Genomic DNA, 115,343 nt, shown 5'->3' on the forward strand with positions numbered 1-115,343 from the left:
GTCGATTGCTCTGGCTCCTCGTTCCTAGCATCCGGTCATCGCCAGACCAATGGTCTGCGTTGTGCGAAGTGCGACATTCGCCAGCCAGCCTTTACTCGCCGGCCGGTCTACCCCTATCGTTCTGCAGCCTTGTAAGCCGTGATGGCCGAATCGCCCGGGAAGTGGCGAGGGCGGGAGGAAGACTTTTCGATGAAAGACCCCGTGGACGTCCTGATCATCGGCGCCGGCGCTTCTGGCGCTGCGGTGGCGTGGTCGCTGGCCGAGACCAAGATGCATATTCTCTGCCTGGAGCAGGGCGGCTGGATGAACCCGGCGGAATATCCGAGCACGGGCCGGGATTGGGAGGCCAGGTTCTTCGGCGAATGGTCGTCGAGCCCCAATATCCGCGGCCGGCCCGAGGACTATCCTGTCAACGACGACAATTCGCCGATCAAGGTCGTGAACTATAACGCCGTCGGCGGCTCGACGGTGATGTACACCGCGCACTGGCCGCGGCTGCATCCGTCCGATTTCAAGGTGAAGACGCTCGACGGCGTCGCCGACGACTGGCCGATCGACTATGACGCGCTGACGCCGTTCTTTGAAGAGAACGACCGCATGATGGGCACGTCGGGCCTGTCAGGCGATCCGCTCTCGCCATTGACCCATCCGCCGATGCCGCAACAGCCGATGGGATTGTCCGGGGCCATCGTCGCCAAGGCCATGAACAAGCTCGGCTGGCACTGGTGGCCGTCGGACACGACGGTCGCGACCATGGACTATGAAGGCCGGGCGCGCTGCATCAATCTCGGCCATTGTACGCCGGCCTGCGCGCAAGGCGCAAAATCCTCGACCGACATCACCTATTGGCCGCATGCAATTCGCGCCGGTGTCGAGCTCCGCACGCATTGCCGCGTGCTCGAGATCACTACCGACGAGAACGGCATGGCTTCGGGCGTGGTCTATTACGACAAGGATGGCGTCGAGCAGTTCCAGCCCGCGCATGTCGTGATCATCGCCTGCAATGGCGTCGGCACGCCGCGACTGCTGCTCAATTCGAAATCCGACCGCTTTCCGAACGGCCTTGCCAATTCGTCGGGGCTCGTCGGCAAGAACCTGATGTTCCATCCCTATGCGCAGATCTACGGCTATGTGAAGGAGCCGACCGACTCGAACCGCGCGCCGCCGACCTGCCTGTGGAGCAAGCAGTGGTACGACACGGACCACTCGCGCGGCTTCGTGCGCGGCTATGGCGTTCAGTTCGTGCGCGGGGCCGGTCCCGTGTTCGAGGCCGTCATCAGCGAGCAGAAGGGCATTCTGCCGTGGGGCGCGGATCACCACCGCGTCTTCCGCAAGCTCAATGGGCACCGCTTGGGCTTCTCGGCGATCTGCGAGGATCTTCCGGAGGAGCACAACCAGGTCACGCTCGATCCCGTGCTGAAGGACAGCCACGGCATTCCCGCGCCGAAGATCGACTACACGATCTCCGAGAACAGCCGGAGGATGATGGACCATGCGCTCGCCCGCGGCCGCGAGGTGCTGGAGATGGCCGGCGCAACCGACATCTGCGTCAACTCCCCGATCCCCTGGGGCGGCTGGCACCTGCTCGGCACCGCGCGGATGGGTACTGACCCCAAGCGCTCCGTCGTCAACGAATGGGGCCGCACGCATGACGTGAAGAACCTCTTCATCGTCGACGGCAGCATTTTCGTCACCTCGGGCGGCGTGAACCCGACCTCCACCATCCAGGCCCTTGCGCTCTACATCGCCGACCAGATGAAGCAGCGCCTCGCCAATTTGTTCGATTGAGGCCGTCATGACCGCTGACAAGCAACTCACGCGCGCTCAGCGCGACGACCTCCGCACCATCGCCGCGATGATCGTGCCCGCCAGTGACGAGTACAAGGTGCCCGGCGCCGACGATGCCGCGATCCAGGCCGACATGCTGGCGACGCTCGGCCGCGACACCAAGATGGTGGCGGCAGCGCTGGACCATCTGGCGCGGCTGGCCGGCGGGCCGCTCGCCGAGCTCGGCGCGACGCAGCGCGATGCCGTGGCGCAGGAGTTTCGCAAGAACGGCGGCGCGGCTGCGGCCACGCTCGTTCGTGTTGTGCTGCAATGCTACTACCGCGACGACCGCGTGCTGCGCTCGCTTGGACTGGAGCTGCGCGCGCCATTTCCCAAGGGCCACGTGCTCCCCGACGGAGACTGGTCGCTGCTCGATCCGGTCAAGGCGAGGGGCGGCACACTGCGGCGCGCGCCCTAGCCATCTGGGCAGTTCAGTCCCGCGTCCCAGGCGGGTCCCTTGCGCGGCGGGGCACAGGCCACCATCTGTGTGAGCTTCAAGGATTCTTGCCATGCTGGATTTCACCTCAGATATCGTCGATGACGCAGCGTCATCGCGAATGACAGAATCTGCCCCCATCGATGACCGGCTCCTGCTGGACGCCTATTCCAACGCCGTGATCGATGTGACCGACCGCGTCGGTCCTGCCGTCGTGCGCGTTGAGACGGGACCAAAAACGCCGAATGGCCGCGAGCGTGGCGGGCTTGGCTCGGGCATCGTGATTTCGCCTGATGGCCTCGTGCTCACCAACAGCCATGTGGTCGGCTCGGCCAAGGAGATCCGGCTACGCGATGTCGAGGGCCATGTCGGCGATGCCCAGGTGCTCGGCGTCGATCCGGATACGGATCTCGCGCTGCTGCGCGCCAACGGCGTGCGCGACTTGCCGTATGCCGCGCTTGGCAACTCCAAGACGCTGCGGCGCGGCCAGCTCGTGATCGCGATCGGCAATCCGCTCGGCTTCGAATCGACCGTCACCGCCGGTGTGGTCTCGGCGCTCGGGCGCTCGATCCGATCTGTGAGCGGCCGCACCATCGAGGACGTGATCCAGACCGATGCCGCGCTCAACCCCGGCAATTCCGGTGGTCCGCTGGTGTCGTCGAATGCCGAGGTGATCGGCATCAACACGGCCGTCATCAATGGGGCACAAGGCATATGCTTTGCGGTCGCCAGCAACACCGCGCAATTCGTGCTGTCGGAGATCATCCGCCACGGCTATGTCCGCCGCGCCTATATCGGCGTTGCCGGGCAGACCGCGCCGGTGCCGCGGCGGCACGCGGTGCTCGCCGGCGTCGAGAACAAGATGGGTGCGCTCTTGATGCAGATCGAGCCGGACGGACCGGCGGCGAAGGCCGGCCTGTTGCCTGGCGACGTCGTGATCAGGCTTGACGGCGTCGAAATCAACGGCGTCGATGATCTGATCCGCGTGCTCGATCGCGACCGGATCGGCCGGCGGCTCGCCATGGACGTGCTGCGGCTCGGACGGCTGCGGGCGATCGATATCGATCCGATCGAGCGGAAGCCGCAGCGCTAGCTGCGGGACGGCGGGCGGGGTATGACGGTGTCATGCCTCGCCTCCGGATCCCAGCCGCATGATGCCGGCGCATGAGACCTACGACGTCATTGTCATCGGCGCGGGTGCCGGCGGCATGACGGCTGCGGCCGTCGCCGCCGCTGAAGGCCTGCGTGTGCTGGTGATCGAGAAGACCGCCTTCGTCGGCGGCACCACGGCGTGGTCCGACGGCATGGTCTGGATCCCCGCCAATGCCAAGATGAAGGAGACGGGGCTCGCCGACAGCATCGCGGATGCAGTCCAGTATCTGTCGAGTACGGTGCCCGAGCCCGCCAACGCGGGCCTGCGCGCTGCCTTTCTCGCGCGCGGCCCGGAGGCGATCGCCTATCTCGAAGCCAGGACCGAGGTGCAGCTTCAGCCGGTGGAAGCCTGCCCGGACCATTATCCGGAGCGGCTAGGTGCGACATCTGGCGGGCGAGTGCTGCAGCCCGTTACTTTCGACGCAACACGGCTAGGCGAAGCTTTCGCGCGGCTGCGCCCACCGCTGCCGGAGTTCATGCTTTTCGGCGGGATGATGGTCGATTGTCTCGACATTCCACATCTATGCCGCGTCGGAAAATCGTTGCGGTCGACCCTGCGCGTGGCACGGCTCGTTTCCCAATACGCGCTGCAACGGCTGCGCTGGTCCCGCGGGACGACGCTGCATGTCGGCAACGCGCTCGCCGCGCGGCTTTACGCCTCGCTGCTGGCGCGACGGGTGGAGATCCTCTTCAGTGCCGATGTCGAGGATCTGTCGATGCAGGTTGACCGTGTCAGCGGTGTAGTCATTCGTCATGGCGCGCGCGATCGCCTGATCACCGCGCGGCGCGGCGTGGTCCTGGCGACGGGCGGCTTCTCGCACGATGCCATCCTGCGCAAACGTTTCTTCCCTGCGGCAGCCGGGTTGGTCTCGGCGACCGACACCTCGACCACGGGCGATGGAATTCGCCTTGCGACGACGGCTGGCGCTGCGCTCAACACGGAGGCGACGAGCCCGGCCTATTGGGTGCCGGCCTCGCTCTTCCGACGCGCCGACGGCAGAAGGGGTGTGTTTCCCCACATGGTGACCGACCGCGCCAAGCCCGGCGTGATTGCCGTCAACGCCGCCGGTCGCCGTTTCGTCAATGAAGCGCTGCCGTACCATGAGTTCGCGCTCGCCATGCTGCGCGATGCCAATGGCGAGCGGGACCGGCCGTTCTACCTGGTCTGCGACCGCCCGTTCCTGTGGAGCTACGGTCTCGGCCGCATCAGGCCGTTCACGCGCAACGTGCGGCGATATGTGGCCGGCGGCGAACTGATTGAGGCGCCCGACATCGCAGAGCTCGCGGCCAAGATCGGCATCAAGCCGGCTGTGCTCACGGCGACAATCGCGAGCTATAATGTCGATGCGAAGGAGGGCCGCGATCCCGAATTCGGCCGTGGCAGCACCATCTACCAACGGCACCACGGCGATGCTGCGCACAAGCCCAATCCTTGCGTCGCGCCGATCGTCGGTGCGCCGTTCTTTGCAATGCGGATCTACCCAGCCGATCTCGGCACGGCGATCGGCATGAAGGTCGATGCGCAGGTGCGCGTGCTGCGCGAGGACGGCACGCCGATCGCGGGGCTCTATGCCTGCGGCAACGACATGGGCTCGATCACGAACGGGAATTGTCCGGCCCCGGGCATCATGCTCGGGCCGGCGCTGACGTTCGGGTATATTGCCGGGCGGCATCTGGCGGAGGGGGCTGCAATGGCTATCGGAACGGCAGCAGCCTCAGCCTCAGTCTAGCCATCTCCACCGCTGTCATGCCCCGCGAAAGCGGGGGCATCCAGTACGCCGCGGCTCATCGATTCAATCACAACCGTCTCGGCGTACTGGATCGCCCGGTCGAGCCGGGCGATGCCACTGAGTGTGTGGCAACGCTACTCCGCTGCCGCGGCAAAGCGGCTGTTCTCCAGCTCCGCTTCCAGCCGCGCCTTCTCGGCCGCTGCCAGCTTGACGTTGGCGTCCTTGACGTGGCCGAATCCGCGGATGGTTTCCGGAACACGCGCGAGCCGCGTCAGCAGCGGGATTTGCTCCGCCTTCAGTCCAGCCATCCGCTGATCGATCATGTCAAGATAATCCGCGACCAGCTTCCGCTCGGTCCTGCGCTCCTCGGTGCGGGCGAACGGATCGAACGGGCCGCCACGCAGGAATTTCAGCTTCGCCAGCACGCGGAAGGCGTGGATCATCCAGCCGCCGAACTCCTGCTTCTGAAGCCGTCCCGTCGTCTTGTCGCGCTTGGCGAAGATCGGCGGTGCCAAATGGTACTTCAGCGTGAAGTTGCCGTCGAATTTCTCCGACACCTTTTTGGCAAAGCTGCCATCTGTGTAGAGACGTGCGACCTCGTATTCGTCCTTGTAGGACATCAGCTTGAACAGGTTCTTTGCCACGGCCTCGGTCAACTCCGAAGACCGAGGCGAAGCGGCCGTTTCTGCCTTGCGCACCTTCGCAACCGCCGCAAGATAGCGGTCGGCGTAGGCCTTGTCCTGATAGCCCGTCAGGAACTCCGCGCGGGTTGCGATGACATCGTCGAGCGAATTGGTCGCGGCGGAGGCGCGGCTCTTGAACTGCAGCACGCTGCGCACGCGTGACATGTCGTGAGCGGCGAGGCGGCCCCAGGTGAAGGCGAGCTTGTTCATCTCGATCGCGGCGCCGTTGATCTCGATTGCGCGGAGCAGGGCCTCCAGCGACAGCGGGATTGCGCCCTTCTGGAAGGCGAAGCCCAGCATGAAGGGATTGGTCGCGATGCTGTCGCCCATCAGTGCCGCGGCAACGCCGGTGGCGTCGATGATGTCAAGGTTCTTGTCGCCGACGGCGTCGCGCAGCACGGTCTGCATCGTGCCCATCTCGAAATCGAGATCTGGGTTTTGCACGAAGCTCGCGGTCGGCTGCAGGTCGGCGTTGATATAGGCCTTGGTCACGCCGCGCTCGGCGCGGCTGAGCGCAGCGGGGCCGGCCGAGACGATCATGTCGCAGCCGAGGATGACGTCGGCGCCGCCGGTGGTGATGCGGACGGCCGAGATATCCTCCGGCTTCGGCGCGATGCGGACGTGGCTCATCACGGCGCCGTTCTTCTGCGACAGGCCGGTGAAGTCGAGCGCCGAGCAGCCGCGGCCGTCGACATGGGCGGCCATGCCGAGCAGCGCGCCGATCGTGATGACGCCGGTGCCGCCGATGCCGGTGACGAGGATGTTGTAGGGACCGTCCAGCTCACGCAGCGGCGGCAGCGGCAGATCGGCGAACACCTGGCCGGAATCGACCGCCGATGTCTTCATGCGCTTCAGCGAGCCGCCATGGACGGTGACAAAACTCGGGCAAAAGCCTTCGACGCAAGAAAAGTCCTTGTTGCAGTTGGACTGGTCGATCTGGCGCTTGCGGCCGAACTCGGTCTCGCGCGGCTGCACCGAGACGCAGTTGGAGGCTTGCGAACAATCCCCGCAGCCTTCGCAGACCAGTTCGTTGATGAAGGCGCGCTTGGCCGGATCGGGATAGAGGCCGCGCTTGCGGCGGCGGCGCTTTTCGGCGGCGCAGGTCTGGTCGTAGATGATGACCGTGAGGCCCCTGATGTCGCGCAGCTCGCGCTGCACGGCATCGAGCTCGCGGCGATGATGGATGGTCGCGCCTTGTGGGAAGTAGTTCCCCTCAGGATATTTGCCGGGATCGTCGGAGACGATCGCGAGCCGCTTGACGCCCTCGGCCCAGACCTGATGCGCGATTTGCGCAACGTTGAAGGCACCTTCGGCCGGCTGGCCGCCGGTCATCGCGACGGCGTCGTTGTAGAGGATCTTGTAGGTGATATTGATGCCAGCCGCTGAGGCAGCGCGCAGCGCCAGCAAGCCGGAGTGAGTATAGGTGCCATCGCCGAGATTCTGAAAGATGTGCTTCTCGGTGGTGAAGGGCGCTTGGCCGATCCAATTCACGCCCTCGGCGCCCATATGCGATATCAGGTCGGTGCGCCGTGTCGGCATGCTCAGCGCCATGCCGTGACAACCGATGCCGGCCATGGCGCGGCTTCCTTCGGGTACGCGCGTCGAGGTGTTGTGCGGGCAGCCCGAGCAGAAAAAGGGCGTCCGCGCGAGCTTGATCTGCGAACTGGTCGTGACGGGATTGTCGAAGGCCTCGAGCCGCGCGAGGCGCTGCTCCAGCACCGGGCTGTGATGGCCGAGCTTGCGCAAGCGCGCGACCAACGCGCCCGCTACGATGGTCGGCGTCAGTTCGCCTTCGCTCGGCAGCAGCGGCGCCCCGCTCTCATCGCGCTTGCCGGCGATAGTCGGGCGCTTCGACGCATCGATATTGTAGAGGATGCGCATCAGCTGGTCTTCGATGAAGCCGCGCTTCTCCTCGACAACGAGCACGTCCTGCAGGCCTTCGGCAAAGCGCTTGGCGCCGCTTTCCTCCAGCGGCCAGGTCAGCGCGACCTTGTAGATGCGCAAGCCGAGATCCTGCGCGTCCTTGTCGGTAATGCCGAGGTCGGCCAACGCCTGGCGCAGATCGAGATAGGCCTTGCCGGTCGCGATGATGCCGAGCCGGGCGGGCTTGGAATCGAGCACGATGCGATCGAGTTGGTTGGCGCGGGCGAAGGCCTGCACCGCTTGCATCTTCGGCCCGAACAGGCGCCGCTCGGCCTCCAGCGGCGGATCGGGCCAGCGGATGTTGAGGCCGCCGGGCGGCATCTCGAAATCATCGGGAAGTGCGATCTTGATGCGTTCAGGATCGCTGTAGATGGACGCCGAGCTTTCCACGGTCTCGCTGATGGCCTTGAAGCCGACCCAGCAGCCGGAGAAGCGCGACAGCGCAAAGCCGTAGAGGCCAAGATCGAGATAATCCTGCAGCGTGGCCGGATTGATCACGGGAATCAGCGCCGCCGCGAACACCTGCTCGCTCTGATGCGCCAGCGTCGAGGACTGGCAGCCATGATCGTCGCCGGCAAGCGCCAGCACGCCACCGTTGAGTGAGGTGCCGGCCGCGTTGGCGTGCTTGAGCGCATCGACCGAGCGATCGACGCCGGGACCCTTGCCGTACCAGATGCCGAACACGCCATCGACCTTGGCGCCGGGAAACAGGCCGACCTGCTGGCTGCCCCAGACCGCGGTCGCCGCCAGATCCTCGTTCAGGCCGGGGACGAAGGCGATATCGTGCTGCTGCAGATGCGACTTCGCGCGCCACAGCGCGTGGTCGTACATGCCAAGCGGGGAACCGCGATAGCCGGAGATGAAGCCGCCGGTGTTGAGCCCTTGGAGCCGGTCGCGTTCGCGCTGCAACATGGGCAAGCGGACCAGGGCCTGGGTGCCGGACAGGAAGATCCGCTTCGATTCGAGCCGGTATTTATCGTCCAGCTCGACCTGCAACAGCGTCATTTCAGCAGTCCTCGTTGTCGTATCAGGTGGGAATTTTGCGCCGCGGAAAGATTGGCGACTTGCGAAGCGGATGCTGCAGTCAAAAGCATGGAGCATCGAAGTCAATATCGCTGGCCGCATCCGTGGCGGGCCTGCTAGTCATGGCTGCCTGTGGAGGAACCGATGACAGCGAACGCGTTCAATACCGAGATCACCGAAACCGCCGAGGCTCTGATCGGGCCGTGGCGTCAGCCGCGCCAGATGCTGCACGCGCAGGTTTACGACGCGCATGCCTCCATCCACGACGACGCCACCGCGCAGAAGCTCGGCTTCAAGGGCGGTACCATCGAAGGCCCCACGCATTTCAGCCAGTTCGCGCCGCTCGGCGCGCGGCTGTGGGGGCGGGCGTGGTTCGAGAGTGGTTGTCTCTCTGCGCACTATCGCAATGCCTGTTTCGAAGCCGAGGACGTGCAGGCGATCCTGTCAAAGCCTTTGCCTGGAACGAGTCAGTGCCAGATCCAGATGATAAAGCGCGACGGCACCGAGGTGCTGCGCGGCACGGCGTCAGTCGGCGATCCCCACGCTGCGACAGCGCTGGAGACGCGCCTGACAGAGCTCAAGCCGCTCACCGATCCGGTGATCCTGCGCGACGTGAAGGTGGCGCAGACGAGCAAGCGGCAGCTGGTGCGGATGGCGTTCGACCAGAACATGGGCGACCTCTATCCGTTCTCCCTCAGGCAGAAGCTCGCAGTCATCACCGAAAGCTCGCCTTACTATTCGAGCGCCGACAATCCGTGGCGGAAGGCGATCATCCCGATGGAAATGCTGAGCGTGCTGTTCCAGTACCGCTCCAAGGACGATCCGCTGCCGGCGAAGGGACCGGCCGTCGGCCTGTTCGCTGACCAGGAGATCCGGCTGGTGAAGGGGCCGCTCTTCGTTGACGAAGAGTACGAAGTCGAACGCGAGGTGGTCGCGCTGTCCGGCAGCCGTCGCACCGAAAGCGCCTGGGTCAAGACGCGGGTGTTCGACAAGGCTGGCGCGATGGTCGCGACCATGCTGCTCAACATGGCGACGCTGAAGGCTTCGTACGCGCCCTATGAGGAGGAGTATCGGCGGCTGTATGGAGCGGGGCGGTAACACCACCCTCGTCATTCCGGGGCGTGCGTAGCGCGAGCTACGATGCGCAATTGCGCATCCGAGAATCCATTTCGCCTCATGTTTTGCTGCTCGATGGATTCCGGGTTCGACGCTTGCGCGGCGCCCCGGAATGACGACGGAGGCCGCTCATCCTTTAAGCAAATGCACGTCGCAAAGCCGTCGCACAGGGAATAAGCAGACGTCGACGTCTGACGTAACCTTCTGAGCACGCATCGATTTTCGTTTCAACTCGCACGTCAACGCAATTGTACACAATGGCACGGTGCTTGCAGAACTCTCCTCAAAGAGAGTTCTCGCGGGGGCCTGCGTCATGTTGAACTCAGCCAAGCCGACACTGGGCGTCATCAGTGCCGAGCCCGAGCCGATCAGGCTCGACTGGTCGTCGACTGCTCTCGTGATCATCGACATGCAGCGCGACTTCATGGAGCCCGGTGGTTTCGGCGAGACGCTTGGCAATGATGTCAGCCAGCTTGCGCGCGCGGTGAAGCCGATTGGCGCGGTGCTGAAGGCGGCGCGCGACACCGGCATGCTGGTGATCCACACCCGCGAAGGTCATCTGCCTGATTTGTCCGATGCGCCGCCGGCGAAAGTCGAGCGTGGCGCGCCGTCGCTGCGGATCGGCGATCCCGGCCCGATGGGCCGCATCCTCATTCGTGGCGAAGCCGGCCACGACATCATTCCGGAGCTCTATCCGCTCGACAGCGAGGTCGTGATCGACAAGCCCGGCAAGGGCGCGTTCTACGCCACCGAGCTGACCGATGTGCTGGAGAAATATGGCATCGAGAATCTGCTCGTGTGCGGCGTCACCACCGAGGTGTGCGTCAACACCACCGTGCGCGAGGCCAATGACCGCGGCTATCGCTGCGTCGTCATCTCGGATGGCTGCGCATCCTATTTCCCCGAGTTTCACGAGATGGGCCTGAAGATGATCAAGGCCCAGGGCGGCATCTTCGGCTGGGTCGCCAGCTCAGCCGCAGTACTGGAGGCGATGACGATTTCGACCACATAGGGGGTTCTCATGAGCACTTTGACGGGGACGGCCGGCAAATCTGAAAGCAATACGTCCGAATTTAAACCGGCGTTATGGACATCGGGCGACTGGAACGCGTTTTTCGGCTTCGGCACCAACATCCTCGTCAACATGCTGGTGCTCACGGGCCTGCTTCGTTTCGTGTTGAAGATGCCTGATAGTCTCGTGTTCGGCCGCATCCTGCCCGCGCTCGGGCTGATGATGTGCCTCTCCACCTTCTACTACGCCTTCCTCGCTTATCGGCTCGCGCAGAAGACCGGCCGCAACGACGTCTGCGCGCTGCCGTCGGGCGTCAGCGTGCCGCACATGTTCATCGTCACCTTCGTGATCATGCTGCCGATCACCTTGAAGACCGGCGATCCGCTCAAGGGCTGGTCAGCCGGCCTGGTCTGGGTGTTCTTCCAGAGCTTCATCCTGATGATCGGCGGCTTCATCGCGCCGTTCATCCGCAAGATCACGCCGCGCGCGGCACTGCTCGGCACGCTTGCCGGCGTCTCCGTTACCTTCATCTCGATGCGGCCTGCGCTGGAGATGTATATGACGCCGCAGATCGGCCTTGTATGCTTCGCCATCATCCTGGTGAGCTGGTTCGGCGGCGTGAAATACTGGCGCGGCATTCCCGCAGGCCTCGTGGCGATTGCGGCCGGCATGATCATCGCCTGGGGTTCGAACCTGTTCGGGCTCGGCCTTGGCGGGTTGAGTCTCACAGGCGTGGGCGCAGCCTTCGCAAACTTCGGCTTCTCGGTGCCAATCCCGGCGGTGGGCTATGTCTTCTCCGGCTTCGAGTTCCTCGGCATCATCCTGGTCACTGCCATTCCGTTCGGCATCTATGACCTCGTCGAGGCCATGGACAATGTCGAGAGCGCGGAAGCAGCCGGTGACGAATATCCCACCACGCGGGTGCTGACTGCCGACGGCGTCGTCAGCCTGATCGGCTGCCTCATGGGCAATCCCTTCATCAACGCAGTCTATATCGGCCATCCCGGCTGGAAGGCGATGGGCGGCCGCATCGGCTATTCGGCGGCGACCGGCATCATGGTGGTGGTGCTGGCCTGGTTCGGCATCATCTCGGTGCTGCTGGCGCTCGTGCCCGTGGTCGCGATCTCGCCGATCCTGCTCTATATCGGCATGCTGATCGGTGCGCAGGCGTTCCAGACCACACCGATCAAGCATGCGCCCGCGATCGTGCTGGCGCTGACGCCGCATCTTGCCGCCTGGGCCAAGCTCCAGATCGACACGATGCTGGCCTCGACCATGACAGCGGCCGCGACCGTCGGCGGCATGGCGGCCGACAAAGCCGACGCCGTGAAGACCGCGGCGGTCGCCGCTCTGCCGCAGCAGGGTGTGTTCTATCACGGGCTGGAGGTGATGGGCGGTGGCTCCATTCTTGGCGGCCTCATCCTCGGCGCGATCGGCGTCTTCATCATCGAGCGCGACTTCGAAAAGGCGTCGGCCTTCGCGCTTGTCGGTGCGGTGCTGACCTATTTCGGCTTCATGCATGGTGAGGCCGTCGGCGTCGGCGGCGGCTTCGGTGTCACGCCCGCCGTGGCCTTCTCCTACGCCGTGATGGCTGCCGGCCTGTTTGCGGCCAGCAAGCTTGGAGCCAGCGAGCACTACGCCGCGCATCCGGAGATGCACGCGGCTCCGGCGGAGTAGCAGCGGTAGATGCGAAACGACGGGCGGCTGGTTGCCGCCCGTCGTCGCTCTTTAGGGCATCGATTTCTTGCAGACGAAGCTTTCAGCGGCGGCCTTGTCGCCACCCACATAATGTGGGTAATCGGGATAGCGGCACATCGGCCGGGCTGCCTTCAGGGCGAAAGGCGGTGCGGTGTCTTTCGAGGTCTGGATCAGCGTGTCGGCCGGAGCGATGCCGTCGCTCGCCCAGCGGTCGAGCGGTCCGAGCAGGTCGACCATGGTCGGGATCGCCGAGCCGTCCAGTACGCTCGTGCCGGGGCCGGTATGTGTCGAGCCGGGCGAGACGTAAAGCCGAGCCGATGCGTCGACCGTCGACTGGCCGAGGCGCGCCACGACCGATTGGAAATAATTGATCCCGGCGAGTGGGCTTTGCGCGAGATCGGCCATGTTCTCGCGTAGGATCAGCTTGCCGCCGTGGGCGAAGAACGCCGAGAGGTCCGGATTCGTAGAGTCGAGAAGTTTCGAGACCTCCTCGATGCGGGCGCGGAAGTTCTCGGGGCGGTAGTTGCGCACGTCGAACTTGTCATCGCGCGTCACGATAAAGCGTATTGCGTTGACGCCATAGAGCCATTGCTGCGATACCGTTGCAACATCGATTGGCTGCGCCGGTGGGGCCGTGCCCATCACCCAGCGCGTGATGGTCATCCGCTGCGGGTCCGGCGTGATCTCGTTGCCATAGAGCCATTGCGGATAGCTGGTGATGCCGTTCGCCATCGCAAACGGAAAGGGATGCGGCGCATGCAGCGTCTGGATGGCGGCGATCTGCGCGTCCGACAAGCAGCTATCGCCCGTGTCGGTGCCGCCTTGGCAGCGCAGCCCCTGCAAGCTCACCTTCGGCTGGCAGGCGAGATAGTTGCTGATGACGCCGTCGCGCAGGCCATCGAGGTCGTCACAGGTATTGGCCACGAATCGTGCCAGCGTCTCGCTCTTGGCCGGGTTGAGCCAGCCGCCGTCGAATTGCGGCAAATTGTTCGGGACATAGGACTGGAACAACATCGACAGCTGCACCACCGGGACCACGCTGACGATCCCGTCGTAATCCGCCGGGAAGCGCTGTGCCATGGTAAGGCCCTCGCGGCCGCCCTCCGAGCCACCGAAATAATAGATCCTCGACGGCCGCTTGCGATAGAGCGCGTCGACGAGCGCGATGGCGACGTCGCGCACCTTCTTGTAGGAGGCATAGGCGTAGTTGATCAGCATCTCCTCGTTGAGGCCGAACTCGCCGATGCGATCGGGCGCAAAGCTAGCAACCTGATGACCGGAATCCGTGCCCAGCGTGGCATAGCCGCGCGTCACGGGCAGAGCGTCATCTGGCGCGGCATCGCGCAAGGGAGCCAGGCCGCTCACGAGCGTGCCGTTGTACCCGCCACCGCCATATTGCAGCAGCTTGCCGTTCCATGCGGGAGGTAGGTTAAGCTGAAAGTTGATCAGTTGCGCGGCGGGATCGATCGGAGCAATGGTGCCGACCACCTTGCAGAAATCCGGTGTCGCGGAAGATGTCGCCTTCGCTGGCGCGGCAGGCGTGTAACTCGCCGATGTGACTGTGGCCTCGCCGCTGGGCAGCCCGATCAGTGGGGCCGGGATCTTCAGCCCTGCAAGCCGCGCGCAGTCACTCGGGAATGCCGCCTCCGCTGCCGCGGGCCTGCCCGACGCGGAGAGCGCGATCGTGCAAAGAACGAGGCTGAAGGCGGCTCTGTGCCACACCGCGAAGCTTTGTCGTGAATGATCGGCGCCCGGCATAATTATGCTTCTCGGCTCTCATTGGCTTGTTCCTGATACACGCACCGGATCCTACGGCTTGATGGACGAGGAAGGTGCTCACCCGCCCTTGACGGCGCCCGCCGTAAGCCCGGCGACGATCTGCCGCTGCGCGAACACCGTCAGCAGCAGCACAGGCAGCGTGACGACCAGTGCGGCCGCGGCGAGCGGGCCCCAACTGAGCTGGTCGAACGAGATCATGTTGTAGACGGCCACGGGCAGGGTGCGGGTCTCGCGCCCGGCCAGTACGATGCCGAACACAAAATTGTTCCAGGAGAAGATCACCGCGAGAATGAAGGCGACCGCGATACCGGGCTTGGCGATCGGCAGCGCGACGTGCCGAAACACCTGCCAGCGGCCGGCACCATCAATCAGCGCGGCCTCTTCCAACTCCAGTGGTGTCGTCTCGAAATAGCCGATCATGATCCAGATCACGATCGGCACCGTCACGACCAGATGGATGATGATCTGCGGCACCAGCGTGCCGAGCAGGCCGAGCCATTGGAACAGCAGGAACAGTGGGATCAGATAGGACAGGCCGGGCGTGATGCGGGCGATCAGGATCACGATCGCCGATTTGTGCGCGGCCATGCGCGCAATCCCGTAGCCGGCGGGGACGCCGACCATCAGCGCAAGCGCCGTCGCGCTGCCCGTGACGATCAGGCTGTTGAAGAAATAGGTGACGAAACGGTTGGAGGCGAGCACGTCCGCATAGTTCTTCCAGGCGAAATGCTCGGGGATGAAGACCGGCGGGTACGCGGCGTTGTCGACCTCGAATTTGAGCGAGAGCGACAGCATCCAGAGAAAGAACAGGATGGCCGGCGACACGATGACGAGCACCGCGAACCACAGGCTGATCTTGCCGATGATTTGCTTCGGAGTCATGCGTCGCTCGCGATCTCGGTCCATAGCATGCGCTGGCGAGCGTAGAGCATCACCGCTGCAAGCAGGACAATCAGCAGGAAGAACACCACCGCGATCGCTGAGCCGTAGCCGAGGTCGTAGTAAACGAAGGCGACGCTGTAGAGGTAGAGGTTAATGGTCTCCGACGCAGATCCCGGTCCGCCCTGCGTGATCGCGAAGATGACGTCAAAGCTCTTCACCGCGTCGATCATGCGGATCATGCCGGCGATGAACAGGAACGGCATGATCAGCGGCAGGGTGATGAAGCGGAACACCTGCCACAGGCTGGCGCCATCGATCTGCGCGCTCTCATAGGGCTCGGTCGGGATCGCAGCGAGCCCGCCGAGCACGATCAGCATCACCAGCGGCGTCCATTGCCAGGTCTCGACCAGCACCAGCGAGGGGATCACCGTTGCCGGATGAAACACCCAGAGTTGCGCGGGAATCCCGACCAGGGACAGCAAATAGTTGAGCACGCCGAGCTGCGGGTGGAACATCATGGTCCAGACCAGCGCGATCGCGACGGGCGTAGCCATCATCGGCATGATGAAGATGCCGCGCAGAAAACCGCGGCCGGCGAATTTCTGGTGAAACACCACGGCCGCGAACGTCCCGAACACGAGCGGCAGCAGCACGGACAGCACGGTGTAGACCAGCGTATGTCCGATCGCCTCGATGAAACGCGGATCGCCAGTCAGGCGCAAATAGTTGGAGAAGCCAACGAAGGTGGTCGGCGAGCCGACCTTCCATTCGTTCAGGCTCATCCAGATCGTGAACACCCATGGGAAGATGATGATCGCGAGCACGACGACCAGCGCCGGCACCACGAACGGCCAATAGGACGGCGGCCGCAACTCCTTCTCCGGCGCGGCATCAGACTGTGCCGCGCGCGGAGCAGATTGTATCAACGTACTCACGCCTTTTCGCTACGCTCCAGGATCGGCCGGAACTGGTCGTGGGCCTTCTTCAGCTCTGTTGCGGGATCGGAGCCGGCCAGGGTCGCGGTGACAGCGGCGCCGACGAGATCGCGGAATTCGGCGACCGGGATGATCACCGGCAGGCCGAGCTTGCTGATCTTGGCGGAATCGATCACGGACTGCAGCCACTCCTTGGGCATCTTCACGCCCTTCTGGACCTCAGCATCGTTCAGGATCGAGTTACGGAACGGCACGCCGCCGCCAGCCTGCAACAGCCGTGCGCCCTGCGCCTTGGAGACCGCCCACTGACACAGCAGATAAGCCGCTTCCTTGTTCTTGCTCGCCGCGGTAATGCCGAGGCCGTCGCCGTAGGTGGCCGAATATTGGCCCTTCGGTCCGGCAGGCACGACGGTGTAGCCGACCTTGCCGACCACGCGCGAGGCGGCCGGATCCTCCAGCGGCGGCGCCCAGCCGACGCCGTCGATCCACATTGCCGATTTGCCTTGCGTGAACGAGGCCATCGACTCCATCCAGTTGAAGCCGGCGACGCCGGGCGGGGCCATCTTCGTCAGCAGGGTCTGGTAGAGCTTGGTCGCTGCGACGGCCTCCGGACCGTCGGTCAGGATGTTGCCCTTGGCATCAAGGAATTCGCCGCCATAATCGAGGAAGAAATTCGTCCACAACGTCATGTTGGCGTTGCGCAGGCCTCGGCCCACGAAGCCATACGTGCCGTCCTTGGCATCAGTGAGCTTTTCGGCGGCTGCAACCATGTCATCCAGCGTCTTGGGCACCGCGACGCCCTTCTTCTGGAACAGCTCCTTGTTGTAGTAGAGGATGAAATAATCGACCGACCAGGGCAGGGACAGCATCTGCCCCTTGTCGTTCTTGCAGTACTGCAGACCTGCGGCCGAGAAATCGCTCTCGACCAGGTCAGGCGCGGTCAGCGTCGGGTCCTTCATATAGGGCGTCAGATCGGCGAGCCAGCCGGCCTTTTCGAACTGCCGCTTCTGCACGTGATAGCTGAGATGCACGACGTCGAAGCTCGGCCGGCCCGAAGTGAGCTCGATGACGCACTTCTGGCGCTGCTGCTGCTCGGGAATCTGTTCCGATTCCACCTGAATTCCGGTGAGATCGGTGAACTCCTTGATGTTCTTTTGCAGGTTGTCGCCGCGCGGCCCCTTGGCGAGGATCACCTCCAGCTTGGTGCCCGCATATTTCTTCCAGTTGACCTCGGCGCGAGCCGGCAATCCCGTCAGGCTGAGCGCGCCAGCCGCAGCGGTGCCCGTCAACAGTGTACGGCGCGAGATCTTATGGTCAGCCACTTTAGTCCCTCCCTCTGATTCAATTCTTTGGGAGGGATACTAGCGACCGTTCCACGCCTGCCTAGTCCTAATTTGGGCGTTACGGTCGCACGGCTGGCGTTTCCATCGGCATTCCGCGGGCCCGCGACATCAGATAGAGCTCGAGAGCGACCAATTCGGGCGCGCCGTAGTCATAAGCCTGGGCGCGCACGCCGGCCATGCAATTGCGCAGGCGCCGCTCCAGGGATCCCAGCGTCTGCCATTCCAACCGATAGAGCGGATAGCCGGTCGGTTGCCCTTGGGTGATCGGCGAGCCCGCAAGGTGCTTGTCAAAGTTGTCGTCATGGCAGTTGGTGCAGGCCAGGTTGAGCTGTCCCTCGCGCTGCATGAAAAGGCTGCGCCCCTGTTCGACAAAAGGTTTTAGCTGTGGATCGTCGCCCGCAGTGATCGCAGCGCCGCGCGACTGATGAGCAACGAAGGCTGACAGCGCCAGGATGTCGCGGCTCTCGTAAGGCAGGGGGCTCGCCTGCTGATGATTGGCACGGCAGAGGTTGATGCGCTGGTCGAGGGTAACGGGGCGCCCCAGCGTCTTGTCGAAGGTTGGATAGCGCGCCGCGACGCCTTTCATGCTGCTTCGCGCATCGCCGTGACAGTCTGCGCACGCTTTATCGGCGCCGCCGGCCTTCTTGCTCCACAGCGCCTCGCCGTCGAGCACAAATAGCATGCCTGGATTGGAGGTATCGTCATCCTGCATGGCGCGGGTGTCGGCACCCATGAACGAATAGCCGGAGCGGCGCGCATCGGCCGGGATCTCACCGGCGAGCAGGGCAGAGGTCGTAGCGACAAGCGTCGCCACTGCTATCGCGCGCCATGAGATCATTCGACCGTGATCGATGCCGATGCGGTGGACGAATAGCCGTTGTCGCCGATCCATTCGAACTCGAGCTTGCCGCTCTCTTTGGCGATCGTAAAGAAGGACAAGTACGGGTTGGCGGCGATCGCCGGAAACAGATCGGCGCGAAAGATCTCGGTGCCATTGTAGCGGCAGGTGAAGCTCGTGATGATATCGCGCGGTACCAGCGCGCCATCCATGGTGCGGCGGAAGCCGGTTTCCATGATGTGCGAGGTCAGCGCGCGGATCTCGATGACGTCGCCGCGCTTGGCCTTTGAGGGGACGTTGATGAGCGCGGCCATCAGTTCACCTCCTCGGTGCAGGCGGCGAGAGTCACGACAACATCCGCCGTGACCTGCCAGAAGCTGTCGTCGGAGAGGCGGGCGATCGCAACCACTTTCTGGGTGTCGGCTAGCCGGATTCGCGTCGAGATTTGCGCGCGGCCGCAGGACGGGCTCAGGTAGAAAGTTCCGATGTTGGGCTGCGGGTTCTTCTCGTTGAAGACGTGGATGCTCTTGACGTAGTCGTCCGCCGTCATCGGACTTGTGACGCTGACCGTCATCGGCACCGTGTTGCCGTTCTCGACCAGCGGCGGAATGTCGAGCTTGACCTTGCCGGTGCGAATGGGGGCTTCGCCGACGATGTTCCGGATCGCACTGCTGAGCATCGCAGGCGTTGCTTCGACCGGCCGCAGCGTGACGATCCGAATGACCGTAACGCCGCCAGCCAGGCTCAAAAATTGTCGTCGCGTCGTTGGCATAAGCGGTCCTAGTCGCGAAGGGTGGCGAGAAAAGCCACGATGTCCTCGATCTCTGCGGCCGATAGTATCGGCTTGCCGGTGAAATTGCGTCCGACGCGGACGAGGCCGTCCGCACGGTAGTAGGACGGCATCATGGTGGCCGGGTTGAAACGCGAGGCGTCAACCAGACGAAGCCGCAACTGGCTCATTGTCCAGCGGTTCCCCGTGCCAGCGAGATCGGGCGCCAGGTCGCCTTGGAACCGCACTTCCGGGAAAGGACCGGAATGGCAGAGGATGCAGGTCGTCGTGCGTGTCGCCACCAGCGTGCGTCCCCGCGCGGCGTCGCCGGGGGCGCCGGTCAGCGATTCCGGAATCCCGTCGCCGACGATCTTGTAGGGCGCGAGTCCTTCGGCTTTCGCGCTCGCGATGACGGCGAGACCGGCGGCAATCAACGTGGCCATATGGGCGATCGACCTAGCCAAAGGTGTCCGCCGTGATGGTTTGAAACCAGCGCTCCGCCTCGGCCGCTTCCCGGGTGCGCAGCTCACGCGGCGCATCGACCGGGCTCGTAGTCCCGCCTTCGACCTCGGCAAAGATGTCGCCCCTTGGCCGGTAATTGCCCGTGAGCGAGAAGCCATAGCCGGGTGCGACGATGTTGTAGCAGACGCCGGTCAAGCGCGGCGCTTCCGGCGCACGATCAGCGAGCAGATTGACGATGGCGGCGGCGCACGCCTTGCCTTGCGCGCTCGCGGCCGCTGCTGATTTGGGGATGCCGCCGCCGAGGCAGGCGTCGCCGATGACATGAATATTCTTGACGAGCTTTGACTCGAAGGTGACAGGGTCGATCGGGCACCAGCCGGTGGCGTCCGCAGCGCCTGCGATTTCGGCAATGCGCCCGGCGCGCTGCGGCGGGATGACATTGGCAACGTCAGGGGCGTAATTGCCGAATTCGGTGACGATGGTCTTGGTGGCGGAATCGACCGAGGTGACGCGACCGCCTTGTGACAGGCCGATCCGTTCGATCATGTCTCCGTACAGCTCTTTCCACGCCGTCTCGAACAGCCGTTGCTGCGAGAAATTGTCCTTGGCATCGAGGATCAGCACTTTCGAGCGCGGCTTCTTCGTCTTCAGATAATGCGCGATCAGGCTGGTGCGCTCGTAGGGCGCCGGCGGACAGCGCGAAGGGTTGGCAGGAATCGCGATGGCGACCGTGCCGCCATCGTCCATCGCCTCCAACTGCCTGCGCAGCAACAGCGTCTGCGCGCCAGCCTTCCACGCGTGCGGCATTATTTCCGATGCGGCCTCGTCATAGCCGGGCAAGGCTTCGAAATGGAAGTCGATGCCGGGCGAGAGCACGAGGCGATCATAGGGCAGCGCGACGCCGTCGGCGGTCATGACGCTGCGTTGCTGCGGCTCGATAGTGGCCACTGCATGACCGATCACGGTGATGCCCTCGGCGGCGAGCTTGTCGTAGTCAAACTGCTGCGCTTCGATGTCGCGCAGGCCTGCGATCACTTGGTTGCTGAAAGGACAGGCGGTGAAGACCGCATTGGGTTCGATCAGGATGACTTGCAAGTCTGCCTGCGCCCGCTTGAGCGCGCGGGCGCAGGCAGCCCCCCCGAAGCCGCCGCCGACCACGACGACGCGGCCCGTCGATTGCGCACATAAGAGCGATGGCCGCGCCAATGTCGCGGCCGCGGCGGTGATGCCGAGCGCGGCAGTTCGCCGTGTCATCGGTCGCGCGGTCATCAGGATCATCCAGTCAAAATGCCGCGGCGGCCCTCATGGCCGCCGCGGTGCTTCCTTAGGCAAAGGTGATGTTCTGGTCGCGCAGCGGCACGGAACGGATGCGTTTGCCGGTCGCTGCGAAATAGGCGTTGAGCACCGCCGGTCCCGCAACGCCGATGGTCGGCTCGCCGACACCGCCCCAGAAACCGCCACTCGGCATCACGATCGATTCCACCTTCGGCATGGCTGCGATACGCATCGAATCGTAGGTATCGAAGTTTGTCTGTTCGACGGCACCATCCTTGACCGTGATGCCGCCATAGAACAGTCCGCTCAGGCCGTAGACGAACGACCCGGCGATCTGCCGTTCGATCTGGGCCGGGTTGACGGCATAGCCAGGGTCGGTCGCCGCGACGATGCGATGTACCTTGATCTTGGTGCCGTCGGTGACGGAGATCTCCGCGGCCGCCGCGACGTAACTCCCGTAGGAGGCGAAGTGCGCAAGTCCGCGGTAGATGCCCTGCGGCGGCGCGGTGCCCCAACCGATCTTCTCGGCCACGGCCTCCAGCACCGCAAGATGCTTCGGATGGTCCTTCATCAATTTGCGCCGGAACTCCAGCGGGTCCTGCCCTGCCGCATGCGCCAGCTCATCCATGAAGCATTCGACATAGATGGCGTTCTGGTTGACGTTCACCCCGCGCCAGAAGCCCGGGATGATGTGCGGGTTGCGCATCGAATGCTCGATCAGGAGATTGGGCACCGAATATCCAAACGGTGCATCGCCCTTGGCATTGAGGCCGGCGAAGGTCGCCGGATCCATGCCGTTGACCAGCGCCTCCGGCCGCAGGCTCGCCAGGATCGACTGGCCGGAGATCCGCATATGGAATGCCGTAAGGTTGTTGTCGGCATCGAAGCCTGCGGTCAGCTTGCATTGCGTGACCGGATGGTAGCGGCCATGCGTCATGTCCTCTTCGCGCGTCCACAGCAGCTTGATCGGCGTGCCCGGCATCTGCTTGGCGATCAGCACGGCCTGCCGCACATAATCGGTCTGGCCGCGCCGGCCGAAGCCGCCGCCGAGCAGCAACTTGTTGACGTCACATCTCTCGGCCGGAAGTTCTGACGCTTCCAGCACGGCGGCGAAGGCCGCCTCGCCGTTCTGCGTCCCACACCAGACCTCGCATTTGTCGGCCGTATAGAGCGCGGTGGCGTTCATCGGCTCCATGGTGGCGTGGTTCTGGTAGGGATAATTGTAGACGGCTTCGACCGTCTTCGCCGCACCGGCGAGTGCAGCTTTGGCATCGCCATTGGAATTGCCGACATAGGCCGGACCGCCATCGAGGCCTTCGGCCAGCCACTTTGCGATCGAGGCGCTGGAGACCTTGGCGTTCTCGCCTTCGTCCCAGACAATCGGCAGCGCATCGAGCGCGGTCTTGGCGTGCCAGAACGTGTCGGCCACGACCGCAACCGCGGTGTCGCCGACCTTCACCACTTTCTTCACACCCTTCATGTCGGCGATCTTGGCTTCGTCATAGCTTGTCAGCTTGCCGCCGGTAACAGGGCAATCCTTGATCGCGGCGTTGAGCATGCCGGGCAGCTTAACGTCGATGCCATAGACGGTGGTGCCGGTGACCTTGTCCGGGGTGTCGAGCCGCTTCACGCCCTTGCCGACCAGCCGCCAATCCCTGGGGTCCTTCAGCTTGACGTCGGCCGGCGGCGTCAGCCTGGCCGCGGCTTCGGCGACCTTGCCGTAGGTCGTCGTCTTGCCTGACGGCGTGTGAGTGATGACGCTGTTGGCGGCCGTGCATTCGGAGACGGGTACTTTCCAATCATTGGCCGCGGCCTGGATCAGCATCATGCGCGCGGTGGCGCCGCCTTTGCGCACATAGTCGTGCGAGGCGCGGATGCCGCGGCTGCCGCCGGTCGAGTAATCGCCCCAGACTCGCTTGCGGGCGACATTCTGGCCCGGCGAGGGGAATTCGGTGCTGACCTTGGTCCAGTCGCATTCGAGTTCCTCTGCGACGAGTTGGGCAAGGCCGGTCAGCGAGCCCTGACCCATCTCGGAGCGGGCGATGCGGATCACCACGGTGTCGTCGGGTCGGATCACGACCCAGGCATTGACCTCGGGCGAGCCGTCAGCCGCGCGAACCACGGTAGGGCCGCCGAACGGCAGGTCGAAGCCGATCGCAAGGCCAGTGCCCACAGCGGCGGTGCCGATCACGAAGGCGCGGCGGTTCATCTTGGGAGCAACGTGCTTGTTCATGGGCCGGCTCCCTTACGCGCTTGCGATCGTGTGGATCGCCTCGCGCACCTGCTGGAAGGTGCCGCAGCGGCAGATATTGGTGATGGCCTCGTCGATGTCGGCGTCGGTCGGCTTCGGCTTCTCGCTCAGCAGCGCCGCTACCGCCATGATCATGCCGCTCTGGCAATAGCCGCATTGCGGAACGTCCTGAGCGATCCAGGCCTCCTGCACCTTGTGCAGCGTGGCGCCAGAGGCGAGCCCTTCGATCGTGGTGATCTTCTTGCCCTCGGCCTCGGCAACCGAGATCCCGCAGGAGCGAGTGGCGACGCCGTCCATGTGCACGGTGCAGGCGCCGCATTGCGCAATGCCGCAGCCATATTTGGTGCCGGTCAGGCCGGCATTCTCGCGGATCGCCCAGAGCAGCGGCGTATCTGGCTCGACATCGAGCGTGAAGTTTTTTCCGTTGATTGTTAGGTTTGCCATCGCAAGTCCCCTGATTGGCCCATCCACCGATGGACTCAGTGGCGCAATGTGTCCGGCAAACTGGAACCTTTCAAATCAACAGTCTGAGGGATCGCCACGAAGATTTCCGCAGTGGCGGGAAGATTGTCGATCGTGCGGTGTTGTGCGCACTTTGGGATGGCCCAGGAAAGCTCACGCTGGATGAGCAATTGCCGGTTCCGGTCGTTGCCGCCGGCGCGGCCGCAGCGCAAAATCAGACCTGACGTCCCCCAAATTCAGGGCTGCGACTGTGTGCGGCTCGCTTGACAGCGGGACAACCTGGGCGTGATCGTTTGCGGGACAACACCGGGGCGCCATCGATTGCGGCGACCCCGGCGGATTTCCAGGCCTGTCGGCGATCAAGATCGGCATTGCGACGAGAACAGCTTTTTCGGGGGTGCGGCATGTCAAGGAAGGTGATCGGCTGGTCGGTCGCGGCGTTCGTCGCGATTGCACTTGTCTTCAACTATCTGCCCTCGTTAGTCGCCGACTCCATCTACAAGAATGTCGACGACATCACTGATGGCGAGATGCCCGCCACCGTCACCTCCTTTGAGTCGGGACCGGATATCGTCAGCACGATTGGTGGCAGCGGGGAGGGGTTGAATTGCAGCCTTCCTGCTCTGACCAACGTCTTCTTCGATGGAAGCAGGGATTCCAGGGGCAAGCGTCATCTCGTCCTGCAGCGGTTCCGGCAGGCCTGCGTGTTCCATGACCTCTGCTACCGCCACGGCCTCGCCACCTATGGCTATAACCAGAACGATTGCGACCGCATCCTGCAAAATGCGGCGTTCCGGCTGTGCACCTATATTCGCAACGGCAGCGGGACCGGCAGCGCGACGCGCTGCCAGACCGATTCGAAGATGGTCCTGGCAGGCGTCAGCATGGGTGGATACAACGCCTTTCGCGGCTGGGATCGATCGACCTATTTCGAGTTCGAATCCGATCCGTTCCGCTCGAATGGATTCCAGGCGAGCCGCGTCGTGGATCATCCGTTCAAGGCCGTGGATCAGGTCAAATATCGCAACGATCCGGACCAAGTCATCCTGTCGTTCGAGAACGTTCGATCCGATATCGCCGTGACCTGCATGACTTGCGGACAACTTCCGGTGTTCGAATACACGCAGGATCCGAACGAGGTCGACGCCGAGCTGCGCTCGGTCGGCGTGACGAAGCTGCCCGAGGCATTGCTCAAGCGCGAGCCAATGCTGTCGGAGACGGTGCCGATCTGGCTGCCGCCGCGTCGTCATCATGCCGCGCCGCATTTGCTGGTCGACAGTGCGGGCAAGCATCATCTGATCTGGATGAGCCGTAACAATCGACAGGACACGATGTCCTGCATCGTCGGCGCGGATGCCGCGCGGCTTCTCACCAATACGCTGCCTCGGCGGGATCTCTGCTCGAAAGATGCCGGTTCCTCGTTGAGCATGGTGGAGGTCGACATGTTCGCGACGTCTCCGCTGCCGATGGAAATTCCGGGCGCGAGCGACCCGATCTACGCGACCGCCATCAGCCCGCAGAAGACGATCGACAATGATCTCAGCTTCTGCTCGCGTTCGGCATCGAGGCCAATCGATCAATCCGGTCATGACGACCAGTCCAAATGCATCCGCTTCTCCGGGGACGACGTCAGCAAGGGTGCAGCGCTCGGCGCGTTCCAGGACTTTCAGGTCATTCGTCCCGGACAGCAGATCGTCTTCGCGCGGGACGTCGACCAGCGGCCGAACTCGCCGCTGACGGCGATCTGGCAGCGTGTGCTTGGCGATACCTTTTCACCTGCTGGTGCGCTGCTCGTGATCGACGTCGCGCCACCGGCCACACCCAAGGGACCTGCGTTGGCCAAGCTGAAGAAGATCGTCCGGTTCAATATCGACGATCGCTTCGATCCGATGATGCCGATCACGCGCAAGATCGACGATCTGCGTTTCCTGAGCCTGGAGGCATCGAAGCAGACCGTGCGCCTCCGGACGATCGATTTCGCCAAGGACAATCCCGCCGTCGGTACTGTCCGGCTGACGATGGGTGCCAAGGACCTAGATCTGGATCGCTCCTGGGCCTCACGGCCCGTGATGGTGCTGGAGACCCGGGATGCTCAGCCCAAGACGAAGCTGGTGTTCTCGCGCGGTGAAATCGCAATCGACCCCGACAAACCGGTCTCGCCGGATGCGACGACGGAAGCGCTGACATTGCAGACGCTGGTCTTCGAACGCGACGCCGCGGCGCCTTCGGATGCGCCATTCGTGAAATCGGCGGGGGCGGCTTGCAGGATCACCTATGAGTTTGCGCCCGGTCATGCCGACTGGCCGTGCTATCGCGCCTTCGAGCCTGATCGTTCGATGCGGGCCTCACCGGCTGCGCGAATGCAGGCCTCGCAGATGCTGATCGGGCATTTCTCGAAGAGCGCGGGCCACGCCATCGCGTTTCCCGATGCCTGCCTGAAGTCGGAGCCGATCATTCTCGCCCCACAAGGGGATACGTTCATGCCTGTGAGCGGGTCTGCGGGCTGGGCAGGTCCACCGAAGCTGCGGCGCACGATCACATGCGAGCCGCTCGATACGGCCACCGTCGTCAGCCGGCCGATCGCGCAAAAGGCGCGCTGAAGCGCGGCCTGCTTCACCGCCAATCGCACAAACTCGAAAACAACCCCATGCACAGTAGAAGGGCCCTTGAAGGGACAAGGGCTTTTTCAGATGTGGACGCGACGACACCTTGAATCGCGTCGACGTTGACACGTCGGGCAAAACACCGGCATGACAGACACCATCAAAGCTTTTTACACTGAAGCCAGGTGCGGATGGCCTCGATGAGTTCTGCCTTGCGTTCCAGCGGCAGCCAATGCCCGGCGGGCAAACTCATGACAGTAAGGTCTGGGCAGGCCGCGTGCATCGGGTCACCCTGGTGATTTCCGGTGATGCTGCAGATCTGATCAAAGTCGCCGTTGACGAACAACACCGGCTGCGACAGGCGGCCGCCATCGGGTGCCTTGCGCGCGTAGGCGATGTTGGCATCGTCGTTCAGGTACCACGCGCAGGATGGACGGAAGCCGTGAGCCCCAAACGACTGCACCAGCACGTCGAAGTCGCCCGGCGGCCAAAGAGCCGGATCAGGTTCGGTCGACGGGGCGCGGTGTGCGGCGCCAAAGCGCCCTCCGTTGCGCGTAACCGTTGCGTTCGGCGAAGGCTTGCCTGTCGCAGCGGGGTTGCCCGGCCGAAAGATCGACGCCAGTGACGCTGCGAGGTCTGCATCGAGGTCGGCGACGGCCGCCTCGAAGTGCGTCGTGTAGTGACGGTAGTAGTCCCATTGGCCGTCCGGATATTGGTCATCCGGGTAAATCGTTCGGTCGACCAGTGGGACGATCGTGCGTAGGGCGTGCCCGTCGGGTTGATACGCGAGCGAGGTCAGCACGACGCCCCGGCTGCGCCTGGGCTCATGGGCGGCCAGTTCACCAACCACAACACAGCCCCAGTCGTGGCCAATCCAGATCGCAGGCTTGCCGCCAAGGTGGTCGTGGAGTTCCGCCATGTCCGTCACGACGTTCTCGATGGTGTAGGCGTCATTGTCCGCAGGCGTGGACGAGTCGCCGTAGCCGCGCAGATCAGGCGCAACGCAATGCCAACCGTCGGCGGCGAACGCGTCTACCTGAGCGCGCCACATCAAGCCGATGGAAGGCCAGCCATGGACGAAGATCATCAACGGTCCGTCGTCCGGCCCGCTTTCGATGTAGTGCGTTGTCTGATGAGGCGGGCTGAAATGACATTGGTTGAGCTTTGGTCCGGCTCCAGAACCGATCGATCGAAGTGGGTCTGTCATGGTCGAACCAATCCGGTCGAATTCAGATCGTTCCCGGACGCGACCAGCTCCAGGCTTCACAACGCTTCCCGATTGAAACGAAGCGGCCGCTGCTTCTGCTTCACCCTCATTGGGACGCTTGGACAGCAAAGGAGGTAGCCAGCCTCGGGCCGATAGCAGTCAAACCTGCTATTGCGTGCCAAGTCCGACTGTTGGTTGTACCCGCGAGACAGCCGGCGGAATCCAGCGTCCGGTCAACACCTCAGACTTTGGGCCGTAAACCCGCATGGTGAGGTTGAAAGGCCCCTTCGGAGCAGGCAGCCAGTTGGCCTCCTTGTCCTTGCCTGGGCTCTCGTTCTGAAAGTAGAGCGTCAAAGAGCCATCCATGTCGACCTTGAACGGCATCCAGCTGCTCACAGCAAAGCGGTTGAGCGCGTTTGCGACCTGAAATCCCTCTGAATCATACAGCGTGATTGACCAGAATGCCTGTGTCGGCGGCGTCGCGCCCTTCTCGAAGGTGATTGTGTATTTGCTCGACCCGTCGAGCGGTTTGCCGGTTTCATCGCCGAGATTGAGCGGATAGATGGCATCTTCGGGCAGATTCGCCCCAAGACCTACTTGGGCGACGATCGCGCGCTTAAGGTAATAATTTCCGTAGACACCCATCGTGTCGGTATTCATCGACCAATAATTCGCAACGCGGGCGAGTGTTGGCACTTTCCAGGCCATCAACTTCTGTGCAGTCTCCGGCGCAAGTTCGACGGCTTTCTTGACCGCAGGTGCAAGGCCGGTGAAATCAAAGGTCTTGCCCGGCTCGATGCCGATCCGTCTCATCTGTGCGATGATCGGCTGATCGGTGGCGTGCGGGGGATGCAGCTTGAGAAGTTCGGCCGCATAGGCAAAGTATTTTTCCCCGCTCATGGTGTCGACCTGAGTCTTTGGCGGAGTCTTCACATCTACGGTCCGGTCAATGATCTGCTGGACTGGCTTGAGGGCCTGCCCCCATCCGGACAGGGGCGTTATCTTGTAGTTCGCCTGAATCCGTCGCACCGCCTCGTAGTCGGGCGGACCATCGGTCTTGGTGCGACCAATGATCCAAACGTAAGGCGTTGGCGCACCGATCCGTGTCATGCCGGCTGGAATCGTGCCGCTCCAACCCGGCGGCGTGATGAGATAATTTCCCGCTTGCGTGCCCGTGGTGCGCCAGCCGGGCGATGCGAAAACGTCGGTCCACATATCCAGCATGGGCATCAGATAGTAGCGCCCGCCAGTGTCAGGCACCGAGAGCACCAATGGTTCTGTGGTGAGATCGAGCCAGGCGGAGGAGTAGAGTGTGTCGAAATTCGGCCGGACAACTGCTTTCATCTCCGCGGGCGGAAATGCCGGGATGTTGACGAATGCGTTCATCGGGCCGCCGATACCGGTGCCAGGCTCCGAGTTGACGAGCTGCTTTCGAGTCACATCCATGGATATCAGCGGGTAGAGATAGATATAGCTGTCGGCGGCAATAGCGATCGCCTCCTGCTCCGTGATGGTTGCCGCGGCCTGCTGGGCCGCCGCCGGCGCGACGAGCGCTGCACTCAGCAAGAGTGCTGATGAGAACGCGACTAGCACGCGATTCATGATCTACTCCTTCCCTGCAATCCCGGCCGTCACATCGGTCCTAGACGCAGGTCGGGGCATGATTGCTTCGAACCTGTGTAGACCAACCCACTAACGTGGTTGTCTGAATGGCCGGCCTAAGAAATGATGGTCATTAACCCGGTGCCGTATTTGACTCAGATCAACGGATGTCCGCCCCGACGGTGCTGGGGCGAAATCGTTGACATCACCACTGAGGCCCCTGGGGCATATCAGCCTCGAATGGTACGACCAAATTCCAAGTGTATGCTGAGCAGCTACAATCTGGCTCGAATGGCTAGCAGCCTTCGTCCGCTTCGGGTGCTCCTGACAGCTGACATATCCTCGGCCGTGGGATGCGGCAGCGATGGGCCAATAGGACATTCGCTACTATGGAAAAAGCCGCGCCACTGTCCTTATTCGATCACCTCGTCGGCGATCACGTGAAGAACACTGAATCCTTGGCCTTGGGCGGGACCTAAGCTTTGCATCTCCCCTTGGGATTGGAGGTAGGAATTGCGTGTGGCCGCGGAGCGGGCGAATGTCCGATAAACCTCCCCCGGCGTCAGGCCTGGCTGCAACGTACGGTCGGAGAGGATGCAGCAAAGCCCGCTTCGCGCGCGCTTGCTCATGAGCGCGCGCCAGGTTGCCCTTGCAGGAGCGATCAGTAATCCCAGAACACCGGCACCCAGCGGAAGGCATCGCCGGCGATTGCGACATGGCCGACCGATGGAAACGGCATATGCGTGGCCACCAGCAGCTCGCCGCTTTCTGCAAGGTCGCGCAAGAGGCGGACGCGAACGCGCGCCGCCTCTTCGGGATCGTGCTCGAAGCCGTTGTGCCATTCGGGCTGGTCGAACCCGACGGCAAACACGGCGTCGCCGGCGAATGTCAATGCGTCCCCGCCGGACGCCACGCGAACCACGCTGTGTCCGGGCGTATGGCCGCCGGTGCGGCGAACGATGACACCGGGTGCAACCTCGTGCTGCGCATCGAACGGGCGTATCTGGCTGCCGTACATCTTCACGAACTGCCGGGCAGCGGCCCGAAGCGCATCCGGGAATCCCTGCGGCATGTTGGTGTGGGTGAAGTCGGGCGCTTCCCAGAATTTGAGCTCGGCTGCCGCGACGTGGATGCGCAGGTCCTTGCGCAGCCGATCCTTCACGCCGTCGACCAGGAGGCCGCCGACATGGTCCATGTGCAGGTGGGTCAGCACCAGGTCGGTCACGGATGCGAGATCGATCCCCGCGGATTCGAGCCGTTTGATCAACTGACCGGCCCGCGGCAAGTGCAAATTCGGGTCTGAGCCCAGCCCGGCGTCGATGAGGATGGTCTTGTCGCCGCTTCGCACCATCACTGCGTTGAGGGCCCAGTCGAACGCGTCCGGCGGCAGGAACATGTCCTTGAGCCAGCTTGCCCGGCTTGCCGGATCGGCGTTGTGCGCCAGCATGGTGGTTGGCAACGGCAGCACGCCGTCGCTGACGACCAGTACGTCGATCTCGCCGATACGGACCGCATAGCGCGACGGGACGAGCTCTTCGGGTTTCGATTTCAGGGAAGCGTTGTGCAGATTCATGTTGGTCTCCTGTTGAAGGTCGCTGATGGCGAGTTGTTCAAAGAGCGGTGACGCGCTCGGGGTCGGCCGAGGCGAGGGCGGCGGCGCGCTCGGCTTTCGGCGGGTAGATCCAGACGGTGTTGATTTCCTGCTTGGTCTTCTTGGCGACATCGCCGACCATCTCGACCGTGCGTTCCCAGCCGCGGGTGAACAGCGCGCCGGCCTCGCCGAGGTCGAGGCAGGTGACATAGGCCTTCTGGTGATAAGGCCTGGTCGCAACGCCCAGCAGCTCGGCAGCAGCATTGTTGCCGGCGAAGGCGCCCATCCGCGTCGCATGCTGGCACGACATCAGCGCGTAATTGCCGACGTCGTCACACGCAGCCCGTGCGGCATCGCCGGTGGCGAAGACGCCATCGACCTTCGGAACGCGTAGGTCACCGTCGACCAGCAGCCGGCCGAACTGGTCGCGCTCGGCCGGGATCTGCGTCGTCAACGGAGCTGCGCGGATGCCGGCAGCCCAGATCACGGTTTCGCATGCGATATGTTCGCCGCTGGAAAGCGTAACGCCTGATTTGTCGAGCGAGGTAACGCCGGCACCGAGCCTGGTTTCGACGCCGAGCTTGCCGAGCGCCTCCTCGATGATCGGACGGGGGCCCGGGCCCATGTCGGGCGCGATCGCCTGGTTGCGGTCGACAATGACCACGCGCAATTCCGCATCGTTGCCGAGAATCCTGCGCAGGCGCGATGGCACCTCGGTTGCGGCCTCGATGCCGGTGAATCCGCCGCCTGCGACGACAACGGTATTGCGTGCCTTCGAGGCGGGACGGTTCGACAGGCCGTGCAGATGGCGGTCGAGCGCGATGGCGTCATCAAGCTGGTCGACGCTGAAGCCGTGCTCGGCCAGGCCCGGAACGTTCGGCCGGAACAGGCGGCTGCCGGTGGCGATCACCAGCCGGTCATAGGACAGCTTCCTCTTCGTGCCTTGCGCGGCAGCGATCTCGACGACCTTCGCCGCGGTATCGATCGCCTCGGCATGGCCCCTGACATAGACGACGTCGATCGCCTTCAGCACGCCCTCCAGCGGCGCCGTCAAGGTTTCGGGTTTCGGTTCGTAGAGCCGCGGCCGAACCACCAGCGTCGGCTCGGGCGCGACCAGCGCGATCTCGAGCCTGTCGGGCGAAACGCCCTGGATCTCGCGCAGGCGGGCGGCGGAAAGGGCGGCATACATGCCGGCGAAGCCGGCGCCGATGATGACGATGCGCATGTCTGATGTTCCTTGGTTGAGATGAGTGCAATGGAGCGAGGGTGTTGTTTAGGCATGATCTCCGCGCAAACGCGTTCCGCTGATGTCGCGAGGGAAAACCGCTTCGCACTTTTCCGGATCATGCTTCAGGCCGTCACGAACTTGAGCAGATCGGCGTTGACGATGTCGGGATGCGTGGTGCAGAGGCCGTGCGGCAGCAGGTCGTAGATCTTCAGGGTGCTGTGCATCAGAAGCCGGGCCGACAGCGGCGCCGAGCCGGCAACGGGGACGATCTGGTCGTCGCCGCCGTGCAGGACCAGCGTCGGCACCGTGATGCTTCGCAGGTCCTGGCTGAAGTCGGTCTCGGAGAAAGCCTTGATGCCGTCGTAATGGGCCTTGCTGCTGCCCATCATGCCTTGACGCCACCAATTCCAGATCGCCGCCTGCGAGGGCTCTGCGCCTGGGCGATTGTAGCCGTAGAACGGCCCGCTCGCGAATTCGAGGTAGAACTGCGACCTGTTGGCGGCGAGCTGCCGCCGCAAGCCATCGAACACCTCGAGCGGCAAGCCACCTTGATTGGCCTCGGTCTTGAGCATCAGCGGCGGCACCGCGCCGATCAGCACCAGCTTGGCCACGCGGTCTCGGCCATGACGCGCGACGTAGCGCGTGGCCTCGCCGCCGCCCGTGGAGTGGCCGATGTGAACGGCGTTGCGAAGATCGAGATGTTCGGCGAGCCGCGACGTCGGCGGCATAGTGGTCCATGTCGTGGCCGTCGCTGATCTGGCTCGAGCGGCCATGGCCGCGGCGATCATGCGCGATCACGCGAAAACCCTTGCCGAGGAAGAACAGCATCTGGCCATCCCAGTCGTCGGCGCTGAGCGGCCAGCCGTGATGGAAGACGATCGGCTGCGCCGACCTCGGTCCCCAGTCCTTGTAGAAGATGTTGACGCCGTCGCTGGTGGTGACGTAGGTCGCGGCGTCGTACCTCCCGGTCGAGAGGGCGGCTGTTTTCATATCGCCGCCTGCCGCCGAGGTGGAGCGCAGGGTCATCGACGCCGCATACATGAGCGTCGTTGCGAGAATGCTTCGTCGCGAGGTACTCGCGAACTGGCTGACAGAGCTGATCAAGGCCATTTGCAGTTTCCGTTTCAGGAGTGGGGGCGCTGCGATTCCTAGCGAGCCGCACGTGCCGATGCCCCAGTGCGATTGACGTGATTGCAGCGCGATTGCTGCTAACGCACGCGCCGACGCCAATCGCTCGGCGATTCTCCGGTCAGTTTTCGAAAAGCCGCCGCGAAGGCGGTCTGCGAGGAGTAGCCGAGCGCGGCTGCGATCGAGACGACAGGCGTGTCGGTGTCGCGCAGCATGTTCATGGCCTGCTCAAGCCGATGCTGGCGCAGCCAGGCATGAGGAGAAAGTCCGGTGCTGTCCTTGAATGCGCGACAGAAGTGAAAGCGCGACAGGCCGGCCTCGGCGGCAAGAGCCGCGAGCGACACGTCGGCATCGCTGTCCGAGCGCAGGCGTTCGATTGCGCGGAGCAGCGTCTTTGGCGCCAGTCCGCCTCTGGCCGGCGTGATCACGTTCGGTGAGCCGGTGTGCGCGGCAAGAAGGCGCGTGGCCAGCAGATCCATGAGCTGCTGCCTGAACAGGGTGTCCAGGGCCTCGTTGCCCTCCAGCACGTCTGCTGCACTCAGGAGCAGACGGGATGTCACGGGATCGGGATGAGCGGTTCGCTCCAGAAGTTCGGCCGTAGAGCCGGCTTCGGCTTCGTCCGCAACACGCCTCAGCGTTGTCTGCGGAAGATAGAGCTGGAGGACGTCGACCGGTTTTGGGATGTCCCACCGGGAGCTCGATCCTTCCGGAATGATGATCACGACGCCCGGACGAAACGTCCCGATCGCGATGGATCGTCCGGACCGACGCTCCATGCGCTGGACCGAGCCGTTGTAAGCCATGATGACGTGGTGGTTCATGGGCTCCACGACGTCGTGCAACGGCTCGTGCTTCCAGTGCGCAATCCCGGCGCCGGATGCATCCAATGCCATGCGAAAAGGCACTGTTCCGAGCACGCGGGCCATCTCGGCGTCGGCAGCCGGCCGGTCGCCGCCCGGAGCGAACTCGCGCCGGTCTTTCGGCTGGTCTTGGGGCTGGTCTTGGGGCCGGTCTTGGGGCCGGTCTTGGGACGCGGCGGGCATTTCGTTCGACGATTCGCGCAAGCTGGCGTTGCTCATGGAGTTTGACTCGCGTGGGGGCGCATCGCTGCATGCGCGACGTCGTGATCATGCCGTCAGCCGCCGCATGACGGGGCCGTACGGTATGTCTGCTGATCTCTGTTCAACGGATGGACCGGTGGTCGAGGACGTTTCGTCGCAACTCCGGCACCGTTGATTTGCGGGTTCTAGGCGGCGCGAAAAGCCGCGTCTTTCCTGATACTGCCCCGCCTTGCCTGATCCTGCTCCGCGGACCCGTTGCGCTCACAGCTTGCGTGCGTTTGTGAAAAGTCGTGATCCCCTCGTTGCGGTCGACGACGGACCCGAGTCGTACCGGCCCTCACCTGATCGTTCTGAAATCATTGCCAAATCTGGCGGGGCCGGGCCTGCGCGGCAGGCCCCGCCGAGTGCGACATCGGCAAGTCGTGGACAGCGATCGGTGAATGGCCGATACACCGTGTGCGAATTGGCAGGATGCAGTGGCCTGCGCGACCCTTCACGGAAGAAACGGGCTATGACCAGGACAGGCGCTTACGGCGAACGGTTCGGAGAGTTCCTTCGCCTCGAGCAAGCTCCGCCCTCGCTGCTGAGCCGTTCGCTGCGCAGCACCGAGATCGCCGTCACCGAAACGCGCAACCACAATCCCGTGCCGGGTCTTTCCGGTTCGTTCGCTCTGGAAGATGCCTATCTCGTCAGCCTGAAGCTGCGCGACTATCCCGCCTGCGAGATCTGGGAGCAGGGACGTCACCTCAAGAAGACGGATGTCCATGCCGGCACGACCTATCTGTACGATCTCAAAGCCGACCCGCGTTATGTGATCGACAAGCCGTTCCACTCTCTCCATTTCTATGTGCCGCATTCGGCACTCGATAGCCTCGCCGATCAGTCGGGAGCGCGGCGCATCGATGCGCTTGATTGCCGCCCTGTCGGGCATGATGACGCCATCGTCCGTCATATTGGCGCGTCCTTGCGCGAGGGCCTGCGCCGGCCCGATGAGGCCAATCAGCTCTTCACCGATCACATGATGCTGGCGCTCACCGCCCATGTCGCGCAGACCTATGGAGGTTTTCGGCAGACGGCCGAGACCGGCAGAGGTGCGCTTGCCCCGTGGCAGCTGGCGCGCGCTTGCGACAAGCTCGAAGCGGATCTCGGCGGCAAGCTGCCGTTGCAGGCCGTTGCGGCCGAGCTCGGCCTCTCGGTCAGTCATTTCTCGCGTGCGTTTCGTGCCTCGACCGGCTTGCCGCCCTATCGCTGGCTTCTGCATCATCGCGTGAGGACCGCCAAACGTTTGATGGGCGCCCACGGCGTGTCGCTGTCCGAGGTCGCGATTTCGGCCGGCTTTGCCAACCAGAGCCACTTCACGCGGGTCTTCTCGGCGATAACAGGCGTCAGCCCGGGCGCGTGGCGTCGCGATGCGCTGGGGGCGACGAGCCGCGAAGGTTGATTCCATCGCGGCCGACCAGCACATCATCATCGACCACCCGCGTCCGCGCCTTCGGCGCGCGAGCATCCGTTCAAGAGTTCGCTGCAAAACAATGGTTGCTTGACAGCCACTCTCATCTCCAGCAGTCTCAGGTTGAATAACCTTCGAATGATTTTTGCTTTGCTCGTTTGATTTCTTGGGAACCAAACGCGGAGCGTTCATATGACGGTTATTCCTCCCGCCAGTGGAGTCACGCTCCACGATGGCGACACGATGGATGTCAGTGGCGGCATTTCCGTCGATGCCACGTGGATCCTGACTGGCGGTTCGCAGACCGTCGGCGGATCCTCCACGATAAGCACGGCAACCAACACGAACATCTTTGGCGGAGAGCAGGACGTCGTCTTCAACGGCGTCGCGAGCTATACGACCATCTACCAGGGCGTCCAGCGCGTCACCGGCTCATATGTCCATGAGGGACCATCGCCCGGCAGGGCTGATCACACCGCCATCGATGGCGGCGAGCAGGACGTCGACACCGGCATCGCAACGGCGACGACGGTCAATTCAGGCGGCATCCAGAACGTGACCAATGGTGGCAGCGCCAGCGACACCATTGTCAAATCCGGCGGCGTTCTCAAAGTTTCGGGAGAGACTGTCGAAACGGCACCCGTGTATCCGGAACCCGTGATCCGAAGCGTGGCGACCGGTGCAACCGTCGAGTACCAGGGCGAATTCGACGTCACTGGGGGCGGGACCACGGAAAACGCGATCGTCCATGGCGGCGTCATGACGGTCTCGGGCTCGATACCGGATCCATTCGCCAACGTTCCAGGCCAGCCATCCGTCGACGCCAGCATGGCGATCGGCACCACCATCGAAAATGGTGGAACCTTGACGGTGTCCAACGGCGCGTTGGCATCCGGCACGACCCTCCAGATCTTCGCGACGCTGAATGTGGATGCAGGTGGCACCGCGACCGGCACGACAATCAATTTGGGAACGATGCAGCTGTCCGCCGGCGCGACGGCGACCAACACGACCGTCAATCAAGGCGGCGTTTTCATCGTCCTCGGCAATGCCAGTTTTTCGGGAACGGTCTTCAACGCCGGCAGCACCTTCGAGATCGGCGGCGGTACGGTTGAAAACGGATTTACGGTTCAGAATGGCGTGACGTTGACCGTCTTGGACGGCGGCGTTCTCGAGAACAGCGTTGTCACCGCAGGCGGAACGCTCATGCTTGAAGGTGGCGCGACGTTCTCAAAGACCACCTTCCAGAGTGGCGCAACGTTGGTTGTCGACTTTGACTACGCGGTAGACGGCTTCACCGTAGCTGATGGCATCACGTACAAGGTGATCGGCACGGCCACGAACACGACGATATTGGCGGACGGCAAGCAAATCGTCGGCCAGTTCGGAGAGGGAGGTTCCGCGACCAACACCGTCATCAATGGGGGTGAGCAGGATGTCGAGCTGCTCGCCACCGCGAGCTACACCACGATCAATATGGGCGGCATTCAGCATGTCGCCGGCCTTTACATCCATGATGAGCCGGGACCGGGACGGGCCGATCACACCACGATCAACAATGGCGGCGAACAAGATGTCGATACCGGCATCGTCTCATCGACCACCGTCAATGCCGGCGGCGTCCAGAATCTCACCAATGGGGGCATTGCCAGCGGCACCATCGTCAAATCGGGCGGTGTCATCAATGCGTCCGGAGAGACCGTCTATTATTCGCCTGGCGGCTATTTCGCCACCGTCATCAGAAGCAAATTCGACTCGGCAGACGTCGAGAGCGGCGGCCAATTGCACCTGACCGGGGCGGGGATCGCCAAGAACGCCACCATCGATGGCGGTGTGATGACGGTATCGGGTTCGATACCGGATCCTGTGACTAACGACCCAAGTTTACCGCCCGACCCAAGCGCACCGGCGGTCGACGCCAGCGAGGCGACTGGTACAATCCTCAATTCCGGTAGCGTTTCCGTCTCGGACGGCGGAATCGTCACCTCCACAACCCTGAACGGCGGCACGCTTGACGTGCTCGATCAGGGCACCGCGAACGCTTCGACAATCCATCACGGCGCCACGGAGCTCGTGGAAGCAGGCGGCATTGTCGGCGCAACCACGATCGCTGGAGGGACCCTTGACCTCAAGGCGGGTGCAATCGCTGACGACGTGATCAGTTTTGCCGGCCAGGGCATACTCAAGATCGAGCAGAAGCTGGTGTCGGGTCCGTCGACCTTTGCGAGCCAGATCGACGGCATCTTGCTCGGCGACCAGATCGATCTGACCGGGCTGTCCTATAGCAGCGGCGCAACGGCGACTGTTTCCGGCTCGACGCTCACGGTCAGCAACGGCACGGCGAGCGAGACCTTCACTCTGGCGGATACGTCAGTCACGCATTTCGGCATCACGAAAGACGGCGCCGGCGGCATCTTGCTGACAGCAGACACGCATCCGACCGGTCCTACGACGATCAATGGCCCGGCATCCGGTTATGCGATCATCGAGGGCACGACGGGCGATGACATCATCCACGCCTATGGCATGTTCAATGTCATCCACGGCAATGGCGGGAACGATGCGATCTACGCCGGACTGTACGGCACGGTTGATGTGCCGAGCGGCGACAGCATCGTGCATCTGCAGGGGTTCGACAACCACGTCACCGGCGGTGACGGCAATGTCACGGTGACGGGGGCGACAGGCGCGACCATGATCGCGCTCGGCAATGGCAATGACACCATCGATGCCAGCGGTTATGGAAACATCATCACGCTGGGCAATGGCAAGAATATCGTTCATCCCGGTGACGGTGCGAGCACAATTACGGCCGGCAATGGCAACGACCAGGTGACGCTCTCCGGATTTGGCAACAAGGTCGTGCTCGGAAACGGCGACGACGTCGTCACGGGCGGCGGCGGCGCCAACAACGTCACGCTCGGCGATGGCGACAACACCGTTGACCTCGGCGGGATGGCCAACCAGATCACCGTCGGTTCCGGAACGAACACGATCATAGCCGGCAACGGATTGGATCCGGCAACGGATTGGATAGCGTCGTTGCCGGCGCGGGCCACGATACCATCACGCTCGGCGGGGTCGCCAATCACGTGACGCTCAACGGATCCACAGCAGATGTGACGAACCAGGTTGGTCAGGACGTCATCACGGCCAATGGCGGATCAGATCAGTTCAACTTTGTCGGGTTCGGCAACCAGGCGATCATCAATGGCCCGGCCCATGTCGACATCGTTGATCACAGCACGGGTTTGACCGTCACTGTCAATTCCGGCAACCAGATCGATACGATTTCCGGCTTTGGTCATGACTCGCTTGGTGTCATCGATCTTGCAAACGGTGCAGGCAATTATCACTCCGTCGCCGACATCATGAGCGCGCTCAGGAGCGATGGCCATGGTGGGACCGTGCTTGCGCTAGGCGGTGGTCCCGACGCGGGGTCGATCGATTTCGTCGACGCCGCGATCAGCCAATTGCACGCATCGAACTTTGCGATCGTGTAGAACGCGGCTTCCTTGCAACGCGAAGGCAAGTGACGGACTCGTTCGCCCCGGGGGGAGGCCGTGGCCCGATCGGAGGCACGTCAGTACCTCTGCCTCACATTTGTGCCTGGTGTTGACCCTGATCAAAGGTCGAGCCGTGGGGAGGGTCACGCTGAGCGAGTCAGTGTTCGCACGGGAGGAAACAACATGATCTTCAACGTCAGGCGTCTTGGGCTGGTGGTGGCAGTGGCGCTGTCAACCGCCGCACCATTGTCGGTCCACACTTCGTCCTCAACACTTCCATCCGTATCACTCGACCGCGCTGAAGCGAGAGTGGGCCGACCGCTGACGCCGATGAGCGTCGCGGGCGTGAACCGCAGAGTGCATCGGCGCGCCTATTACGGCGCGGCGGCGGTTGGAGCTGCCGGGGCTTACGGTGCGTACGGCTACCGCAGGGCCTGCGGATATTATCCGTATCCACCCTGTTATTGAGAGAGCGCGGGGTGACCTTGCCTCTCCCCGCAAGCGGGGAGAGGGAGAGAAATCAAAACTGATACCGCCGCAATCCCCCATCCACCGGGATCACCGTGCCGGTGATGTAGCGCGCCACCGGCGAGGACAGGAACACCGCGAGTGCGGCGAGGTCTTCCGGCTCGCCCCAATAGCCGACCGGGATCTCTTCCTCGGCAAAACGCTCGCGATACTCCGGCGGATAGTTGCGGCGGATCTGCTCGCTCATGATGCGGCCGGGCGGGATGCAGTTGATGGTGATGCCGTGCTCGCCGATTTCGCGCGACAGGCCCTTGGCCCAGGCGTGAACGGCGGCTTTCGCCGCGAAGGCGGCGTTGAGGCCTTCGGGCTCGGACTTGCCGGTAATGTTGACGATGCGGCCCCATTTGCGTTCGATCATCTGCGGCAGCAGCGCATGCGCGATGCGGCGGTAGCTGGTGAAGTTGAGCGCGATCGCCTCGTCCCATTTGCTGTCGGGCGCGTCGACCGGCAGGGGACGGCTGCCGCCGGCATTGTTGATCAGGATGTCGACATGGCCGAGCTCCTTCAGCGCGAAGGCTGAAATCCTTTCGGCCGCGTCCTTGGCCATGACGTCCTGCTCGAACGGCGTGATCAGGCCGGAGCCGACCTCCCTTGCCAGCTCGGCGAGCAGGTCGGTGCGGCGCGCCACGCCGACGACGCGCACGCCTTCGGCGGCGAGGCCCTTGGCGATGGCGCGGCCGATGCCGATGCTGGCTCCGGTGACGACAGCGGTTTTCGATTTCAGCCCGAGGTCCATGGTGACTCGCTCTCTTGATGGGGTCTTGCTTTTTGCTTTCGTTTCCTGCCGATCCCGCGCCGCTTACCGAATTGCCTGGGCGGGAGGAGCAGTGGTAACCAAGGGCGATCTCGAAGGAAACACCAAAAAGAAAAGGCTTGAGCCATGGTCTGGGATCCGCAGCAATATCTGAAGTTCTCCGGCCACCGGCTCCGGCCCGCGGTCGACCTGTTGATGCGCATTCCCGATGTCGGCCCGCGCACGGTTGCTGACCTCGGCGCCGGCGCCGGCAATGTCACCAAGCTGATCAAGGAGCGCTGGCCGTCCGCCGCGGTGACCGGCGTCGAGGGTTCGGCCGAGATGGTGGCTGCGGGGCGCAAGGCCGCGCCCGACGTGGAATGGTCCCATGAAGACCTCGGCCATTGGCGGCCCGCGAAGCAATATGACGTGGTCTATTCCAATGCCGCACTGCACTGGCTGCCCAATCATGCGGCACTCTTCCCCTCGGTCATGGAGAATGTCGCGCCCGGCGGCATGCTTGCGGTGCAGATGCCGCGCAACTTCCTGGCGCCGTCGCATGTCCTGATCGGCGAGACCGCGATGGACGGGCCCTGGCGGTCCAAGGTCGAGCATCTCGTGACGCCGCCGCCGGTCGAGGGGCCGGCCTTCTATCATGATGTGCTCGCGCCGCTGTCGCAGAACATCGACATCTGGGAGACCGAATATCTCCAGGTCCTCGAGGGCGAAAATCCCGTGAAGGAATGGACCAAGGGCACCTGGCTGACGCGGTATCTCGACGTGCTCGAGGGCGACGAGAAGGCCGCGTTCGAGGCCGCCTATGGGATGCGGGTCGCGAAAGCCTATCCCAAGAACGCGGCGGGGCAGACGCTATTCCCGTTCCGGCGGCTGTTCATCGTCGCCCAGCGCAAGGGTTAACAGCGTTTCGGCGATGCGACATAAGCGCTCGCTCCCGTCCGTGGAGCGCGCGCCGGGTTGCGCGTGCGACCGCAGGCAAGATAGCCTTGCTGCGGCATGGTTTCGCTGCGGCAAATTGGGCTTAGGTCTAGTTGTTCGGCTTGCCGATTGCTGCCACTACTGACCTGCAAAACCGATCTGCAAAACCGATCTGCAAAACAAAAAAGAACCCGGTCTTCTAGGGTTGTTGGGGAGGTCCTTCATGCGCAAACTGCTCTTTGCGGTCGCCGCGGCCGCGCTCGCTTTGGCCCCCGTGGTCGCCGAAGCTCAGAGCCCAATCATCATCAAGTTCAGCCACGTCGTCGCCAACGATACGCCGAAGGGCAAGGGCGCGCTGAAGTTCAAGGAACTTGCCGAGAAGTACACCGACGGCAAGGTCAAGATCGAAGTCTATCCGAACTCCTCGCTCTACAAGGACAAGGAGGAGATCGAGGCGCTCCAGCTCGGCTCGGTGCAGATGCTGGCGCCCTCGACCGCGAAATTCGCACCGCTGGGCATCAAGGAATTCGAGGCGCTGGATCTGCCCTGGCTGTTCAAGGACGAAGAGACCTATTCGAACGCGATGAAGGGCGCGGTCGGCAAATGGCTGTTCCAGAAGCTTGAGGCCAAAGGCATTACCGGCCTCGCATTTTGGGACAACGGCTTCCACATGGTGTCGTCGAATCGCCCGCTGATGAAGCCGGAGGATTTCAAGGGCCTCAAATTCCGCATCTCCGGATCCAAGATCGCCGACCAGTATTTCCGCCTGATGGGTTCGATCCCGCAGATCATGGCGTTCTCCGAAGTGTACCAGGCGCTTCAGACCGGCGTGGTCGACGGCTGCGAGAACACCGCGTCGAACTACCTGACGCAGAAGTTCTATGAAGTGCAGAAGGACATCACCGTGTCCTATCACGCGCATCTGCAATACGCAGTGATCGTCAATTCGAAATTCTGGTCCGGTCTGCCGCCTGACATCCGCACCCAGCTCGAGAAGGCGATGGCGGATGCGACCGACTACACCAACCAGATCGCGCACCAGGAGAACGAGGACGCGCTGGCCGAGATCAAGAAGAGCGGCAAGACCACGCTGCATTATCTCAGCGATGCCGACCGCAAGGCATGGCAGGAGGCGATGCAGCCGACCTATAAATGGGCCAAGGGCCGGGTCGGGCAGGAAGTGCTCGATCTCGTCGCCAAGGAACTCGACGTCAAGATGAACTGACGCGGTTTCCGGCAAGAATATACCAACGGTCGGGAGTGAGTGCACTCCCGACCGTTTCGTATCGACAGGGGGGCTTTGATTTGCTGCGCGTGCTCAACCAGCTGCTCAATCATCTCGAAGAATGGTTGATCGCGACGCTCATTGCGGCTGCAACCGGACTGATCTTCATCGCCGTCGTGCACCGTTACGGTGCTGGCGAATCGATCAACCTGTCGCGCTGGGCGGCTGCGCATGGCATGACGTGGCTCGCATCCGCGTCGATGGCGGTGTTCACCTTCCTGTCCGAGCTCGATCTGTCCTGGGCGCAGGAACTCTGCATCTACATGTTCATCTGGATGGCGAAGTTCGGCGCGGCCTATGGCGTGCGCACCGGCATCCATGTCGGCGTCGACCTGCTCGTCAACCGGCTGCCGGAGCATTCGCGCAAGCACGTCATCCTGTTCTCGCTGCTGTGCGGCGCGCTGTTCACCGGCATGATCGCCGCCTTCGGCGCCTCCTTTGTCGGCGAGATGTTCCACACCGGGCAGCAGTCCAACGACCTGGAAGCGCCGATGTGGTTCGTGTATCTGGCGATCCCGCTCGGCTCCGGCCTGATGTGCTTCCGCTTCCTGCAGGTCTCCTGGTTCTATTACTGGACCGGCGAGCTGCCGCATCATGACGAGACCCATGTCGAGGGCGTGGAAGCCGACGTCTCGCCGGCGCTGCATCCGCAGCCTGCCGGTGCGGCAACGAAAGCTGCTGCGCGAAAGGTTTCGCCGCTCGGCGTCATCCTGATCATGGCGCCGATCCTGATCTTCGCGCTGTGCCTTGGCGAAAAGACCGGCTTCATCGTGCTGCCGCACTGGATGCGCGCCGCGACCGTGTTCGCGCTGCTGATCGCGCTGATGCTGACGGGCATTCCGGTCTCGATCGCGCTCGGCCTCACCGTGATGACGTTCCTGTTCACGTTGACCGCAGTGCCGATCGAAGCCGTCTCGATGAAGCTCTTCACCGGCATCGAAGGCTTCGAGATCATGGCGATCCCGTTCTTCATCCTCGCCGGAAATTTCCTCACCCATGGCGGCGTCGCGCGCCGCATGATCAACTTCGCGACCTCGCTGATCGGGCACTGGCACGGCGGCCTCGGCCTTGCCGGCATCGTCGCCTGCGCGATGTTCGCGCTGGTCTGCGGCTCCAGCGTCGCGACCGTCGCCGCGATCGGCGCCATCGTGCTGCCGGAGATGGTCCGCCACGGCTATCCCATGCGCTTCGGCGCCGGCATCATCACGGTCGCGGGCTCGCTCGGCATCCTGATGCTGCCGTCGATCCCGAAGATTGTTTACGCCGTTTCGACCAACACCTCGATCGGCGCGCTGTTCGTTGCCGGCCTGCTCCCCGGCATCATGCTGACGACGATGCTCTGCATCGTCACCTGGTGGCTGGCGCGCAACCGCGACTATCCGCGGATGCCGAAGGCGAGCTGGGGCGAGACTGTTCGCACCTTCCGCGAGAGCATCTGGGGCTTGATGCTGGTCGTCATCATCATCGGCGGCATCTATAGCGGCCTGTTCACCGCCACCGAGGCCGCCGCGATGGCCGCGGTCTATTCCTTTATCATCGCCGTGTTCGTCTACAAGGCGATCAGGATGTCGGATGTGCCGCGCGTGCTGCTGCGCGCCGCCAATACCAGCGCGATGCTGCTCTACATCGTCACCAATGCGGTGCTGTTCTCCTTCGTGCTCTCCAACGAGAATTTGCCGGCCACGCTCGCCGACTGGATCGCGGCGCAGAACCTCGGCTGGGTCGGCTTCCTGCTCGTCGTCAACGTGCTGCTGCTGCTCGCCGGCAACTTCATGGAGCCGAACTCGATTATCCTGATCATGGCGCCGATCCTGGCGCCGGCCGCCAAGAAGCTCGGCATCGATCTCGTGCATTTCGGCATCGTCATGGACGTCAACATGGAGGTCGGCCTCTGCCATCCGCCAGTCGGCCTGAACCTGTACGTGGCCTCGATGATAGCCCGAATGCGCATCACCGACCTCGCTGTCGCGGTGATGCCGTGGCTGCTCACCATGCTCGGCTTCCTGGTCATCGTGACCTATTGGCCCGATTTGACGCTGTGGCTGCCGCGGGTGCTGGGGATGCATTAGCCGCCGCCGTGGTGGGGTAGGGGCGGTGGTGCCGCGCCCTCCGGCATCGCCACACACTCAATGTCATCGCCCGGCCAGTGCGCAATTGCGCACTAGGACCGGGCGATCCAGTATTCCAGAGACGGCAAGGCAGTGGGCCTTGAGGTGAGGGCGCCCTTTACTCCGCGCTGCTCACCAGCTTGATGCGTGGCGCCTGTTCTTCGGTCAGGCTGCGGTAGGCGGCGAGATAGTCGAGTGCCATCCGCCGCGCGGTAAAGCGTTTCTCGAACTGCTTGCGGATGGCGGCGCGATCAAGCTGGGCGAGGCGGTTCACGACACCTGCGGCGCTGAGGACGTCCTCGACGACGAAGCCGGTGAGGCCCTCATCGATGATTTCAGGCACCGAGCCGCGGTTGAAGGCAATCACCGGTGTGCCGCAGGCCATGGCTTCGATCATCACCAGGCCAAACGGCTCCGGCCAGTCGATCGGCAGCAACAGGCCGAGCGCGCCGCTCAAAAAGTCCGATTTCTCGTGGTCGCTGATCTCGCCGATGAAATCCACCAGCGGATTGCCTGCGATCATCGGCTTGATCAGCTCGTCATAATAATCCTGGTCGGCGCGATCGACCTTGGCTGCGATCTTCAGGGGGATGCCGCAATGCATCGCGATCTTGATGGCGCGGTCGACGCCCTTCTCCGGCGCGATGCGGCCGAGCACGGCGAGATATTCCTGTTTCGCCGGCTTCGGCACCAGCAGGTTCTCGGGCAGGCCGTGGTGGATGGTGGTGACCCAGTTCGCCTGCGGCACCGGCCGCCGCTGCGCGTTCGAGATCGAGATGACCGGCATCTTGGAGAAAGTATTGAACACCGGCTGATGCTCCGGCAGGTCGAGCCGGCCATGCAGCGTGGTGAGGAACGGCGTCGGCTGCCGGTGGAACAGCGACCACGGATAATAGTCGAGATGGAAATGGAGGAAGTCGAACTCCTCGTCGTCACATTTCTGCCGCACCCGCTCCAGCAGCACCATGTGCAGTGCGTTGGGATCCCGCACGGAACCGTCGAGGCGAAGCGCCCGCGGCCACAATGCGTCGAGCTTCGCCGACGTCTGCGAATCGCCGCTGGCGAACAGGGTGACGTCGTGTCCAAGGGCCACCAACTCTTCCGTCAACCAATGCACCACCCGCTCGGTGCCGCCATACAGCTTGGGTGGAACAGCCTCCGTCAACGGAGCTACCTGCGCGATGCGCATCTCACCATCTCCTCTGCGATCATGTGGAACGTTGGAACCCCCGCCGTGTAATCGGCACCGGCATGCCAACAAGGGAACGTTCCCGCAGTTGCGAAGTTCCTCTCAACAAACGTTACTTATTCGACACATCGCGCACATGTCTCGATGCTGCCATCTCCTCTTCGCAGATCGTCCGCATCCGCATGTCGTGATGGCGTTGCCCGGGAACCGAGGCGAACTGGTCGTTGTTCAATCGACCAGCCAGAACAATTGAAATCACGACGGGGTCTCATGGATCATCTTTCTGGATACGCGCGCAGGCCATTTGCATTTGTCTTGCGCTACCTGCGGCGACGGCTGGCGTCGCATCTCGTGATCCTGACCGCTGTGGTGGCAGCCGTTGCCTGCTCGGTGGGCACGCAGTACGGCGTCAAATCTCTCGTCGACGCGTTGTCGGCGGGAACTTCACATGGCGGTAGCGTATGGCTGGCATTCATTCTGCTCATGTCACTGATCGCCGCCGACAATTTTCTGTGGCGGATCGCCAGCTGGACGGCGAGCTTCACCTTCGTCCGTGTCACCGGCGATTTGCGCCGCGACATCTTTCGTCATCTGACCGGGCATGCGCCGAGTTACTTCCTGGACCGCATGCCGGGCATGCTGACGAGCCGCATCACCGCCACGTCCAATGCGGTGTTCACGGTCGAGAACATGTTCGTCTGGAATGTGTTGCCCCCGTGCATTGCCACAATTGCGGCAATCGGGCTGATCGGAACCGTAAGTCCTTATATGGCGGCGGGCCTGACCGTGATCGCCGGCGGCATGGTGATGGCGATGTTCCGCCTGGCCGCGGCCGGCAAGCCGTTGCACGACGACTTCGCCGACAAGGCGGCCGCCGTCGACGGTGAGATGATTGACGTTATCAGCAATATGCCGCTGGTCCGCGCCTTCTGCGGCATCGGCCACGAGCATGAGCGGTTCGACGCCACGGTGAGCCGGGAAGTCAATGCGCGCGGACGCAGCCTGCGCTATCTGGAGAAGCTGCGGCTGCTGCATGCCGCCGTGACCGTGATCCTGACGATCGCCCTGATGGCCTGGGCCGTCACGCTCTGGCAGCAGGGCGAGGCGACCACCGGCGACGTCGTGCTGGTCTGTACCCTCGGTATCTCCATCCTGAGCGCGACCCGCGATCTTGCCGTCGCGCTGGTCGATGTCACCCAGCACGTCGCGCGCCTGACCGAGGCGATCGCGACGCTGCTGGTGCCGCACGAGCTGCGCGATCACCCCGAGGCCGAGCCCCTGGTCAAGAGCGGTGCCGCGATCGCGTTCAACAATGTCACCTTCGGCTATCCGGGGGCTGAGAAGATCTTCGAGCGCTTCAGCCTGCGGCTGCAGCCCGGTCAGCGCGTCGGCCTGGTCGGGCAGTCCGGCGGCGGCAAGTCCACCCTGTTCACGCTGCTGCAACGCTTCTACGACGTCGACGAGGGCAGCATCACCGTCGATGGCCAGGACATCTCCAAGGTCACGCAGCAGAGCCTGCGCGAGGCGATCTCGGTGGTACCGCAGGACATCTCGCTGTTTCATCGCTCGATCCGCGAGAACATCCGCTACGGCCGGCCGAACGCGACGGACGACGAGGTGCTGCGCGCCGCGATCGCAGCGCGCTGCGATTTCATCGACAGCCTGCCCGACGGTCTCGACACCATGGTCGGCGACCGCGGCGTCAAAATGTCCGGCGGCCAGCGCCAGCGCATCGCGATCGCGCGCGCCTTCGTGAAGGACGCGCCGATCCTGCTGCTGGATGAGGCCACCGCCGCGCTCGACAGCGAATCCGAGGAGGCGATCCGCGAGGCGCTGTCGCGCCTGATGCGCGGCCGCACCGTGATCGCGATTGCGCATCGCCTCGCGACGCTGCGCAATTTCGACCGCGTCGTCGTGCTCAGGAACGGCAAGATCATCGAGGACGGAGCGCCCGACCGGCTGATGCAGGGTCATGGTCCGTACCGCGAGCTGGTGACGCAGGAAATGAGCCGGCTCGCGAAGTTCGCCGCGTAAACCCAACAGTTGCGTTTGCGTTGGTCGCCTTCGAAACACTGGCAGCAGGGGAGCAGCTCATGGCAGTCGAAGCCGCAACCAGGATCAACTCGGCCTCGCAGACGATAGAGGCCGTTGCCGAGCAGCCGTTCTACATTCCAATGACGGGGCCCGCCGCGCGGCCCCGTCGCTCGCTCAAGCACGACGACACCTTCATCGTGCTGGACAGCCATGGCGACATCGGCGCCTCGGCCGGCGGGCCGGACGGCCTGTTCAACTGCGACACGCGTTATCTGGCGCGGCTGGAGCTGGTGCTCGACGATCTCCAGCCGCTGCTGCTCGGCTCGAACCTGCGCGACGACAATTCGGGTCTGACGGTCGACCTCACCAACCCCGATATCTATCGCCAGGGCCGCATCGTCCTGCAAAAGGACCTGCTGCACATCGTGCGCACCATCTTCCTGTGGCGCGGCACGGCGTATCAGCGCATCGGACTGCAGAACCACGGCGAGCAGCCGGCCTCCTTCGAGCTGACGCTGCTGTTCGACAATGATTTTGCCGATCTGTTTGAAGTGCGCGGCGAGCGGCGGCCGCGCCGGGGGACCGGCACCAGCAGGCTGCTCGGGCCCACCGACGTGCTGTTCGAATATCGCGGCCTCGACGAAGTCGAGCGCATCACCGGCCTGCATTTCGATCCGCGCCCGACGCGGCTCTCGGTCAATGCCGCGACCTGGCAGCTCGAGCTCGATCCGCACGAAGCCAAATCGCTGTTCGTGGCCGTGTCGTGCAACCGGCCGCTCGCGGAGAAGCCGGCGCGCTTCTTCCGGGGCCTGCTGGCGCATCGGCGCGAGATGCGGCGATCGGCGATCGGCACGACCAGCATCGAGACCTCCAACAACATCTTCAACGAGGTGCTGTGCCAGGCCATGGCCGACCTCAACATGCTGATGACGGAGACGCCGCAGGGGCGCTATCCCTATGCCGGCATTCCCTGGTATTCGACCACGTTCGGCCGCGACGGCCTGATCACGGCGCTGCAGATGCTGTGGGTCGATCCGCGGGTGGCCAAGGGCGTGCTGCGGCGGCTTGCGCATTTCCAGGCCAAGGCGGTCGACCCGCTCGCCGACGCCGCGCCCGGAAAGATCCTGCACGAGATGCGCGGCGGCGAGATGGCGGCGCTGCGCGAGGTGCCGTTCTCGCAATATTACGGCAGCGTGGATTCGACGGCGCTGTTCGTCCTGCTTGCCGGTCGCTATTTCGAGCGGACCGGCGATGAGAACACACTGGTGGAGCTGTGGCCCGCGATCGAGGCGGGGCTTGCCTGGATCGACGGTCCCGGCGATCCTGATCAGGACGGCTTTGTCGAATACCAGCGCGCGACCGAAAAGGGGCTCGCCAACCAGGGCTGGAAGGATTCCTACGACGCGATCTTCCACGCCGACGGCAAGCTCGCGGAAGGCAATATCGCGCTCGCCGAAGTCCAGGGCTATGTCTTTATGGCCAAGCAGCTCGCTGCGCGGTGCGCACGGACGCTGGGCAAGCCCGACCTCGCCAGCAAGCTCGAGGCGGAGGCCAAGGCGCTCGCCGAACGTTTTGAGGCGGCGTTCTGGTGCGAGGAGCTTGGTACCTATGCTGTCGCGCTGGACGGTCAGAAGCGGCGCTGCGAGGTCCGCACCTCGAATGCCGGGCAGGTGCTGTTCAGCGGCATGGTCCGCGAGGACCGCGCCCGCCTCGTGGCCGCCGATCTGATGCGCCCGCATTTCTTCTCGGGTTGGGGCATCCGCACCGTCGCGCGCGGCGAAGTCCGCTACAATCCGATGTCCTATCACGATGGATCGATCTGGCCGCACGACAACGCACTGATTGCGCTGGGCCTCGCCCATTACGGGCTCAAGCACTCGGTCGCGCACGTCTTCAAGGGCCTGTTCGACGCCGCGGCCTATATGGATCTGCGACGATTGCCGGAATTGTTCTGCGGCTTCCGCCGCGAGAAGCGGCGCGGCCCGACGCTCTATCCGGTTGCCTGCGCGCCGCAGGCCTGGGCCAGCGCGACGCCGTTCACGCTGCTGGAGGCGGCGCTCGGCCTCGAGTTCGACGTCGCGCGCCGAGAGATCCGGCTGCGTAATCCGCATCTGCCGGCATTTCTGAACGAGGTCATCCTGCGCGACCTGCGCCTGGGCGAATCCAGCGTGGATCTGCGCGTCAGCCGCCACGGCCACGACGTGGCGCTGGAGGTGCTGCGCACGCGCGGCCGGATCCAGGTGTCGATCGTGCTGGCGCATTAGCGGCCGCGGCAAGGAGGGTGTCATGCGTACCGCCGGATGGTTGGTTCTGAGCGTCGCGATCGTCGCGGGATTGACGGTTGCCCTAGCGCGTGCCGCGGAGGAATTGCCCGCGTCTGCCAATGCAGCCCCGACCGAGACGAACGCACCGCCGACGGCTGCGCCGCCGGCTTCGGTCGTGCCCGTCACCCCGAAGGATGCGGTGCCGCCGCCATCGGTGACCATCATCGGCGCCAGCGACGCCCATGGCGTGCTCGGGCGTGACGTGCGCAGCGCGGCGGATGAGGACATGGGGCGTATTGTCGATGTCGTCGTCGATCGCGAGGGACATGTCCGCGCCGCCGTGATCGATTTCGGCGGCTTCCTCGGCGTCGGCAGCCGCAAGATCGTGGTGGACTGGAATGCACTGCGCTTCGGCAAGATTGCCAACAAGAAAGACAGCATCACCTTGGAATTGACCAAAGCGCAGGTCGCGGCTGCACCGGAATACAAGGAGGATACGCCGATGGTCGTGCTCGGGGCGTCCGGCAGTCTTCAACCGCTGCAGGCCATCCAGTGAGGACGGGGGAGGGCTGACCACCTGTGCTCTTGTCGAGGAAGCCGGATCATGCAAATCGCGAAGGACGCGTTGAACAGGACAACGTCGCCGCACCCGTCCTTGCGGCTATTCCCGCGCCGTCGCAACGAAGCCTGCGTGGTCTCGACTGGTTCATCTTCTTCCTCGCCGACGTGCAGACCGGCTTCGGCCCTTTCATCGCGGTCTATCTGACGACACAGAAATGGACACAGGTCGAGATCGGCTTCGTGCTGTCGATCGGCGGCATCGTCGCGCTGATCGGCCAGATGCCGGGCGGCGCCATCATCGATGCTGCGAAATCAGAACGACTGGTCGCGGCGCTCGCGATCGCCACCATTGGCTTTTGTGCGCTCGCCTATGCGGCGATGCCGATCTTCCCGGTGGTGGTGACGGCGGCGACGCTGCATGCGGCGGCGAGCTGCGTGCTGGGACCGGCGATCGCGGCGATCAGCCTTGGCCTGGTCGGCCCGCTCAAGATCGGCGAACGGCTCGGCCGCAATGCGCGCTTTGCCTCGCTCGGCAACGGCGTCGCTGCCGCCGTGATGGGCACGGCCGGCTATCTTCTCTCGAGCCGTTCGGTGTTCCTAGTCACATTCCTGCTCGCGATCCCGACACTGATCGCATTGTCGCGCATCCGCGAGGAGGAGGTCGACATCGCGCGCTGTCACGGCGAGATGCCGCGCGAGGCGCCGGAGCCCGGCGATACCAATATCTGGCATCTGATCCGGCAACGGCCGCTGATCGTCTTTGCGCTGAGCGTATTGTTGCTGCAACTCGCCAATGCCTCCATGATGCCGCTGATGGCGAGCGCCGTAACGGCACGGTCGAGCCAGTGGGCGACGGTGCTGGTTGCCTTCTGCATCGTCGTGCCGCAGGCGATCGTGGCGCTGCTGTCGCCGACCGTCGGACGCAAGGCGCAGGCGTGGGGACGGCGTCCGCTGCTGCTGATCGGGTTCGGCGCGCTGGCGATTCGTGGTCTTCTGTTTGCGACCGTGCGCGACCCCTATCTGTTGGTAGCGGTGCAGGTGTTCGACGGCATCACCGCGGCGGTGTTCGCTGTGATGATTCCGCTTGTTGTGGCCGACGTCGCGTTCGGAAGCGGGCACTTCAATCTCGCGCAGGGCATTGTCGGCACGGCGACCGGACTCGGTGCGTCCTTGAGCACCGCGCTTGGCGGCTATGTCAGCGACATGTTCGGCAATGCCACTGCATTCTTGGGGCTGGCGAGCATTGCAGCCTTGGGGCTCTTGCTGATCCTCTTCGTGATGCCGGAGACCCGGCGCACTGGCATTGCGGCAAAAGAAATGGCCGGCTGAACGAGATCAGCCGGCCATAGGGGCAGGGGAGGACGAAAAGATCAGGCGTCGAGATTGTGCAGGCGCTGGCGGTTGCGCAGCACGATCTGGCGGGCGCCGGAGAAACCGAGAATGCCTTGGGCGTGGAGCTGCGACAGCGCGCGTGACACGGTCTCGAGCGTGAGGCCGAGATAGTCGCCGATGTCGCGGCGGCACATCGGGAGCGCCATCATGCCGGCAACCGCAAGGCGGCGGTCCATTTCGAGCAGGAAGGTCGCAACCCGCTCCATCGCGGTCTTGCGGCCCAAAAGCAGCATGTGGTCTTCGGCGTGGCGCAGCTCGCCGGCAGTCATGGCCCAGAGCTTGCGGGCGACCTGCACGTCGGTGCCGGCGGCCTTTTCGAGGCTGACACGCTTCACCAGGCGCACATCGGTGTCGATAATGGCCTCGGCGGCGAGGCGGTGGCTGGCGCCGGATTCGAGGCCGAACACGTCGCCGGGAAGATGGAACGCGCCGATCTGGCGGCGGCCGTCCGAGAGGAGCTTGTAGGTGCGGACCGCGCCGGAGACGACCTGGTAGACATATTCCGCAGGCTCGTCCTCGCCGTAAATCTCCTCGTCCTTGCGGTAGGAGAACTCGGTGGCGACCAGGCCGACATGACCGGTGACGGCGCCGAACTGGTCGGAGACGGGATGAACAGGGGCAATCCTGCCACCGATTTGGGTGTTGATCGCCTGGGTGTTGAGGGTCTGCGTCAGCATTTGCGCCATCTCCGTTGTGATGGCGCCTTGATACGCGGTATCGGGTGCTTCGAAAATTTCGCGAGATATCTTAAGGAGGGTTACCTACGTAGAACCCCGTAGGTCGCCGAGTTCGTAGCCCGGATGGAGCGCAGCGAAATCCGGGCTTAGCTCCGCAATCGGATTCCCGGATTGCGCTGCGCTCCATCCGGGCTACGGGGACCTACGTAGAGTCCCGTAGGTCAATTCCGGCGGCGGGCCTGGATGGCGTGACGGATGCCTTTGACCAGATTCTCGTCGAGAAGCGGCTTCAAGATCACGTCTTTCACGCCTGCTGCCTTTGCCCGAGCCGAGATATTGCTGTCGGGATAGCCGGTGATCAGGATCACCGGCGTGTCGCGGTCGGACTGGTGCAAGCGGCCGGCGAGCTCGATGCCGTTGATGTCGGGCATCTTGTAGTCGATCACGTAGCAGTCCGCGCCGGACGGGCTTGTCGCGTTGAGCAGCGCCGTGGCGTTCCTGAACGTCCGCACGGCAAAGCCGTCGGTTTCCAGCAGAAAACGCAGGGATCCGAGCACGGCGTCATCGTCGTCGACCACGTAGACGGTGGGCTTTACCGATGACGCCATGGGGAGCCGCGCATGGTGCGAGCCGATTTCGATCATTTGAATTGGCTAGCACAGGCTGAGGCAACCGCCTTGACTTGCCTCAAGCCGCCTTGCCTCAATCCTTCAGCAAGCCGGCGCGCATTGCCAGCCGGACCAGCTCCGAGAGGCTGCCCGCCTGCATCTTGGTCATGACATTGGCCCGGTACACCTCGATGGTGCGCGGGCTGATGTCGTATTCGCGGGCGATCAGCTTGTTGGACAGGCCGGCGACCAGTCCTTCCATGACCTGGCGCTCGCGCGGACTGAGGGATGCGACGCGGGCGGCGATGTCCTGGGATATGGCTTCGTTCTTGGCGGCGGGCTCGGCGTGCTGGATCGCCGATTCGATCATCGAGACGAGGCGGTCGTCCTCGAACGGCTTTTCCAGGAAGTCGACGGCCCCTAACTTCATCGCCTCGACCGCAAGCGGCACGTCGCCGTGGCCGGTCATGATCAGGATCGGAAACGGCGAGTGCTGCGCCTTCATCAGCTTCAAGAGCTCGATGCCGTCGATGCCAGGCATGCGCACGTCGGAGAGGACACAACCGAACGCAAGGCCGGGGAGGGCATCGAGGAAGCGTTGCGCGTCACCGAACAGAGTTACGCTGTAACCCGATGAATCGAGCAGAAAATTCAGCGAATCGCGCATCGCTTCGTCGTCGTCGATCACGTAGACAATTCCGTTGGTCGTCATGGTTCAGCTCTCGTCGGCTGCAGGCAGAGTGAAGCGGAATGTCGCGCCGCCCGATGCGTTGCTCTCGGCCCACATGCGCCCGCCATGAGCCTCGATGATCGAGCGGCTGATCGACAGTCCCACCCCCATACCGGTTTCCTTGGTGGTGAAGAAGGTCTGAAACAGATTCGGAACGACGTCGTCCTGGAAGCCGGAGCCGGTGTCGGAAACCTCGATCTCGATCATGTCGTCACCGACACGGGCGTTGGTGACGACGAGCTCCCGTCGCGGCGACTGCGCCATCGCCTCCAGCGCGTTGCGGAACAGATTGACCAGGACCTGCTGGATCTGGACCCGGTCGGCGAGCACGAGATCGGCATTCTGATCCAGACTGAACCGAAGCTGGACGTTCTGTTCGCGCGCACCGGCGAGCCCGAGCGCGCCGGCTTCCTCGATCAGCTTGGAGAGGCTTTCCACCCGCTTTTCGGACTCACCGCGTGCGACGAAATCGCGAAGGCGCCGAATGATCTGGCCTGCACGCACAGCCTGCTCCGCGGCGCGATCCAGTGCGCTTTCGATCTTCGCCAGATTCGGATCTGCGCTGCCGGCGAGCAGTCGCCGCGATCCCTTCATGTAGTTGCTGATCGCGGCCAGAGGCTGATTCAGCTCGTGAGCCAGCGCGGACGCCATCTCGCCCATCGCGCTCAGGCGCGAAACATGGACGAGCTCGGACTGCAACTCCTGGAGCCGCGCCTGGGTCTGCTGATGCTCGGTGAGGTCGCGGACGAAGCCGGTGAAATAGGGCTCGCCGCCCGACTGCATCTCGCCGATCGACAGGTGCATCGGAAAGGTGGTGCCGTCGCGGCGCTTGCCGGTGACGATGCGGCCGATGCCGATGATGTGCGGATCCTGGGTGGAGCGGTAGCGCGCGATATAGCCGTCATGGCGGGAGCGATCCGGCTCCGGCATCAGGATGCTGACGTTCTGGCCGATCGCCTCCTGCTCCGACCAGCCGAACAGGCGCTCGGCCGCCGTCGAGAACAGCTGGATGATGCCGCGACCGTCGATGACGATCATGGCGTCGGGAATGGTGTGGAGGATGGAGCGGAGGTGGGTCTCGCGCGTGCGCAGCGCTTCCTCGACGTGCTTCTCCTCGTCGATGTCCAGGAAGATGCCGCTGAGATGACGGGCGGCGCCGGCCTCATCACGGATCAGGCCGGCGCGAGCCCTGATCCATTTTTCCCCGCCTATGGCCCCGGCGACTCTGAAGGACACATCGAGGCCGCCGCCGCGCTCGGAGACGCGCCGGATCGCACTCTCGACCCGCTCGCGATCCTTCGGCTCCAGATGCGACAGGAAGAGCTCGTAGCTCTCCGGCTGGTCTGCCGGGACGCCGAGCAGGGCCCTGGACGCGTCGGACCATTCCCATTCCATGGTCTTGAGGTCGAGATCCCAGGTGCCGACGCCGAATCCCTCGATCCGGACGCGGAAATGTTCGCCCCGGCCGTCATCTTGAGGGTGCGTTACGCGGGTCGGCGACAAGCAATGCTCCTGATCCTGATGCGGTGACCCCGATGCGGTTACCGCTGCCGCAATGTCGCCCAAGCCCGGCTCGGAGGCAAGTTCCGTCGCCGGTCGGCGGGTGGAGGCGGAGCGCTTGATCTATCTCATCTCCGGAAGTCAGGCGGGGCGTACATTTCATCAAATAGATTTGCACTGGAGGCTTCCGATGACATACGCGACGGTGATGGTCAGCCTGGCGCTCGGCCAGCCCAACGATGCGCGCCTTCAGGTCGCCGGCGAGCTTGCCGAACGATTCGAGGCGGCGATCGTCGGGGTCGCCGCGGCGCGGTTCGCTCCGCCACTTTATTTCACGGACGGCATCGCAGCTCAGCGGTTGATCGATCAGGAAGAAACCTCCATCAAGGGGCGCCTTGCCGGCCTGGAGACGCAATTCCGCGCCGCGACCAAGGCCCGCGGCGGACGGGTGGAATGGCGCAGCGCCACGGACTTCCCCGCACGATTCGTCGCAGCGCAGGCGCGCTGTGCCGACATCGTCGTCAGCGGCGGACAGAGCCCCGCCTTCTCCGATTCCTTTGCGCTCGCAAGCCCCAAGGATCTGGTGATGCAGGCCGGCCGGCCGCTGCTGGTGGTGCCCGACGGGATCAAGTGGCTCGATCTGCGCAGCGTGCTCGTGGCCTGGAAGGACACGCCCGAGGCGCGGCGGGCGGTGGCTGACGCGCTGCCCATGCTGCGCAAGGCGAAGGACGTCACCATCGTCGAGATTCCTGAGGCGGACGGAGACCATGCGGTCGTTGCCGAGCGTGTCAGCGACGTCGCCGCCTGGCTCGCCCGCCACGGCGTCACGGCGACGGCGCGCGTGGTGGAGGCGGGGAACGAAACGGCCGACGTGCGATTGGAGGGGGTCGCCGGCGATGTCGGAGCCGGCCTGATCGTCGCCGGCGCCTACGGCCATTCCCGCTTCAGCGAGCTTATTCTCGGCGGCGTCACGGAATATCTGGTCACGCAATCCGCGCGCTGCGTGCTGCTGTCGCATTGAAGGCGAGGCCGTACTGACAAATCGATGAGGACGAGCCGTGTACAAATTCCTTGAGCAGACCGCCGGCGGCTACATGACGCGCAACGTCAGGACGGTGCAGCGTGACCACAATCTGCTCGCGCTCAGCGAGATGTTCGAGCAGGACGATTTCAATTCCTACCCCGTCGAGGACGACGGACAGGTCGTCGGCATCGTCACCAAGTTCGACATCCTGAAGTGCTTCGCCTTCACGCCGAGCCAGATGCTGCCGCGCTATCACGACCTGATGGGCCGGAAGGTCGGCGATGTCATGACGCCGGAGTTCATCTATGTCAGTCCCGACACGCGGCTGACGCGCGTTCTCCAGATCATGGTCGAGCACCGCATCCGCAGCATCATCGTGCTCGACAGCGCCCAGAAGCTCGCCGGAATCGTTGCGCGCGAGGACGTCATCGCGGCGCTGAAGGCGACCGCGAGCGACTGACCGGAACCGGACAGCAGGACCTCGTCATTGTGAGCCAACGGGTCCGCGCCAAGCGCGGCCCCGAGAGCCTTTAACTCGCGCCGCCGCAAAAATACCGGGCTGTCGCGAAAATGACCGCCAGATCCGAAGAACTGAACGGCAAGTCTTGATTTCAATCAATTCCCCGCGAGGGTGAATGTGGTTTCTGGCAGCGTGTTCTTTCAGAGAGAATCCGCGATGCCCCAGCCCTCCATCTCCAAATCAATGACCATCGGTGAAAGCGGCTTGGCTGTCGTGTTCGCAGTCACCGCGTTCCTCTGTGTGATCGCTTCGGCCAAGGCGCTTGACGCGCCCTTCGCCTTCCACGCTGCGCTCGGAGCAGCTGGCAGCCTTGCCGCGGTGTTCTTCATCGTCAACAATTACTACGACCGCCCGGCGAGCTTGCCCGCCGAGGAGATCAACGGCCGGCCCAACTACAACATGGGCCCGATCAAGTTCTCCTCCTTCATGGCAATGTTCTGGGGCATCGCCGGCTTCCTGGTCGGGCTGATCATCGCATCCCAGCTGGCCTGGCCCGCACTGAACTTCGATCTGCCCTGGATTCAATTCGGCCGGCTGCGGCCGCTGCACACCTCCGCCGTGATCTTCGCTTTCGGCGGCAATGTACTGCTCGCAACCTCCTTCTACGTGGTGCAGAAGAGCTGCCGTGCGCGGCTCGCGGGTTATCTCGCGCCCTGGTTCGTCGTCGTCGGCTATAATTTCTTCATCCTGGTCGCGGGCACGGGCTATCTGCTCGGCGTGACGCAGGGCAAGGAATATGCGGAGCCGGAATGGTACTCCGACCTCTGGCTGACCATCGTCTGGGTGGTTTATCTGCTGGTCTTCCTCGTCACCATCATCAAGCGCAAGGAACCGCACATCTTCGTCGCGAACTGGTTCTATCTCGCCTTCATCGTGACGATCGCGGTTCTGCATCTCGGCAACAACCCCGCGCTGCCGGTATCGATCCTCGGCTCAAAATCCTACATCGCCTGGGGCGGCATCCAGGATGCGATGTTCCAATGGTGGTACGGCCATAACGCGGTGGGCTTCTTCCTCACCGCCGGCTTCCTCGCCATCATGTACTACTTCATTCCGAAGCGCGCGGAGCGGCCGATCTATTCCTACCGGCTCTCGATCATCCATTTCTGGGCGCTGATCTTCCTCTACATCTGGGCCGGTCCGCACCATCTGCACTACACCGCGCTGCCGGACTGGACGCAGACGCTCGGCATGACCTTCTCGATCATGCTGTGGATGCCCTCCTGGGGCGGCATGATCAACGGCCTGATGACGCTGTCGGGCGCCTGGGACAAGCTGCGGACCGACCCCGTGCTGCGCATGCTGGTGGTCTCCGTCGCCTTCTACGGCATGTCGACTTTCGAGGGACCGATGATGTCGATCAAGGTGGTCAACTCGCTCAGCCACTACACCGACTGGACCATCGGTCACGTGCATTCCGGTGCGCTCGGCTGGGTCGGCTTCGTTTCCTTCGGCGCGCTGTACTGCCTGGTGCCGTGGGCGTGGAATCGCAAGGGTCTCTACAGCTTGAAGCTCGTCAACTGGCACTTCTGGATCGCAACCCTCGGCATCGTGCTCTACATCTCGGCGATGTGGGTGTCCGGCATCCTCCAGGGCCTGATGTGGCGCGCCTACACCTCGCTCGGCTTCCTCGAATATTCCTTCATCGAGACCGTCGAGGCGATGCATCCCTTCTACATCATCCGTGCCGCCGGCGGCGCGCTGTTCCTGATCGGCTCGCTGATCATGGCCTATAACCTCTGGATGACCGTTCGTGTCGGCGAGCAGGAAGTCCAGATGCCCGTCGCTCTTCAGCCGGCGGAGTGAGGAGCTTCCCATGTCGTTCTGGACACGCCATCAAGTCTTCGAAAAGAACTCGATCATCCTGATCGTCGGCATCCTGCTGGTGATCGCGATCGGTGGTCTCGTTGAAATCACGCCGCTGTTCTACCTCAAGAGCACGATCGAGGTGGTCGACGGTGTCAGGCCCTACACGCCGCTCGAGCTCGCCGGGCGCAACGTCTATGTCCGCGAAGGCTGCTATCTCTGCCATTCGCAGATGATCCGCCCGCTGCGCGACGAGGTCGAGCGCTACGGCCACTTCTCGCTCGCCGCCGAGAGCATGTTCGACCACCCGTTCCAATGGGGCTCGAAGCGCACCGGTCCTGACCTTGCCCGCGTCGGCGCCAAATATTCCGACGATTGGCACGTCACCCATCTGACCAATCCGCGCGCGATCGTGCCGCAGTCGGTGATGCCCGGCTATCCGTTCCTCAGCTCGACGGAGGTCGATCCGTCGACCATCGCCGATCATATGCGCACGCTGCGGACCGTCGGCGTTCCCTATAGCGACGACCAGATCGCCAACGCGGCCGCGGACATGAAGGCGCAGGCCGATCCTGACAATGCCGGCGCCGATGCCTTCACCAAGCGCTACGCCAAGGCCGTCGTGCGCAATTTCGACGGCAAGACCGGAACGCCGACCGAGATGGACGCGCTGATCGCCTATTTGCAGATGCTCGGCACGCTGGTCGACTTCAAGCTCTACAACGAGAAAGCCAATCTTCGCTGAGAAGGCATCACCGATGAAAGCCATCCTGACATTCGACAATCTCGCATCCAGCCTCGTGACAACGATCTGGACGCCGGTCTTCGTCGCGATCTTTCTCGCGATCGTCGCCTACGCATTCTGGCCCCGCAACAAGGCGGCCTTCGACGAAGCAGCCCGCCTGCCGCTGCGGGAGGAGTGAGAGATCATGAGTGAGCATCAAGGGGAATTCGATTCCGTCACCGGCAGGTCCACGACCGGACATGAGTGGGATGGCATCAAGGAGCTCAACACGCCGCTGCCGCGCTGGTGGGTGATTACGTTCTATCTCACCATCGTCTGGGCGATCGGCTACTGGATCGTCTATCCGGCCTGGCCGTTGATCTCCGGCAACACGCGCGGTGTGCTCGGCTATTCATCGCGCGCCGACGTCGCGGTCGAGCTCGCCAACCTCGACAAGATCAGGGGCGACAAGATGGTGGCGCTGGGCGCGGCCTCGCTTGCCGACATCGAGAAGGATCCGGCCCTGCTGGCGCTCGCCCGCGCCAAGGGCAAGACCGTGTTCGGCGACAATTGCGCGCCGTGCCACGGCTCGGGCGCGGCCGGCGCCAAGGGCTTTCCGAACCTGAACGACGACGACTGGCTGTGGGGCGGCACGCTCGACCAGATCATGCAGACCATCCAGTTCGGCGCACGCTCCGGTCACGCCAAGACCCATGAGGGCCAGATGCTCGCCTTCGGCAAGGACGGCGTGCTGAAGCCGGACGAGATCGTCACGGTGGCCAATTATGTCCGCTCGCTCGCGGGCCTTCCGACCCGGAACGGCTACGACGCTGCCAAGGGCGGGAAGATTTTTGCCGACAATTGCGTCGCCTGCCACGGTGACGGCGGCAAGGGCAACCAGGAGCTCGGTGCGCCAAACCTGACCGACAAGATCTGGCTCTACGGCTCCGACGAGGCGACCCTGATCGAGACCATCACGAATGGCCGCGCCGGCGTCATGCCAGCCTGGGAAGGGCGGCTCGATCCGGCCACCATCAAGGCGATGGCGGTCTATGTCCACTCGCTGGGCGGTGGAAAATAGCCTGAAAACTGACGATCGGCGGCAGGCGGGGGCGAACAAAATCGCCCCCGTTTGCGCTGGATCAACGGACCCAGCGACGTCGGGTCTAGGTTTAATCGCACCTTCCGAGGCGACTTGAGCGATGAACAAGGCCGTGAACCCGAAAGACCTCACATCAGATGATGACTACGGGCCGCTCTACGCAGCCCGCAAGAAGGTCTATCCCCAAAGCGTCCACGGCACCTTCCGCCGGATCAAATGGGGCCTGATGGCGTTCTGCCTCGGCGTCTATTACTTCCTGCCCTTCGTCCGTTGGAACCGCGGTCTCGGCGCCCCGAGCCAGGCCGTGCTGATCGATCTTCCCAACAGCCGCTTCTATTTCTTCTTCATCGAGCTGTGGCCGCAGGAGGTCTATTATTTCACCGGCCTTCTGATCGTCGCCGCGGTCGCGCTGTTCCTGATGAACTCGGTGGGCGGCCGCATCTGGTGCGGCTATCTCTGCCCGCAGACGGTGTGGACCGACCTGTTCTACGCGGTCGAGCGCTTCGTCGAGGGCGACCGCCGTGAACGCATGATGAAGGACAAATCGGTCGGCGCGTTGACGATCCGGCGTGTCTCGGAGATAGCGCTGAAGAATTTCATCTGGCTGATGATCGCCTGGTGGACCGGCGGCGCCTGGGTGCTCTATTTCAACGACGCCCCGACGCTTGTGAAGCAGCTGTTGACCTTCCAGGCGCCAGCCATCGCCTATATCTGGATCGGCATCCTCACCGCGACCACCTTCGTGCTCGCCGGCTACATGCGCGAGCAGGTCTGCACCTATATGTGCCCGTGGCCGCGCATCCAGGCCGCGCTCACCGACGAATGGGCACTCAACGTCACCTATCGCTACGACCGCGGCGAGAAGCGCACCTCCGTGAAGAAGGCCGCCGAGCTGCGCGCGCTCGGCGAGCATGTCGGTGACTGCATCGACTGCTATCAATGCGTCGCGGTCTGTCCGACCGGCATCGACATCCGCGACGGCGCGCAGATGGGCTGCATCCAGTGCGGGCTCTGCATCGACGCCTGCGACAATGTCATGACCAAGATCGGCCGGCCAACTCGCCTGATCGCCTATGACAACGACATCAACATCCACCGCCGCCAGGAGGGCAAGGCGCCGATCTACCGCATCGTCCGTCCGCGCACCATGGTTTACAGCGCGATCATCGCGGCGGTCGGCGGCATCATGATCTACGTGCTGGCGACCCGCACCCTGCTCGACATCAACGTGCTGCATGACCGCAACCCGGTTGCGGTCAGGCTCAGCGACGGCTCGATTCGCAATGCCTACACCGCCCGGCTCTTGAACAAGAGCGGACATGATCGCGTGATCGCGATCGATATCGATGGCCCGGTCAATTCGACGATCCATGTCGTCGGTGCTGATTCCGTGACGCCGGACCGCCCGATGATCGTGATACCCCGCGACTCCACCAGCGAGCTGCGCCTGCTCGTCACTGCGCCGGCCGAGGGCAATCCGGAGAAGTCGATTCCGGTTCGCTTCCACGTCACCGATATCGGGCTCGGCGAGGCTGCATCCACCACAGACAATTTCGTCGCGCCGTAAGACCAGGAGACTGCAATGGCAACCAAGCCGCTGACCGGAACAAAGGTCTTGCTGATCCTCGTCGCCTTCTTCGGCGTCGTGATCGGTGTCAACGTCACCATGATGAAGCTCGCGATTGCGACGCTGCCCGGCACAGATGTCGACAGCCCCTATGCCGCGGGTCTCGCCTACGACCGCGAGATCTCGGCGGCGCAGGACCAGGCCTCACGCAAATGGCAGGTCAACGCCCATATCGAGCGGCGCGCCGACGGCAACGCCGTGCTTCAGGTCGAGGCGCGTGACGCAAGCGGCCAGCCGTTGACCGGATTGAAATTCGCAGGCCGCCTGGAACGACCGACCGACAAGCGCGCGGATCTCGCGGTCGGACTCGCGGAGGCCGGCATCGGCATCTATCGTGGCAATGCCGCCTCCGTCGCGCCCGGCCAGTGGGATCTCGTCATCGAGGGCGACGCGAAGGGTGAGCGCGTGTTCCTGTCGCGCAACCGCGTCATCTTGAACTGAAGGCCGCACCATGCAGGTGACACGCGATTTCTCCCACTACGTCCGCAGCGCAGGCGCGGGCCTCCAGCACATCGACCTCGCGGTCGAGGGCGTTCACTGCGCCGGCTGCATGGCCAAGATCGAGCGCGGCCTGTCTGCGATCCCGGACGTCACGCTGGCGCGGGTGAACCTTACCGACCGGCGCGTCGCGCTGGAATGGAAGGAGGGCACGCTCGATCCCGCCCGTTTCATCGACCGGCTCGAGGAGCTCGGCTACAAGGCCTATCCTTACGAGACCGAGAGCGCGGAAGCGACTGAAGTGGCGGAATCGCGTTTCCTGCTGCGTTGCCTCGGCGTTGCCGCCTTTGCCACCATGAACGTGATGATGCTGTCGATCCCGGTGTGGTCGGGCAACGTCTCGGACATGCTGCCCGAGCAGCGCGACTTCTTTCACTGGCTGTCGGCGCTGATCGCGCTGCCGGCGGCGGCCTATGCCGGCCAGCCGTTCTTCCGCTCGGCATGGCGGGCGCTGTCGAACAAGACCACCAATATGGACGTGCCGATCTCGATCGGCGTGTGCCTCGCGCTCGGAATGTCCGTGGTCGAGACCGTCAATCACGCCGAGCACGCCTATTTCGACGCGGCGATCATGCTGCTGACCTTCCTTCTGGTCGGCCGCTTCCTCGACCAGAACATGCGGCGCCGGACCCGCGCGGTCGCCGGCAATCTCGCCGCGCTCAAGGCGGAGACGGCGGCAAAATTCGTCGGGCCCGACGAGATCTCGCAGGTGCCGGTTGCGGCGATCCATCCCGGTGACATCGTGCTCTTGCGGCCCGGCGAGCGCTGCGCCGTCGACGGCACCGTGATCGAGGGACGCTCCGAGATCGACCAGAGCCTGATCACCGGCGAGACGCTCTATGTCACGGCCGAGCGCGGCACGCCTGTCTATGCCGGCTCCATGAACATCTCCGGCAGCTTGCGGGTGCGGGTTTCGGCTGCGTCGGAAGCGACGCTGCTCGCCGAGATCACCCGCTTGCTCGACAACGCGCTCGCCGCGCGCTCGCGTTACATGCGGCTCGCCGACCGTGCCTCGCGCCTCTATGCGCCGGTGGTGCATGCCACCGCGCTGATCACCATTCTGGGCTGGGTGATCGCGGGGACGAGCTGGCATGATGCGATCGTGACAGGCGTTGCGGTGCTGATCATCACCTGTCCCTGTGCGCTCGGGCTTGCGATTCCGACCGTGCAGACGGTGGCCTCGGGCGCGATGTTCAAGGCCGGTGTGCTGCTCAATTCCGGCGACGCCATCGAGCGTCTTGCCGAGGCGGATCACGTCATCTTCGACAAAACAGGCACGCTGACGCTGCCGGATCTCGATGTGACCAATGCGGCTGACATTCCCCCCGACAGTTTTGCGCTCGCTGGCCGGCTCGCGCTGTCGAGCCATCACCCGGTCGCTGCCGCGGTTGCGCAGGCTGCGGATGCAAAGTCCCCGATCGTGGGCGCGGTCGAGGAAGCCGGGCAGGGCGTCCGTGCTGTGGTGGACGGTGTCGAGCTCCGCCTTGGCCGTCCCTCCTTCTGCGGCGCCGAGGCGCTGGTCGGTCGCGCCACGCTGGATCCTGAAGCGTCTATCGTGGCTTTCAGCAAGGGCGCTGAGAAATTCATCCTCTCGGTGCGGCAAGGCCTGCGGCCGGATGCGCAGGCCGTGATCGCCGCGCTGAAGGATCGCAACATCGGCGTCGAGATCCTCTCCGGCGACCGCGAGCCCGCGGTGATTGCGGCAGCCCACGCGCTCAGCATCGCCGAATGGCGCGCCGGCGTCACGCCCGCCGACAAGATCGCGCGGATCGAGGAGCTGAAGCGGCGCGGCAGCAAGGTCCTGATGGTTGGCGACGGCATGAACGATGCACCGTCGCTGGCGGCAGCCCATGTCTCGATGTCGCCGATTTCGGCGGCACATCTGAGCCAGGCCACTGCCGATCTCGTCTTCCTCGGCCGGCCGCTGGCCCCGGTCGTCGCGGCGATCGATTCCGCGCGCAAGGCGCTGCATCTGATGCGGCAAAACCTCTGGCTTGCGATCGGCTATAATGTGCTGGCCGTGCCGGTCGCGATCAGCGGCGTGGTGACGCCCTTGATTGCCGCGGCCGCCATGAGCGGATCCTCGATCCTGGTCATGCTGAACTCGCTGCGGGCCCGCAGCGCCTCGCGGGAGATCGTGTGATGGAGATCCTGGTCATCCTGGTGCCCCTGGCGCTGATGCTTGGAGGTGCGGGCCTTGCCGCCTTCCTCTGGTCGCTCCGCAGCGGCCAGTTTGACGATCTTGACGGCGCTGCCTGGCGGGCGATTGCGGATGACGAGCCGCCGCCCCAAGAGGCGCCGGCAAAGCGTTAACGTATCCTTGGTTCCCCAGGCTTCTGCACTCCCTCCCGGACGATGGTTGCTGGACGGCCGATGGTCGTCGGGCGTAACAATGACGGAGAATTTTGCGTAAGGCTCTTCCGGAGCAGGAGTGCGGCGGGCATGCAGGGAAATGCCGGGATGTGCAGGCCGAGCGGCCTGCCGGGACAGATCGTGCTGGTGCTGCAAGGCGGCGGCGCGCTCGGCGCCTATCAGGCGGGTGTCTACCAGGCCCTGCATGAGGCGGGCATCGAGCCGGACTGGGTGATCGGCACCTCGATCGGTGCCATCAATGCCAGCCTGATCGCCGGCAATGCGCCGGAAGTCAGGCTCGCGCGCCTGAAGGAATTCTGGAAGCGGATGGAGCAGAAGCCGGCCTGGCCTCTACCGTCGGGCGTTCCCGGCTTCGATGACGCGCTTGCCTATTGGTCGACAGTTGCCCACGGCATTGCCGGCTTCTTCCAGCCCAATCCGCTGGCGCATGCCGGCGAGTGCTTTCCGCTCGGCGCCGATCGCGCCGGCTATTATTCGACAGCGCCGCTGGAGCGCACGCTGGCCGAGCTCGTCGATTTCGGCCGCGCCAATTGCGGCGCGCCGCGCCTCACGGTTGGTGCTGCCCATGTCGGCAGCAGCCAGATGCGCTATTTCGACACGCGCGACTGTGAGCTGACCGTGAAGCACGTGATGGCCTCGGGCGCGCTGCCGCCGGCCTTCCCGGCGGTGCGTATTGACGGCGAGCTTTATTGGGACGGCGGCATTCTTTCGAACTCGCCGACGGAAGCCGTGTTCGACGACAATCCGCGCCGGGATTCGCTGATCTTCTCCGTGCATCTGTGGAATCCCGTCGGCGCCGAACCGACGACGATGAGAGAGGTCCTGACCCGGCACAAGGATGTGCAATATTCCAGCCGGATCACGAGCCAGATCGAGCGCCAGCAACAGGCCCATCGCTTGCGCCACGTCATCAACCAGCTTGCGGCGCGATTGCCCGAGGGCGAGCGCGATGATCCCGCGGTGAGGGAGTTGATCGCCTACGGCTGCTCGACGCGCATGCATGTCGTGCGGCTGCTGGCGCCGCAGCTCGCGCGCGAGACCCATACCAAGGACATCGACTTCAGCCCGTCCGGCATTAAGCAGCGTTGGGACGCCGGCTATGCGCATACAAGGTCGGTGTTGGCGCGTACGCCGTGGATCGGCGAGTTCGATCCGTTGTCGGGTGTCGTGCTGCACGACCATATCGACGAGATGCCGCTGGCGGCGGAGTAGCGGTTCGCTTCATCGAATTGCCACAGGCCTTGTGGATCGTCATCGCTTGCGCAATCGGAAGGTGTCGCAAAGGTGGTCTCGGAAGACGATCTGGAAACTGCTCTCGACAAGGTGCGGGCTGCAGCCGCAGGACCGGTCGCCGGCGTATTCGGCCCGGACTCGATGACCTGGCGGATCGACCGCGAAGCCGCCGTCTTTCTCGGTGCCGGCCGCGCGCTGCTGCTTCAGCTCGCCCATCCCTGGGTGGCGGCCGCCATTGCCGAGCACTCGACGACCCTTGTCGATCCGGTCGGCCGCTTTCACCGCACCTTCGACGTCGTCTTTGCCATGGTGTTCGGCTCGCTCGACCGGGCGCTGCTGTCGGCCCGGCAACTGCACCGGCGCCACACCATGATCGTCGGCGAGATGCCCGAGACCGTCGGCCCGTTCGCGGCCGGGTCGCGCTACTGCGCCAACGACATCGCGTCGCTGCGCTGGGTTCATGCGACGCTGGTCGGGTCGGCGCTGATGGCGCATGACCTGATCCTGCCTCCGCTTATGGTCGAGGAGCGCGAGCGCTACTGGGCCGAGAGCCGGACCTATGGCGCGCTGTTCGGACTGACTGATGATGATCTGCCGGCGGACTGGGCTGGCTTTGCGGCTTATACGGCGAAGATGATGCAATCGGAGACGTTGACCGTCAGTCCGGCCGCGCGCGAGATCGCCGCGCAGATCCTTGGTGGCGCGCGGCCCTGGTTGCGGCCGCCGCGCTGGTATCGGGCGCTCACCGCAAAGATGCTGCCGGAGCGGCTCCGCGCCGGCTTCGGGCTTGCGATTGACGAGCGGGACGCAAGCTCTGCCGACACAGCGCTGCGATGGATCCGGCGCATCTATCCGAAACTGCCCGACAGGCTGCGCTATGCCAGCCCTTACCACGAAGCGCAGGCGCGCCTGCGCGGCGAGCCGCAGCCCGACTGGCTGACACGTGGTCTCAACAGGCTTTGGATCGGCCGGCCGCAGATGGATGTGCGCGGGAAGGGGTGAAAGCGCCCGCTCGTGCCACACGCGCGCCGTCATTGCGAGGAGCTCTTGCGACGAAGCAATCCAGACCGCTTCCGCGGAGACAGTCTGGATTGCTTCGCTCCGCTCGCAATGACGGAGAATGAGGAGACGCCCCCAGCCTCACGCTACCGCCAGCTTCCTGTACAGCTTGGTGTAGCTTCCCGCCGAGATGCTCCACGAGAACGACCGGCCCATGGCGCTGCGGCGCATGGTGTCGAGCTGGTCCTGGGCCATGAACGCCTCGAAGGCGCGGCGGACGCCGCCGAGGAAGGATTCGTGCGAGGGGCGCGAGAACAGGAAGCCGGTCTCGCCGTCGGTGATGGTCTCGGCAAGGCCGCCGGTCTGGTGGCCGATCGGCAGCGAGCCGAAGCGCTGGGCGTACATCTGGCTGAGACCGCACGGCTCGAACCGTGACGGCATCAGGGTGAAATCGCTGCCGGCGAAGATGCGCCTGGCCTGCGCCTCGTTGAAGCCGATGGCAACGCCGATGGCATCGGGGCGGCGGCGATGCGCGTTGATCAGCGCCTGCTCCAGCGCGGGCTCACCGGAGCCGGTGACCACGATCTGTCCGCCGGCATCGATGATCTCGTCGGCGGCCGACAGCACGAGGTCGATGCCCTTCTGGTGCACGAGGCGCGCGACGATGCCGAACATCGGTCCGCGCGAGACCGCGAGGCCAAACTGCTTGCGCACGTAGTCCGCATTGGCTTTCTTGCCGACCCAGTCGCCGGCGCCGAATTGTTGGGCGAGCTGGGCGCAGGAGCGCGGGTCCCAGCTCTCGTCGATGCCGTTGAGGATGCCGGTGAGCTCGGACGCGTCGGAGCGGACGCGCAGCAGGCCTTCGAGGCCGCAGCCGAATTCCTCCGTGGTGATCTCGCGCGCATAGGTGCCGCTGACGGTGGTGAGGTGCGAGGCGTAGACCAGGCCTGCCTTGAGGAAGGAGAGCTGGTCGTAGAACTCGACGCCGTCGATGTGGAAGGAGCTTTCGGGGATGCCGATTCGCCGCAGCGACTCCTTTGGAAACAGACCCTGATAGGCGAGGTTGTGGATGGTCAGGATCGACGGCAGCTTGGCGCCTTGCCAGGCGAGGTAGGCCGGTACGAGCGCGGCCTGCCAGTCATTGGCATGGATCAGGTCTGCTGCCCAATTCTTGTCCAGCTTGCCCATGGCAAGCTCAGCGGCAGCCGAAGCAAAGCGCGCGAAGCGGATGTCGTTGTCGGGCCAGTCGCGCCCGGACTCGTCACCGTATGGGTTGCCGGGACGATCGTAGAGTTGCGAGCACAGCAGCACATAAACCGGCATTCCGTCCTTGGTCGCGGCCCGTCCAAGCGAGCAGGCCGGCATCTCCGCAAATGCCGGGCAGCGTCCAACGACCTGAATATGCGTGAGTTGCTCGATGATGTCGCGATAGCCGGGCAGCATGATCCGGATATCGGCGAAGGGGCGGAGCGCTCTTGGGAGGGCCGCGGAAACGGCACCAAGTCCGCCGACGCGGACGAAGTCGTCCATCTCTGTCGTAACGAATAAGACCCTCAAGAACGGCTGCCCTCTTCCGATCCCGATTGCTGCTATGCAAGATCGGGTCCAGTTGCCTCTCGATATTCTCGGCCCCCCCGTGAGACGCACCGGCTCGGTAAAGACTTTCCTACTCGGCCGCCGCCATCTAGGGTCGGCGCACCAACAAGAGAGAACAACGATAGTTCCAAATGGACTTAGGGACTCGGCGAGGGCGCGGCACGGATGCAATTAGCAGATAAGCACGAAGCGACGACGACAAAGGCCTTCGCCGGCCTCAGGGTGCTGGATTTTTCGACCACGATCGCCGGACCCCATTGCGCGCGGATGCTGGCCGACATGGGCGCCGAGGTCATCAAGATCGAGACCGACGAGGGCGAGACGATGCGGACGCGGCCGCCGCTGCGCAAGGGCTTCAGCACCGTGTTCGGTCAGCTCAATGTCGGCAAGAAGAGCGTGGTGCTCGACCTCAAGTCCGAGGACGGTCGGGAGGCGGTGCGGCGTCTGGTCGCGACCGCGGACATCCTGGTCGAGAATTTTCGCCCGGGCGTGATGCGCCGGCTGCGGCTCGACTACGACAGCCTCCGCCCGGTCAATCCCAGGCTGATCTACTGCTCGATCTCGGGCTACGGCCAGACCGGTCCGTCGGCCGAGCTGCCGGCCTACGCACCGGTGATCCATGCGGCCTCCGGCTACGACATGGCGCATCTTGCCTACCAGCCCGGCCGCAACAGGCCGGACTATTGCGGCATCTACCATGCCGATGTCGTCACCGGCACCTATGGTTTTGGTGCGATCGCCTCCGCGCTCTATCAGCGCACCGTGACAGGGCTCGGCCAGCACATCGACGTCTCCATGCTGGAGTCGATGCTCACGCTGACGGTGATCGAATTGCAGAGCTCGCAATTTGCGGTCAAGCCGCCGCCGCGGCCGATGTTCGGCCCGACTGAGACCGCCAACGGCTATGTCATGATCACTGTCGCGAGCGAGAAGACCTTTCAGGCCTTGATGGGTGTGATCGGTCGCCCCGAATGGATCTCCGATCCGCGCTTTTCGTCTTACGCCCCACGGCGCGAGCACTGGGCCGACATGATGGACGGCGTCGAGGCCTGGTCGCGGCAGCTGTCGACTGACGCCTGCCTTGTCGCCCTAGGCGCGGCCGGCGTGCCGGCCTCGGCCTATCGCACCATCAAGGAAGCCCTTGATGATCCGCAACTGGCGCACCGGCAGGCGCTTTCATCCGTGGAGGATGGCGGCGGCTCGTTTAGGGTCATCAATCTGCCGTTCCGGATGACGGGCGCCGATACGAGGCCGGGCAAGACCATCGCTGCGCTCGGAGAGCACACGCGCGAGCTGCGCGGGGAGATTGGCCTCGCCGATGATGCGCCAATTCCGTCAGGCAAAACAGAAGCGATCGGCTGAGCACGTCACGCCGCATACAAGCGGCATCGAACCCCCTTCCGTTCCTCTTGCCGTGGCGAGCATTTCTCGCCAATCTCGCCCGAGTCATTCAACGATCCGAAACATCGGACGAGGGATCCCGGGAGGAACCATGACGAACATCGCTGCCGCGGCGCGCAAGCGCGCGCCGATTTTCCTTGCTACGGCATTTGCGTTCCTTCCATTGGTTGAGCCCGCGCAGGCGCAGAAGGCCGGTGGCAGCATTACCGTGGGGCTGGAGCTCGACGTTCCCGGCTTCGATCCGCTCAAGGTCGGCGTCTACGATGCGGCCGCGCTCACCCCGGCCGCCGCCATCTTCGACACGCTGACCTATCTCGACGACAAAGGCGAACCACAGCCCAGGCTTGCGCTGTCCTGGACCCATTCAGACGACTTCAAGACCTGGACGTTCAAGCTGCGCCCCGGCGTCAAGTTCCACGATGGCACGCCGTTCAACGCCGAGGCTTACAAGGCCAATTTCGACCGGCAGAAGGATCCCGCCAACAAGTGCCGGTGCGCATTCTACATCGCTGCAGTCAACAACGTTCAGGCGCCCGACGAGCTGACGGTCGTTTACAATCTGAACGATCCTTCCGTGAATTATCCGACGCTGGTGTCCTATCCGCACCAGAACGCCGCCGTGCATTCGCCGACCGCCTGGAAGACCAGGGGCGACGACTACAACCGCAATCCCGTCGGCACCGGGCCCTACATCCTGAAGTCATGGACCGCCGGCGATCGCATGGTGCTGGAGCGGAATCCCGATTATTGGGACAAGGACAAGATTTTTCTCGATCGCATCATCCTGAAGCCGCTGCCCGACGCGCAATCGCGCTTTGCAAGCCTGCAGTCGGGCGAAGCCGATCTCATCTGGGATGACGAATACGATCCCGACAATCTTCAGAAGGCTCAGAAGAATCCGAAGCTGACCGTGCACAGCTATACGGGCTCGGGCGCTCAGGTCTACGCATTCAATACGAAGGCACCGCCCTTCGATGACGTCCGGGTGCGGCAGGCGCTGGTGATGGCGATCGACCGCAAGAAGATGTCACAGGCGGTCACGAACGGGCTCGCCAAGCCCGCGACAAATCCGTACGGCGACGGCTCGTGGGTCAAGTGCAAGGATGACGGCGCGTTGCCGCTTGACGTCGCAAAGGCCAAGGCCCTGATCCAGGAGTATGGCAAGCCGGTCGAATTCAAGATGGTGGTCACGGCCACTCCGCGCGGCCGCATCATCGGACAGGTGTTGCAGCAATTCTGGAAGAATGTCGGCGCCAGCATGGAGCTCGACCAGGTCGACCAGGCGACCATTCCGCCGCGCGGCTTCATGCGGCAATTCCAGCTTCTCCCATGGCGCATCGTCGACCTCGCCGATCCCGATCCGCAGATGTTCGCCAACTTTCACACCGGCAGTCCGGTCGCACTGGCAAATTATTCGAATCCGGAGCTGGACAAGCTGCTCGAGCACGCGCGTGTGACTGCCGAGATCGACAAGCGCATCGAGGATTATTGTGCGGCCACGCGTGTGATCAACAAGGAAGCGATCTGGTTCTGGACCTTCCAGAACACCTATTACGCGGTGTCGAGCGCCAACATCAAAGGGCTGCCCAAGATGTACAGCGGGATGATCGACGTGTCCCGCGTCTGGAAGGAATAGCCCGCGCATGGTCGGCTTCGTTGCGCGCCGCTTCTTGTACATTGTGCCGGTCCTGCTTGCCGTCTCGCTGCTCACGTTCCTGATCGCCTCGCTGCTGCCGGGCGATCTCGCCTATGTCATCCTGGGCGATCAGGCGACGCCCGAGAAGGTCGCGGCGCTGCGCCATGACATGGGGCTCGACCAGCCGCTGTGGTGGCGTTACCTGAGCTGGCTCGGTCACCTGCTTCAAGGCGATCTCGGTCGCTCGTTCCGCACCGGGCAGACGGTGCTGCAGGCGGTCAGCGAGCGCATCCCGGTCTCGCTCGAGCTGATGCTGATGGCCGAGTTCATCGGCCTCCTGATCGGCGTTCCTGTCGCCATCGCCTGTGCCGCGCGCGCGGGCGGCGCATTCGACCGCTTCATGACCGGGAGCGCCTTTGCGATGCTGTCGATGCCGTCCTTTCTGGTCGCGATCCTGCTGATCTACCTGTTCGCGGTCGAGCTGCGTTGGCTGCCGGCGACCGGCTATGTGCCGTTCACCGAGGATCCGCTGGCCAATTTGCGCTTCTTCGTGCTGCCGGCCCTGACGCTGGCGCTGGCGGAATGGCCCGGGATCATGCGCGTGCTGCGCTCCGACATGATCGCAACCTTGCAGGAGGACTATATTGCGCTGGCCAAAGCCAAGGGCCTGAAGCCTTCGCGCATCCTGTTCGTCCACGCGCTGAAACCGTCGTCGTTGACGCTGGTGACGGTGACGGGCATCAATATCGGCCGCCTGCTCGGCGGCACGCTGATCGTTGAGTCCATCTTCGCACTGCCGGGCATCGGCCGGCTGCTGGTCGGCGCGATCTACACCCGCGACCTCGTCATCCTCCAGGGCGTGGTGCTGCTGGTGGCCTGCGGCTTCGTCATCGTGAATTTCATCGTCGACATGCTCTACGCCGTGCTCGATCCGAGGATCCGCCATGGCCACGCTTGAGCTGTCAATCCAGGACGAGATTGCATCCGAGCCGATCCGCCGCGGGCGCAAGCTCGGCCTGTTGTTCTGGATCGCGAGCGGCTGGCTCGCGATCATCCTGACACTGGCGATTCTGGCGCCGGTGCTGCCGCTGCAGAACCCTGTCGACATGGACATGCTGGAGCGCCGCGCCGCGTTCTCCGGCGAGCATTGGCTCGGCACCGACGGCCTTGGCCGCGACGAGCTTGCCCGTCTGATCTTTGGCGCGCGCGTGTCACTGACGGTTGGGCTGATCGCCCCGATGATCGGTCTTGGCATCGGCGGCGCGCTGGGCCTTCTCGCCGGCTATTTCCGCGGCCGGTTCGAGACATTGGTGGTCGGCAGCATGGATGTGCTTCTCGCCTTTCCGCCGCTGATCTTTGCCCTCGCGGTGACGGCCTATCTCGGCCAGTCCATTTCCAATCTGACCGTGATCCTTGGCGTGCTCGGTATTCCTGCCTTCATGCGGGTGGCGCGCGCGGCGACGCTGTCGCTGGCGCGGCGCGAGTTCGTAATTGCGGCTGAGGCGCTGGGCGCCAGCCACACGCGCATCCTGCTGCGTGAGCTCTTGCCGAACGTGATCCTGCCGCTGCTGGCCTTCTTCCTGCTCGGCGTCGCCGTCACCATCGTGGTCGAGGGCGCGCTGTCCTTCCTCGGGCTTGGCGTGCCGCCCCCGATGGCGAGCTGGGGCAGCATGATCGGCGAGGGGCGCGACAGTCTCGACGTCGCGCCGCGGCTGGCCTTCCTGCCGGCAGCCGGGCTGTTCCTGACCGTGCTGGCCTTCAATCTCGTCGGCGACACCATGCGGGCGCTGACCGACCCGCGTCAGGGGGCGCTGTGAGTATGCCGCTCCTGACCATCGAGGATGTCGCCGTCGAGCTGCCGACGCCGCGCGGCAATTTGCGCGCGGTTGATCGCGTCGATCTGTCGCTGGAGGCGGGCCGTACGCTTGGCATCGTCGGCGAGTCCGGCTGCGGCAAGACCATGCTGTCGCGCGCGGTGCTCCAGCTGCTGCCGAACAAGGCAAAACTCTCCGGGCGCGTGATGTTCGATGGCCAGGATCTGGTCCGGCTCGCCCCTGAAAGCCTGCGGCGCCTGCGCGCGCGCGAGCTCGCTGTCGTGTTCCAGGATCCCATGACCTCGCTCAATCCGGTGCTCACGATCGGCACGCAGTTGATGGAGACGATCCAAGAGCATCTCGAGCTCGATGCGCCCGCGGCGCGCAAGCGCAGCATCGAGCTGCTCGCGGCCGTCGGGATTCCCGCGCCGGAGCAGCGGCTGGCGCAATATCCGCATCAATGCTCCGGCGGCATGCGCCAGCGTATTGCCATTGCGATCGCGCTGTCCTGCGAGCCAAAACTGCTGATTGCGGACGAGCCGACCACGGCGCTCGACGTCACCATCCAGGCGCAAATTCTCGATCTGCTGGCGCGCGAGCAGCGTCGACGCCATATGGCCATGATCATCATCACCCACGATCTCGGCGTCGTCGCCGGCCGTGCTGATGAGGTCGCGGTGATGTATGCGGGCAGGGTGGTGGAGCGCGCACCGACGCTGGCCTTGTTCAAGCGCATGCACATGCCCTACACCGAGGCACTGCTGGCGGCGATCCCGAAGCTGGAGACCGCGCCGCACACGCCGCTGCCGGCCATCTCCGGCCGCCCGCCCGATCCGACGCGACCGCTCAAGGGTTGCTCCTTCGCGCCGCGGTGCCCCTATGCGACCGGGCGTTGCCGTGAGGCCAAGCCCGAGCTGAAAAGCGCGGAGATATCAGAGCATCTCTATGCCTGCTTCCATCCGATCCAGATGACGGAAGGGGTGGGTGCATGATGCAACTGGCCGTTCGCGATCAGCCGCTCCTGAACGTCGACAATCTCGTTGTCGAATACGGTCTTGGCAACAAGATCGTGCATGCCGTCTCCGGTGTCAGCCTTCACGTCGCGCGCGGCGAGACGTTGGGGCTGGTCGGCGAATCCGGCTGCGGCAAGTCGACGCTGGGGCGCGCAGTGCTGCAATTGCGCCGTGCCAAATCCGGCCGCGTGCTGTTCGACGGCGAAGACCTGACGGCGATGGAAGGCGAGGCGCTGCGAAAAATGCGCCGCCGCGTGCAGCTGATCTTCCAGGACCCGATCGCCTCGCTCAATCCGCGCCGGCGCATTGGCGACATCGTCGCCGAGCCGCTGATCATTGCCGGCGTCAAGGACGCTGCCGAGCGCAAACGGCGCGTCCAGGAGGTGCTCTCCGCGGTCGGGCTTGATCCCGATCTTGTGGAGAACCGCCTGCCGCATGAATTCTCTGGTGGTCAGTGCCAGCGCATCTGCATCGCGCGGGCGCTGGTGCTCAATCCGGAATTCGTCGTCTGCGACGAGCCGGTCTCGGCGCTCGACGTCTCCATCCGCGCGCAGATCCTCAATCTGCTGGAAGAGATGAAGGCGCGCTTCGGCCTGACGCTGCTGTTCATCGCGCATGATCTTGCCGTGGTCAAAGCCGTCAGCGATCGCGTCGCGGTGATGTATCTCGGCCGGCTCTGCGAGGTCGCCCCGTCGGAGCAATTGTTTGCACGCCCCTTGCATCCCTACACCGCGCTGCTGCTGCAGGCGATCCCGGTGCCTGATCCGGATGTTCGTCCCGCCGAAAGCGTGGCGACCGGAGAGCCGCCATCGCCGATTGCGCCGCCATCCGGCTGCCGTTTCCGCACGCGATGCCCGCGAGCAGACCCGCGATGCAGCGCGGAGATACCGGAGCTGCGCGAGGTCGCATCCGGCCAGTTCGCAGCTTGTCATCATCCGCTGGCCTGACTTAAGACCTCTGCCGGGTTTGTCTCGCCCCGCCGCCCATGGCATGGTGGCGCGACGACAAGCATGCCGGGAGGACGCCATGAAGAGTTTCAAGGTCGCCGATTTCAAGGCACCGCTGCAGGAGTTCGACGAGGCGACGCCGCAGCCCACGGGCACGCAGGTGCTGATCAAGGTGAAGGCTGCCGGGGTCTGCCACAGCGATCTCCACATCTGGGAAGGCGGCTACGATCTTGGTCACGGCCGCAAGCCGCTGTCGCTGAAAGACCGCGGCATCAATCTGCCGCTGACCATGGGCCACGAGACCGTCGGTGAAGTCCTGGCGTTCGGTCCCGATGTGAAGCCGACCGACCAGGGCGACCTCAAGCTCGGGGACGTCGGCCTGGTCTATCCCTGGATCGGTTGCGGCAAGTGTGCGACGTGCCTTGCCGGTGACGAGAACATGTGCCTGACGCCGCGCTCGCTCGGCGTCTATTGCGACGGCGGCTATTCCGACCACATGCTGGTGCCGCATCCGCGCTACCTGCTCAATCTCAAAGGGCTCGATCCTGCCACGACCGCGCCCTATGCCTGCTCGGGTGTCACCACCTACAGCGCGCTGAAGAAGGTCGAGCAGCATTTTGACACGCCGATCGTGATGTTCGGCGCCGGCGGCCTCGGGTTGATGGCGCTGTCGCTGCTCAAGGCGATGGGCGGCAAGGGCGCGATCATGGTCGACATCGATGCCAGGAAGCGCGAGGCCGCGGAGAAGGCCGGTGCGCTCGCCACGGTCGATCCCAAGGCGGGCGACGCGTTGGAGCAGCTCGCAAATAAAGCGGGCGGTCCGATCCGCGCCGTGATCGATCTCGTCGGCAACTCTGCCACGACGCAGCTCGGCTTCGATTGCCTGACCAAGGGCGGCAAGCTCGTCATCGTCGGCCTGTTCGGTGGCGGCGCGACCTGGGCGCTGCCGCTGATTCCGATCAAGGCCGTGACGATCCAGGGCAGCTATGTCGGCAACCTGCGCGAAACGCAGGAGCTGCTCGATCTCGTGCGCGCCAAGAAGATCCCGCCGATCCCGGTGACGACGGCGCCGCTCAGCAAAGCCAACGATGCGCTGTTGCAATTGCAGCAGGGCGCGGTGGTCGGGCGCACGGTGCTGACGCCGTAACATTTCTTTACGTCATTCCGGGGCGGTCCGAAGGACCGAACCCGGAATCTCGAGATTCCGGGTTCGATGCTTTGCATCGCCCCGGAATGACGGCTCTCTTTAGGAACTCCCATGTCCGCAAACAACGCCTTCCACATTGCCGTGCTTGCCGGTGACGGCATCGGTCCCGAAGTCATGGCGCCCGCGCTCGAGGTGCTGCGCAAGATCGAGACGAGGTCAGGCCTGCGCTTCCGCTTTACCGAGGCGGCTGCCGGCGCCAACAACTATCTCGCCACCGGCAAGTCGATGCCGGACTCGACCATCAAGCTGTGCGAGGAGGCGGACGCCATCCTGCTTGGGGCCTGCGGCCTGCCGTCGGTGCGCTATCCTGATAACACCGAGATCGCGCCGCAGATCGAGCTGCGCTTCATCTTCGATCTCTATGCCGGCGTGCGTCCGGCGCGTCTCATTCCGGGCGTGCCGAGCCCGATCGTCGGTGCCGACAAGCGCGGCATCGATCTCGTCGTGATCCGCGAATCCACCGAAGGCCTGTTCGCCTCGATGGGCAAGGGCATCGTCACCCATGAGGACGCGCGCGAAACGCTGGTCATCACGCGCAAGACCTCGGAGCGGTTGTTCGAATTCTCGTTCCGCCTCGCCGAGCGGCGGAAGGCGCGCGGCAAGCAGGGCAGCCTCGCGTGCGTCGACAAGGCGAACGTGTTCAAGGCGTTTGCCTTCTTCCGCCGGATCTTTGACGAAGCCGCCCAGCGTCATCCCGATGTGAAGACGGATCATCTCTATGTCGATGCCTGTTCGGCGATGCTGGTCAAGCGTCCCTGGGATTTCGACGTGATGGTGATGGAGAACATGTTCGGCGACATCGTCTCCGACATCACCGCGAGCCTGATCGGCGGCCTCGGCATGGCGCCGTCGGCCGATATCGGCGACAAATACGCCGTGTTCCAGCCGTGTCACGGCACCGCCCCTGATATCATGGGGCAGGGCAAGGCCAATCCCACCGGCATGATCCTGTCGGCCGCGATGATGCTGGACTGGCTCGCCGACAAGCACGGCCTCGAAGGCGTCGCGGAAGCCGGCGAACAAATCGAGCGGGCGGTGGACCAGGTCTATGCCGGCGGGCTCAAGCCGATGGAGTTCGGCGGCAGCAACGGCACGGCCGATATCACCAGGGCGGTGCTCGGGGCGCTGTAGCGAGCGTACCCAAAAAAGGGGCCTTGCGGCCCCTTCGTCATCTACCAGCGGTGCCAGTAGCGGTGCCGCCAGCCCCAGGGACGTCCGTAGAACGGGCGCGGGCCATAGTAACCATAGGCGCTATAATAGTTCGGGCGCCACCAGCAGCGGCCCCAGGCGTTGCAGACCATCCGCACCTGGTCGACCTGGGCGGCCGGACCGCCGGCGACCTGATCAGCTTGGGGAATGCCGTTCGGCATCGCCGCCAGCGCTTGTCCCGACGCCAGCGCCGCGCTGCCGAGCGCAGCCAGACCAAGAACGGCAAGTTTGAGTTTCATCGCGATCTCCCTCGTTGGTGGCGGGAGAACCTGCGGCGGATCAATTGGTTGCTATCGCGATGCGGGGAAGTGAGGAATTTAATCTTGGTGAATGAAGGTTCAGCTTAGGTGAGAGTTCCTGGTGTGCTTGGTCTCTCCACCTCGTCATTGCGAGCCACCGGGTCCGCGCGAAGCGCGGCCGATGACAGGCTCCGCGAAGCAATCCAGAATCCCACCGCGGAAGATTCTGGATTGCCTCGTCGCAAGAGCTCCTCGCAATGACGGTGGCGAGAGATGTGAGCCTCACAGCGACGGAGGAGTCACTTTCCCCTGAACTGGGGCTTGCGCTTCTCCATGAAGGCCTGCCGGCCCTCGCGGAAATCGGCGCTGTCCATGCAGGCGGTGCCGATCGCCTTGATGGCGCCCATGTCGCGCGCGCTTTCGTCCTTCAGCACCTCTGCGATGGTGATCTTGGCGGCCTTGATCGCGAGCGGCGCGTTCTGCGAAATCGTCAGTGCAATGGCCATGGTCTCGCCCCAGAGCTGGTCGTCCGGGATCACGCGTTCGACGAGGCCAATGCGCAGCGCCTCGCTGGAATCGATGCGCATGCCCGTATACATCAACAGCCGCGCCCAGGACGGACCGACCAGCGACACCAAATGCTTCAACCCGTCATAGCCATAGGCGATGCCGAGCTTCGCCGCGGGAATGCCGAACTGGCTGTCATGCGCGGCGATGCGGATGTCGGCCAGCATCGCGACCTGCATGCCGCCGCCGAGGCAGAAGCCCTGGACGCAGGCAATCGTCGGCTTGGGGAAATCGGCGAGCAGCGCGCGCTGGGCCGCGCTGCGCTTGCCGTATTCCTCGGACGCGGCCGCGTTGTGCCTGACCTTCTCGAACTGGCTGATGTCGGCGCCCGAGACGAACGCCTTGCCGCCGGCGCCGCGCAGGATCACGACGCGCACCGCCTCGTCGTCGCGCAAGGACGTCAGCGCTTCGCCAAACCCCTCCCACATCTCCAGCGACATCGCGTTGCGCTTGTCGGGATTGTTGAAGGTGATGATTCCGACGCCGTCGGTGACCTGCTTGAGGATCTTGCCGTCGGCGTAGGGAGTCTCTTGGGACAGATCAGGCATCGCGCGCTCGCTTGTCGTTTGGCGAGGCACAATGTGCTGTCAGGCCGAGGCCCGGGTCAACCGCGGCCGGGGATGCGGCTCTGCATCCGCCCGTACCGCGATTGCATGCCTACTGCGCCATATGCGCGGTCAGCGGATGGTTGCCGGCATTGCTGAAGAACGCAGCCTCTTCCGCGGTGGCCTCGAGCAACTGCTCGTCCTGGTTATAGACGTCGTTGCGGAACTGGATGGTCTGGTCCTTGGTCATCCACGCCGTGAGATAGATCCAGGCCACCGGCACCTTCTTGGCCATGGCGACCTCCTGATGCTGACCGGTGGCGATCTCGGCGTCGATCGCCGCGCGCGTCCATTTCGGCTGGTCCTTGAGCAGCCAGGCCGCGAGATCGCGCACATTGTCGACGCGGGAGCAACCGTGGGAATCAAAACGGTAGTCGTCGCTGAACAGATTGCGCTGGTTGGTGTCGTGCATATAGACCGAATAGGAGTTCGGCATGTCGATCTTCACCGCGCCCAGCGCATTGAAGCTGCCGTTCTGCTGCCGCACGGTGAAGTTCGGCGTGTGCGTGCCCGACCAGTCGACCGAATGCGGATCGATCGGATTGTCGTGGGCGTCGAGCACCTCCATGTGCATGCGCGACAGATAGGTCGGGTCCTTGCGCATATGCGCCGAGATCTCGGTCTTGGCGATCGAGGAGGGCACCGTCCAGGTCGGGTTGAGCACCACGCCCGTGATCTGGGCCGTCAGCGTCGGCGAGGGTTTTTCGGTCTTGCCGACGATGACGCGATAGCGCCGCACCACGACATCGTTCTCGACCGCCTCGGCGAAGGCGGCGGGGATGTTGACCACGACGTAGCGTTGGCCGAAGGAGAAATTCGTGTTCTCCAGCCGCTCGAGCGAGGCCTCGAGCTGGCGGATGCGCTTTTGCACGGACACGTTCATCGCCGCGAGCGTGCGCGGCGTCATCGTGCCGGTCGGCGCAAGACCGTGTCGGGCCTGGAAGCGTTTCACGGCATCGGCCAGATCCTGGTCGAAGGCGCCGCTCGCCTTGTCGGCCGCGAGGTCACCGGACAGGATCAGGCGCTTGCGCAGGAGGTCGTCATCGGCGCCCTGGACGCCGAGCGCGAACTTGGCGTCCGCGGGAATCGTAGGCCAGCCGCCGCGCACGGCGAGATCGGAATAACTCAACGCCGCGTCCTTGATCCGCTGGGCGGTGCCCTCGTCATAGGTCGGCTCATGCGTCAGCGCGAGCGCCGCGGCGGAGCGGCTCTCGGCGGTCGACGCCGGGGCCGCGACTGCGGTTTTGGGCGCGGCGGCGTGAGCCGGGTTGGCGGTTGCCGGTACCGTCCCGGACGGGGCGGCGGGTTTGGGGCCGGCCTGGCCCGTGGTCTCGGTCTGCGCCAATGCGGACGCGCTGGCGAGCAGGCCCGTCGCGAACAGATTCGTGGCAATGATCACGGCAAGGCGTTTCGACATCTGTCTGGTCTTCCCCATGAGGACGAGGCCCGCAACGGACGCTCGCATCAGCAATTCCCGGCCGCCGTGCCGTGTGCGCCGATTCGTTAGAATCGGCGGCAATCTAGGGTCGTCAGGGTTGAGGCCCCATTAAGCACAGCGAATTAAAAACCCCGCGCCTCCCAGTGCGAAGGCTCTCGATTGGTCGCTGCAGAGCAGGAATGGGTTCGCAAAATCAACGCCGAATGGCGGGTCAATGACTAAAGAAAAAGGGGCGGCAAGACCGCCCAGAAACCGTGACCGCGCGCAGATCACGCGCAGGCCAATCTGATCCGTCAGATGGGTCCGTCAGTCCAGTCCAATCCGGCCACGCCGCCGTGACGTGGCGGATTGAACATCGGCCATGGTGGCCGGACCGCAGATCGGCTCAGCTTTCGTTCGCTGCGATCGATTCCATCAGCGAGACGAGCTGACGCTGCACCGTCTGATCCTTGATCTTGCTGTAGGCGCGCAGCAGGCGGAGGCTGAAAGCCGAGTCCAGGAACAGGAGGCTTTCGACTTCGCGGGCCTTGTTGTCGCCGTCATAGAAGAAGGTCACGGGCACGTCGAGAGCGGAGGCGATCTGCTGAAGCCGAGCCGCGCCGACGCGATTGACGCCCTTCTCGTATTTCTGGACCTGTTGGAAGCTCACGCCAAGCTTTTCGCCGAGCTCAGCCTGCGAGATCTTCATCTCGACGCGCCGCAAGCGGATCCGCTTGCCAAGCTCGATGTCTGGCTTGCCGGCACTGCGCTGCTTCATTCTCTTCGCCGCTGCTTTCATTTTGGTTTTCACCTTTGTTCTTCGGTTGAAAATCCCCCGAAGAGCTGGGTCAGGGGTTCGCCCATATACGAGTCCTTGAATTCATGCGGGTGCACGAATTCTTCCTTAAACCACGGGAAGCGAGCCGGATTGAAAGCTTCGATCAGCCAGTCAATCATGTGCCGCACGCGGGGAATCCGGCCGCTACCGGGATGGTAAGACAACCAGATATCCAGTGGTCGGTTCAATTCGACCTCCAGTGGAATCAACTTCCCGCCAAGCGCAATGGCATAGCTCGGGAAGACGCCGATGCCAGCGCCGTTCGCGACCGCCCAGTAGTTGGCGCTTGAGACGTTTGTCTTCATGACCAGGAGGTCACGTTCCTGAACGCCCGGGAAGAAGCTTTCAAAGGTTTCCTTGGCGGCGAGCTGGTCGGCGAATTGCAGCACCAGGCGGTGCTTGATCAATTCGTGGGCCGAGCGCGGCGTGCCGTATTTCTCAAGGTACTTTTCCGAAGCCCAGAACATCAGATGCATGCGGCCGAGCCGGACCAGCTTGACGTCGAGGGCCGAGGGCCGCGACAGATGGATGGCGACGTCGGCCTCGTGGCGGGAGACGTCGGCCGACCGCATCGCGCAATGCAAATCGACCAGGACTTTCGGATAGGCCTGCTGGAATTCGACCAGGCGCGGAGCAAGCCAGAACGTTCCCAACCCTTCCGTCACGGCGACGCGGACCTCGCCGGTGAGGGCGTTGGCGGTGGAATCGCTGGTGCGCAACACGTCGAAGGCCGCCGCCTCCATGCGCTCGACGGCAGACACCACCATCGCGCCTTCGTCAGTGAGGTGGGTGCCGTGGACGTCGCGGGTGAAAAGGGTCGTGCCGGTCTGGCGCTCAAAATCATCGATTCGGCGGCGGACAGCGTTGATCGACAGAGACAGACGTTCGGCCGCCGAGCGGAAACTGCCGCATCGAACGACTTCCAGAAATATGCGGGCCGCATCCCAATCGGAGAGGCCGCTGAAATTTGTTTTTAGGCGTTCCTCCAGGGGAACGCCCCTTTCCGCCAAGGAGTGCATACAAGTCCCTTCGGACCGCTAAACTGGCAGAATCTAGCGCAAACCACAACCACGACGGGTTGGGGAACGGTGAGTTTTGAACGGCATACTTACCGCGCCTGATATGGTATTGGAGTGTTGCTAGCACCGGGAATCGGGCAAATTGTTGCTCGGAAGAGGGGTAGTTGTGCGTTCCGTTGCGAGCCTTGACGTGGCTGCGGGATTGCCGGGTCCATGTGGATCTCAGGACGGCGTAGGCGATGACGCGCGTTCGCGGGAAATGGATCGATCATACCTGGCCAAGCGTTTCGTCCTCGACCGTTCCGACTTGCGCCGCGAAGCAATGCCGTCCGGAACCGCAGTTTCGACGCAGAAACACGTTGAATTCGTATTCGAGGGCTCGGATCCCTCGTGCTATCCTTCGGTCGCTTGGGGGGCCGAGGGAATCACTTCAAGCACGTCTCCAGCCTGAAATAACGGAAAGAACGCCGGTGTCGCATACAGACGAACAATTGCAGTCGGTGCTCGAGACGCTCGAGGAGTGCCGCAAGGTTCTCAACGAGAGCAACAGCCGCGAGTCGGCCGAGCTGCTCTCGATCGTCATCCTCGATGTCAGGATGAAGCTCAAAGGAATCGACAGCGCCGATCTCAAGGCCCTGTGCGACGAAATGTTGCGGAGCGCCGCCAGCGCGCCGCCGCCCCCCTCCAAGCAGACGCAGGACCAGCCCCGGCGTCCGCTGCTCCGCGTGGTGAAGTAGCCGCGCCGCCGAATCTCGCTTTTTGGCGAGAATTGTGCGCGTCCCGATGCCGCACCTGTGATCACAGACGGCATCGGGAGGAGCCCTGGTTTGATCGCGCCTCTGTTGCGCATTCCCCGGCATCGGCTACACCAGAGCCGGTTCGGCCCAAGTCACGTGCGCAGTCCCCGCGCCCGGCCCGAGGGCCCGGGATGGCTCCGACTGCATCATGCAAAATGTTTCGATTCCCGCGGCGATGATTGCCGGTCTCGTCAGCTTCCTTTCGCCCTGCGTCCTGCCCCTGGTCCCGCCCTATCTGATCTATCTCACCGGCGCCACGATCGAGCACGTCGAGAGCGGCGAGCCTGACACGGCGTCCAAGCGCGCCATCATGATGGCGGCGCTGCTGTTCGTGCTCGGTTTCTCCACGGTGTTCGTGGCGCTCGGCGCCAGTGCCTCGCTGATCGGCGGGCTGATCCGCGCCTGGTCGGCGGAATTGTCGATTCTTGCCGGCATCGTCATCATCATCATGGGTCTGCACTTCCTCGGGCTGACGCGGATCGGCTTCTTGATGCGCGAAGGCCGGCTCCCGATCCCGAAGCCCGTCGGACTCTGGGGCGCCTATATCATGGGACTCGCCTTCGCGTTCGGCTGGACGCCGTGCATCGGCCCGATCCTCGCCGCGATCCTGTCGATCGCGGCGGCCGAGGCGACAGTGACGAAGGGGGCAGGTCTGCTCGCGGTCTATTCCGCGGGCCTCGGCATCCCCTTCCTGATCGCCGCGCTGATGATCGAGCAGTTCTCCACGCTGTTCGCGCGGATGAAGGGCCACCTTGTCAATGTCGAGCGCGCCATGGGCGTGCTGATGGTCATCACCGGCATCGGCTTCCTCACCGGCGCGGTGTCGAATGTGAGCATCTGGCTGCTGGAGACGTTCCCGATGCTGCAGACGATCGGGTAGAGCGTTGCAAATCAGAAGGTTCACACGCCGCGTTGCGGGGTCCAGTTCTAATTCACGGCAAACCGCGCCATCGCCTCGCGGTCGACCTCGATGCCGAGTCCGGGATCGTCAGGCACGCGAACGATGCCACTACGGTGCTCGATCGGCTCTTTCAGGATCGCCTGCCGGATCGGATGCTCGGTGCGGTCGAATTCGAGCATTGGCTCGAGCGGCGCCAGCGAAGTTGGCGTATGCGAGGGCAGCACCGCGAGGAGCTGCAGCGAGGCGGCGATCGCGATTCCGGTGCCCCAGACATGCGGGTTGTAGCGGACGCTGAACGCTTCGCTCATGTCGGCGATCTTCTTGCATTCGGTGAGTCCCCCGGCCGCGCAAGTGTCGGGCTGGGCGATGTCGAGGGCATGCGAGGCAAACAGGTCGCGGAAGCCGAAGCGCGTGAACTCGCATTCGCCGCCGGCGATGGGAATGGAGAGCGCGGACCTCACCGTGCGATAGCCGGCGACGTCCTCCGGCGGCACCGGCTCCTCGAACCAGGAGATGTCGTGACGCTCGATCAGCCGTCCGAGCCGGATCGCGGCGACGGCATCATAGGCGTGGTTCGCGTCGACCATCAGAGCGACATCGCCGCCAATCGCCTCGCGCACGGCGTGCGTGACTGCAGCGTCTTCCTCGATGCCGAAGCCGACCTTCAGCTTTACGGCGCGAAAGCCTTCCGCGACATAGCTGGCTGCTTCCTCCGGCAGATATTTGAGGGGATCGCCTGACCTCCGCCGGTAGAGCCCGGTCGCGTAGGCCTGCACCTCCTTGCGCGCGGCGCCTCCGAGCAATTGATAGGCCGGAACGCCAAAATGCTTGCCCTTGATGTCCCACAGCGCGATGTCGATGCCACTCAATCCCTGGATCACCACGCCCTTCTGGCCGTGATCGCGCAGGCGTGCATAGATCATCTGCCACAGCACGTCGGTTCGCAGCGGATCCTCACCGACCAGCCACGGCGCGACGCTCTGCACGACGGCCGCAGTCATCCGCGCAGGACCGTAGCACTCGCCCCAGCCGGTCAGGCCGGTGTCCGTCTCGACCTCGACCAGCATGGCGGTGCGCGTGTCGTACCAGGCGCGCGAATAGGCGAAGGGCTGGGACAGTCTTGCTTCGAGGATGTGCGTCCGAATCCCGGTGATCTTCATCGTCCCGATCCCGTTCACCTTGTCTCGTCCAGCACGCATGTCACCGTGCAGACCACGCCGCGCGGCAGGAAGTCCATCGTTGCCTCGCCGCCGAGCTGGTCGCGGGCGCTGCGCTCGATCAGGCGCGAGCCGAAGCCGCGCCGCACCGGCTCCGTCACCGGGGGGCCGCCGGTCTCGGTCCAGATCAGCCGGAGCCGCGGCTTCGGTATATCGGCGATGACCTCCCAGTCCAGCGTGACCCTGCCGGTCTCGTTGGAAAGCGCGCCGTATTTCGCGGCGTTGGTCGCGATCTCGTGCACGATCATCGACAGCACCACCGCGAGCCGCGGCGAAAGCGGCACTGCGGGCCCTGACATGCGGATGCGGTCGGGATTTGCCAGCAGGAACGGCTGGAGCGCACGCGCGATCACGTCCCGCAGCTCCGAGCCCGCCCATTTCTCCTGGCTGAGAAGATTGTGCGCTTCAGCGAGCGCACTGAGACGCCCCTCGAACTTGGTCCGCTCGTCGCGGCTGGCGCTGCGAAAAGTCTGCACCGCGATCGCCTGCATCAGGGCCAGCGTGTTCTTGACGCGGTGGTTGAGCTCCTCGACCAGGAGATTGTGCAGCATCTCGCCGCGCGCGATCGTGGTCGCCATCCTGACGGCGAAGGTGAGGCCGATCAGCAGCAGCACGCCGCCGATCAGGCTCGTGATCGCGATGTTGCGCCAGAGCGGTGCGATCAGCGAGCTTTCTGGGACCCCGGCGGCGACCGTCCAGCCCGTCAGATGCGATCGCGTATAGGCGGAGGCGAGGGCAATGCCGTCGAGCGACACCGATGAGAGTGCAGCCTCGTCGCTGCGAAACATCTCGGCGTAGAGCGATGGCGCGGCGCGCTTTCCGAAGGTTTCGCCAGGGTTGGGCACGCGGGCGAACACGGTGCCCGTGGTGTCGAGCAGAGACACCGTCCACTCCGTGTTGGGCCGCTGCTTTTCGACGAGAGTCTGGAAGATGCCGATGGGCGGGCTGAAGCAGAGGTCGTAGACGACTTCGCCGTCGCGAAACACCGGAACCTCGACGGTGAGAACCTGACGATGATTGTAGACGCCATTGAACAAATCGGAATATTGCGGCGCCTTGATCGCGAACAATCTCTCCACGATCGCCATATTGCCGCGTGGCGGCAGGCTCGCAGTGTCTTCCGTCGTGGAGGAAAACAGGATGCGTCCCTTGCTGTCGGAGATCAGCACGAGGCCGCTCTTGCCATATTGTTCGAGGAAGCCGAGCGCGATACTGCGAAAATTGACAAAGTCGTCGTTGCGGAGCGAGTCGGTGAGCGCCAGCATCTGCAACCCGCCGGTCATCCGCTGCACCTCGGAATCCAGCACCAGGCGCATGCTGCGTACGTTCTCCAGCACGCGGCGGGTCGCATCGCTGCGGTCCTGCTTGTAATTGTAGAACGCGATGCCGACGGCGAAGACGATGAGCGGCAACATCGTTCCCGTGACCAGGAGAGCGAGCCGGACCGGCAGGGTGAGCTTTGACAAACGCGGGCGTCCCGATTCCGGCGCTTAAGCGCCGGATTATGATTTTGCAGAGAACCATACGGGCAGGAATTGCGCGGCGCCACGATTTTCGCATCGGGCGAGCAGGCCGAGGGGATTTTTGCAGCGCGGTCGCTGACGGCGCGGAACGTCGTTGCGTCAGCTCATGCTGATGGCAGTGAGCAGCAGGCACATGGCGTACACGGCCGCCAGGCTGAGCCCGGCAATGCGGGCTTCTCGATGCGGTGTCATGTGATCAGCTCCGAGAGAGCGGCCGCCCAGGAAGGCGGCCGCTCGTCCGGTTACGTCCTAGTCGATTTCCTGCACGACCGTGCGGGTGCCAGGATCGACCAGCATCACGCGATCGCCGGAGTAGACGTAGCGATATTGCGTCAGCGACGGACCCCAATCGGCCGGAACCGACTCGAGTTCGACATCACTTGGAACCTTCGCACCGACGATGATCTTCTCCTTCGTCGTCACCGGCCGCAGATGATGCTCGGTGACGTAGGATTTGATCCGCGTCCGGTATTGCGGCTCGATCTGGACCGCCGCGGTATGACCGGTTCCGGTCGTGGTCACCACGGTGGATTGTGCGAACGCGCCGGTCGAGACCATCAGCGCCGCCGCGGAAAGCAGGAACAGCTTTTTCATATCGTCCTCCTCATAACAAGCGCCGCACCAACATCTCACCGCCGATGACGTTCCCCAACGGATAGGAACAAATTGCTAGTTTTTCCCGTTTGCCATTGGACCGGGCGAGGAACACCCGGATTGGAGGAGGAGAGAATGAAGCTGAGGATCGCAACCGCAGCAGTGATGATCGCTGCATTTTCGTTGCCGGCGTTCGCGGCCGACGAGTTCTATGTCGTGCAGGACGTCAAGACCAAGAAGTGCACGGTCGTCGACAAGAAGCCGACGGACACGAGCATGACCGTCGTCAGCCCGTCGGGCACGATCTACAAATCGCGCACCGAGGCTGAGAGCGGCATGAAGACCGTCAAGGTCTGCACGTCAAACTGAGGAGGAAGCACATGCCAGTCTTGATCTTGTGGGCCGTGCCGGCCGTGCTGGTGATTGGCGGCGGCATCTATCTGATCGGCCATTTCCACTGATTCAAAACGAGCGTCGTGGCCGGGCTTGTCCCGGCCATCCACGCCTTGGCGAAGCCGAACGAAGAACGTGGATGCCCGGGCCTTCGCCGCGCCGAAGCGGCTTCGGCCGCGCAGGCGGGACAAGCCCGGGCACGACGACCATCAGACGTTCGAGATGTCAGAGATTGCTCTCGGTGATCGCGGCATAGACCATGCTGCGTAACTCGCGCCGGATCGGATAGGCGCTCGACGGCAGCACCTGGGTCATGAAGATCGTGATCAGTTCCTCGGCGGGATCGATCCAGAACGAGGTCGTGGCCGCGCCGCCCCAATTGTATTCGCCGGGGCTGCCCGCGATCAGCGTCTCGGCTGGGCGCATCGTCACTGCAAAACCGAGGCCGAAGCCGATGCCGTTATAGGTCGCCTCAGAGAACAGCGAGCGCGATACGTCCGGCAGTGCCTGTCCGCCCGGAATGTGGTTGGTCGTCATCAGCGCCAGCGTCTTCGGCCCGATCAGTCTGACACCGCCAAGCTCGCCGCCATTGAGCAGCGCCCGGCAGAAGGTGAGATAGTCGGCCATCGTCGAGCATAGGCCGCCACCGCCGGAGATGAAGGAGGGCGGAGACAAGAACGAACTCGTCGTCGGGTCGTCTTGCACCGTCAGGCCCTGCCGGCGCTGGCCGGCATGGAAGGTCATGCCGCCGCCGGGATCGGCGGAATAGCAGGCGGCGAAGCGATGCGCCTTCGAGGCCGGCACATGGAAATCGGTATCGGTCATCCCAAGCGGATCGAGGATGCGTTGCTTCAAGAACTGCTCGAAGGGAATTCCTGAGATCTTGCCGATGAGGTAGCCGATCACGTCGGTAGAGACGGAGTAGTTCCAGGACTCGCCCGGCGAGAACTCCAGCGGGATTTTTGCAAGGCTCTCGATCATGGTCTGGAGCGTACCTGATTTCTCGACCTCGCCGATCTTCTCGGCGCGATAGGCGGCATCGACGTTGGAGCGCTGCTGGAAGCCGTAGGTCAGACCGGACGTATGCCGGAGCAGGTCGACGATCAGCATCGGCCGGGACGGCGGCCGGGTGAGGAAGTTGGGCCAGCTGCCGGCGACGAAGACTCCGAGATTCTTCCATTCCGGAATGTACTTTGCGACCGGTTCGTCGATCGCGACCAGGCCTTCCTCGACCAGCATCATGAAGGCAACGCTGGTGAGCGGCTTGGTCATGGAATAGATGCGGTAAATGGTGTCGTCCTTGACCGGCGCCTTGCGCTCGATATCGGCAAGGCCTTGCACGGTGCTGTGGGCCACCTTGCCGCGGCGGTAGACCAGGAGATGCGTGCCGGGGAAACGGCCGGCATCGATGTACCTGGCCTTCAGATGGGCATCGACGCGGTCGAGCGCGGCCTTGGACATGCCCACGGATTCGGGCGAGGCGGGGGTAGGGGCGAGCATCGGTTCCTCCAGGCAGTTTGTCAGGCGTTGATAGCCGAAATGACGACCCTATTCCAAGCGGGACGCGCTTAACGCGGGGCTGCGGGTTGGTGTAGGCTCCGGTTCGGAACGCCGTCAAAAGCCCCGCCGGGCCAACGAGAAAATCCAGGGCAACGCACCATGACCCAGTTCAACGAGACCGAACTCACCGAAGCCGTCGTCAAGAGCTTCGACAACACGCCAAACCCGCGTGCGAAATTCCTGCTCCAGGAATTGGTGAAGTCGCTGCACGATTACGTGAGCAAGACCGGTCTCACCTTTGAGGAGTGGGAATACGCCATCGATTTTCTCACCCGAACCGGCCAGAAATGCACCGACACCCGCCAGGAGTTCATCCTGCTCTCCGACGTGCTCGGCGTCTCCATGCTGGTCGACGCGGTCAACCATCGCGATCGCGACGGCGCGACGCAGACCACCGTGCTCGGCCCGTTCTATGTCGGCGAGCACAAGGTCACCGCTCACGGCACCGACATCTCGCCGAACAATCTCACGGGCGAACGGATGTTCGTGCAGAGCCGTGTCACCGATCTCCACGGCAAACCGCTCGCGAACGTCCCGGTCGACGTCTGGCACGCCGACGATGACGGCTTCTATGATTCCCAGAAGGCGAATTACGACGAGGTCGGCGCCTCGGCGCGGGCGCGCTTCATCACCGATGCCGACGGCCGCTTCTTCTTCCGCACGATCTTGCCGTGCAGCTATCCGATCCCGACGGACGGGCCGGTGGGTGAGATGATCGTGCAGACCAGGCGCCATCCGATGCGTCCCGCGCATGTGCACTTCCTGGTCAATGCCAAAGGCTACGAGCCGCTGATCACCCACGTCTTCATGGACGGCGACAACTATCTCGATTCCGATGTGGTGTTCGGGGTGAAGGACGATTTGATCGCCAAGGTCGAGCCGCGCAACGATCCTGAGATGCCCGACGGCGGCAAGGCGAACGGGAAGTGGCACCTGATGAGCTACGAATTCCATCTCAAGCCGGGTGGTGGCATCGCGCCCAAACCGCTGGGGACGAAGGCGGCTGAACCGGCTTGAGCAATCGTTGCGCTAGCGCGCGTGGAGCAGTGCGAGCAGGACCACGACGACGCAGGCCAGTGTCACCGTTGTCAGCTTCCAGAACAGCAGCGGATTGCGCTCCAGCAAAGGCGTGGTCCGCGTGCTGAGATAAGCCGGATTGGGGTTTCGCAGCTCGTAGGTGAATTCGAACAGATCCTCGTGGCGCTTGTTGGGATCGGGATGCAGGGCTTTCCGCAACGCGCCATCGATCCAGACGGGGACTGCGCGGTCATCGTGGCTGGCCGGACGATACCTGAGCTTCCACGCATCCGATCTTCCCCTGATGCGTGCGAGCTGGGCGCCATAGGGCAGGCTTCCGGTCAGCATCTGGTAGCAGATGCTCGCGAGCGAGAACATGTCCGACCGCGGCGAGCCGCCTTCGCCGAGAAAATATTCCGGCGCTGTGTACTGAACCGTGCCGAGGATCTCGGCGTCAGCCGGATTGGCGGCTGCTTCGACGACGCCGGCAACCTTGACGGCCCCGAAGTCGATGATCTTCGCCGTGCCGGTCTTGTCGATCAGAATGTTGTCCGGCCTCAAATCCTGGTGCAGCATCTCCATGCGATGGAAGGCGCGCAAGCCCGCCGCAACCTGGTCGACGATGCCGCGCACGGTTTCGAGGTCGGGGCGCGGATTGTCCAGCATCCATTGCCTCAGCGTCTGTCCCTCGATGAACTCGGTGGCGACGTAGAGATAGTTGCGCCGCCTGGATCGTAAGCGGGGCTTGAGGACGTGAGGGCTGTCGATCCGGCGCGCGATCCACTCCTCCATCAGGAAACGCTTCAGATAGGCGGCATCGTCGCGCAGATCGATCGACGGAATCTTCAGCGCGACCATCTCCTCGGTCTCGGTGTCGATGGCGAGGTAGATGTGGCTGCGGCTGGAGGCATGCACTTCGCGGACGATGCGATAGCCGTCGAACAAGGCGCGCGGCTCCAGCAGGGGCGGCAGCGGCAGTTCGGCCGTGCCACCGAAAATATCGACCGAGCCCGTCCGCGGTATCCCATCGATGCGCAGGATCTGTACGGTGATGTTGTCGTCGCTGCCGCGCCGGTAGGCCTCCTCGACGATGGTTTGCGCGGCTGCATCGAGATCGGCGGCAGAGGCTGCAAGGGTGCCTGTGACGAAGCGAGGATCGATGAATTCGTAGGCGCCGTCGGTTGCCAGCAGGAAGATGTCGCCAGGCTCGACCTGAATCGCCTGGTAGTCGATTTCGATCTGCGGATTGATCCCGAGCGCGCGGCCGAGATAGGTCTGCTCGGACGAGACGATGATCCGGTGATCCTCGGTGAGCTGCTCGAGGGCCTTGCCGGCGATGCGATAAATCCGGCAGTCGCCGACGTGAAAGATGTGGGCTGTGGTCGATTTGACGACCATGGCCGTGAAGGTGCAGACGTAGCCCTTGTCGCGGTCGTAAGCATATTGGCTGCGCCGGGTTTCCGCGTGCAGCCACGAATTGGTCGCTTCCAGAACCCGCCGCGCCGAATGCTTCACCGTCCAGGATTCGGAGGTGCAGTAATAATCGGTCAGGAAGCTCTTGACCGCGGACTCGCTCGCGACCTGGCTCACGGCGCTGCTCGAGATGCCGTCGGCCAAGACGACGGCGATGCCCTTCAGGCTCAACAGCGGCTCGGTCGGGATCAGCGCGCCGTGAAAGTCCTGGTTGACCGGCTTGCGCCCCTTGTCGGAGTGCTGCCCGATCGAAATGCGCAAGCCCCGGCTCATCCTCGTCACCAATGCAAAGGGAGCTTCACCCTAGCAGGCGAAACTCCCTTGTTGGACAACACTGCCTCGTTGAACAGCGATCGCTCAGGCCGCTGCGCGCGGCTGGCTCTTCGCCGCCACCTCACGCTTCGGCTTGGTCAGCACATGCGTGGCGTAAAGGGTGAGGCCGGTGAAGGCGAGGCCGCCGACGAGATTGCCGAGCACGGTCGGGATCTCGTTCCAGATGAAATAATCCATGATCGAGAACTTGGCGTGCAGCATCAGCCCCGACGGGAACAGGAACATGTTCACCACGGAGTGCTCGAACACCATGTAGAAGAACACCAGGATCGGCATCCACATCGCAATGACCTTGCCCGGGACGGTGGTCGAGATCATCGCGCCGACGACGCCGGTCGAGACCATCCAGTTGCAGAGCATGCCGCGGATGAACAGCGTCGCCATGCCGGCGGCGCCGTGGGCGGCGTAGCCGAGGGTGCGGCCTTCGCCGATATTGCCGATCGTCATACCGACCTTGTCGGGCTCCTGGGTGAAGCCGTAGGTCGTCACGAACGCCATCATGAAGGCCACGGTCAGCGCCCCGGCGAAATTGCCGATGAAGACGAGACCCCAATTGCGCAGGACGCCGCCGAGCGTGACGCCCGGCCGCTTGTCGATCAGCGCGAGCGGGGAAAGGACGAAGACGCCGGTCAGAAGATCGAAGCCCAGGAGATAGAGCATGGAGAAGCCGACCGGAAACAGCAGCGCGCCGACGAGCGGCTGGCCAGTGTTGACGTTGATGGTGACGGCGAACCACGCCGCGAGCGCCAGGATGGCGCCGGCCATATAGGCGCGGATGACCGTATCCCGGGTGGACATGAAGATCTTGGATTCCCCTGCGTCCACCATCTTGGTGACGAATTCTGAAGGCGCGAGATACGACATTACGATTCCTTTTGCTTCGTAAGTGACATCGAGTGCCCTCGAGATGAAAGCACCGCTGGATGTCATTGGCCGTGCCAACGGCTCAGCCGTGCACGAGGGTGAAGGATGGTTTGGAAGCTTTGGGAGATCGCGTCACGACGACCAAGCCGAGGAGGGCCGCGAAGCAGTTGAGCTTCCAGGTTGCGGCCGCCAGAGGCTGCAACAATGCGGCAAGGCCGCAGTCTTCGTTGACATCCTCTACCTAAGCAAGTCTCGTGCCGGGTTGGCGCTGGAAAAAGATGTTTGATATCAAATGCTTGCAATGGTTTCGGTTGGGTTCCGCAAAGCCATCTGCCTTCTTGCGTGGCGCGGTGCTCAATGTTTGTGCGTCGCACAAAAGTTGAGCAGGGCGCAAAACTTGCGTGCGGAACAGGGCTGCGACAAGCCGGCGCACCTCTTTTATCTGTTTGATATAAAACATATTTTTCTGTCTCTGCGCTTGGCATGAAGCTTGAATCATTCAATCTGACGCCATTGAAGCCGTCCCGCGAGACTTCTCATCCGAATTGCCGACGCCATCCGAACGGGGCGAATCCCCCGTCGTGCGTTTGCACGCGCCTTTTTGCGGCGTGACGGACGGACGGGCTGCTCGTGCGCACTGACGCAATCATTCGCAACGACGCAAAGGACGACACCACCGATGACCAAGCGCATTCGCCGGCCCTTCGAGACTGGCTTCAGCCGCCGTCAATTGCTGAAGGCCGCCGGCTCGACCGCAGCCCTTCTCGCCGCTGCCAAGCTCAATTTCCCCGCCGGCGCCTTCGCGCAGGATGCGGGCCCCGAGGTCAAGGGCGCCAAGCTCGGCTTCATCGCGCTGACCGACGCGACCCCGCTGTTCGTCGCCAAGGAGAAGGGCATCTTCGCCAAATACGGCATGCCCGATGTCGAGGTGCAGAAGCAGGCGTCCTGGGGCACCACGCGCGACAATCTCGTGCTCGGCTCCGAAGGCAACGGCATCGACGGCGCGCATATCCTGACCCCGATGCCGTATCTGATCTCGGCCGGCAAGGTGACGCAGAACAACCAGCCGACGCCGATGTACATCCTGGCGCGGCTGAACCTGAACGGTCAGTGCATCTCGGTCGCCAAGGAATATGCCGACATCAAGGTCGGCATCGACACCGCGCCCTTCAAGGCGGCGCTGGAGAAGAAGAAGGCCGGCGGCAAGGCCGTGAAGGCGGCGATGACCTTCCCCGGCGGCACGCATGATCTGTGGATTCGCTACTGGCTCGCCGCCGGCGGCATCGATCCCGACAAGGACATCGAAACCATCGTGGTGCCGCCGCCGCAGATGGTCGCCAACATGAAGGTTGGTACCATGGATTGCTTCTGCGTCTGCGAGCCCTGGAATCTCCAGCTGATCCATCAGGAGATCGGCTACACCGCGATCACCACCGGCGAGCTCTGGGACAAGCATCCGGAAAAATCCTTCGGTATGCGCGCCGCCTGGGTCGACAAATATCCGAAGGCGGCAAAGGCGCTGCTGATGGCGGTGATGGAAGCCCAGCAATGGGCCGAGAAGGCCGAGAACCGCGAAGAGGCCGCCGTCATCTGCGCCAAGCGCCAATGGATCAACTGCCCGGTCGAGGACGTCACCGATCGGATGAAGGGCAAGTTCGACTACGGCACCGGCCGTGTCGTCGAGAACTCGCCGCAGCAGATGCGCTTCTGGAAGGACCAGGCGTCCTATCCGTTCCAGAGCCACGATCTCTGGTTCCTCACCGAGGACATCCGCTGGGGCAAGTATGAGCCCGGCTTCGACACCAAGGCGTTGATCGCCAAGGTCAACCGCGAGGACCTCTGGAAGGATGCCGCCAAGACGCTCGGTGTCGCCGCCTCCGACATTCCGGCGTCGACCTCGCGCGGCAAGGAGACCTTCTTCGACGGCAAGGTGTTCGATCCCGAAAATCCGGCTGCCTATCTGAAGTCGCTCGCCATCAAGCGCGTCGAAGTCTGATGGAGCCTGCGGCCGCCTTCGGGCGGCCGCATCGTCTTGATGAAGCCGAAGAGAAATTGCGATGAACATGCCTGCCGCGAAGATTGAGGTTGAGACTGCAGCGCCTGCGCGCGCTGCGACGCCAGTTGTCGCGATAACGCCAAAGCGCCCGCCGCGCAGCGAAACATACGCGCGCTTTGCGCGGGAGCTAGCCGTGCGCGTCATCCCGCCGCTGGTCGTGATCGCGTTGCTGACGCTGGTGTGGGAGCTGGTCTGCCGCCGCGCCGGCTCGGCGCTGCCGCCCCCGTCGAAGGTGTTCAAGGACACCAAGGAGCTGATCTTCGATCCGTTCTTTGATCATGGCGGCATCGACAAGGGCCTGTTCTGGCACCTCTCCGCCAGCCTCCAGCGCGTGGCGCTCGGCTATTCGCTTTCGGCGATCGCTGGCATCGCGCTCGGCGTCCTAGTCGGGCAGTCGGTCTGGGCGATGCGCGGGCTCGACCCGCTGTTCCAGGTGCTGCGCACCATTCCGCCGCTGGCCTGGCTGCCGCTCTCGCTCGCCGCGTTCCGCGATGGCCAGCCCAGCGCGATCTTCGTCATCTTCATCACTTCGATCTGGCCGATCATCATCAACACAGCGGTTGGTATCCGCAACATCCCGCAGGACTATCGCAACGTCGCTGCGGTGGTGCAGCTCAATCCGCTCGAGTTCTTCGCCAAGATTATGATCCCCGCGGCGGCGCCTTACATCTTCACGGGGCTTCGTATCGGCATCGGCCTGTCCTGGCTTGCCATCATCGCCGCCGAAATGCTGATCGGCGGTGTCGGCATCGGCTTCTTCATCTGGGACGCCTGGAACTCCTCGCATATCAGCGAGATCATCCTGGCGCTGTTCTATGTCGGCATCGTCGGCTTCGTGCTCGACCGCCTAATTGCAGGCCTCGGCAAGATCGTTACCCGTGGCACAGCGCAGAACTGAGGGACAAGGGCACATGACCGCCTATCTGAAGCTCGACCACATCGACAAGACCTTCACCCGCGGCGCCGCGACGACGGAGGTGTTGAAGGACATCAACCTCACGATCGAGAAGGGCGAATACGTCTCGATCATCGGCCATTCCGGCTGCGGCAAGTCGACCCTGCTCAACATCATCGCCGGGCTCACCAACGCCACCACCGGCGGCGTGCTACTGGAGAACCGCGAGGTCAACGCGCCCGGGCCCGATCGCGCCGTGGTGTTCCAGAACCACAGCCTGCTGCCCTGGCTCACCGTCTACGAGAATGTCAAGCTCGGCGTCGACAAGGTCTTTGCCAGGACCAAGACGAAGGCCGAGCGCGATGCCTGGGTAATGCACAATCTCAACCTGGTGCAGATGGCTCATGCGAGGGACAAGCGGCCTGCCGAAATCTCCGGCGGCATGAAGCAGCGCGTCGGCATTGCCCGGGCGCTCGCCATGGAGCCGAAGGTGCTGCTGCTGGACGAGCCCTTCGGCGCGCTCGATGCGCTGACCCGGGCTCATTTGCAGGACTCGGTGATGGCGCTGCATCAGAAGCTCGGCAACACCATTCTGATGATCACCCACGACGTCGATGAGGCGGTGCTGCTGTCGGACCGCATCGTGATGATGACGAATGGGCCATCGGCGCGCATCGGCGAGGTACTGGACGTGCCGCTGGCGCGGCCGCGCAAGCGGCTCGAGCTTGCGACCAACGCAACCTATTTGAAGTGCCGTCAGCGCGTGCTCGAATTCCTCTATGAGCGTCATCGCTTCGTCGAGGCGGCGTAAACGCGTGGCTAATGCGCAAAAAACGTTGCGCCTATTTTTGAATCATCAAGCTCAATCCTTGTGCGCCGCACAGGGATTGAGCGAATCGCAAAATTTGCGTGCGAAAAGAGCTTGCAAAAATTTCGGGCAATTCGAATAAGCTGCTGAATTTACTGGTTTTCCTCATCGTTGCGAATTGGCACGGAAGTTGAATTACCTTCTGCGACGCCAACGACGACGTCCCTCAACATCATCAATCAGCATCGTGATCTCGCCACCGGGGCTTCGCCTCGGAGCGCGCCTCCATGCGGAGGCAGAGCCTGCAACGACGCAGCGGTGAGCCTGGAAGGGATATGCAATGACGAAGAATCCAACTTGGATTTCAGACTGGCGCCCCGAAGATGAGGCGTTCTGGAACGCGACTGGCAAGACCATCGCAAGGCGTAACCTGATCTGGTCGATCGTTGCCGAGCACATCGGCTTTTCGGTCTGGCTGATCTGGAGCATCGTGACCACCAAGCTGCCGCAGGCGGGCTTCCACTACACCACCGACCAGCTGTTCCAGCTCGTCGCGGTACCCGGGCTGATCGGCGCATTGATGCGCTTTCCCTACACTTTTGCGGTCACGACCTTTGGCGGTCGCAACTGGACGATCTTCAGCGCAGCGGTCCTGTTCATCCCGACGCTCTCGCTTGCCTATTTCGTGAGCCAGCCCGAGACGCCGTTCTGGCTGATGCTGTTGGTTGCTTCGACCGCCGGTCTCGGCGGCGGCAATTTCGCCTCCAGCATGACCAACATCTCGTTCTTCTTCCCCGACCGGATGAAGGGCTGGGCGCTCGGCCTCAATGCGGCTGGCGGCAATATCGGCGTCTCCAGCGTGCAGCTCCTGACCCCGATCCTGATGACGCTCGCCGTCATCAACCTGTTCCAGGCCAGCCCTGTCGACGGCATCTTCCTCCAGAATGCCGGCCTGATGTGGGTGCTGCCGATCGCGATCGCGGTGTTCGGTGCGGTGTTCTACATGAACAACCTCACCTCGGCGAAGTCGTCGATCAAGAACCAGCTTGCGGTGGTCAAGCGCAAGCACACTTGGATCATGGCCTATCTCTACATCGGCACGTTCGGGTCGTTCATCGGCTATTCCGCAGCGTTCCCGCTGCTGATCAAGACGCAGTTTCCGACGGTGACGATCGGAATCGCGTTCCTTGGGCCTCTGGTCGGCTCGTTGTCGCGACCGCTCGGCGGCCTGCTCGCCGACAAGATCGGCGGCTCGATCCTGACGTTCTGGAATTTCATCGCGATGGCTGCTGCCACGGTCGGCGTGCTCTACTTCGTCGGGCACAAGGACTTCATCGGCTTCCTCTCGATGTTCCTGATCCTGTTCGTCACGACGGGTATCGGCAACGGTTCGACCTATCGCATGATCCCCTCGATCTTCCGCGAGCAGAATCTGTTCAAGGTGCGCGGCAAGGGCGACGCGGCGCGCGCGATGGCGTTGAAGACGGCGAGCATCGAGAGCGGTGCGGCCGTCGGCTTCATCGGCGCGGTCGGTGCCGTCGGCGGCTATCTTATCCCGAGCGGCTTCGGCAAGTCGATCGCCTTGACCGGCGGTCCGCAGCTCGCGCTCGCGATCTACCTCGCTTTCTACGCCTCCTGCCTCGCTATCACCTGGTGGTTCTACCTGCGTCGCAGCCCGCAGGGTGAAGGCGCGCCAAGCCTCGCCGAGGCGCGGGTGTGACACTTGGCATGAAACACGCTTCTCCCCGCACGCGGGGAGAAGCCTTCTGATGACGTTTGATCCATGAACTTTTTCCGCAATGGCGCGGACAAAAGCAGACCGAAACAGACAGGAGACCATTGTGACGCCCGAACAGATTACCCTCATCCAGCAAAGCTTCGCCAAGGTCGCACCGATTTCCGAAGCAGCTTCGCAGCTGTTCTACGACCGCTTGTTCGAGGTCGCTCCCTCCGTGCGCGCGATGTTTCCCGAAGACATGACCGAGCAGCGCAAGAAGCTGATGGCCATGCTCGCCGCTGTCGTCGGCGGCCTGTCCAATCTCGAGACGATTCTTCCCGCGGCCTCGGCGCTCGCCAAGCGCCACGTCGCCTATGGCGCCAAGGCCGAGCACTATCCCGTGGTCGGCGCGACCTTGCTGTGGACCCTGGAGAAGGGCCTCGGCGAGGCCTGGACGCCCGAGCTCGCAACAGCCTGGACCGACGCCTACGGCGTGCTGTCCGGTTACATGATTTCCGAGGCCTACGGCTCACCGGCGCAGGCCGCCGAATAGGAGATGCCTTGTGAGTGAACCGCTCGTCATCGTCGGTAACGGTATGGCAGCCGCGCGTCTGGTCGACGAACTCGCCAGGACCGCGCTCGGCCGCTATGCGGTCGCTGTGATCGGCGAAGAGCCGCGGCTCGCTTACAACAGGGTGCTGCTCTCATCCGTGCTGGCCGGCGAGACCGGCTCGCACGAGATCGAGCTCCGACCAGCGGAGTGGTGGCGTGATCGCGGCGTCACCGTACGCTGCGGCTCTCGCGTCACCGAGATCGACACCGGCCGCCGCGAGCTCAAGATATCAGGCGAAGAGAGCATGGAATATTCCAGGCTCGTGCTCGCGACGGGATCGACGCCGCTGCGGCTCAACGTGCCGGGCGCCAATCTTGCCGGCGTGCATACCTTTCGCGACACCCGCGACGTCGACCTGCTGCTGACGCTGGCCGCGGCGAGGAAGCGCGTCGTCGTGGTCGGCGGCGGCCTGCTCGGGCTTGAAGCCGCCTATGGCCTTGCCAAGGCCGGTGCGTCCGTGACCCTGCTGCATCTGATGGACCGGCTGATGGAGCGCCAGCTCGACGGGCCGGCCGCCGATCTGCTCAAGACGCTCGTGGAACGCAAGGGCATCCGCATCCTGCTCAACGCCTCGACCGCCCGCATCCACGGCGAGCGCCATGTCGAAGCCGTGGAGCTGGCCGACGGCGGCCGGATCGAGGCGGACGCCGTGATCTTCGCTGCCGGCATCAGGCCCAACATTGCGCTCGCGAAGGACGCCGGCATCGCGGTCAACCGCGGCATCGTCGTCAATGACGTGATGCAGACGGCGTCTGCCGACATCTACGCGCTCGGTGAATGCGCCGAGCATCGCGGCACCTGCTATGGCCTGGTCGAGCCGGCCTATGAGCAGGCGCGGGTGCTGGCCCGGCATCTCGGTGGCCGCCCCGCCGCCTACCAGGGCAGCGTGGTCTCGACCAATCTGAAAGTATCAGGCGTCAGCGTGTTCTCGGCAGGCGACTTCATGGGCGGTGAGGGCAGTGAGAGCCTCGTCCTGTCGGACAGCCGACGCGGCACGTACAAGAAGCTCGTGATTTCAGACGGGTGCCTCACCGGCGCCGTGCTGGTCGGCGAGACCGCCGACGCGCTCTGGTATCTCGAGCTGATCCGCACCCGCGAGAAGATTGCCGCCATCCGGGGCGACATGATGTTCGGCCGTATCCTCGCCGTTCCTTCCAAGGCTGCCTGATATGACGGCGATCGATCCCACGCTCCGCACCACCAAGACCACCTGTCCCTATTGCGGCGTCGGCTGCGGCGTGCTCGCAACGCCCGACGGCGCGGGCGGCGCAGCGATCGCGGGCGACCCCGACCATCCCGCCAATTTCGGCCGGCTGTGCTCGAAGGGCTCTGCGCTCGGTGAGACCGTCGGGCTGGAGGGCCGGCTGCTCTATCCGATGATCCGCTGCAAGGGTGTGATGGAGCGCGTGGCCTGGAGTGACGCGCTCGACCATGTCGCGCATCGCATGAAGCACATTGTCGCGCGCGATGGCGCCGATGCGGTCGCCTTCTATCTTTCGGGCCAGCTTCTCACCGAGGATTATTACGTCGCCAACAAGCTGATGAAGGGCTTTGTCGGCACCGCCAATGTCGACACCAATTCCCGGCTCTGCATGTCATCCTCGGTCGCTGGCCATCGCCGCGCCTTCGGCGCCGATACCGTGCCCGGCTGCTATGAGGATCTCGACCAGGCCGATCTCCTGATTTTCGTCGGCTCGAACGCGGCCTGGTGCCATCCGGTACTGTTCCAGCGCATGTTGAAGAACCGCGCAGAGCGCGGCGCGCGCATGATCGTGATCGATCCGCGCCGCACCGACACCGCTGGTGACGTCGATCTGTTCCTCGGCCTCAGGCCCGGTACCGACACCGCGCTGTTCTCCGGCCTGTTCGTGCATCTCGCCGACAATGGTGCGCTCGATCAGAATTACATCGCGACCAATACCTCCGGCTTCGACGATGCGCTGGCGCGTGCGCGTAACATCGCAGGAAGCATCACCGCGACTGCGCTTGCGACCGGGCTCTCCGAGCAGGACGTCGCCGCCTTCTTCCGGATGTTCCGTGACACGACGCGCGTCGTCACCCTCTACTCGCAGGGCGTCAACCAGTCGGCGCAGGGCACCGACAAGGTCAATGCGATCCTGAATTGCCATCTCGCCACGGGGCGTATCGGCAAGCCGGGCGCCTCGCCGTTCTCGCTCACCGGCCAGCCCAATGCGATGGGCGGCCGCGAGGTCGGCGGCCTCGCCAATATGCTCGCCGCGCACATGGGCTTCACGCCGCCCGACATCGATCGGGTCAGGCGGTTCTGGAAGGCGCCGCGCATCGCCACCCATGAAGGGCTGAAGGCGGTGCAGCTGTTCGAGGCGATCAACCGGGGCGAGGTCAAGGCGCTCTGGGTGATGGGCACCAATCCGGCGGTGTCGCTGCCCGACGCGGACGTCGTGCGCGAGGCGCTGAAGAAGCTGGAGCTGTTCGTGGTGTCCGAGAACGTGCTCGGCAACGATACGGTCGAGGCCGGCCCGCATGTGCTGCTGCCGGCGCTGGCCTGGGGCGAGAAGTCGGGCACGGTGACCAATTCCGAGCGCCGCATCTCGCGCCAGCGTTCGTTCCTGCCGGCGCCCGGCGAGGCGCGGCCGGACTGGTGGATTTTGAGCGAGACCGCCAAGCGTCTCGGCTTCGGCGACAGCTTCAATTACAAATCGGCCGCCGATATTTTCCGCGAGCATGCCGCGCTCTCGGCGTTCGAGAACAATGGCAGCCGCGATTTCGACATCGGCGCGCTGAGCGCGCTGTCCGACGAGGCCTTCGATGCCTTGACGCCGGTGCAGTGGCCGGCCCCCGAAGGTGGTGCACCTGGCGAACGATTCTTCGCGGAAGGTGGCTTCTTCACCAATGACGGCAAGGGTCGCTTCGTCGCCCCGGAAGTGCCTTCGCTGCGGGCCGAAACCGGCCCGTCGCGTCCCCTGAGGCTCAACACCGGACGCATCCGCGACCAGTGGCACACCATGACGCGCACAGGTCTCAGCCAGCGGCTGGGCGCGCATCTGCCCGAACCCTTCGTCGAGATCCATCCTGACGATGCCAGCAAATACGGCATTGTTCACGACGGCTATGCCCGTATCACCACCGATTACGGCCAGTGCATTCTGAAGGTCGTCGTCAGCGACCGGCAGCAGCGCGGCACGCTGTTCACACCGATCCATTGGAGCGCGATGAACGCCTCGCATGGCCGCGTCGGCGCGCTGGTGCACTCGTTTACCGATCCATTCTCGGGCCAGCCGGAATCGAAAGCGACGCCGGCTGCGATCGCGCCCTACGAATACGTCTTCCGCGGTTTTGCGCTGTCGCGCAAGCAGCTCGCTCTGCCGCCAAACCTGTTGTGGACCCGCGTCACGGTCAGCGGCGGCTTCGGCTATCTCTTCGCTGATAATGCTGACCTGTCGCGTTGGCCGGCCTGGCTCGCAAGCATCGGCGGTGAGGACGTGGCCGAGTACCGCGATTTCGGCGGCGGCGTTTTCCGCGCCGCTTCGTTTTCGGCCGACCGGATCGAGACCTGCCTGTTCGTCGGCCCCGCGCATGATGCCGGCGACTGGGAGGTCGTGAAGAGCGTGTTTGCGGCCGATCGCGTCACCGACGACCAACGCCGCATGCTCTTGTCCGGCAAGTCCAGCGAAGGCGCCGTCTCGACCGGCCCTGTCGTCTGCGCCTGCTTCGGCGTCGGCCGCGGCACCATCTGCGATGCGATCGCCGGCGGCGCGCGCACCCCCGCCGAGATCGGTGTAAAGCTCAAAGCAGGCACCAATTGCGGCTCCTGCATTCCCGAGCTGAAGCGCCTGATCGCGACGACGGAGGTTGTGCCCGCGAAGCACGCGAAGGTCGCGGGCGCGGCGGGGTAGGGCATCGTTCTCGGCTGGCTCCGCATGCTCCGCCGTCATCGCCCGGCTTGACCGGGCGATCCAGTACGCCGAGACGTCAGTGATTCACCGAGAAGCCGCGGCGTACTGGATTCCCGCTTTCGCGGGAATGACAGCGTGGGCTAGGTACCATCCTCCCACCCAATCGACGTGCCAGCGATTGTGGCCTATGGTGCCGCGCGGCCTTCACTCCACTCCAAGACCAATCATGATTTACCACGAAGCGCCCCCGCGTCTGGTCGAAACGTTCCCGGATTGAACTCTTGAGCGCGATAGCGGTTGCCTGTGCCAACGAGCGGCATCGGAGACAACATGAAAACGAAACCCTTCGGCAAGACCGGCACCGACGTCTCTGTCATCGGGCAGGGCACCTGGTATCTCGACCATGGCGAGCGCAAGCGCGCCATCGCGGCGCTTCAGCGCGGGCTCGATCTCGGCATGACCCATATCGACACCGCCGAGATGTATGGCGATGCCGAGCTTGTCATTGCCGATGCGATCACGGGCCGTCGTGATGAGGTGTTTCTGGTTTCCAAGGTGCTGCCGAGCAACGCCTCGCGCCGTGGCACCATCACGGCCTGCGAGCGCTCGCTGAAGCGGCTGAAGACGGATCGTCTCGATTGCTATCTGCTGCACTGGCGCGGCTCGTATGATCTCGAGGACACCGTCGCTGCATTCGAGGAGCTGGTGACATCAGGCAAGATCAAGTCCTGGGGCGTCTCCAATTTCGATGCCGATGATCTCGACGAGATTCTCGAGGTTGCGGGCGAAGGCAAGATCGCCTGCAATCAGGTGCTTTATCATCTCAAGGAGCGCGCGATCGAGCATGCCGTGATCCCGTGGTGCGAGCGGCACGGCGTTGCCGTCGTCGCCTATTCGCCGTTCGGGCACGATGATTTTCCGGATGCGCGCAGCAAGGGCGGCGCGGTGCTGGCGCGCATTGCAGAGGCACGTCGTGCGGCACCGCGTCAGGTCGCGCTGAGCTTCCTCACCCGTGCGACTACGGTGTTCGCGATCCCGAAGGCGTCGTCCGCGGAACATGCCGGCGAAAATGCGGCGGCCGGCGATCTCGTGCTGACGAAAGAGGAGATCTCGGCGCTGGATGCGGCGTTTCCGCGCGGCCCGAAGCCGCGCAGCCTGCCGATGCTGTAGCGCACAAACGCGCAATATTAACCGGGCGTTGACGCGCGTGGACGTCAGCGCATATCGGCATCCTGTTTTCGGAAGTTGTGAACGCGGCGCATTTGTCGTTTTTATGAGGCCTCTCGATTCGCCTTTTGCCGGGTTCCTACAGTGACACCGCCACCTGCTGCAGCCGCAAGGCTCGACAGTATTCCCATGCCCTTGCCGGAGAAGAAGCAGGAGGCTCGCCGCGCGCCTGCGCGCGTCGACCATCCCTTCAAGGGCATCGCGCTGGTACTGCTGTCGACGGTATTCCTCGGCTGCTCCGACGTCACTTCGAAATATTTGTCATCGAGCCTGCCGTCGATCGAGATCACCTGGATTCGCTTCGTCACCTTCGCGCTCATGTTCCTGCCGGTGATGCTGCCGGGCTCGCCGCTGCATGCGATGCGGACCGAGCGGCTGGGCCTGCAGATCATGCGCGGCACGGCGCTGCTCGGTTCCTCCCTCTTCTTCATCACCGGCTTGCGCTTCCTTCCCATCGCGGAAGCCTCTGCCACCGGCTTCATCTCGCCGCTGTTCGTCACCGCCCTCTCGATCATCTTCCTCAGCGAGAAGGTCGGCATGCGCCGCTGGATCGCGACCGCGGTCGGCCTGATTGGCGTGATGATCATCATTCGTCCGGGCTCGGCCACATTCCACGTCGCGGCGTTCTTCCCGATCATCTCGGCATTCTGCTGGGCCGCCGCACTGATCATGACGCGCTTGATGAGCGGGCGTGAGGCCGTTCTCACCACGATGGCCTATTCGGCGCTCACGGGTGTTGCGATCCTCACCGTGATGGTGCCGTTCGTCTGGGTCACACCGACCTGGACAGGCATCGGGCTCGGCATCGTGATCGGCCTGGCCTCCACCGTCGGGCAGTGGATCATCGTGCTGGCCTATCGGTACGGCGATGCCTCGGTGCTGGCGCCGTTCTCGTACACGCAGCTGCTGTGGGTCAGCATTTTGGGCTTCTTCGTGTTCGGCGAGCTGCCCGATGTCTGGACCATCACGGGGGCGGCCTTCATCGTTGCCAGCGGGCTCTACATCGCCCATCGCGAGCGCGTGCGCCGCGCCCAGGTCTTGGTGCAGGCAGCACGGTCTCCAAACCCCTGACGCAAGTTTGCGCGCGCTGATACGTGCTATCAACGGTTCCAACACATCAGGAGGGAGCCGGATGCGCGCTGCGATTTTCAGGAACGGCGAGATTGTCGTGGGGCAGATGGCGGAGCCGAAGCCTGGCCCCGGCCAGGTGCTGGTCAGGACGCTTGCCTGCGGCATCTGCGGTTCCGACCTGCACGCGCGCCAGCACGCACCGCGGATGGTCGAGATGGCCAAGAAGACCGGGCGCACCCCGATGGATCTGTCGCGGGATGTCGTGTTCGGTCACGAGTTCTGCTGCGAGATCGTGGATTTCGGCCCCGGCACGACGCGCAAGCTCAAGCCCGGCACACATGTGTGCTCGCTGCCCGCGCTGCTGACGCCTGAGGGCATCAAGGGCATCGGCTATTCCAACGAGTTTGTCGGCGGCTATGCGGAGCAGATGCTGCTCAGCGAGCCGCTGCTGCTGGAGGTGCCGAACGGCCTCGCGCCGGAACATGCCGCGCTGACCGAGCCGCTCGCGGTCGGCGTTCACGCCGTGGCGAAGGCAAATATCCAAGGCGGCGAGGTGCCGCTGGTGATCGGCTGCGGCCCGGTCGGGCTTGCCGTGATCGCGGCGCTGAAGATCGAGGGCCTGCACCCGATCATCGCCGCCGACTATTCGCCGGCGCGGCGGGCGCTTGCCGCAAAGCTCGGCGCCGATATCGTCGTCGATCCCAAGGTGTCGCAGCCCTATGCGACCTGGGCCGAGCACGCGCAGATGTCGGAGGCGGAGAGGGCGGCGCGACCGCCGTTCCAGGCCATGCTGCCGGCGCTGAAGCCCGCGATCATCTTCGAATGCGTCGGCGTGCCCGGCCTGTTGCAGCAAGTGTTCGAGGGCGCCCCGCGCGATGCCAGGATCGTCGTGGTCGGCGTCTGCATGGAGAGCGACAGACACGAGCCCATGCTCGGCATCATGAAGGAGCTCAACGTCCAGTACGTGCTCGGCTACACGCCGGAAGAGTTTGCAGGCTCACTGCGCCTGATCGCCGAAGGACAGGTGGACGCCGCGGCGATGGTGACGGCGGAAGTCGGCATCGACGGCGTCGCCAAAGCCTTCGCCGATCTCGCCAACCCCGAGGCCCACACCAAGATCATCGTGCAGCCGTGGCGATGATGGCCGTCATTGCGGCGAGGAAGGTGCCGTAGGGTGGGCAAAGGCGCGAAGCGCCGTGCCCACCATGCATCGGCGTTCATGGTGAATGGTGGGCACGCTACGCTTTGTCCACCCTACGAGGCCGGAGCTTGCGGCCGTCCCTCGAGACGCCCGCGTTGTGCTACACCGGCAGCGCGATCGAATACTTCACCTGGCTGAGCGCAAAGCTGGACTCGATCGATGCGATGCCGTCGAGCCGGGTCAGCTTGGTCTTCAGGAACGTCTCGTAGGAGGCGAGGTCGGCTGCGACCACGCGCAGCAGATAATCGCGGTTGCCGGTCATCAGATAGCACTCCAGCACCTCGTCCCATTTCGAGATGGCGCGGGCGAAGCGGTTGAGGTCCTCCTCCTTCTGCCGCGCCAGCTTGATCGAGATGAAGACGCTGACATGCAGCCCCAGCGCCTTCTGGTCGACGGTCGCGACATAGCGCGAGATCACGCCGCGCTCCTCCAGCAGCTTGACCCGGCGATGACAGGGCGAGACCGACAGGCCGACCCTGTCGGCGAGCTCCTGCATGGTCAGGCGGCTGTCGTTCTGGAGATGGCTGAGGATCTTGCGGTCGATGGCGTCGAGCTCGGGCATTGGAATAGAACCTGTATTTCATGGCCAGTGTTGGTATGGTATCCCAATATCTGTCGGTATGACGCGAAAAATTGAGAAATCTGGCGCCGCCGGCAGGCGTATGATCCGCCTTATTTTCCGGAGCATCGCCATGCCCGTCGATTCCGCGCGTCTCGAAATCCTGACTGCTCTCGCCCGCAAGGCGCTGTGGCTGTCGTCATGGACCATCCACCACGCCAACCACATCCGCTCCAACGCGGACGGACTCAAGGTCGGCGGCCATCAGGCCTCCTCCGCCTCGCTCGCCACCATCATGTCGGCGCTGTATTTTCATGTGCTGCGGCCGGAGGACCGCGTCGCGGTGAAGCCGCATGCGAGCCCGGTGTTCCATGCCATCCAGTATCTGTTCGGCCGGCAAAGCCGCGAAAAACTGGAGAACTTCCGCGGCTTCAAGGGCGCGCAGTCCTATCCCTCACGCACCAAGGACGTCGACGACGTCGACTTCTCCACCGGCTCGGTCGGCCTCGGCGTCGCGCAGACGCTGTTTGCCTCGCTGGTGCAGGATTACGTCAAGGCGCATGGCTGGATGAAGGATCGCCGCGAAGGGCGGATGATCGCCCTCGTCGGCGACGCCGAGATGGACGAGGGCAACATCTTCGAGGCGCTGGCCGAGGGCTGGAAGCACGGCCTGCGCAACACCTGGTGGGTGGTCGACTATAACAGGCAGTCGCTCGACGCCGTCGTGCGCGAAGGCCTGTGGGAAAAGTTCGAGACCATGTTCCGCAATTTCGGCTGGGACGTGGTGATCGTGAAATACGGCCGGCTGATGCGCGAGGCTTTCGCGGAGCCAGGCGGCGAGGCGCTGAAGCGCTGGATCGACAATTGCCCGAACGCTCTTTACGCCGCGCTATGCTTCCAGGGCGGCGCGGCGTTCCGCAAGCATCTGCACGACGAGATCGGCGACCAGGGCCCGATCACTGCGCTGATCGACAAGCGCAGCGACGAGGAGCTGCTGGCGCTGATGTCGAATCTCGGCGGCCACGACATGGCGAGCATGGTCGAGGCGTTCGAGTCCATCAACCATGATCGCCCGGTCTGCTTCATCGCCTACACCATCAAGGGCGTCGGCCTGCCGTTCCAGGGCCACAAGGACAACCATGCCGGCCTGATGACGGTTACGCAGATGGAGAAATATCGCGACAGCCAGAACATCCGCCCCGGCCACGAATGGGACAAGTACGAGGGCCTGCCGCAGAGCGCCGCCGAGCTCGACGCGTTTCTCGCGCGCGTGCCGTTCAACCAGGACGGCCGCCGCCTGACCGCGCCCGTGGTCGAGGTGCCCACGCAGCTCGCCTTCAAGCCATCGCCGCAGATGTCGACGCAGCAGGGTTTTGGCCTCGTGCTGAACGAGATCGCGCGCGGCGACAGCGAGCTGGCAAGGCGCATCGTCACGACCTCACCCGACGTCACCGTCTCGACCAATCTCGGCCCCTGGGTGAACCGGCGCGGCCTGTTCGCCAATGCCGCGAAGGCGGACTTATTCCGCAGCGAGAAAATTCCCTCGACCTACAATTGGGACGCTTCGCCGAAGGGCCAGCATCTCGAGCTCGGCATCGCCGAGATGAATTTGTTCATCATGCTCTCGGCGCTCGGCCTCTCGCACCAGATCAACGGCGCGCGGCTCTTGCCGGTCGGCACGCTCTACGATCCCTTCATCGAGCGCGGCCTCGATGCGCTGAACTATGCCTGCTACCAGGATGCGCGCTTCATGGTGGCGGCGACACCCTCAGGCATCACGCTCGCGCCGGAGGGCGGCGCGCACCAGTCGATCGCAACGCCGCTGATCGGCATGGCGCAGGACGGGCTTGCCTCGTTCGAGCCAGCCTTCGTCGACGAGCTCGCGGTCATCATGGGCTGGGGCTTTGAGCACATGCAGCGCGATCCGGGCGAGGGCGGTTCGGTCTATCTCCGCCTCTCGACGCGCAGCATCGAGCAGGCGCAGCGCATCATGACGCCGGAGTTGCGGCAGGGCATCACCGACGGCGCCTATTGGCTGCGCAAGCCCGGCCCCAATGCCGAGCTCGTGATCACCTATACCGGCGCGGTCGCGCCTGAGGCGATCGAGGCGACCGGTTTCATCGGCGAGAACAGGCGCGATATCGGCCTGCTCGCGATCACCTCGGCCGATCGCCTCCATTCCGGCTGGACCGCCGCGCGAAAATTGCGGCGCGACCGCCGTGGCGTGCAGCATCTCAGCCATGTCGAACAATTGCTGGCGCCGCTGCCGCGCGATTGCGGCATCGTGACCGTGATCGACGGCCACCCCTCCGCGCTCGGTTGGCTCGGCAGCGTCCACGGCCATCGCGTCGAGGCGCTCGGCGTCGAGCAGTTCGGCCAGACCGGAACCATCGCCGATCTCTATCGCCACTACGGCATCGATGCCAACGCCATCATCGATGCGGCCGAAAGCATCACCACCGGCGCGCCGGTGCTGCATCGGAAGATGGCGGTGTAGGGGAAGTCACCGGGGTTGTCATTCCGGGGCGGCTCGAAGAGCCGAACCCGGAATCTCGAGATTCCGGGTTCGATGCTCCGCATCGCCCCGGAATGACGGTTGAGAGAACCTTGCCTCGCTCCCGCCACCAGCTCATATAACCTCCGTCCGCCGCAACGCTGGCCCCGCATATGGCGGGTTCAATTGCCGGCGCTTTCGTGCAAGGATGCCTGCCGAAACGCCCCCCAAGCCCCCAAGAAGAGGTTAACGATGGTCAATCGCATGCAATTCTACATCGACGGCGCCTGGGTCGATCCCGCCGTCAAGAAGTCCACCGCCGTGGTCAATCCCGCGACGGAAGAGGCGATGTACGAGGTTGCGCTCGGCTCCAAGGCCGATGTCGACAAGGCCGTTGCCGCCGCCAAGCGCGCCTTCGCAACGTTCTCCCAGACCAGCCGCGAGGAGCGCGTCGCGCTGCTCAGCAAAATCATCGAGATCTACAAGACCCGCATCAAGGAGATCGGCGCCGCCGTCTCCGACGAGATGGGCGCGCCGTTGCCGATGGCGGAGAAGCTCCAGGCCGGCGCCGGCCTTGGCCATCTCATGACCACGCTCGACGTGCTCAAGAACTATCATTTCGAGGAGCCCATCGGCACCGCCATGGTGCTGCGCGAGCCGATCGGCGTGGTCGGCATGATCACGCCCTGGAACTGGCCGCTCAACCAGATCGCCTGCAAGGTCGCGCCCGCGCTCGCCGCCGGCTGCACCATGATCCTGAAGCCCAGCGAGTTCACGCCCACTTCGGCTTTGATTTTTGCGGAGATCCTGCATGAAGCCGGCGTGCCGAAGGGCGTGTTCAACCTCGTCAACGGCCTCGGCCCCGAGGTCGGCGCCGCCATGAGCGAGCACCCCGATATCGACATGATCTCCTTCACCGGCTCGACCCGCGCCGGCATCGATGTGGCCAAGCGCGCCGCGCCCACCGTGAAGCGCGTCAGCCAGGAGCTCGGCGGCAAGTCGCCGAACGTCATCCTCGAAGGCGCCGACCTGACGAAAGCGGTGACCGGCGGCGTGATGCACATGTTCAACAACTCCGGCCAGTCCTGCAATGCGCCCTCGCGCATGATCGTGCCGCTGTCCAAGATGAAAGAGGTCGCCGCGATCGCGAAAGCCGTCGCCGACAAGACCAAGGCGGGCGATCCGCGCGCCGATGGCACCACCATCGGCCCCGTCGTCAACCGCGGCCAGTGGGACAAGATCCAGGCGCTGATCAAGAAGGGCATCGACGAGGGCGCAACGCTCGTCGCCGGTGGTCCTGGTCTGCCGGAAGGCGTCAACAAGGGCTTCTATGTCCGCCCGACCATCTTCGCCGACGTCACGCCCGAGATGACGATCGCGCGCGAAGAGATTTTTGGACCGGTGCTGACCATCCTCGGCGCCAAGGACGAAGCCGACGCCGTCAAGATTGCCAACGACACGCCTTACGGTCTCGCCGGCTACGTCTACGGTTCCTCGGTCGACGATGCCAAGCGTGTCGGCCGCCAGATCCGCGCCGGCAACGTCAACCTCCAGGGCGTGCCCAATGACCGCACCGCGCCGTTCGGCGGCTACAAGCAGTCGGGCAACGGCCGCGAGTGGGGCAAGTACGGCCTCGAGGACTTCCTCGAAGTGAAGGCCGTCGCTGGCTTCAACGCGGCGTAAGCCTTACGTGAACAACACGCCGCCGGAGTGGGCAACTGCTCCGGCGTTTTGTTTTGCTCCGTCGTCATTCCGGGGCGTCGCGAAGCGACGAGCCCGGAATCCATTCATCCACCGACTCTGTCGCACGATGGATTCTCAGGTGCGCAATTGCGCACCATAGCTCGCGCCGAAAACGGCGCGCCCCGGAATGACGAGAGGAGCGCCTATCCCCCCAACGCTCCCTGCGTATTCACATACAACGCGTAGATCGACTGGCTCGCCGCCATGAACAGGCGGTTGCGCTTGACGCCGCCGAAGCAGAGATTGGCGCAGCGCTCGGGCAGCGCGATGCGGCCGATCATGACGCCGTCGGGTGCGAACACGACGACGCCGTCGAGTTCGGGATCGCCCATGCCCCAGCCGCACCAGAGATTGCCGTCGATGTCGACGCGGAAACCGTCCGGCGTACCGGGGCCGGCATCGACGAAGAGGCGCTTGTTCGAAAGCTTGTCACCGGAAGGCGAGACGTCATAGGCGAGAATTTTGCGGGTCGGAACGCCGCGGGATTCGATGAGATAGAGGATTTTCTCGTCCGGCGAGAAGGCGAGCCCGTTCGGCCCGAGCACACCCTCGGCGACGATTGTGGCTTTGCGGGTCTCCGGGTCGAGCCTGTAGACGTTCATGTCGATCTCGGGCTCGGACTTGTAGCCCTCGTAGTTGCCGAGCAGGCCGAAGGTCGGATCGGTGAACCAGATCGAGCCGTCCGATTTGACAACGACATCGTTCGGCGAGTTCAACCGCTTGCCGTTGAATTGATCCATCAGCACGGTGATCTCGCCATCATATTCGGTGCGGGTCACGCGCCGCCCGCCATGCTCGCAAGTGACGAGCCGGCCCTGCCGATCACGCGTATTGCCGTTGGCGAAATTGGAGGGTTTGCGGAACACGCTGACAGCGCCGGTCTCTTCCTCCCATTTGATGATGCGCTGGTTTGGAATGTCGCTACAGAGCAGATAACGCCCGTCGCCGAACCACACGGGACCCTCGGCCCAGCGCAGGCCGGTCGCCAGCCGCTCCACCGCCGACAGCTTTAGCCAGTATTTTTCGAAACGGGGATCCAGTGCTTTTATCGCGGGATCAGGGTAATAAGTCGCCGGCCGCCAGCCTTGGTTATGGGACGATGCCTCATTCATGTCGGTTCTCTCGTTTCGTTCCCTCTGGACAATGCTGCTATCATTAGAGACACGTGACCGCAAATCGGTCACCAACGGCGAGGGACAACATGGCGCGTATTTTGATGACGGGAGCTTCGGGCGGAATCGGCACGAGCCTGCGAAAATTGCTGCCGCCGATCTATCCGGATCTCATGCTCTCCGACATCAAGCCGCCCGCCGATCTCGGCGCGAACGAGCAGTTCAAGGCGGCTGACCTCGCCGATCTCGCGCAAGTCGAGGCGATCTGCGAGGGCGTCGACGGCATCATCCATTTCGGCGGCTATTCGGTCGAAGGCAGCTGGGACCAGATCCTCCAGGCCAATATCATCGGCGGTTACAATCTGTTCGAGGCGGCGTATCGCAAGGGCGTCAAGCGTGTGGTCTTCGCCTCGTCGAACCACGCCGTCGGCTTCTATCCGCGCCACCACAAGATCGGCACCGATGTCACCCCGCGTCCCGACAGCCGTTATGGCGTCAGCAAGGTCTTTGGCGAGGCCGTCGGCGCTTTCTATGCCGACAAGCACGGGCTGAAGGTGACGTGCCTGCGCATCGGCAATTTCGGCGACATGCCGCTCGACCAGCGCCGGCTTTCGATCTGGCTGAAGCCGGAAGATTTGGTGCAGCTCTGCCGGATCGGGCTCGAACATCCCGACATCCATTTCGAGGTGTTCTACGGCGCCTCTTTCAACGAGCGCGCCTGGTGGGACAACCACCGCGCCTACGAGTTCGGCTACCGCCCCGCGGGGCGCGCCGAGGATTTCCGCGAGCACGCGATGGCCGAGCAGGCCAAGCTGAAGCCGGATCCGGTCGGCGATCATTTCCAGGGCGGCACATTCTGCAGCAACGAATTCGATGGCGACACGAGCCGGATCATCGATTGGAATAAGCGGTAGGATTGTCGTAGCCCGAGCTCTCGCCGCGATGCAGGTGCGCTCCCTCGCCCCGCTTGCGGGGAGAGGGTTGGGGTGAGGGGGAGTCGCCGCGGGGGCGGAGGCAATCGGATTCGTCGTCACTCACCACTCGTCATTGCGAGCGCAGCGAAGCAATCCGGAGTCCCTCCGCGTAAAGACTCTGGATTGCTTCGCTGCGCTCGCAACGACGCGTTGAGGAAGTGATACCTGCCAGCGAGCATGTGACTCGCGGAGACCCGCCATTGATCTAGATCAACGCTGCTGCTGGCCTCATCTGGCTCTCGATTTGTGCGATCGCAATTCGAGAGTAACGACAATGAAATTCAAATTGTCAGCCGTCGCAATGCTCACGCTGATCGCGTCAGCGCAAGCCGCACCACTCAGCGACGCCGAGGCGACGTTCCTCGATCAGCTCGTCACCGCATCCGTCGTGCTGGAGCAACGGTGCGTCGGCTTTGAAGCCGATGGTGCCGGCGGCGTTCAACTCGGTGCGCGGCTGCTCGGCAGCCCCAATGCCGCGATGGCGATGATCGACGCCTATTCGGCGGCCATCAAGGCGCGTGACGGCGACAGCTACGATCCCGGTAAATTCCGCGCCGAGGTGTCGGAGGCAGCCGCAAAGACGTTCAGGCGCGTGCGGACGGATTTGATCAGGGATCCGAACAGGGCCTGCGCCGACTATGGTGATGCCAGCGTGAATCGCGGTCTGTTGCGACGCTACTGAGCTCTTGCTGCTTCTAGGCTCCGCTCGCAAATCCCACAAACGTCGTCGCTTCATCGACCGACTTGCGCTCGGATATGACGGCATTGGCGGGAAAGCTGTGATCTGGCCAGCCGAGCGCGATGCTTTTCATGATCACCTGATCATCCGCAATCCCGGCATGCTCGCGCACGACGGGGGATTGCATGATACCCTGGCTGTTGATTACGGCGCCAAGCCCTCGCGACCAGGCCGCGTTGACGAGCGCGGTCGCCACGGCGCCACAGTCGAAGGCCGTATCGTCGCTGGAGGCCAGCTCGCGATCGTATGTGATGATCACGCACACAGGCGCGTCGAACTGACGAAAGCCGCGCAGGACCCAGTCCTGCCGCTGCTGCTTGTCGTCTCGCGCAATTCCCATTGCGCTGAACAACTGCTTGGCAACGCCGATCTGGCGCTCGCGATGCACCCCCGCGAACGCCTGGCCGATCCGAAACTCGCGCGAGTGCGGCACTCCCGCCAGATTGCGCTCAGTGTTGCCCTGGCGGATGCGATCCAGCGGTGCTCCGGTGATGACGTAGAAATTCCACGGCTGGGTGTTCATCGACGATGGCGCGCGCATCGCCAGCCCCAGGATTTCCTTGATCAAATCCGGCGGGACAGGGTCGGGCTTGTAACCGCGAATGCTTCGCCGGCCGAGAATGACATCATCAAATTCCATCTTGCGGCATCCTGAA

Annotated in this window: 96 protein-coding genes and 2 pseudogenes; 59 read left to right on the forward strand and 39 right to left on the reverse strand. The window is 63.8% G+C overall.

The features are described from left to right. Nucleotides 1–189: 189 nt before the first annotated feature. The 4 genes from XH98_RS40245 (at nucleotide 190) to XH98_RS40260 (ending at nucleotide 5,145) form a co-directional block, all read left to right on the forward strand. Nucleotides 190–1,788, forward strand: coding sequence for a GMC family oxidoreductase (locus XH98_RS40245; RefSeq protein ID WP_271621879.1), 1,599 nt, complete (start codon nucleotides 190–192; stop codon nucleotides 1,786–1,788). A 7-nt stretch (nucleotides 1,789–1,795) separates the two neighbouring features. Next, on the forward strand, nucleotides 1,796–2,245 hold the full coding sequence (locus XH98_RS40250) for a hypothetical protein (protein WP_271601738.1): 450 nt from the start codon (nucleotides 1,796–1,798) through the stop codon (nucleotides 2,243–2,245). A gap of 91 nt (nucleotides 2,246–2,336) precedes the next feature. Next, nucleotides 2,337–3,356 carry a S1C family serine protease gene (locus XH98_RS40255; protein ID WP_271621880.1) on the forward strand — a complete coding sequence of 340 codons (1,020 nt, stop codon included), beginning with the start codon at nucleotides 2,337–2,339 and terminating at the stop codon, nucleotides 3,354–3,356. 58 nt (nucleotides 3,357–3,414) lie between these two features. Beyond that, nucleotides 3,415–5,145: an FAD-dependent oxidoreductase gene (locus XH98_RS40260; protein WP_271621881.1), complete on the forward strand. Its 1,731-nt coding sequence runs from the start codon at nucleotides 3,415–3,417 to the stop codon at nucleotides 5,143–5,145. Between the two features lie 134 nt (nucleotides 5,146–5,279). Here the strand turns inward: XH98_RS40260 and XH98_RS40265 are convergent, their stop codons facing one another. Next, complete coding sequence (locus XH98_RS40265; protein ID WP_271621882.1) at nucleotides 5,280–8,756, reverse strand: indolepyruvate ferredoxin oxidoreductase family protein; 3,477 nt, start codon at nucleotides 8,754–8,756, stop codon at nucleotides 5,280–5,282. 162 nt (nucleotides 8,757–8,918) lie between these two features. On the opposite strand from XH98_RS40265, the gene XH98_RS40270 reads away from it, so the two are divergent. From XH98_RS40270 to XH98_RS40280, 3 genes are all read left to right on the forward strand, one after another. Further along, complete coding sequence (locus tag XH98_RS40270; protein ID WP_271621883.1) at nucleotides 8,919–9,872, forward strand: hypothetical protein; 954 nt, start codon at nucleotides 8,919–8,921, stop codon at nucleotides 9,870–9,872. A gap of 331 nt (nucleotides 9,873–10,203) precedes the next feature. Continuing rightward, nucleotides 10,204–10,902, forward strand: coding sequence for a cysteine hydrolase family protein (locus tag XH98_RS40275; protein ID WP_057753445.1), 699 nt, complete (start codon nucleotides 10,204–10,206; stop codon nucleotides 10,900–10,902). A 9-nt stretch (nucleotides 10,903–10,911) separates the two neighbouring features. Then, nucleotides 10,912–12,579 carry a regulator gene (locus XH98_RS40280; RefSeq protein ID WP_271601743.1) on the forward strand — a complete coding sequence of 556 codons (1,668 nt, stop codon included), beginning with the start codon at nucleotides 10,912–10,914 and terminating at the stop codon, nucleotides 12,577–12,579. Nucleotides 12,580–12,630: 51 nt separating this feature from the next. Here XH98_RS40280 and XH98_RS40285 read toward each other — a convergent pair whose 3' ends face one another. The 11 genes from XH98_RS40285 to XH98_RS40335 all read right to left on the reverse strand — a co-directional run bounded on the left by XH98_RS40285 (nucleotide 12,631) and on the right by XH98_RS40335 (nucleotide 23,578). After that, nucleotides 12,631–14,358, reverse strand: a complete 1,728-nt coding sequence (locus XH98_RS40285) for a tannase/feruloyl esterase family alpha/beta hydrolase (protein ID WP_271621884.1) — start codon at nucleotides 14,356–14,358, stop codon at nucleotides 12,631–12,633. Nucleotides 14,359–14,436: 78 nt separating this feature from the next. Next, nucleotides 14,437–15,261, reverse strand: coding sequence for a carbohydrate ABC transporter permease (locus tag XH98_RS40290; RefSeq protein ID WP_271601745.1), 825 nt, complete (start codon nucleotides 15,259–15,261; stop codon nucleotides 14,437–14,439). Then, nucleotides 15,258–16,196 carry a carbohydrate ABC transporter permease gene (locus XH98_RS40295; protein ID WP_057753437.1) on the reverse strand — a complete coding sequence of 313 codons (939 nt, stop codon included), beginning with the start codon at nucleotides 16,194–16,196 and terminating at the stop codon, nucleotides 15,258–15,260. The genes XH98_RS40290 and XH98_RS40295 overlap by 4 nt, the downstream gene beginning before the upstream one ends. Next, entirely contained in the window at nucleotides 16,193–17,518 is a 1,326-nt protein-coding gene (locus XH98_RS40300; protein WP_271601746.1) for an ABC transporter substrate-binding protein, read from the reverse strand. The genes XH98_RS40295 and XH98_RS40300 overlap by 4 nt, the downstream gene beginning before the upstream one ends. A gap of 79 nt (nucleotides 17,519–17,597) precedes the next feature. Further along, nucleotides 17,598–18,377 carry a sulfur oxidation c-type cytochrome SoxA gene (gene soxA / locus XH98_RS40305; protein WP_271601747.1) on the reverse strand — a complete coding sequence of 260 codons (780 nt, stop codon included), beginning with the start codon at nucleotides 18,375–18,377 and terminating at the stop codon, nucleotides 17,598–17,600. Further along, nucleotides 18,374–18,691, reverse strand: coding sequence for a thiosulfate oxidation carrier complex protein SoxZ (gene soxZ, locus XH98_RS40310; protein WP_271601748.1), 318 nt, complete (start codon nucleotides 18,689–18,691; stop codon nucleotides 18,374–18,376). The genes soxA and soxZ overlap by 4 nt, the downstream gene beginning before the upstream one ends. After that, nucleotides 18,691–19,149, reverse strand: a complete 459-nt coding sequence (locus tag XH98_RS40315; RefSeq protein WP_271601749.1) for a SoxY-related AACIE arm protein — start codon at nucleotides 19,147–19,149, stop codon at nucleotides 18,691–18,693. The genes soxZ and XH98_RS40315 overlap by 1 nt, the downstream gene beginning before the upstream one ends. 8 nt (nucleotides 19,150–19,157) lie before the next feature. Beyond that, nucleotides 19,158–19,589 (reverse strand): sulfur oxidation c-type cytochrome SoxX, encoded by a 432-nt coding sequence (soxX, locus tag XH98_RS40320; RefSeq protein ID WP_442868690.1) that lies wholly within the window; start codon nucleotides 19,587–19,589, stop codon nucleotides 19,158–19,160. Nucleotides 19,590–19,602: 13 nt separating this feature from the next. Beyond that, entirely contained in the window at nucleotides 19,603–20,886 is a 1,284-nt protein-coding gene (locus tag XH98_RS40325) for an FCSD flavin-binding domain-containing protein (RefSeq protein ID WP_442868691.1), read from the reverse strand. Nucleotides 20,887–20,932: 46 nt separating this feature from the next. After that, entirely contained in the window at nucleotides 20,933–23,116 is a 2,184-nt protein-coding gene (locus XH98_RS40330; protein WP_271621886.1) for a xanthine dehydrogenase family protein molybdopterin-binding subunit, read from the reverse strand. A gap of 12 nt (nucleotides 23,117–23,128) precedes the next feature. Beyond that, entirely contained in the window at nucleotides 23,129–23,578 is a 450-nt protein-coding gene (locus XH98_RS40335) for a (2Fe-2S)-binding protein (protein ID WP_057753426.1), read from the reverse strand. 29 nt (nucleotides 23,579–23,607) lie between these two features. Between XH98_RS40335 and XH98_RS40340 the strand changes: the two genes are divergently transcribed. Both XH98_RS40340 and XH98_RS40345 read left to right on the forward strand, forming a co-directional pair. Next, nucleotides 23,608–23,820 (forward strand): hypothetical protein, encoded by a 213-nt coding sequence (locus tag XH98_RS40340; protein ID WP_271621887.1) that lies wholly within the window; start codon nucleotides 23,608–23,610, stop codon nucleotides 23,818–23,820. A 180-nt stretch (nucleotides 23,821–24,000) separates the two neighbouring features. Further along, a complete protein-coding gene (locus tag XH98_RS40345) occupies nucleotides 24,001–26,196 on the forward strand; it encodes a hypothetical protein (RefSeq protein WP_271621888.1) in 2,196 nt (731 codons plus the stop codon). 163 nt (nucleotides 26,197–26,359) lie between these two features. Here the strand turns inward: XH98_RS40345 and XH98_RS40350 are convergent, their stop codons facing one another. The 6 genes and pseudogenes from XH98_RS40350 to XH98_RS40375 all read right to left on the reverse strand — a co-directional run bounded on the left by XH98_RS40350 (nucleotide 26,360) and on the right by XH98_RS40375 (nucleotide 34,034). Then, nucleotides 26,360–27,406: an alpha/beta fold hydrolase gene (locus XH98_RS40350; RefSeq protein ID WP_271621889.1), complete on the reverse strand. Its 1,047-nt coding sequence runs from the start codon at nucleotides 27,404–27,406 to the stop codon at nucleotides 26,360–26,362. Between the two features lie 168 nt (nucleotides 27,407–27,574). Then, the gene (locus tag XH98_RS40355; protein ID WP_271621890.1) at nucleotides 27,575–29,008 is read right to left on the reverse strand and encodes a DUF1254 domain-containing protein; all 1,434 of its coding nucleotides are present in this window, start codon (nucleotides 29,006–29,008) and stop codon (nucleotides 27,575–27,577) included. Nucleotides 29,009–29,669: 661 nt separating this feature from the next. Next, on the reverse strand, nucleotides 29,670–30,581 hold the full coding sequence (locus XH98_RS40360) for an MBL fold metallo-hydrolase (RefSeq protein WP_057753418.1): 912 nt from the start codon (nucleotides 30,579–30,581) through the stop codon (nucleotides 29,670–29,672). 37 nt (nucleotides 30,582–30,618) lie between these two features. Further along, nucleotides 30,619–31,824, reverse strand: a complete 1,206-nt coding sequence (locus XH98_RS40365; RefSeq protein WP_271621891.1) for an NAD(P)/FAD-dependent oxidoreductase — start codon at nucleotides 31,822–31,824, stop codon at nucleotides 30,619–30,621. Nucleotides 31,825–31,949: 125 nt separating this feature from the next. Continuing rightward, nucleotides 31,950–32,817, reverse strand: a pseudogene (locus tag XH98_RS40370) (alpha/beta fold hydrolase). Between the two features lie 218 nt (nucleotides 32,818–33,035). Continuing rightward, nucleotides 33,036–34,034, reverse strand: a complete 999-nt coding sequence (locus XH98_RS40375; protein ID WP_271621892.1) for a helix-turn-helix transcriptional regulator — start codon at nucleotides 34,032–34,034, stop codon at nucleotides 33,036–33,038. Between the two features lie 493 nt (nucleotides 34,035–34,527). Here XH98_RS40375 and XH98_RS40380 point away from each other — a divergent pair, with 493 nt between their 5' ends. The 3 genes from XH98_RS40380 (at nucleotide 34,528) to XH98_RS40390 (ending at nucleotide 38,969) form a co-directional block, all read left to right on the forward strand. Continuing rightward, complete coding sequence (locus XH98_RS40380; RefSeq protein ID WP_271601759.1) at nucleotides 34,528–35,457, forward strand: helix-turn-helix domain-containing protein; 930 nt, start codon at nucleotides 34,528–34,530, stop codon at nucleotides 35,455–35,457. A 564-nt stretch (nucleotides 35,458–36,021) separates the two neighbouring features. Then, entirely contained in the window at nucleotides 36,022–38,562 is a 2,541-nt protein-coding gene (locus XH98_RS40385) for an AIDA repeat-containing protein (protein WP_271621893.1), read from the forward strand. Further along, on the forward strand, nucleotides 38,496–38,969 hold the full coding sequence (locus XH98_RS40390) for a hypothetical protein (protein WP_271621894.1): 474 nt from the start codon (nucleotides 38,496–38,498) through the stop codon (nucleotides 38,967–38,969). The genes XH98_RS40385 and XH98_RS40390 overlap by 67 nt, the downstream gene beginning before the upstream one ends. 523 nt (nucleotides 38,970–39,492) lie before the next feature. Here the strand turns inward: XH98_RS40390 and XH98_RS40400 are convergent. Then, nucleotides 39,493–40,236 carry an SDR family NAD(P)-dependent oxidoreductase gene (locus XH98_RS40400; protein WP_271601761.1) on the reverse strand — a complete coding sequence of 248 codons (744 nt, stop codon included), beginning with the start codon at nucleotides 40,234–40,236 and terminating at the stop codon, nucleotides 39,493–39,495. Nucleotides 40,237–40,380: 144 nt separating this feature from the next. On the opposite strand from XH98_RS40400, the gene XH98_RS40405 reads away from it, so the two are divergent. The 4 genes and pseudogenes from XH98_RS40405 to XH98_RS40420 all read left to right on the forward strand — a co-directional run bounded on the left by XH98_RS40405 (nucleotide 40,381) and on the right by XH98_RS40420 (nucleotide 44,523). After that, complete coding sequence (locus XH98_RS40405; RefSeq protein WP_271621895.1) at nucleotides 40,381–41,151, forward strand: methyltransferase domain-containing protein; 771 nt, start codon at nucleotides 40,381–40,383, stop codon at nucleotides 41,149–41,151. 241 nt (nucleotides 41,152–41,392) lie between these two features. After that, on the forward strand, nucleotides 41,393–42,394 hold the full coding sequence (locus XH98_RS40410; protein WP_271601763.1) for a DctP family TRAP transporter solute-binding subunit: 1,002 nt from the start codon (nucleotides 41,393–41,395) through the stop codon (nucleotides 42,392–42,394). A gap of 260 nt (nucleotides 42,395–42,654) precedes the next feature. Beyond that, a pseudogene (locus XH98_RS40415) lies at nucleotides 42,655–42,996 on the forward strand (TRAP transporter small permease); the annotation flags it as partial. A 243-nt stretch (nucleotides 42,997–43,239) separates the two neighbouring features. Next, the gene (locus tag XH98_RS40420; protein ID WP_057753838.1) at nucleotides 43,240–44,523 is read left to right on the forward strand and encodes a TRAP transporter large permease; all 1,284 of its coding nucleotides are present in this window, start codon (nucleotides 43,240–43,242) and stop codon (nucleotides 44,521–44,523) included. Nucleotides 44,524–44,680: 157 nt separating this feature from the next. Here XH98_RS40420 and XH98_RS40425 read toward each other — a convergent pair whose 3' ends face one another. Next, on the reverse strand, nucleotides 44,681–45,751 hold the full coding sequence (locus XH98_RS40425; protein WP_271601764.1) for a glycosyltransferase family 4 protein: 1,071 nt from the start codon (nucleotides 45,749–45,751) through the stop codon (nucleotides 44,681–44,683). Between the two features lie 270 nt (nucleotides 45,752–46,021). Between XH98_RS40425 and XH98_RS40430 the strand changes: the two genes are divergently transcribed. The 4 genes from XH98_RS40430 to XH98_RS40445 are packed head-to-tail and all read left to right on the forward strand — an operon-like array spanning nucleotide 46,022 to nucleotide 51,939. Then, entirely contained in the window at nucleotides 46,022–47,785 is a 1,764-nt protein-coding gene (locus tag XH98_RS40430) for an ABC transporter ATP-binding protein (protein WP_271621896.1), read from the forward strand. A 59-nt stretch (nucleotides 47,786–47,844) separates the two neighbouring features. Beyond that, entirely contained in the window at nucleotides 47,845–50,049 is a 2,205-nt protein-coding gene (locus XH98_RS40435) for an amylo-alpha-1,6-glucosidase (protein WP_271621897.1), read from the forward strand. Between the two features lie 22 nt (nucleotides 50,050–50,071). Further along, entirely contained in the window at nucleotides 50,072–50,605 is a 534-nt protein-coding gene (locus XH98_RS40440; RefSeq protein WP_271621898.1) for a PRC-barrel domain-containing protein, read from the forward strand. Between the two features lie 23 nt (nucleotides 50,606–50,628). Beyond that, nucleotides 50,629–51,939 carry an MFS transporter gene (locus XH98_RS40445; protein WP_271601768.1) on the forward strand — a complete coding sequence of 437 codons (1,311 nt, stop codon included), beginning with the start codon at nucleotides 50,629–50,631 and terminating at the stop codon, nucleotides 51,937–51,939. 41 nt (nucleotides 51,940–51,980) lie between these two features. Here the strand turns inward: XH98_RS40445 and XH98_RS40450 are convergent, their stop codons facing one another. From XH98_RS40450 to fixL, 4 genes are all read right to left on the reverse strand, one after another. After that, the gene (locus XH98_RS40450; protein WP_271601769.1) at nucleotides 51,981–52,679 is read right to left on the reverse strand and encodes a helix-turn-helix domain-containing protein; all 699 of its coding nucleotides are present in this window, start codon (nucleotides 52,677–52,679) and stop codon (nucleotides 51,981–51,983) included. Nucleotides 52,680–52,900: 221 nt separating this feature from the next. Continuing rightward, nucleotides 52,901–53,323 carry a response regulator gene (locus XH98_RS40455; protein ID WP_057753397.1) on the reverse strand — a complete coding sequence of 141 codons (423 nt, stop codon included), beginning with the start codon at nucleotides 53,321–53,323 and terminating at the stop codon, nucleotides 52,901–52,903. Between the two features lie 58 nt (nucleotides 53,324–53,381). After that, nucleotides 53,382–53,999: a response regulator FixJ gene (gene fixJ, locus XH98_RS40460; protein ID WP_271601770.1), complete on the reverse strand. Its 618-nt coding sequence runs from the start codon at nucleotides 53,997–53,999 to the stop codon at nucleotides 53,382–53,384. A 3-nt stretch (nucleotides 54,000–54,002) separates the two neighbouring features. Further along, nucleotides 54,003–55,520, reverse strand: a complete 1,518-nt coding sequence (fixL, locus tag XH98_RS40465) for a sensor protein FixL (protein WP_271621899.1) — start codon at nucleotides 55,518–55,520, stop codon at nucleotides 54,003–54,005. 187 nt (nucleotides 55,521–55,707) lie between these two features. Here fixL and XH98_RS40470 point away from each other — a divergent pair, with 187 nt between their 5' ends. The 12 genes from XH98_RS40470 to XH98_RS40525 all read left to right on the forward strand — a co-directional run bounded on the left by XH98_RS40470 (nucleotide 55,708) and on the right by XH98_RS40525 (nucleotide 67,426). Continuing rightward, complete coding sequence (locus XH98_RS40470; RefSeq protein ID WP_271601772.1) at nucleotides 55,708–56,538, forward strand: universal stress protein; 831 nt, start codon at nucleotides 55,708–55,710, stop codon at nucleotides 56,536–56,538. A 37-nt stretch (nucleotides 56,539–56,575) separates the two neighbouring features. Continuing rightward, complete coding sequence (locus XH98_RS40475; RefSeq protein WP_271601773.1) at nucleotides 56,576–57,001, forward strand: CBS domain-containing protein; 426 nt, start codon at nucleotides 56,576–56,578, stop codon at nucleotides 56,999–57,001. A 216-nt stretch (nucleotides 57,002–57,217) separates the two neighbouring features. Beyond that, nucleotides 57,218–58,867, forward strand: a complete 1,650-nt coding sequence (gene ccoN / locus XH98_RS40480) for a cytochrome-c oxidase, cbb3-type subunit I (protein ID WP_271601774.1) — start codon at nucleotides 57,218–57,220, stop codon at nucleotides 58,865–58,867. 10 nt (nucleotides 58,868–58,877) lie between these two features. Then, complete coding sequence (ccoO, locus tag XH98_RS40485) at nucleotides 58,878–59,612, forward strand: cytochrome-c oxidase, cbb3-type subunit II (RefSeq protein ID WP_271601775.1); 735 nt, start codon at nucleotides 58,878–58,880, stop codon at nucleotides 59,610–59,612. A 13-nt stretch (nucleotides 59,613–59,625) separates the two neighbouring features. Continuing rightward, nucleotides 59,626–59,790: a CcoQ/FixQ family Cbb3-type cytochrome c oxidase assembly chaperone gene (locus XH98_RS40490; protein WP_057753387.1), complete on the forward strand. Its 165-nt coding sequence runs from the start codon at nucleotides 59,626–59,628 to the stop codon at nucleotides 59,788–59,790. 6 nt (nucleotides 59,791–59,796) lie between these two features. Further along, nucleotides 59,797–60,672: a cytochrome-c oxidase, cbb3-type subunit III gene (ccoP, locus tag XH98_RS40495; protein WP_271601776.1), complete on the forward strand. Its 876-nt coding sequence runs from the start codon at nucleotides 59,797–59,799 to the stop codon at nucleotides 60,670–60,672. Nucleotides 60,673–60,793: 121 nt separating this feature from the next. Then, nucleotides 60,794–62,260 (forward strand): cytochrome c oxidase accessory protein CcoG, encoded by a 1,467-nt coding sequence (ccoG, locus tag XH98_RS40500; RefSeq protein ID WP_271621900.1) that lies wholly within the window; start codon nucleotides 60,794–60,796, stop codon nucleotides 62,258–62,260. Nucleotides 62,261–62,275: 15 nt separating this feature from the next. Then, nucleotides 62,276–62,761 (forward strand): FixH family protein, encoded by a 486-nt coding sequence (locus XH98_RS40505; protein WP_271621901.1) that lies wholly within the window; start codon nucleotides 62,276–62,278, stop codon nucleotides 62,759–62,761. 10 nt (nucleotides 62,762–62,771) lie between these two features. Further along, on the forward strand, nucleotides 62,772–64,961 hold the full coding sequence (locus XH98_RS40510; protein WP_271621902.1) for a cation-translocating P-type ATPase: 2,190 nt from the start codon (nucleotides 62,772–62,774) through the stop codon (nucleotides 64,959–64,961). Then, nucleotides 64,961–65,131, forward strand: a complete 171-nt coding sequence (ccoS, locus tag XH98_RS40515; protein WP_271621903.1) for a cbb3-type cytochrome oxidase assembly protein CcoS — start codon at nucleotides 64,961–64,963, stop codon at nucleotides 65,129–65,131. The genes XH98_RS40510 and ccoS overlap by 1 nt, the downstream gene beginning before the upstream one ends. Before the next feature lie 129 nt (nucleotides 65,132–65,260). Beyond that, entirely contained in the window at nucleotides 65,261–66,403 is a 1,143-nt protein-coding gene (locus tag XH98_RS40520; RefSeq protein ID WP_271621904.1) for a patatin-like phospholipase family protein, read from the forward strand. A 72-nt stretch (nucleotides 66,404–66,475) separates the two neighbouring features. Continuing rightward, the gene (locus XH98_RS40525) at nucleotides 66,476–67,426 is read left to right on the forward strand and encodes an oxygenase MpaB family protein (RefSeq protein WP_271621905.1); all 951 of its coding nucleotides are present in this window, start codon (nucleotides 66,476–66,478) and stop codon (nucleotides 67,424–67,426) included. Nucleotides 67,427–67,564: 138 nt separating this feature from the next. Here the strand turns inward: XH98_RS40525 and glgA are convergent, their stop codons facing one another. Continuing rightward, nucleotides 67,565–68,980 carry a glycogen synthase GlgA gene (gene glgA / locus XH98_RS40530; protein ID WP_271601782.1) on the reverse strand — a complete coding sequence of 472 codons (1,416 nt, stop codon included), beginning with the start codon at nucleotides 68,978–68,980 and terminating at the stop codon, nucleotides 67,565–67,567. Between the two features lie 204 nt (nucleotides 68,981–69,184). Here glgA and XH98_RS40535 point away from each other — a divergent pair, with 204 nt between their 5' ends. The 8 genes from XH98_RS40535 to XH98_RS40570 all read left to right on the forward strand — a co-directional run bounded on the left by XH98_RS40535 (nucleotide 69,185) and on the right by XH98_RS40570 (nucleotide 78,168). After that, complete coding sequence (locus XH98_RS40535; RefSeq protein WP_271601783.1) at nucleotides 69,185–70,381, forward strand: CaiB/BaiF CoA transferase family protein; 1,197 nt, start codon at nucleotides 69,185–69,187, stop codon at nucleotides 70,379–70,381. 130 nt (nucleotides 70,382–70,511) lie between these two features. After that, entirely contained in the window at nucleotides 70,512–72,056 is a 1,545-nt protein-coding gene (locus XH98_RS40540; RefSeq protein ID WP_271621906.1) for an ABC transporter substrate-binding protein, read from the forward strand. Nucleotides 72,057–72,063: 7 nt separating this feature from the next. Continuing rightward, entirely contained in the window at nucleotides 72,064–73,014 is a 951-nt protein-coding gene (locus XH98_RS40545; protein ID WP_271621907.1) for an ABC transporter permease, read from the forward strand. After that, on the forward strand, nucleotides 73,001–73,873 hold the full coding sequence (locus XH98_RS40550; RefSeq protein WP_271621908.1) for an ABC transporter permease: 873 nt from the start codon (nucleotides 73,001–73,003) through the stop codon (nucleotides 73,871–73,873). Before XH98_RS40545 ends, XH98_RS40550 begins: the two co-directional genes overlap by 14 nt. Continuing rightward, nucleotides 73,870–74,862, forward strand: a complete 993-nt coding sequence (locus tag XH98_RS40555; protein WP_439405354.1) for an ABC transporter ATP-binding protein — start codon at nucleotides 73,870–73,872, stop codon at nucleotides 74,860–74,862. The genes XH98_RS40550 and XH98_RS40555 overlap by 4 nt, the downstream gene beginning before the upstream one ends. Then, complete coding sequence (locus XH98_RS40560; RefSeq protein ID WP_271621909.1) at nucleotides 74,859–75,830, forward strand: ABC transporter ATP-binding protein; 972 nt, start codon at nucleotides 74,859–74,861, stop codon at nucleotides 75,828–75,830. The genes XH98_RS40555 and XH98_RS40560 overlap by 4 nt, the downstream gene beginning before the upstream one ends. Before the next feature lie 79 nt (nucleotides 75,831–75,909). After that, nucleotides 75,910–76,977: an alcohol dehydrogenase gene (locus tag XH98_RS40565; RefSeq protein ID WP_271621910.1), complete on the forward strand. Its 1,068-nt coding sequence runs from the start codon at nucleotides 75,910–75,912 to the stop codon at nucleotides 76,975–76,977. A 111-nt stretch (nucleotides 76,978–77,088) separates the two neighbouring features. Continuing rightward, nucleotides 77,089–78,168, forward strand: coding sequence for an isocitrate/isopropylmalate dehydrogenase family protein (locus XH98_RS40570; protein ID WP_271621911.1), 1,080 nt, complete (start codon nucleotides 77,089–77,091; stop codon nucleotides 78,166–78,168). 41 nt (nucleotides 78,169–78,209) lie between these two features. Here the strand turns inward: XH98_RS40570 and XH98_RS40575 are convergent, their stop codons facing one another. The 5 genes from XH98_RS40575 to XH98_RS40595 form a co-directional block, all read right to left on the reverse strand. Further along, nucleotides 78,210–78,485 (reverse strand): hypothetical protein, encoded by a 276-nt coding sequence (locus XH98_RS40575; protein WP_220000733.1) that lies wholly within the window; start codon nucleotides 78,483–78,485, stop codon nucleotides 78,210–78,212. Nucleotides 78,486–78,784: 299 nt separating this feature from the next. Continuing rightward, nucleotides 78,785–79,600, reverse strand: a complete 816-nt coding sequence (locus XH98_RS40580; protein WP_271621912.1) for an enoyl-CoA hydratase — start codon at nucleotides 79,598–79,600, stop codon at nucleotides 78,785–78,787. A gap of 109 nt (nucleotides 79,601–79,709) precedes the next feature. Continuing rightward, complete coding sequence (locus XH98_RS40585) at nucleotides 79,710–81,074, reverse strand: L,D-transpeptidase family protein (protein ID WP_271621913.1); 1,365 nt, start codon at nucleotides 81,072–81,074, stop codon at nucleotides 79,710–79,712. Between the two features lie 406 nt (nucleotides 81,075–81,480). Next, complete coding sequence (locus XH98_RS40590; protein ID WP_020608151.1) at nucleotides 81,481–81,852, reverse strand: helix-turn-helix domain-containing protein; 372 nt, start codon at nucleotides 81,850–81,852, stop codon at nucleotides 81,481–81,483. Between the two features lie 29 nt (nucleotides 81,853–81,881). After that, nucleotides 81,882–82,931 carry a LysR family transcriptional regulator gene (locus XH98_RS40595; RefSeq protein WP_057753347.1) on the reverse strand — a complete coding sequence of 350 codons (1,050 nt, stop codon included), beginning with the start codon at nucleotides 82,929–82,931 and terminating at the stop codon, nucleotides 81,882–81,884. A 470-nt stretch (nucleotides 82,932–83,401) separates the two neighbouring features. Between XH98_RS40595 and XH98_RS40600 the strand changes: the two genes are divergently transcribed. After that, a complete protein-coding gene (locus XH98_RS40600; protein ID WP_057753345.1) occupies nucleotides 83,402–83,668 on the forward strand; it encodes a hypothetical protein in 267 nt (88 codons plus the stop codon). Nucleotides 83,669–83,876: 208 nt separating this feature from the next. Next, nucleotides 83,877–84,608 carry a cytochrome c biogenesis CcdA family protein gene (locus XH98_RS40605; RefSeq protein WP_271601792.1) on the forward strand — a complete coding sequence of 244 codons (732 nt, stop codon included), beginning with the start codon at nucleotides 83,877–83,879 and terminating at the stop codon, nucleotides 84,606–84,608. A gap of 47 nt (nucleotides 84,609–84,655) precedes the next feature. Here XH98_RS40605 and XH98_RS40610 read toward each other — a convergent pair whose 3' ends face one another. The 3 genes from XH98_RS40610 to XH98_RS40620 all read right to left on the reverse strand — a co-directional run bounded on the left by XH98_RS40610 (nucleotide 84,656) and on the right by XH98_RS40620 (nucleotide 87,963). Continuing rightward, nucleotides 84,656–85,789 carry a mandelate racemase/muconate lactonizing enzyme family protein gene (locus XH98_RS40610; protein WP_271621958.1) on the reverse strand — a complete coding sequence of 378 codons (1,134 nt, stop codon included), beginning with the start codon at nucleotides 85,787–85,789 and terminating at the stop codon, nucleotides 84,656–84,658. Between the two features lie 14 nt (nucleotides 85,790–85,803). After that, a complete protein-coding gene (locus tag XH98_RS40615) occupies nucleotides 85,804–87,261 on the reverse strand; it encodes a sensor histidine kinase (protein ID WP_271621959.1) in 1,458 nt (485 codons plus the stop codon). 357 nt (nucleotides 87,262–87,618) lie between these two features. Continuing rightward, entirely contained in the window at nucleotides 87,619–87,963 is a 345-nt protein-coding gene (locus XH98_RS40620) for a DUF1236 domain-containing protein (RefSeq protein ID WP_271601793.1), read from the reverse strand. A 135-nt stretch (nucleotides 87,964–88,098) separates the two neighbouring features. Between XH98_RS40620 and XH98_RS40625 the strand changes: the two genes are divergently transcribed. Then, nucleotides 88,099–88,332 (forward strand): hypothetical protein, encoded by a 234-nt coding sequence (locus tag XH98_RS40625; protein WP_057753337.1) that lies wholly within the window; start codon nucleotides 88,099–88,101, stop codon nucleotides 88,330–88,332. Between the two features lie 249 nt (nucleotides 88,333–88,581). On the opposite strand, the gene XH98_RS40630 is transcribed toward XH98_RS40625, so the two are convergent. After that, complete coding sequence (locus XH98_RS40630) at nucleotides 88,582–89,856, reverse strand: serine hydrolase domain-containing protein (RefSeq protein WP_271601795.1); 1,275 nt, start codon at nucleotides 89,854–89,856, stop codon at nucleotides 88,582–88,584. Nucleotides 89,857–90,015: 159 nt separating this feature from the next. Here XH98_RS40630 and XH98_RS40635 point away from each other — a divergent pair, with 159 nt between their 5' ends. Further along, nucleotides 90,016–90,933, forward strand: a complete 918-nt coding sequence (locus tag XH98_RS40635) for an intradiol ring-cleavage dioxygenase (protein WP_271601796.1) — start codon at nucleotides 90,016–90,018, stop codon at nucleotides 90,931–90,933. 12 nt (nucleotides 90,934–90,945) lie between these two features. Here XH98_RS40635 and XH98_RS40640 read toward each other — a convergent pair whose 3' ends face one another. Together XH98_RS40640 and XH98_RS40645 are read right to left on the reverse strand one after the other, a co-directional pair. After that, the gene (locus XH98_RS40640) at nucleotides 90,946–92,679 is read right to left on the reverse strand and encodes a bifunctional protein-serine/threonine kinase/phosphatase (protein ID WP_271621914.1); all 1,734 of its coding nucleotides are present in this window, start codon (nucleotides 92,677–92,679) and stop codon (nucleotides 90,946–90,948) included. 84 nt (nucleotides 92,680–92,763) lie between these two features. Then, nucleotides 92,764–93,603, reverse strand: coding sequence for a formate/nitrite transporter family protein (locus tag XH98_RS40645; RefSeq protein WP_271601798.1), 840 nt, complete (start codon nucleotides 93,601–93,603; stop codon nucleotides 92,764–92,766). 43 nt (nucleotides 93,604–93,646) lie between these two features. Between XH98_RS40645 and XH98_RS40650 the strand changes: the two genes are divergently transcribed. The 11 genes from XH98_RS40650 (at nucleotide 93,647) to XH98_RS40700 (ending at nucleotide 107,006) form a co-directional block, all read left to right on the forward strand. Then, entirely contained in the window at nucleotides 93,647–93,889 is a 243-nt protein-coding gene (locus XH98_RS40650) for a hypothetical protein (protein ID WP_271601799.1), read from the forward strand. 393 nt (nucleotides 93,890–94,282) lie between these two features. After that, nucleotides 94,283–95,599, forward strand: coding sequence for a CmpA/NrtA family ABC transporter substrate-binding protein (locus XH98_RS40655; RefSeq protein WP_271601800.1), 1,317 nt, complete (start codon nucleotides 94,283–94,285; stop codon nucleotides 95,597–95,599). 61 nt (nucleotides 95,600–95,660) lie between these two features. Next, a complete protein-coding gene (gene ntrB / locus XH98_RS40660) occupies nucleotides 95,661–96,557 on the forward strand; it encodes a nitrate ABC transporter permease (protein WP_271601801.1) in 897 nt (298 codons plus the stop codon). 13 nt (nucleotides 96,558–96,570) lie between these two features. Then, on the forward strand, nucleotides 96,571–97,365 hold the full coding sequence (locus XH98_RS40665; protein WP_271621915.1) for an ABC transporter ATP-binding protein: 795 nt from the start codon (nucleotides 96,571–96,573) through the stop codon (nucleotides 97,363–97,365). A gap of 337 nt (nucleotides 97,366–97,702) precedes the next feature. Continuing rightward, entirely contained in the window at nucleotides 97,703–99,082 is a 1,380-nt protein-coding gene (locus tag XH98_RS40670) for an MFS transporter (RefSeq protein WP_271621916.1), read from the forward strand. A gap of 121 nt (nucleotides 99,083–99,203) precedes the next feature. Next, entirely contained in the window at nucleotides 99,204–99,632 is a 429-nt protein-coding gene (locus XH98_RS40675; protein ID WP_057753819.1) for a globin family protein, read from the forward strand. Nucleotides 99,633–99,642: 10 nt separating this feature from the next. Next, nucleotides 99,643–100,860, forward strand: a complete 1,218-nt coding sequence (locus tag XH98_RS40680; RefSeq protein WP_271621917.1) for an NAD(P)/FAD-dependent oxidoreductase — start codon at nucleotides 99,643–99,645, stop codon at nucleotides 100,858–100,860. Between the two features lies 1 nt (nucleotide 100,861). Further along, entirely contained in the window at nucleotides 100,862–103,567 is a 2,706-nt protein-coding gene (locus tag XH98_RS40685) for a nitrate reductase (RefSeq protein ID WP_271621918.1), read from the forward strand. 330 nt (nucleotides 103,568–103,897) lie between these two features. Next, nucleotides 103,898–104,737: an aldo/keto reductase gene (locus tag XH98_RS40690; protein ID WP_271621919.1), complete on the forward strand. Its 840-nt coding sequence runs from the start codon at nucleotides 103,898–103,900 to the stop codon at nucleotides 104,735–104,737. Nucleotides 104,738–104,923: 186 nt separating this feature from the next. Further along, a complete protein-coding gene (locus tag XH98_RS40695) occupies nucleotides 104,924–105,865 on the forward strand; it encodes a DMT family transporter (protein ID WP_271601965.1) in 942 nt (313 codons plus the stop codon). 61 nt (nucleotides 105,866–105,926) lie between these two features. Then, complete coding sequence (locus XH98_RS40700) at nucleotides 105,927–107,006, forward strand: zinc-binding dehydrogenase (RefSeq protein WP_271621920.1); 1,080 nt, start codon at nucleotides 105,927–105,929, stop codon at nucleotides 107,004–107,006. A 160-nt stretch (nucleotides 107,007–107,166) separates the two neighbouring features. Here the strand turns inward: XH98_RS40700 and XH98_RS40705 are convergent, their stop codons facing one another. Further along, nucleotides 107,167–107,628, reverse strand: a complete 462-nt coding sequence (locus XH98_RS40705) for an Lrp/AsnC family transcriptional regulator (protein WP_057753316.1) — start codon at nucleotides 107,626–107,628, stop codon at nucleotides 107,167–107,169. Nucleotides 107,629–107,758: 130 nt separating this feature from the next. On the opposite strand from XH98_RS40705, the gene XH98_RS40710 reads away from it, so the two are divergent. Continuing rightward, nucleotides 107,759–110,122 (forward strand): transketolase, encoded by a 2,364-nt coding sequence (locus XH98_RS40710; RefSeq protein ID WP_271621921.1) that lies wholly within the window; start codon nucleotides 107,759–107,761, stop codon nucleotides 110,120–110,122. 249 nt (nucleotides 110,123–110,371) lie between these two features. Beyond that, nucleotides 110,372–111,802, forward strand: a complete 1,431-nt coding sequence (locus tag XH98_RS40715; protein ID WP_271601809.1) for an aldehyde dehydrogenase family protein — start codon at nucleotides 110,372–110,374, stop codon at nucleotides 111,800–111,802. A gap of 203 nt (nucleotides 111,803–112,005) precedes the next feature. Here the strand turns inward: XH98_RS40715 and XH98_RS40720 are convergent, their stop codons facing one another. Beyond that, the gene (locus XH98_RS40720; protein ID WP_271621922.1) at nucleotides 112,006–112,974 is read right to left on the reverse strand and encodes an SMP-30/gluconolactonase/LRE family protein; all 969 of its coding nucleotides are present in this window, start codon (nucleotides 112,972–112,974) and stop codon (nucleotides 112,006–112,008) included. An 89-nt stretch (nucleotides 112,975–113,063) separates the two neighbouring features. On the opposite strand from XH98_RS40720, the gene XH98_RS40725 reads away from it, so the two are divergent. Together XH98_RS40725 and XH98_RS40730 are read left to right on the forward strand one after the other, a co-directional pair. Continuing rightward, complete coding sequence (locus tag XH98_RS40725) at nucleotides 113,064–113,888, forward strand: NAD-dependent epimerase/dehydratase family protein (RefSeq protein WP_271601811.1); 825 nt, start codon at nucleotides 113,064–113,066, stop codon at nucleotides 113,886–113,888. A 334-nt stretch (nucleotides 113,889–114,222) separates the two neighbouring features. Continuing rightward, the gene (locus tag XH98_RS40730) at nucleotides 114,223–114,630 is read left to right on the forward strand and encodes a hypothetical protein (RefSeq protein WP_271601812.1); all 408 of its coding nucleotides are present in this window, start codon (nucleotides 114,223–114,225) and stop codon (nucleotides 114,628–114,630) included. 13 nt (nucleotides 114,631–114,643) lie between these two features. Here XH98_RS40730 and XH98_RS40735 read toward each other — a convergent pair whose 3' ends face one another. Further along, the gene (locus XH98_RS40735) at nucleotides 114,644–115,327 is read right to left on the reverse strand and encodes a nitroreductase (RefSeq protein ID WP_271621923.1); all 684 of its coding nucleotides are present in this window, start codon (nucleotides 115,325–115,327) and stop codon (nucleotides 114,644–114,646) included. Nucleotides 115,328–115,343 lie beyond the last annotated feature (16 nt).

The organism is Bradyrhizobium sp. CCBAU 51745 (genome assembly GCF_028128715.1).
GTDB classification, from domain to species: Bacteria; Pseudomonadota; Alphaproteobacteria; order Rhizobiales; family Xanthobacteraceae; genus Bradyrhizobium; species Bradyrhizobium manausense.

Coding starts and splice junctions, on each gene's coding strand:
- XH98_RS40560 (WP_271621909.1), top strand. CDS start 74,859: ATGATGCAACTGGCCGTTCGCGATCAGCCGCTCCTGAACGTCGACAAT.
- XH98_RS40330 (WP_271621886.1), bottom strand. CDS start 23,116: ATGAACAAGCACGTTGCTCCCAAGATGAACCGCCGCGCCTTCGTGATC.
- XH98_RS40725 (WP_271601811.1), top strand. CDS start 113,064: ATGGCGCGTATTTTGATGACGGGAGCTTCGGGCGGAATCGGCACGAGC.
- XH98_RS40420 (WP_057753838.1), top strand. CDS start 43,240: ATGCGCGCCGCGACCGTGTTCGCGCTGCTGATCGCGCTGATGCTGACG.
- ccoO (WP_271601775.1), top strand. CDS start 58,878: ATGTCGTTCTGGACACGCCATCAAGTCTTCGAAAAGAACTCGATCATC.
- XH98_RS40590 (WP_020608151.1), bottom strand. CDS start 81,852: ATGAAGCAGCGCAGTGCCGGCAAGCCAGACATCGAGCTTGGCAAGCGG.
- XH98_RS40735 (WP_271621923.1), bottom strand. CDS start 115,327: ATGGAATTTGATGATGTCATTCTCGGCCGGCGAAGCATTCGCGGTTAC.
- XH98_RS40690 (WP_271621919.1), top strand. CDS start 103,898: ATGAAAACGAAACCCTTCGGCAAGACCGGCACCGACGTCTCTGTCATC.
- XH98_RS40520 (WP_271621904.1), top strand. CDS start 65,261: ATGCAGGGAAATGCCGGGATGTGCAGGCCGAGCGGCCTGCCGGGACAG.
- XH98_RS40665 (WP_271621915.1), top strand. CDS start 96,571: ATGACCGCCTATCTGAAGCTCGACCACATCGACAAGACCTTCACCCGC.
- soxX (WP_442868690.1), bottom strand. CDS start 19,589: ATGGCCACGTTGATTGCCGCCGGTCTCGCCGTCATCGCGAGCGCGAAA.
- XH98_RS40650 (WP_271601799.1), top strand. CDS start 93,647: ATGAAAGCACCGCTGGATGTCATTGGCCGTGCCAACGGCTCAGCCGTG.
- XH98_RS40245 (WP_271621879.1), top strand. CDS start 190: ATGAAAGACCCCGTGGACGTCCTGATCATCGGCGCCGGCGCTTCTGGC.
- XH98_RS40640 (WP_271621914.1), bottom strand. CDS start 92,679: ATGAGCCGGGGCTTGCGCATTTCGATCGGGCAGCACTCCGACAAGGGG.
- XH98_RS40345 (WP_271621888.1), top strand. CDS start 24,001: ATGTCAAGGAAGGTGATCGGCTGGTCGGTCGCGGCGTTCGTCGCGATT.
- XH98_RS40695 (WP_271601965.1), top strand. CDS start 104,924: ATGCCCTTGCCGGAGAAGAAGCAGGAGGCTCGCCGCGCGCCTGCGCGC.
- XH98_RS40290 (WP_271601745.1), bottom strand. CDS start 15,261: ATGACTCCGAAGCAAATCATCGGCAAGATCAGCCTGTGGTTCGCGGTG.
- soxZ (WP_271601748.1), bottom strand. CDS start 18,691: ATGGCCGCGCTCATCAACGTCCCCTCAAAGGCCAAGCGCGGCGACGTC.
- XH98_RS40625 (WP_057753337.1), top strand. CDS start 88,099: ATGAAGCTGAGGATCGCAACCGCAGCAGTGATGATCGCTGCATTTTCG.
- XH98_RS40685 (WP_271621918.1), top strand. CDS start 100,862: ATGACGGCGATCGATCCCACGCTCCGCACCACCAAGACCACCTGTCCC.
- XH98_RS40285 (WP_271621884.1), bottom strand. CDS start 14,358: ATGCCGGGCGCCGATCATTCACGACAAAGCTTCGCGGTGTGGCACAGA.
- XH98_RS40630 (WP_271601795.1), bottom strand. CDS start 89,856: ATGCTCGCCCCTACCCCCGCCTCGCCCGAATCCGTGGGCATGTCCAAG.
- XH98_RS40265 (WP_271621882.1), bottom strand. CDS start 8,756: ATGACGCTGTTGCAGGTCGAGCTGGACGATAAATACCGGCTCGAATCG.
- XH98_RS40510 (WP_271621902.1), top strand. CDS start 62,772: ATGCAGGTGACACGCGATTTCTCCCACTACGTCCGCAGCGCAGGCGCG.
- XH98_RS40620 (WP_271601793.1), bottom strand. CDS start 87,963: ATGAAAAAGCTGTTCCTGCTTTCCGCGGCGGCGCTGATGGTCTCGACC.
- XH98_RS40550 (WP_271621908.1), top strand. CDS start 73,001: ATGGCCACGCTTGAGCTGTCAATCCAGGACGAGATTGCATCCGAGCCG.
- XH98_RS40360 (WP_057753418.1), bottom strand. CDS start 30,581: ATGAATCTGCACAACGCTTCCCTGAAATCGAAACCCGAAGAGCTCGTC.
- XH98_RS40645 (WP_271601798.1), bottom strand. CDS start 93,603: ATGTCGTATCTCGCGCCTTCAGAATTCGTCACCAAGATGGTGGACGCA.
- fixJ (WP_271601770.1), bottom strand. CDS start 53,999: ATGACGACCAACGGAATTGTCTACGTGATCGACGACGACGAAGCGATG.
- XH98_RS40335 (WP_057753426.1), bottom strand. CDS start 23,578: ATGGCAAACCTAACAATCAACGGAAAAAACTTCACGCTCGATGTCGAG.
- ntrB (WP_271601801.1), top strand. CDS start 95,661: ATGAACATGCCTGCCGCGAAGATTGAGGTTGAGACTGCAGCGCCTGCG.
- XH98_RS40670 (WP_271621916.1), top strand. CDS start 97,703: ATGACGAAGAATCCAACTTGGATTTCAGACTGGCGCCCCGAAGATGAG.
- XH98_RS40355 (WP_271621890.1), bottom strand. CDS start 29,008: ATGAATCGCGTGCTAGTCGCGTTCTCATCAGCACTCTTGCTGAGTGCA.
- XH98_RS40450 (WP_271601769.1), bottom strand. CDS start 52,679: ATGCTGACGCAGACCCTCAACACCCAGGCGATCAACACCCAAATCGGT.
- XH98_RS40575 (WP_220000733.1), bottom strand. CDS start 78,485: ATGAAACTCAAACTTGCCGTTCTTGGTCTGGCTGCGCTCGGCAGCGCG.
- XH98_RS40610 (WP_271621958.1), bottom strand. CDS start 85,789: ATGAAGATCACCGGGATTCGGACGCACATCCTCGAAGCAAGACTGTCC.
- XH98_RS40605 (WP_271601792.1), top strand. CDS start 83,877: ATGCAAAATGTTTCGATTCCCGCGGCGATGATTGCCGGTCTCGTCAGC.
- XH98_RS40490 (WP_057753387.1), top strand. CDS start 59,626: ATGAAAGCCATCCTGACATTCGACAATCTCGCATCCAGCCTCGTGACA.
- XH98_RS40440 (WP_271621898.1), top strand. CDS start 50,072: ATGCGTACCGCCGGATGGTTGGTTCTGAGCGTCGCGATCGTCGCGGGA.
- ccoN (WP_271601774.1), top strand. CDS start 57,218: ATGCCCCAGCCCTCCATCTCCAAATCAATGACCATCGGTGAAAGCGGC.
- XH98_RS40365 (WP_271621891.1), bottom strand. CDS start 31,824: ATGCGCATCGTCATCATCGGCGCCGGCTTCGCCGGCATGTATGCCGCC.
- XH98_RS40705 (WP_057753316.1), bottom strand. CDS start 107,628: ATGCCCGAGCTCGACGCCATCGACCGCAAGATCCTCAGCCATCTCCAG.
- XH98_RS40540 (WP_271621906.1), top strand. CDS start 70,512: ATGACGAACATCGCTGCCGCGGCGCGCAAGCGCGCGCCGATTTTCCTT.
- XH98_RS40700 (WP_271621920.1), top strand. CDS start 105,927: ATGCGCGCTGCGATTTTCAGGAACGGCGAGATTGTCGTGGGGCAGATG.
- XH98_RS40315 (WP_271601749.1), bottom strand. CDS start 19,149: ATGCCAACGACGCGACGACAATTTTTGAGCCTGGCTGGCGGCGTTACG.
- XH98_RS40400 (WP_271601761.1), bottom strand. CDS start 40,236: ATGGACCTCGGGCTGAAATCGAAAACCGCTGTCGTCACCGGAGCCAGC.
- XH98_RS40380 (WP_271601759.1), top strand. CDS start 34,528: ATGACCAGGACAGGCGCTTACGGCGAACGGTTCGGAGAGTTCCTTCGC.
- ccoS (WP_271621903.1), top strand. CDS start 64,961: ATGGAGATCCTGGTCATCCTGGTGCCCCTGGCGCTGATGCTTGGAGGT.
- XH98_RS40425 (WP_271601764.1), bottom strand. CDS start 45,751: ATGCGCATCGCGCAGGTAGCTCCGTTGACGGAGGCTGTTCCACCCAAG.
- XH98_RS40340 (WP_271621887.1), top strand. CDS start 23,608: ATGGACTCAGTGGCGCAATGTGTCCGGCAAACTGGAACCTTTCAAATC.
- XH98_RS40715 (WP_271601809.1), top strand. CDS start 110,372: ATGGTCAATCGCATGCAATTCTACATCGACGGCGCCTGGGTCGATCCC.
- XH98_RS40580 (WP_271621912.1), bottom strand. CDS start 79,600: ATGCCTGATCTGTCCCAAGAGACTCCCTACGCCGACGGCAAGATCCTC.
- XH98_RS40710 (WP_271621921.1), top strand. CDS start 107,759: ATGCCCGTCGATTCCGCGCGTCTCGAAATCCTGACTGCTCTCGCCCGC.
- XH98_RS40325 (WP_442868691.1), bottom strand. CDS start 20,886: ATGATCCTGATGACCGCGCGACCGATGACACGGCGAACTGCCGCGCTC.
- XH98_RS40250 (WP_271601738.1), top strand. CDS start 1,796: ATGACCGCTGACAAGCAACTCACGCGCGCTCAGCGCGACGACCTCCGC.
- XH98_RS40280 (WP_271601743.1), top strand. CDS start 10,912: ATGAGCACTTTGACGGGGACGGCCGGCAAATCTGAAAGCAATACGTCC.
- XH98_RS40635 (WP_271601796.1), top strand. CDS start 90,016: ATGACCCAGTTCAACGAGACCGAACTCACCGAAGCCGTCGTCAAGAGC.
- XH98_RS40565 (WP_271621910.1), top strand. CDS start 75,910: ATGAAGAGTTTCAAGGTCGCCGATTTCAAGGCACCGCTGCAGGAGTTC.
- XH98_RS40350 (WP_271621889.1), bottom strand. CDS start 27,406: ATGACAGACCCACTTCGATCGATCGGTTCTGGAGCCGGACCAAAGCTC.
- XH98_RS40275 (WP_057753445.1), top strand. CDS start 10,204: ATGTTGAACTCAGCCAAGCCGACACTGGGCGTCATCAGTGCCGAGCCC.
- XH98_RS40730 (WP_271601812.1), top strand. CDS start 114,223: ATGAAATTCAAATTGTCAGCCGTCGCAATGCTCACGCTGATCGCGTCA.
- XH98_RS40405 (WP_271621895.1), top strand. CDS start 40,381: ATGGTCTGGGATCCGCAGCAATATCTGAAGTTCTCCGGCCACCGGCTC.
- XH98_RS40655 (WP_271601800.1), top strand. CDS start 94,283: ATGACCAAGCGCATTCGCCGGCCCTTCGAGACTGGCTTCAGCCGCCGT.
- XH98_RS40615 (WP_271621959.1), bottom strand. CDS start 87,261: ATGTTGCCGCTCATCGTCTTCGCCGTCGGCATCGCGTTCTACAATTAC.
- XH98_RS40535 (WP_271601783.1), top strand. CDS start 69,185: ATGCAATTAGCAGATAAGCACGAAGCGACGACGACAAAGGCCTTCGCC.
- XH98_RS40435 (WP_271621897.1), top strand. CDS start 47,845: ATGGCAGTCGAAGCCGCAACCAGGATCAACTCGGCCTCGCAGACGATA.
- XH98_RS40595 (WP_057753347.1), bottom strand. CDS start 82,931: ATGCACTCCTTGGCGGAAAGGGGCGTTCCCCTGGAGGAACGCCTAAAA.
- XH98_RS40270 (WP_271621883.1), top strand. CDS start 8,919: ATGACAGCGAACGCGTTCAATACCGAGATCACCGAAACCGCCGAGGCT.
- XH98_RS40570 (WP_271621911.1), top strand. CDS start 77,089: ATGTCCGCAAACAACGCCTTCCACATTGCCGTGCTTGCCGGTGACGGC.
- XH98_RS40255 (WP_271621880.1), top strand. CDS start 2,337: ATGCTGGATTTCACCTCAGATATCGTCGATGACGCAGCGTCATCGCGA.
- XH98_RS40455 (WP_057753397.1), bottom strand. CDS start 53,323: ATGATCGAAATCGGCTCGCACCATGCGCGGCTCCCCATGGCGTCATCG.
- XH98_RS40375 (WP_271621892.1), bottom strand. CDS start 34,034: ATGAGCAACGCCAGCTTGCGCGAATCGTCGAACGAAATGCCCGCCGCG.
- XH98_RS40545 (WP_271621907.1), top strand. CDS start 72,064: ATGGTCGGCTTCGTTGCGCGCCGCTTCTTGTACATTGTGCCGGTCCTG.
- XH98_RS40260 (WP_271621881.1), top strand. CDS start 3,415: ATGATGCCGGCGCATGAGACCTACGACGTCATTGTCATCGGCGCGGGT.
- ccoG (WP_271621900.1), top strand. CDS start 60,794: ATGAACAAGGCCGTGAACCCGAAAGACCTCACATCAGATGATGACTAC.
- ccoP (WP_271601776.1), top strand. CDS start 59,797: ATGAGTGAGCATCAAGGGGAATTCGATTCCGTCACCGGCAGGTCCACG.
- XH98_RS40720 (WP_271621922.1), bottom strand. CDS start 112,974: ATGAATGAGGCATCGTCCCATAACCAAGGCTGGCGGCCGGCGACTTAT.
- XH98_RS40430 (WP_271621896.1), top strand. CDS start 46,022: ATGGATCATCTTTCTGGATACGCGCGCAGGCCATTTGCATTTGTCTTG.
- XH98_RS40585 (WP_271621913.1), bottom strand. CDS start 81,074: ATGTCGAAACGCCTTGCCGTGATCATTGCCACGAATCTGTTCGCGACG.
- XH98_RS40410 (WP_271601763.1), top strand. CDS start 41,393: ATGCGCAAACTGCTCTTTGCGGTCGCCGCGGCCGCGCTCGCTTTGGCC.
- soxA (WP_271601747.1), bottom strand. CDS start 18,377: ATGATCTCATGGCGCGCGATAGCAGTGGCGACGCTTGTCGCTACGACC.
- XH98_RS40470 (WP_271601772.1), top strand. CDS start 55,708: ATGACATACGCGACGGTGATGGTCAGCCTGGCGCTCGGCCAGCCCAAC.
- XH98_RS40505 (WP_271621901.1), top strand. CDS start 62,276: ATGGCAACCAAGCCGCTGACCGGAACAAAGGTCTTGCTGATCCTCGTC.